Raw genomic sequence first — 115,343 nt, 5'->3', positions numbered from 1 at the left:
ACAACCATAATCATCCCTACAACTGATATTACAGTAAAGGAAATAGATATTATATACTGTATGCTTGTATTCTTACTTTTATCTAATACTTTTTCAACTTTTTTCTTTATAAAATTTATCATTACAGATCAAACTCAATTCTTTCTATATTTTGAAGGTGATACCCCAAACTTCTTTTTAAATACATAACTAAAATAATTAGCCTCTGGATATCCTACTTTTTCAGCTATAACATAAGTCTTATAATCTGTTGTATTTAAAAGTTTTACAGCTTGTTCCAAACGTACTGTAGTTAAAAAATTTACAAAATTGTTTTGTGTTTCACGTTTAAATATTGTAGAAAAGTAAGTAGAACTTACATGAAGTTTAGAACAAACTTGTTCTACAGATAAATCTGGATCTGTGTAGTTTTCTAATACATATTGTTTTGCTTGCTCAACAAGTAATATAGATGAATTTACGCGTTCTTTTTTAATCAAAACGTTTACCATGATAGACTTGTTTATAAACCATTCCTTTACCTCATCTATTGACCCAAAGGAATCTAAGTGCTCATAGCAATTAAAATTTTCACCAAATATATAATCCATATCTAGTTCATAAGTTTGTATAAGCTTTAATAAAGCTGTCATTATCTCCATAATATAAATTCTATACTTGTTAAATGGTAAAAGTAAATGCTGAACTTTATCAAATAAGCAATTAATAACATCTTTAATTTCTTCTTTTGTTGAAATCTTTATTGCATTTAACATTAAGTTTTCTTCTTGCTCGTGAAATTGAAGCTCAATAGAATTATCTGGTTCTACATCATCAATATAAATAGCCTTTCCTAAGCCAAGTATCAATTTATATTCTAATGCATTTAAGGCCGTTCTATATGAAAATTTTATTTCGCATGGATCATTATAAACATACCCAATACCTGCTGATATTTTTAAATTAGTGATACGCTCATAAACCTTACATACTTCATTTATACCATTTATAAAATGACCTATCTCATCTTTAGAAGATAATCCCCCTATTACTACAACAATATCAGAATAAATAAAACTTGTGAAGCTACAATATTGGTTCATATTTTCATCTACAGTCTTTTTTATTGATATATTAGTAAGCACTGAATCTTCATTAATATTATTGTTTATATCCTTTAATTTCAAGCTTCCTTCTGAACGAATAAGTGCTACAGATAAATATTCTTTTTTTAAATCTATGTTTAATTTATCAATCTGTTCACTCCACTTTTCTCTACTTATCCTTCCCTCAATAGCTCCTACCAGAAATTGCTCTCTTATTACTGGCAAACTTTCAATATAATATTCTTGTAGTTTTTCTAAATTTCTTTTTTCATTATATTCATAATCAAGCTTTTCTTTTAACCTTTTTAAGACCTCAATTAGTTCTACAGAATTAATCGGTTTCAAAACATATTCAACTACATTAATTTGAATAGCCTTGTGAGCATATTCAAAATCGTCACAGCCTGAAAAAATTATAATCTTAGTAGAAGGCATCATTTCTGAAACTCTTTTTCCTAATTCTAATCCATCCATAAAGGGCATTTTTATATCTGTCATTAAAACATCAGGTCTGTATTTTTCAACCTTTTCAAGAGCATCCTGACCATTTTCAGCATCTCCAACTACTTCAAATCCGTAAGCTTCCCAGTCTATTTTCTTGATAATTCCAAGTCTTATCTCCTCTTCATCATCCACTATAATAATTCTATATAAGCTCATTATATTACTCCTTCTTTTATTAAGTTGCAGTTAAATATAATAATTTGATTATCAACTATTATTATATCTAAAAAATTCCTTTTATGCAATGCATGTCCATATTATTTAAAACGACAAAAAGGCTAACTTCAATTTTTAATTGAAGCAAACCTTCTTATCAATATATCAATTTATTTTTTTCTATATTTAGCTAAGTCTATAGCAACTGCTACTGCAATGATAGCACCTTTTATAACTTGTTGCCACATTGGACTTACTGCTATGAACTGTAATCCATATTGTATAACCGTAAATATCAATACACCACTTACAATTCCTCCAACTTTACCAACGCCACCATTTAGTGATACTCCACCTACAACACAGGCTGCTATTGCATCAAGTTCGTATCCATTACCATATTGATTAGTTGCTCCAGCAGTTCTAGCAGCTTCCAGTATACCCCCTACACCATATAAAAGTGATGCGAAAATGAATATTCCCATTATAGTTGCAAATACGTTAACTCCTGAAACTACTGCTGCTTCACGATTTCCTCCTATAGCATAAACATTCTTTCCAAATATAGTTTTATTTAATATAAACCAAACCAATATTACAAATAGAATTGCTATAGGTACCAGAATTGATATTCCTGGAAAATCTCCTATGTTAAAAAGTTTTGTTTGTCCAAGTGCAATAAAGTCTGGACGTACCCCTCCTATTGGTTGTGATTTATTTGGCGGCATATCAAAGTATAGAGAGCATGCACCATATACTATAACCTGCGTTGCTAACGTAGCTATAAATGGATGCATATCATATTTTGCTACTAAGAAACCATTTAATACACCAAATACCATACAAGCTATAATTGCTATTACTATAGGGATTATAACTGCTAGCTGAGGCATGTTAGGGAAAAATCTATTAGCATAGTCTGGATTTTGAAGCATTGATGTTGATATTACTGCAGCTAGTCCAACCATACGTCCTGCTGATAAATCTGTACCTGCTATTAATAATGTAAAACAAATACCTAAGGCAACTATAAGTTTAGTTGATGACATTGTTAGTATGTCAAGCATTACCTCATACTGCATAAAACGAGGTTGAATTATCATTATTACAACTACTAATACTAGTAATGCTAAAATAATTGCATTATTAGTTAAAAAAGTTTTAACTGTCTCTCCTGAAAAGGTAACTATACTGTCATGATTTTTTTTATCTAAAAAATGTTTAAGCCCATAGATAGCTGCAATTATTCCTATCCCATCTATATAAATAGGTAAATCAAAAAATACATCTGGATCTAAAATAAAATTAAAAACAATTCCTAACACAACAAGGAAAGCACCAATTCCTAAAAATATTTTCCCAAAATCCTTGCGTGAGATAACTTTAGCTTCTTGCATATCTAATCCTCTCCTTCTTTAACATAACTAAGTCTCTTTATTTCATAAACTGTGTTGCATAATTCATAACTTTTACTTGATCTGCTTCATCTTTGTCTAAAATTCCAGTAACTTTTCCTTCACACATAACCATAACTCTATCTGACATTCCAAGTAACTCTGGCATTTCTGAAGAGATCATTATGATTGATTTGCCTCTTTTAACCAAGTCATGCATAATAGAATAAATTTCATATTTTGCACCTACATCAATTCCTCTTGTAGGCTCGTCTAATATTAAAATATCTGGATTTGTAAGAAGCCAACGTGCTATTAAAACTTTTTGCTGATTACCACCAGAAAGATTTTTTATAAGCTGCTCCATATTAGGTGTTTTAGTTTTTAAATCTGTATTAGATTTAACTGCAGCTTTATAACGTTTTCCTTCTTTTAACACTCCAAATTTTGCGTAATCTTTTTGACTTGCAATTACTGTATTATCTAAAACTGATAATATTCCTAAGATACCAGTAGCACGTCTCTCTTCTGTTAATAGAGCTAATCCTTGTAATTTAGCATCTTTTGCAGACTTTATTTTTATTACCCTACCATCTTTTTCGATAGTTCCCTCTTGTATCGTTCTTAACCCAAATAGTGCTTCTACAAGTTCTGTACGTTGGGCTCCAACAAGCCCTCCTATACCAAGAATTTCCCCTTTATATAACTCAAAACTTACATTTTGAAAGGATTTCTCCAAAGGAGAACAAAGATTGTTAACTTTTAATACAACATCCTTTGTAGGTTTATAGTTAGCTTCTGGGAATCTATGAGTCATATCTCTTCCTACCATACGGTTAATTATAAGCTCTGTTGTAAGATCTTTTGATTCCCAAGTTCCTACCCCTTGACCATCTCTCATGATAGTAACTTCATCAGATATTTTAAGAATTTCCTCCATTTTATGAGATATATATATAATTGCGCATCCCTTTTTTTGAAGTTGCTTTATTATTTTAAATAAATGTTCCGTTTCATTCTCAGTTAATGAAGATGTTGGTTCGTCCATAATAATTATTTTAGAATTATAGCTAACCGCCTTAGCGATTTCAACCAATTGTAGACTAGATGCAGAAAGCTTTCCTGCCAATATCTCTGGATCAATGTCTAAATCAATCTCTTTAAATAAAGCTTCTGTCTCACGTATCATTCTTTTCTTGTCTACAGCTATTCCTCTCATAGGAAATCTTCCAAGCCATATATTTTCCATAACTGGACGAAATCTAATAGGATGTAGTTCCTGATGTATCATTGATACTCCCAAGTCTAATGCTTGTTTTGAAGTATTTATTTCAACTTTTTGTCCATCTAATATTATCTCGCCATTATCTTGATGATATATACCAAAAAGACATTTCATCAAGGTTGATTTTCCTGCACCATTTTCTCCCATTAGGGCATGAACACTACCTTTACGTACTTTTAATGATACGTCATCTAACGCCTTTACCCCTGGAAATGTCTTTGTTATATTGTTCATCTCCAGTACATACTCACCCATACCATAATCCTCCTTTGGTCAAATATTAATCCATTCTTTATTTTGTCTATTTTTCATTTAGTTAGTTTTATTATTGTTATTCGTTTACATTATTAATTATATAAACTTTCTCTTCTACTCTCCATACAAAATTCTTCACACTTTTATCGAATTTCTTAATTAATTTATATAACAAATTCATATTTTTTTATTCTAAAAAAGACATGCATAAATTAGTAAAAAATGCATGTCTTTTTTCTATTCTATATTTATTAAATAACCGAAAATTTATATATAGTAGTATGTTTATATTCTTCACCAACTTTTAATATTGGAGATGGAAAACTACTACATCTCACTGCATTAGGGAAAAATTGTGTTTCTAGGCATAACCCCTCTCTATTTTCATAAGTTACTCCATCTTTTCCAGTAGGCCCCCCTGCTAAGAAATTCCCCGTATAAAATTGTACTCCTGGTTTAGTAGTATATACTTCCATAACCCTCCCACTTTTTTCATCTATCACTGCTCCAGCTTTTTTAGGTTCTTCTGTGCTAACATCTAATACCCAATTATGATCAAATCCATTAGCTAAATTTAACTGTTCATAATCACTAAATATTTTATCCTTTACTGTAGTTAATTTTCTTAAATCCATTGGTGTTCCATCAACTTTTAATATTTCACCTGTTGGAATTGACTCATTGTTAGAAGGTGTAAATCTACTTGCATTTATCATAACTTTGTGTTCTAACACACTTCCTGAAGAATGTCCTGAAAGATTAAAATAGGAATGATTAGTTAAATTAACTACTGTATCCTTATCTGTAACAGCTCTATAATCTATTTTAAGCTCATTATCTTCACTAACAGAATATATAACATTAACTTCTAAATTGCCTGGGTATCCTTCTTCACCATCTTTACTAAGATATGATAGTTTTAATGCCTGACTATCACCTAAATTAACAAATTCTGCTTCCCATAAAACCTTATCAAATCCTCTATTTCCTCCATGCAAGTGATGTCTACTATTCTTTTGAAGTTTATATTCTATATTATCTATCTCAAAAATACCTTCCTCGATTCTATTCGCACATCTTCCTATAATAGCTCCTAAATATGGTCCCTTTTCAAAATATTTTTGTGGAGTATCATACCCTAAAACAACATCATCTAATTCTCCTTTAGAATCAGGAACCTTTAAAGATACTATAGCACCACCTAAATTTGTTATTTTTACTTCCATTCCTTTGGAGTTAGTAAGTGTAAAAATATCCACCTCAACTTCATTCATTAACTTTCCAAATAATTCTCTTCTAATTCCCATACCCTCATACTCCTTTTATTAAAATACTACCTATATTAGCTAGTATAAGTATATTATGTTATTCTTTCAAGAATAAAAAAGTTAGGTATATATCTAAATTATTTTATACCTAACTTGTTAACTCTATAATTCTATTTTTTCTTCTTTTTTCTGATCACAACATCCATGTTTTTTATCACCTTTTCCCATAAAAAACATCATAGATACCATCATAATTGGACATATAAACGGACTTAAAAATGCTAAAACAGGTGCAACCCCTGGTAATACTAATTGAATAACTGGTAATAAGCTAACTATCAATATAGGTAACATACAACATAGCGCCATAGGCATAATATGTTTAAGGTTTAATTTCTTATTCATTTTCTCACTCCTAAATTTTAATATTACAATTAGTCTAATTCATAGTTATGAAGATAAAATGAAGATGCCAGTATGTTTCTTCATTTTATCTTCATATTAGTTTCATATAATTATGTCTCAGAAAGTAATATAAATTTAAGAGGTGATATTTTGTCCATAAAAACTACTCATATATTAGTTGAAGATATGGTTTGTACATCCTGTGAAAAAATAATATCAGATTCTATAAAAAAGATAACTGGTGTCCTTGAGGTTGAGGTTAATTATAAAACCTCCTTAGTGAAGGTAACTTTTGATTCTACTAAATGTTCTTACAGCAAAATTTGTTCTGCTATAGAAAGTTCAGGATATACCATAAAAATCTCTAATAACAAAATTAACACAAATGGTTCTTCTACAACTTTTAAAGAAATTGTCTCTATATTTGCTATAGTTGCTCTTGCTTTTGTTATTATAGCACTAAGTAAAAATTCTGGTACTTTCAATATAAGTAATAACTTGGGAACAAATACAACTTATCTTATGTTATTTGTTATAGGTATTTTCACTTCTCTTCATTGTGTAGGTATGTGTGGTGGAATAATGTTATCTCAAAGTATAACTATAAATAAAGGTAGTAAATTTAAAAATCTACTTCCCTCTCTTTTATATAATGTAGGTAGATTAACCTCATATACTCTATTAGGTGGATTAGTAGGTGCTTTAGGCTCTGTTTTTTCTTTATCATTAAGTACTCAGGCCTCTATATCAATACTTGCTGGGCTTTTCATGATAATAATGGGTTTTAATATGTCTGGCTTTAAATTATTTAGAGGAATAAACTTAAAACTTCCATTTAGTAATTGTAAATCCTCAAATAAAAAATCTAGTCCTTTAATTGTTGGTTTACTAAATGGATTTATGCCTTGTGGTCCCTTGCAAACCATACAGTTGTATGCTTTAGCTTCTGGAAGTTTCTTAAAAGGAGCGTCCTCTATGTTCATTTTTGGACTAGGGACTATTCCTCTTATGCTTATATTTTCGTTAGCTATAAATGCCATAAATATGAAAAACACTAAAAAACTTATAAAATTCAGTGGAATCTTAATCGTTATATTAGGAATTTTAATGGCAAACAGAGGATTTACACTATTAGGTGTAAACATTCCAATAAATAATTTATTATCTTTTAACAACAAAAATTCATCTAATGTGATAACTGATGAAAATAAGGCTACAGTAATAGATGGAAAACAGGTTGTAAAAATAAAAGCAACATCTTCTGGCTACTCCCCAAAAGTAGTATTTATAGAAAAAAATCTTCCTACTGAAATTATTTTTGAAGGGGAAACAATAACGTCATGTAATAATGAAGTTATTTTCCCATCCATGAATATAAATCAAAAACTAAAAAAAGGTGAAACAAAGATCAATTTTACAGCTGGTGAAAAAGATATTAACTACAGTTGTTGGATGGGAATGCTCTCAGGCTCTATAAAAGTTGTAGACACTCTTGACGGTGTAAGTGATAAAGATATATCGTCAGCAGAAAGTGAACTTTCACAAAATTCTGGTGGAGGTTGCTGTCAAGGTTCTTCTACTAATCAAACTCAAGAATTCCTGGTTTACGGCTTGCCATTAACTGAAATACCTACAGATAGATTAGTTAAAAAAAGCTCTATTTCGGGTAGCAGTCAAGCTCTAAGCATTTCTGGAATAGATACCTATTTTGAACCACTTGTTTCAATTTTAAAAACTAATATTCCAGCTAAACTTACATTCAATTTAACTAAAATGCCTGCTGCTAATGGAACTTATAATATAGTTGAATTTAGTTCACAAGAAATTGTTGGTTCCTTCACTATATCAGACTTTAAAGGATCTATTGATATTACACTTAATAAATCCAGTATCTACTTTATAGAAAAAGATTTTTCAATAGTTGGAACCATAAAAACTTCTGATTCCCCTGAAACGGAAGATATAGAAAAAGTTAGATCAGAATTAATAGATTAATATTTTCAAACTGGAGTAGCTTAATGATTTTATATTATTTTGCTGCTCTTTTTATTATCAAAAGGCCCCTAAATGAAATTTTCCGTATTCGCTGACAAATTAGTTTACAATTCGGCTTTTTATAAGCACTCTTCCTTAATAAAAATAATAGTATATTAGTAGTAAACTTTTTAAAAAGGGGTGTTTTAATTGAATAATAGATACTCTTGTCGAAACGATTTTTATGATAGTGCAAGTAGATGTAATAATAAACATTGCTGTGATGATTGGAATTGTTGTCCAACTGGTCCTACTGTACCTACTGGTCCAACCGGTCCTACTGGTCCAACCGGTCCTACTGGAGATGATGGCTCTGTTGGTCCTACTGGGGCTACTGGCCCTACCGGTTCTACCGGCGCTGTTGGTCCTACCGGTCCTACTGGTGACACTGGCCCTGTTGGTCCTACTGGGGCTACTGGTAACATTGGCCCTGTAGGTCCTGTTGGTGCTACCGGCCCTACTGGTTCTACTGGTCCTGTTGGTCCTACTGGTGCTACTGGCCCTACCGGTTCTACCGGTGCTGTTGGTCCTACCGGTCCTACTGGTGACACTGGCCCTGTTGGTCCTACTGGGGCTACTGGTAATATTGGCCCTGTTGGTGCTACCGGTCCTACTGGCTCTACTGGTCCTGTTGGTCCTACTGGAGCTACTGGCCCTACCGGTTCTACCGGTGCTGTTGGTCCTACCGGCCCTACTGGAGATACTGGCCCTGTTGGCCCTACTGGGGCTACTGGTAATATTGGCCCTGTTGGTCCTGTTGGTGCTACCGGTCCTACTGGCTCTACTGGTCCTGTTGGTCCTACTGGAGACACTGGCCCTATTGGTCCTACTGGGGCTACTGGTAATATTGGCCCTGTTGGTCCTATTGGTGCTACCGGTCCTACTGGCTCTACTGGTCCTGTTGGTCCTACTGGGGCTACTGGTTCTACCGGAGCTACTGGTTCTACCGGAGCTACTGGTCCTACCGGCCCTACTGGAGTTACTGGTCCTACCGGCGTTAACGGCGCTGTTGGTCCTACTGGTGTTACTGGGGCTACCGGAGCTACTGGTGCTACTGGAGCTACCGGCCCTACTGGTGCTACTGGCCCTACTGGTCCTACTGGTCCTACCGGTGCTACCGGCCCTACTGGTGCTACCGGCCCTACTGGTGCTACTGGCCCTACTGGTGCTACTGGCCCTACCGGTGCTACCGGCCCTACTGGTGCTACTGGTCCTACCGGAGCTACTGGTCCTACCGGAGCTACTGGCGCTACTGGAAGTATTGCATCTGGATATGCATCTTTCTTTAGTACTACACCAGCAACAAATAATATAGAAGGATTAATATTTAAAATATTTGAATTTAATTCTGTTGCTCCATCCAATGTAACTTTAGGTGCTAATGGATCAGATATAACTGTACAAATTAGTGGCATATATCATATAACCTTTTCTGCTAATGCTACAGATACAAACAATTCTTCTATAAATTTATTTGTGAATAATTCCGATATCCCTGGAAGTATTATCTCATTCCCAGGCACAAGCGGAGAAGCTGTTGGCCATATAATTTTATCTTTATCTACTTCAGATGTATTAAGATTAAGAATAAATGGTACTACTGATTTTATAGATTCAGGTGTAACAGCTTCTATAACCCTAATGAGAATAGCTTAGTATTAGACTAAAATTTTGAGGTCAGTATTTAATTAAATACTGGCCTTTATCATACACACTTTCTATATTCTAGAAAACTTTTCATCGATCTTAATTCCTAATGTTCCATCTTTATAAACTGTCATGATTTCCACTAAAATATTAAGAGAAGGGGAAATTCCATAACATTCAACTACTACATATTTATTTTCATTTCTATGATGCATTACCAAATCATAATCTTCTCTCGCTAGTTGAAACTTCTGCCTATCTGCTAAGTATAGAGATATATTTTTAGTATTATTAGGTTTTATTTTCTTAGCTTTTGAACCCATAAGCTCTATAGAGTCAAAAGAAAAATAGATATCTTCTATGATCTGCGATGTATTATTTCTTATATAAACTATTGGTAATAATTGTGTTTGCATACTAATCTACCTCATAAAACAATTAAATATTATTTAACAGCTTAAATAGTTTTCCTCAATTTTTACTCCTAAACTTCCATCATTATAAATCTTCATAATCTCAACCAAAATGTCCCTTATATGCTCCGCTCCATAGGCCTCACTTATTGTATATTTATTTTCTTTTCCATGATTCATTATTAAATCATAATCTTCTCTTTCTAGCTGATCTCTTTGTCTATAAGTTAGATATAAAGATACATTCTTAGTTGTATTAGGCTTAACCTTTTTAATTTCTGATCCTATAAGTACCACATTATCAAAAGAAAAACTTATATTTTCTATATTTTCCTCAGTGTTATTTCTTACATATACTATCGGTAATCTATTTAATCCTTTATTTGGGCCTCTATCTAGTCCTTGTGATCCATTTATAAATTTTCCAAACATATACACCCCTCCAGATTTTTGTAAAATTCTCACTTATATAATGTATTCTACAACCTAACCTTAAATCCTTTTGGAGTAATGAAGCTACTAAATTACTTTTCTATGTAATTTATTACATGCTTTATCACCATATTTATACTTCCATCACCATTTCTAACTATTTCAAATTTAGAATTATCGTGGTAAGCTTCCTCATCTATATATAAATCTATTTCTTTATCTATCTTTAACCTAACTCTTTTTAATTTTTTCTCCACATATTGTTTATCTATCTGAACCTCTTCATTTAATCCCTGAGATATAATAAAATCATCAAATGCTCTTTTCGCCTCTGGTTCTTCTTTAAAAAGCTCATTAGAAAGTTCAGGTATATTTATCTTCTCTTCTTCTTTTAGTTTACTTTTTATAGTTGTTCTTATCTTCTCTGCCTTATCAGCATCCTGATTAATGTTATTTCTGGTCCAAGTTTCTGTTGCTTTCATAAAGCTTTTAGTCATATCTCTTTCATTTGTTATAACTGTACAACCTAAAAAATGATTTATAAAATAATTAGAACCGTACTCTTCTTCCTCTTTATTTTTCTTTTGCTTATCAATCACCATTAAGTTAAAATCTTGATCTTGAGCTAAGGGTTTTATAAAAGCACATTTTTGTATTCTTTGAGAAGATGCTGGTAGTCCACCATATTGTTGGATTATACCAATTCCTATTTTATCATCCAAAAAATCTACTTTATGAGCAAAGTTCCTTACATAGTCCATTTTTAATAAAGCCAACATGATTCCTTGGTCTGTAGATATTGATGCAACCACTAAATCACAGGATGGAATATTTCCATTCCCCTTCATTATTGCAAACAGTTGTCTTCCCATTTCTTGAGATATAGAAACCAAATCAGTATTCGCACCATTTAAATACTCTTGAGATAACTCTTTTACTATATTTCTCTCTGGATTAAATACGGCATACTTTAGTTCCTCATCTTTTAAAGCTTTTTCAATATGTCTATATATATACTTATAAATTTCATCACCTAAATCTAATTTATATTCATTTAATATTGGTTCATCTGAGTTATTATCTAAAATATGAATAACCGCCTCTACAATATTTATATCATTAACGTATTCCATAGGGGTACCTCCATTATAGTCCTGTATATTTCAGTCCCTATTATATCACATATTTTTATAGGTATTTATCTAGAATAATAATTTGATTTATAATAGAATTAAATTTATGAAAGGAATGATATTATATGAAAGAGTTAGAAACCCGTATTATCGATATAGATTTAGATAAGTTTCGTAGGGATTTAAAAATGATAAATGCTGAAAAGGTAAAGGAAGAAAATCAGATTAACAACATATATGATTTTCCAGATAGAAGACTTCTATCAAAAAAAGGTTATGCTAGAATTAGAATAGTTGAAGATTTATTAAACAGAAAATCTTTTAGCTTTATTACTACAAAAAAAATGCTCTCTCAAGAGAGATTTAAAGTTATGGAAGAGAATGAAACCATTATTGAAGATGGGGAAGTTGGTAAAAAGATATTTGAAGCCTTAGGATTAGAACTTATTGATTCAATAAAGAAATATAGAGAAAGTTATAAATACAAAAACACTTTAATTGAAATAGATATTAATGAAAAAAGTTTTTGTCCTTTTCCCTATGTTGAGTTTGAAACCTCTTCTGAAGAAGAACTTAAAGAAATCTTAGAACTTTTAGGTTATAGTTTAGAGGACACAACTTCTAAGACAATATATGAAATACTAAAAGACAAGGGGATATTCTCTGAAAAAGGGTTATGATCTCTGCAAACCCGCATTAACACTATATATAGTTATATAGTTATATAGAAAGATATATATCTATATATCTTCCATTTAGCTAAAAAAATCAGTAAAGCTTAAACTAAATTCATTTAATACTCGCATTTAGTTTAAGCTTTACTTATATTCCATTTTCTTTTTCAATTCTAATATTTTAAAAACTACTTTCCCTAATTATAAGTTCTGTAGCTATACTAATTTTTTTGCTGATGATCCTGTCATTTAATCTTTCTATCAATAAGTCTACAGAAGTCTCTCCCATAAGTTCAGTATGTACTTTAATAGTACTTAAAGATGGATAAACATATTGAGCTATACTTATATCATTTATACCTATAATGTTTACTCTATCTGGAACAGCTATTTTATTTTCATTTAATGCCTTAAGACATCCAATAGCTAAAGAATCACTTCCAACTAAAAATGCTGTTGGCAAGTTATCTTTATGCTCCACTAAAGCTTTTTTCATTAAATCATAACCATCACTTGCAGAGTATTTTCCTATATACATATACTCTTCCTTAAATAAATTCTTTTCTTTTAAGTAACTTTTATAAACAACCTCTCTAGAATCATTTATCTCTGAGGTTCTATCGTTAAAAGTTTCTCTTCCCCCGATATATCCTATTTCTCTATGCTCTTTTTCCATTAAATAATCTAATATCTTTTTTGTAGCTATCTCGAAATTGGTTATAACACAATCATATTTTTCTTCGTCTGGGGCATAATCCACAAATACTATATTATTTGTTATCTTAGCTAAATCTTCTACCTCTTTCTTGCTAAACTTTCCTACAGCAACAATTCCTTGTATCTTTTCCTTCATTAATTCATCAATATTGTTTTTAAAAAACTTTACTATAGCCAAGTTATTTTGTTTACATCTGTTTTCTACACCTATACGAATAGACATATAATATAAATCATTTAATTCTTCTTTTTCTGTATACCAATGAATAAGAGCTATCTTAGCCAATGTTTTTTTCTTTGGTTGTCTTTTCTCATAAGACAATTCCTCTGCCACATTAAAAATCTTTTTTTTAGTATCATCACCTACTGATAAAGTCTCATCATAATTTAAAACTCTTGAAACTGTAGCTATTGACACTCCTGCTTTATCTGCAATATCTTTAATTGTCGCCATTATTTTCTCCTTTTAAATTAATAAATATTATATATATTTCAATTATATCTTTATTTTAACTAAAATTCACCATTCTTTTCTTTTAATTTAACTATACTTTTACTCAGTAAGTAAATTTAATTGTACATGGTTTAAAAACTCTCATAATATTGTTTTGAGGCTCTAAATTTAGAGCCTCAATTTTTCTATATTATTTCTTTAATAAATCTTCTAAAGTTTTCTTTACCTTTTTCATCTCTTTTAAATACTCCAGCATATTCTAAGACCTTAAGAAACTTTTTAGCAGTTTCAATTTTAACTATTTCTTGAGCATTATCCTTTTTTACTTTGCTTTTATAAATCATCTTTAATTCTTCTGCCCAAGGTTTATGATACTCTTCTATTAGGTTATCTTCTCCTAATATATATTTTTCAACTTCCTTAAGTTCATCCTTCAATCTACCTGGTAATACCGCCAGCCCCATGACTTCTATTAATCCTATATTTTCTTTCTTTATATGATGAACATCATCATGGGGGTGAAATATTCCTAATGGATGTTCTTCAGTAGTTCTATTATTTCTAAGCACTAAATCCATCTCAAAAAATCCATTTCTTTTTCTGGCAATTGGCGTTATTGTGTTATGAGGTATATCTCCAGTATAGGCATATATATCTGCCTCTTTATCAGTATATCCTCTCCAAATATTTAAAATCTTCTCCGAAGCATTAGTTAATTCCTCAATATCTTTACTTTTTAAACGGATTACTGACATTGGCCATTTAACTATAGAAGCTTCAATATTAGAATATTCTGCAATCTTAAAAAACTCCTCAGCTTCTGCTCTTTCCATAGCAAATTCATATCTTCCACCTTGATAGTGGTCATGAGATAATATTGACCCTCCTACTATTGGAAGATCTGCATTTGAACCAATAAAATAGTGTGGAAACATATCAACAAAACTTAATAATCTGCTAAATGCTGCTCTATCTATTTTCATATCCCTATGAATTTCTGATAATAATATACAATGTTCATTATAATAAGCATAAGGCGAATATTGTAAAAACCACTCTTCCTCAAATAAATAGGTTATTACCATTCTATGATTTGCTCTAGCAGGATGTCCTGCTCTTCCTTCATATCCCTCATTTTCTATACATAATAAGCATTTAGGATAACTACTACTTTTTACTGCTTTTTCTTTAATTATATCCGCAGGATTTTTTTCTGGTTTTGATAAATTTATAGTTATATCTATATTTCCATACTCTGTGTCTGCCTTATAATTTATATTTTTTGCTATAGCTTTTGTTTGAATATAATTACTATTTTTACTTAAATTAAAGAAGTATTCTGTAGACTCTTTAGGATTAATTTTATAGTATTTATAAAACCTATCGTTAACATCAGATGGTCTAGGCATAAAACAATTCATAATATTTGTAGATAATATATCTTTCTCATGAAAGCTATCTTCAATTACTCCTACTTCTATAGCATACTTAACTATATCCTCTAATAGATCTGGTATACTTTTATCAATTTTTATATCACCTTTTATAAAATCATTTAATTTTAGCTGGGCCAATATTTGATTTCTTACATAGACCTCATCTTGTTTATCTATAAGACAACATTCAATTGCTTTATTTAATAACCCTTGTATTACTTCATAAACAAACATAATTATCCTCCAAAATTGCTATTCTTTAAGTTCTCCAGCCCCATCACCTATACTTGCTATATAAAAATCCGCTTCATATCCTATAATATTTTTATATTTATTTCCCACATTTTTTATAAAATCCTCTGTATTTTTCTTTTCAACCATTGCAATAGAACATCCACCAAAACCTGCTCCAGTCATACGAGCTCCAACTACTCCTTCTTGCTCCCAAGCAGCTTCAACTAAGGCATCTAATTCTTTTCCAGTGACTTCATAATCATCTCTTAAGGAAATATGCGACCTATTCATCAATTCACCAAAAGCTAAGATATTTCCTTTATTTAATTCATCTAAAGCTTTAAGGGTACGTTGATTTTCATAAACAGCATGTTTGGCACGTTTAGTTAAAATTTCATCATCTATTACATGCTTATTTTTTTCAAACTCCTCTTCACTAAGTTGTCCTAATGAATTAATATCAACTACCTTTTGTAATCTTCTTAAAGCCTCTTCACACTCTCCTCTTCTTTCGTTATATTTAGAATCTGCCAATTCTCTACGTTTATTAGTATTCATAATAACTATGTCGTAGTTTTCTAATTTTATTGGAGCGTATGAATACTTTAAAGTTTCACAGTCAAGTAAAATCCCGCATTCCTTTTTCCCCATTCCTATGGCGAATTGATCCATAATTCCACTATTAACCCCTATAAACTCATTTTCAACCTTTTTACCTATCTTAACCAAATCGATTCTATCTATATCTAATGAAAAAAGACCTTCTAGTATTACTCCTGTTGCTAGTTCTATTGATGCTGAAGAAGATAATCCTGCCCCATTAGGAATATTGCCATAAAAAACTATATCTACTCCAGAATTAATCTCATAACCAGCTTCCTTTAAATAACGAATCATCCCTTTAATGTAGTTTGCCCAATCATGCTTTTTGTTATAGTCTAATTCTTCAAGACCAAATTCTATTACACCTAGGCTTTGAAAATTCATAGAATACAAGCGAAACTTATTTAAGTCATTTTTTCCAGCTAAGCCATAAGTCCCAAAAGTAATAGCTGCTGGAAATACATTCCCACCATTATAGTCTGTATGCTCACCAATAAGATTAATTCGACCTGGAGCAAAAAACACTCTAAAATCTTCTTTTCCAAAAATTTTTATAAACTCATTTTTACATTCCCTTAAATCCATAATACTCTCCACCTTTTTAATTCATAATTATTTTAGTAAAATATATCTTTTATTTACTTTAATTTTACTTCTTTTTTACTTAGGTAGTCAATAGATTTATTAAAGGTTTTCATAGATTTTTAAACATAAAAATACCACCAAAATTTCTTTTAGTGGTAACTTTTATAATTTGTTTATTTCACTTGCTACATCTTCTGGCAGCTTAGAATTTATTAACATTCCACTCGACAACTCAAATCCCCCAAGGCTTATTTTTCTTGGATATATATCTAAGAAAAAATGAAAATTTTCATCTTCTAGAGAATAAAATCCTAAATTATAAGGAAAATCTTCTAATACTCTTCTTAATTTACTCATCACCTTTTCATATATTTCAGCAAGACTTATTAGTACTTCCCCTTCTAAATCTAAAAGTGATCCCTTATGTTCTAACAAAGCTATTCTTATTTGATATGCATTTACTGACGCAAAAGGAGCATAAGCAATAAAATGATTATTTCTAGCTACAATTCTCAAATTATCATTTTCTTCTTTTTCTCTTTCTTCACAAACATCACACGTTTCACCACATAGCTCTAAGTACTTCTTAGGTATATGATCAAGTGCAATTATTTGAGAATGTGGATGTTCTAAAGATGCCCCTCCACCTCTCTTACAATTTTTAAATATCTGTACATATCTTATCTTTTCATCTTTTTTAATATTATTTATAGCTACTTTATATGCTCTTAATACCTGAAAAAATCGCTCTTGTGTTATAGTCTTTTCATCTCCATTATGATTACTATCCTCAATAACCACATAATGATGTCCGTAATTATCTTCCTCATCTATACTAACAACAGGATACTTATTATTAATAATTTTTATACCAAAATTATTCTTAAACTCAACTACTTCATCCATGCTCTCATCCTCATTTCCTGGACAAAAAGGACAATCTTCTCTATATATCTTAAGTGGTTTCTTTACTGTATCTTCAAAATTATTAGGTCTGTTCTCTCTCTTTTTAGCAAAAACAATATTTGACTTCGTTAAAAAATCATATCTTATATTCTTCATTAAACTACCTCTCAAAACATAATCCTATAAATATTATACACCTTAATGCTGTAGCACGTCACGCAGTGACTGCATCAAATTCCTTTTAACCTTGATGCTGTAGCATACCATACGAAGTATGGTTGCATTAAATTCATCTCAACTTCTGATATTTTGATGTTCTAAACTTCTGCTCTTTTGATGTTCTGCACTTTTATACTGTAGGAGCGTTTCTTAAAAGGATTCTAATGAGATCTAAAAAGGTCTCTATAGAGCAGTAGTGCAGCTCCATCAAATCATCTTAACTTACATTCACAAAGGATTAGACTGACGCTGAAATTCGCGTCTACCGATCAGCTGTGCACTTCTGTCCTGTAGGAGCTTCTTCTCAAGCTCCATTAGATTCATTTCCGTCTTCCCAAGTCTCATTAAATTCCTTTCTCTCCTTATCTTATACCTACTATAGAATTATATATGTTTAGCCTCTTTAGCCTTTTTGCTTCTGCTATTTGAAACTTTCTATACAAAAAAAACTGCCACATTTAGCTAAATCTACTAGCTAATGTGACAGCTTATATAAAAATTACATACTTAATTCAAATTCTTTATCTTCTTCTTCAAAAGCAGCTCTATCTAATTCATTTTCTGATGCTGCTACTAAAGTTGATACTACTGCTGCTCCAGTAACATTTGTAGCTGTTCTAGCCATATCTATTACTGTATCAACTCCAAGTACTAAAGCAAGTCCTTCAATAGGTAGTCCCATACCTGATAACACTACTGTTGCCATTATTGATGCAGTTCCAGGAACCCCCGCTGTACCTATAGATGCAACTGTTGTTAATCCTATTAATAAAAGATAACTAGAGAAGTCCATTGGTATGTTAAATACTTTTGCTACAAAAACTGCAACTATTGCTGGATATAGTCCTGCACATCCGTTCATTCCCATGTTAGCCCCTAATGGTGCTATAAATGTTGCAAGCTCTTCTGAAACTTTTACTCTTTCAGTTAAAGTTTTTATTGTTACAGGTAATGTACCGTAACTGCTTCTTGTGGTAAATGCTACTAATTGAGCTGGGAAAATCTTTTTAAAGAACTTCACTGGATTTAATTTTGCTACGAAAGCAATAAGTCCACCTTGAACTACAACTATTTGTATTATTGAAGCTAAGTATACTGCTCCTATAACTTTAATTAATGGTAATAAACTTGATATACCGTATTTAGCTGATACTTGAGCCATTAATGCAAACACAGCGTATGGAGTTAATTGCATTACGAATCTTGTAACTCTAAACATTATTTGTGAGAAAGATTTAAAGAAATCTTTAACTGGCTTTACAAGTTCAGGTTTATTATGACCTTCTACTATTATTGCTACTGCTACTATTATTGAAAATACCATTACAGGTATTATCTTTCCACTTGCTGCTTCTGATACTGGGTTTGCTGGAATTAAATCTAAAATTATCTGTGAAAATGTAGGAATCTCTCTAGCTTTAAACTCTTCTGATGCAACAAACTGTACGCCATCACCTAAGTTAAATGCTAATGCAATAACTGTTCCTATTACTGCCGCTATTGCTGTTGTTAAGAAAAACCACCCTAATGTTTTTAAACCTATTTTCTTTAATCTTGCCGGGTCTTCTAAAGCTGTTATACTAGTAATTATTACTGAAACAACTAAAGGTACAACTAAAGCTTTAATAAGATTAACATATGCTCCACCTATTGGTTGTATATATTGAACATCATTTTGGAAAAATGAACCTATTACTACCCCTAAAACTAGAGCTAATAAAACTCTGTTTCCAAAACTAACTTTCTTAGTCTTTAAGAAATAAATTAGTGCTAAAATTAATACTGATAAAACTATTCCCATTATGAATTTCCTCCTTGAAATTTATTTTTTTGTTTTTTGGGACATAAAAAAATTCTCCCTCTATAATTCAGAGGCAGAATATACTCCGCGGTTCCACTCTGATTGAATATGCATATACACATTCATCTCATTTTCTCTATAACGTGAGAACCCGTACCACCTACTATTATTTCGGTTTAAAGCTCCTAGGTGCATTTCAATTATATTTCCTTAGAACTTTTTCACCACTAAGTTCCTCTCTGTAAAGTATGTATAATTTACTTTTCCTAATCACAGCTTATATTCATATAATTCCTATAACATTACTGTGAAATTAGTATATTTCATTTTCTTACATATATCAATCCTTGTTTTATTCAAAATTTATTAACTATTTTAATTTTTATAGGTTTACACTCTAATTATCTCAATAATTTGTATAAATTATTAAATAATAATTTTAATTAATAAATCTGCCCATAGAACTAAATTCTATGGGCAGATTTTTATTTATTACATTTTTATAGTTTTTCTCTTCGTTTACCTGATTCAATAAAAAGTTCTTTTAGCTTATATATATCAGCCTCTTTCACCGCATCCTTAATGAAATCTAGTTGCTTTTCAAAATCTTCTATACTATTTAGTAGATTCTCTTTATTGCCTAAAAATAGTTCACTCCATAATTCCTCATTTATGTTAGCTATTCTAGTTAAATCTCTATATGAATCTCCAATAAATGACCCAGTATCGAACTCTTGATTATCGCTATTTATTAACGCTACAGCAATTGCATGAGGTAATTGAGATGTAAAAGAAATGATTTTATCATGCTCTTTTGGTGTTATCTTTCTAACCTTTTTAAAGCCTATTTTTAACACTAATTCTTCCATAAGCTTTAAATTAGCTTCCTTATTTTTGCTATGTGGAGTTAAAAGATAATTAGCTCCTCTAAAGACTTCCTTTGAGGCAAAATCTATTCCTTTTTTTTCTCTACCAGCCATAGGGTGACCAAATATAAAATCTACACCTTTTGGAATTATATCTAAAGCTTCAGCTATAAAGGTTTCTTTTATACCTGTAACGTCAGTTATAATAGCTCCATCTTTGAAATTGTCTTTATTCTTTTTAAGAAAATCTATAACAAGAGATGGATATAATCCAATTATTATTAAATCACTTTCTTTAATAAACTCATCTCCAGATGTGCATCCCTTTGTTATTATCCCTAAATCTAAAGCCTTTTCTAAAGTGTCTTTATTTCTATCCACACCATAAATCTCATGCTCATTTAAAGCATTTAATGCCATTGCAAAGGAACCACCTATGACTCCTAAGCCTATTATAGTAATCTTCATATTTCTTACCTAATAGCTTATAAGTCTTAAAGCTTCCTTTCCTCAAGTTCAACTAAAACTTTTACTTTTTTCATAACATCATCAAAAACTTGTGGTTTAAGAGATTGACCACCATCACTTAAAGCATTAGCTGGGTCATTGTGAACTTCTATCATAAGTCCGTCTGCTCCAGCTACTACAGCAGCTTTTGCCATAGATTCAACTAACCACCACATACCTCCAGCATGAGAAGGGTCTATGATTATTGGTAGATGAGTTAACTTTCTTAATACTGGTATAGCACTTAAATCTAAAGTATTTCTTGTGTAAGTTTCAAATGTTCTTATTCCTCTTTCACAAAGAATTACATTTTCATTACCGCCTGCCATTATATATTCTGCTGACATTATCCATTCTTCATAGGTTGCTGATAATCCTCTTTTTAAAAGTATAGGGGTAGAGCATTTACCTAATTGTTTTAAAAGGTCAAAGTTTTGCATATTTCTAGCTCCAACCTGTATTACATCTACTTTCTCTACAAATTCATCGATGTAGTCTGTAGACATTATTTCTGTAACTATTGGAAGTCCAGTTGCTTCTCTTGCTTTCATTAAAAGATTAAGCCCTTCAAGCTCTAAACCTTGAAAACTATAAGGGGATGTTCTAGGCTTAAAAGCGCCTCCTCTTAGGAAGTTAGCTCCTGATTTTTTAACCGCTTCAGCTACTTCTATTATCTGCTCTTCACTTTCTACTGAGCAAGGCCCTGCCATAATAGAGAAATTACTTCCCCCAATCTTATTTCCTCGTACATCTATTATGCTATTATCTGGTTTAAATAGTCTATTTGCTTTTTTATAAGGTTCTTGAACCTTTAGAACCTTATCTACTCCGTCTAGTGCCATAAGTTTGTCTCCATCTATCCTAGAGGTATCTCCAACTAACCCAATCACACAAAGGCTATCGCCTTTTGAAACGTTAGTTTGAACACCTAATCCTTCTACTATTCCTACTACTTTTTTAATTTCTTCATCTTTTACATTACTATTCATTATAACTATCATTACTACCATCCTCCTGAATTTACATTTAATTTTACTTTTCCTTAACCTACCGTACTACAAAACTACATTATCAAGTGAAACTTGATTCAGATGGTGTTTGATCTCCATCTGAATCCTAGTTGAACTTATCTAGGGTCGTGCCACTGTTATCTCCCACTTGAAGAAAAGCAGATACTCCAAATTTTATATTTGGCATAGTCGCTTTCACACAGTGCGTGGGAGTGTTACAGTGGCTAGACATCAGATAAAGAATTATTAGCTTCTTTATACTTCTTTACAATCTCTTCTACAACTTTATCTAAATCTTTATCGTTTTTTATAATTATATGAGCATACTCTCTATAAAGATTGTACCTTTCTTCATATAATTTATATAACTTTTCTTTCCCATCTTTTAATAGTGGTCTTGAGGAAACTTCTATATCTGACAATATATCATTAACTGTCCTATCTATAAATATTACTATACCTGTAGATCCAAGTAAATCAACGTTATGTTTCTTTTTTATTACTCCACCGCCAGTTGATATTATACTGTTTTGGATCTTACTTATCTCCTCACAGCATTTACTTTCTTCTTGTCTAAAATAATCTTCCCCATTTAAAAACATATCATTTATACTTTTTTTATATTTTGTTTTCATATATTCATCCATATCAACAAAATCATAATTAAGCTTTTCTGATACTAATTTTCCAATAGTAGTTTTCCCTGATCCTGGCATTCCTATTAGCACTAAATTCTTGCGCATACTTCTCTCCTCACTCAAAATAATTTGCATAAATCTTCATATATTTCTTCCCCGATTTTTCCATCAATAGCTTGATCGTGCCAAATTTCTTCTGCCTTTATAGCTTGGTCAATAAGCATATATAATCCGTTTATAGCTTTAAGTCCATGAGCTTCTGCTTTTAATAGAAATCTTGTTTTTAGTGGATTATAGATAGCATCTACTGCTACTTTATACTTCATTAGTATCTCTTCACTAACTGGCATGCCCTCTATGCTCGGATACATACCTAAAGGAGTGGTATTAACGATTATATCTCCCGAGATTTCTTTAAGCTCTTCATAATCCAAAGCTGTTACTCCTGAGTATTTTGCACATATCTTCTCTTTATTTCTAGATACTAAATATATTTCTTTAGCTTTATTATCTTTAAAATACTGTATAATAGCCTTTGCTGCTCCCCCTGCACCTAAAACCACTACAGTTTTCCCTTCTACAGCAACATCTTCTCTTTTAAGCATATTTCCAAATCCAAAATAATCTGTATTATAACCATAAGATTTATTGTCTTTTATAACTACAGTATTAACTGCACCTATATTTTTTGCTTCTTCTGATATTTCATCCAAATACTTTATTATTTCTTCTTTATAAGGAATTGTTACATTTATTCCTGATATACCTAAAACTTTTAGAGAATCAATTACTTTACAGACATTTTCTTTTTCTACTTGAAATAAAGAATATCTTGCTTTTACATTTAAATTCTTGAATATAACATCATGAATTTCTGGGGATAATGAGTGAGTGAGTTTTTCTCCTAACAAACCATATAATAACATAATAGCCCCCTAATATTTACTTTTATAAGCCCCTAATAACCTAAAATACGAACTATTTTTTTCTATTAATGTTAATACATCTTTAACCTTATCATCTTGTAAATTTCCTTGGAAATCTAAATAGAAATAGTATTCCCATGGTTCATTGCCAACAGGTCTTGATTCAATTTTAAGCATATTTAAACCATAGTCATTTACAAACTTTAATACATTAAATAAAGTACCTACTTTGTTCTCTAGTTTAAATATAATTGATATCTTATCTTCCGAATTTTCTAGTTCTTTACCTATAACTATAAATCTTGTTTTATTGCTTTCTTCATTATTGATATTTCTTTGAAGTATTTCAAGATTATAAATCTTTGCAGCTCTTTCAGATGCAATCGCAACCTTAGTAGTATCATTGCCTTCACTAACTAATTTAGCTGCTAAAGCTGTATTATGATAAGGTATTTTCCTCCAATCTTCATGAGTCTTTAAAAAACTACTACTTTGTTGAAGACCTTGAGGATGGGAATATACTTCCTTTATATCAGAAATCTCAGTCCCCTTAAGTCCTAGTAGATGTTGACTTATAGATATATACTCTTCTCCAATAATATAAAAGCCGTATTTTCTTAATAAATCATATACATCATTTACTACACCTGCTGAGGAATTTTCTATAGGTAATACACCATAGTCGATTTTATCCTCTTTAAGAGCTTCAAAAACCCATTCAAACTGCTCATAGTTTACTTTCTTAACCTTATCACCGAAGTACTTAATTAAAGCCTCTTCTGAAAATGCTCCCTCTACTCCGCCATAACCTATTTTAAAACTATCAATGTCTTTTTTATCTCTACATTCTTTCACATCTAAATTTATATTTTTCTCTGAAAAAACTTTTTTGCATTGATATTTTTTACTTACATTCATTAAATCATGAATAAATTCTTCGGCATATTCCTTCATATCCTCATTAGTAACATACTTTAAGTTCTTCTCTATAACTTTTTTCTCTCTATCCTCTTGAAATATGGGAAGATTATTTTCTTCTTTATATTTAGCTATATTAGCTACCAAAGCCATTCTCTCTTGAAATAGCTTTATGATTTCATAATCAATTTCGTCAATTTTACTTCTCCAGCCATCTAATCCATCCACTATTTTTCACCCCATCATCAAATCTAAAATTCCTAGTGCTGTTACTGATTCTATAACAACTACAGCTCTAGTTACTATACAAGGATCATGTCTTCCTACAACTTGAAGTTTATCATCAACCTTATTAACTACATCAACTGTATCTTGATATAAGCCTATTGATGAAGTTGGTTTTACAGCTGCCCTAAATATAATTGGCATACCATTAGTAATTCCTCCTAAGATACCACCATTATTATTAGTTTTTGTTTTTATTTCATCACCATCATAATAATAGCTGTCATTAGCTTCAGAACCTTTCATTTTAGTAATTCCAAAACCTGCTCCAAATTCAATTCCTTTTACTGCTGGAACTGAAAACATTAAATGAGCCAAAGTACTTTCTACTGAATCAAAAAATGGATTTCCTATTCCTGCTGGTATTCCTGTAACAGCACACTCCACTACTCCACCTAATGAGTCTGCTTGCTTCTTAGTAGCTAAAATAAGTTCTCTCATTTCTTCGCCTTTAGCTTTATTTATGGTTGCTATATCGCCTTCTTTTAAAGAAGTTAATAAAGCTTCGTCTATAGCTAATGGATTAAAGCTATCATCTTCAATACTATTTATAGATTTAATATGTGCACCTATTGTTATACCTTTTTCTTTTAATATCTGTCTTGCTATAGAACCTGCAAATACTAATGGAGCAGTTATTCTTCCTGAAAAGTGTCCACCACCTCTAACATCATTAAACCCATTATATCTAATCATAGCTGGATAATCTGAATGCCCTGGTCTCATTAAACTTTTAAGTTTAGAGTAGTCTTGGCTTCTAGTATCTCCATTTCTTATGATTCCACAAAGAGGTGCTCCAGTTGTTCTTCCTTCAAATACACCACTTACTATTTCTACTTTATCGCCTTCTTTTCTCGCAGTAGCTATCTTACTTCTACCTGGTGCTCTTCTTTCCATTTCTTTTTCTATAGCTTCCATATCTAAAAGTATACCTGAAGGCAGCCCACTTATATTAATTCCTAAGGCTATTCCATGAGATTCACCAAAAATAGATATTTTTATATTATTTCCCCAAACGCTCATCTACTTTCCCTCCTAATAATTTATAATCTCTCCAAAAGCTAGGATAAGATTTCTTTACACAACTTGGATTTTCTATAATAACTTCATCCTTAGCACAAGTAGCTGCTATAGCTAAACTCATAGCTATTCTATGATCATCCCAAGAACTCACAGTTCCTCCAGTTAAATATTCCACTCCTTCTATTAATAAAGAGTTTTCTAATTCTGTTACACTAGCACCTAACTTATTTAATTCTCTAGTAATGGCTTTTAACCTATCACATTCTTTTATTCTAAGTCTTTCTGCATTTATTACCTTAGTTATTCCTGTAGTTAAGGAAGCTAAAACGGTTAAAACAGGTATAATATCTGGACACTGAGCTGCATCTATTATTGTTGGAGTTAAATCTTTTACTTTAGCTTTAATTCCTTCTTCTTTAGATAAGATTTTACATCCCATTCTTTCTATTATTTCTATAACTTCTTTATCTCCTTGAAGAGAATCCATGTTTAAGTCCTTAACTAAAACATCACTTCCTAAGGCATCTGCAACTAAAAAGAATGCTGATTGAGAAAAGTCACCTTCCACTTTATAATCCTTAGGTGTATAGTTCTGATTACCTTTGATTATAAATTCCTTATAGTTATTATTTACTACATTGATTCCATAGTAATCTAACATACTTAAAGTTAAATCTATATATCCTTTTGATTCTAAATTAGTAGTTATAATAATTTTAGAATCTTCTTTAATAAGAGGAAGCGTAAATAATAATCCACTTATAAATTGAGAACTTATATCTCCTCTTATCTTAAACTCTTCACCTTTAAGGCTTCCTTTAACTTTAAGGTCAAGTTCTCCATCCTTATAGCTATACTCAATTCCTTGTCTATCGAATATCTCATAATAAGTTGTTAAAGGTCTTTTGCCTAAATTACCTTTACCTATAAATCTCATTTCTGCTTCTTTAGCTATAGCCAGTGGAACCATAAATCTTAGAGTTGATCCAGATTCGTTACAATCTATTTCTCCAACATTTTTGGAGAAAACACTGCTACCATCTATCTCTAAATGATCATCAAATATCTCTATTTCAGATCCTAAAGCTCTCATAGCATTTATGGTTGCAATTATATCGTCAGAGTATTCAATATTAGCTATCTTACTTTTTCCTTTACTTAATGAAGCACATATAACTGCTCTGTGAGCCATACTTTTGGATGGTGGAATTTTAACTTCTCCCTTAAGCTTTCCTGGAGTAATCTTAACACTATTCATTTAATAGCCCCCTTAATTAAATATCCAAAAAGAAATTTTCATTACTTAGATATATATAACTTTCACCAATTTCTTTTAAGAGTATTAGACTTAAGGAGTTATTGATATTTTTTTTATCTAATTTTATTACATTAATCAATTCATCAATATTTTCTCCATCTAAAGAATAAGGCAAGTCATATTTAATAAGAATATCTTTTATTTCTTCTGCTACACTCTCAGCTACTAAGCCTTTACTATAGGCACTTTTCATTATCTGATACATACCTATAGCTACTCCTTCCCCGTGAGTATATCTTTCATATTTATAATATTGCTCAATTGCGTGACCTAAAGTATGACCAAAGTTAAGAAGCATTCTTTCCCCAGTATCTTTTTCATCTTCCTCTACAACTTTTCTTTTAATATCACAGCAAGTATATATTATTTCTTCAATATCTTCTATTAACGCTTTTTTATCTTTATAAGCCTTAAGTTTATCAAATAAATCTTTATCTTTAATACAGCCGTATTTTATTACTTCTGCTAAACCGTCTTTAAATATTCTATCTGATAAAGTATTTAAAACCTCTGGATCTATAATAACAAGTTTAGGGTGGTAGAAGCCTCCTACTAGATTTTTACCTTTTTCTAAATCAACTCCTACCTTTCCTCCAACACTAGAATCAACCTGTGCTAAAAGTGTAGTAGGAATTTGAATAAACGGTACTCCTCTTAAATAAGTTGAAGCTACAAACCCAGCTAAGTCTCCTACAACTCCTCCTCCTAATGCAAGGATTATGTCAGTTCTAGTTAATTTAAACTCTAAGAGTTCGTTATATACAGCTGGAAGAGTAGAGAAAGATTTACTCTTTTCTCCAGCCTGGATAACTATACCTTTTGCTGTATATCCATCACACTCAAGTGCCTTTTTAAGGCCATCACCATATATCCCATAAACAATATTGTCTGATATTATTGCTATTTTCTTTCCCTTAAACTTATCTTTAAGGTGTTTGCTAATATTTTTTATACTTCCTTTTTCAATTATAATCGGGTATGAGTTTTCTTCTAAATTTACCTTTAATTCCAAGGCTCCATCCCCCTTAATTATATTTCTCTTCCTACAGCTTGAGCTATTACAGAAAGTTCTTTAACTAATTTATCATATTCCTCTGGTCTAATAGATTGAGGTCCATCACATAAAGCATTTGCTGGATCATTATGAACCTCTATAATAAGTCCATCAGCTCCAACCGCTACAGCTGCTTTAGATAAAGGATCTACCATCCAATTTTTCCCTGCTGCATGACTTGGATCAATTACTACTGGTAAATGGCTTAATCTCTTTATTGCAGGCACTGCACTTAAATCCAGAGTGTTTCTTGTATAAGTTTCGAAGGTTCTTATGCCTCTTTCACAAAGTATTACTCTTTCATTACCACCAGCCATAATGTATTCAGCTGACATTAAAAGTTCTTCTATAGTTGCTGATAATCCTCGCTTTAAAAGTATAGGTTTATCTATTTTCCCTAATTCTTTTAATAAATCGAAGTTTTGCATATTTCTAGCTCCGATTTGAATTATATCAACATCTTCAACAAATCTTTCTAAATACTTCTCAGACATTAACTCAGTAACTATTGGTAAGCCAGTTTCTTTTTTAGCTATTTTTAATAGATCCAATCCTTCTGCCTCTAATCCTTGGAAGCTGTATGGAGAAGTTCTTGGCTTAAATGCTCCTCCTCTTAATAGTCTTGCTCCTGATTCTTTAACATTTTTAGCTATTCCTATAATTTGATCTTCACTTTCTACTGAACATGGTCCAGCTATTAAAGCTATCTTTTTTCCTCCAATGGAAATATCGTCAGTTATTTTAACTTCAGAATTTTGTGGATGAAATAATCTATTAGCTTTCTTGAAAGGTTCTTGAACATGCATTACTCTTTCAACACTTTTATTAGCTTCTATTTTTCTTGCATCTATTTTAGTGGTATCACCAATTAATCCTAAGATTATTAAGTCCTTACCTATAACTGGATGTACTTCTACCCCAAGTCTTTCAATAGATTTTGATAATTTTTCTACTTCCTCTTGTGCTGTTTTTGGTTTTAAAATTACTATCATATAAATTGCCCCCTTAATGATTTTTTATAAAAAAAATAAGACTCATCTAATGAGTCTTATTATTCCAACATAATTATTTCTTGATACAAGGTTTTAAGGTTATTTCTACTCATTAGAAATTAACAGTATTTTATTGCAGAACGATGAACCAGCGCTAAAATAAAAGCCCCAGCTAAAGTAAAAGTATCCAAATAATTGTCCTGCTATTCTATTAACTCCTTTAAGCATACTAACCTCCTATGTGAATTTCTGTAAAAATCTTTTTCTAAATTGTATACTAATAAAAATAGTATGTCAATACTGAGAAAACTTTTTCATTAATTTTTATTTAAATTTTTTATATATTCTCAATATTTCTATATTTTTCTTAACGCTTTTATAGAAATAATACACTGCTCCCCATTTTTCATAGTTATTTTCCTGCTTAATTTATTTATCTCAGATATATTTTTTTTATTTACTAAATAAGATTTATGTACTCTTATGAAATTTTCATCTAAATCCTCTTCTATATCCTTCATTTGTCCATAAAATTCAACTTGCCTATCTGTAGCATGAAGTACAATTTTATGAATTTTCTTGGAAGTTTCAAAAAAAAGTATTTTATCATATTCAACATTAATTATTCTTTCATCAGTATTGATTGTAAAAACATCATTGTCTTTTTTTCTTCTGCTATATTTATCAAGAGCTTCTAAAATACATTGATGTATTCTATTTTTTATATTTAAATAATCATCCTTTATAATATAATCTAAGGCCTCAACTCTATAAACAAAAGTCAAATAGCTCATTTCTGCATGAGTCGTAACAAATATAACAAATCCTCTTGAGTCATATTTTCTTATTTTTTCTGCCAATCTTATACCATCTATATTAGAATTTAAATCTACATCTAAAAAATACACACCTGAGTATTTGCTTTGTTTAACATATTCTATTAGCTCGTACGGATCACCTGTACTTAAAGCTAACTTCATATCTAAGTTCTCTATTATAGTTATGTCATCAATAAATTTAGCAAAACTATCTCTTTGCTTTTCGTCATCTTCACAAACATATATATTTAGCATAACTCCCCCTATTTAACTATTAGAAATTTGTAAAACTTGAGTAAATTCGCCTTTATCAGCCTTTGTATCTAGTGATATCGTATGGTATTTATTAACTATTTCTTTTAAGTTATATAAACCTAACCCTCTATTATCACCTTTAGTTGAAAAACCTTTCTCAAATATCTGATATATTTGTGGAGTTCTTTCAACACATGAATTTATAAAAACTAAAAGGACAAAATTCTCTTTTTGTATAAAAGTTAATTTTATCCATGATTTTTCACATTCAATAGCAGCTTCAATGGCATTATCTAATAATATACCTATAGTTCTGCTTAAATCTATTATATCCATATTAATCTTGTCCACTGGCTCTACAATATCTACCAACACATCTATTCCTAACTCTTGAGCTCTTATGACCTTTGATGCTATAAGTCCCTTAATTTCTGTGATATGTATATTTTGTAGCAATCCTATTCTATTGTTTTTTCTATTCATTTCGCTATTTAAAGGAACAATTTTTTTATAAAAAAATTCCTCTAAACCTTCTATATTTTTTTCTTCTATGTATCCAGACATTGCAGTTAATATGTTAGTGTAGTCATGTCTAAAGCCTCTCATATCGTTATACATAGCTTCCAAATTGGAGTTATACTCCTTTAAGTTTTCTAATTCTATTTTACGATTTTCATATTGCATTTCTTTTTTCATGTTGTTTGCTACAACAAAAGTGATTACTGACATTGATATAAGATAAACAATCATCAATGCAACATAAATAAGCATTGTAGTGTTTTCAGCCATAGATTTTTTAGCTATCATAGCATTTAAATAATATGTAATTGTTATTATGAAAATATTGACTATCATTACTATTGTCATTTTATTTTTTATTTTAATGTTATCTGGATTAATTTTCAGTTTTTTTATTAACAATTTAACAAACATAGTTATAATTATCACTAATATTAACATTCCTAAATGTATTAATAGTCTAAATCTACTAGCTTCAATGGCTTTATAAAATTCTTCTCCTATAATTGGTATTGCTAAACTACCTATTAATCCATCTGATATGAATAAAATAATCGTAGCAAATACACAATTCATAATATTTATAAATATTTTCTTATTATCCATATATAAAAACAAAAAATTCATTATAACCATTATTGGTAATCCTAACGATGAATTAGCACTTGCTATAAGTATTAAAATAATTTCCATAGCAACAAAGTTTCTAATAAATTTCTTTTTTTCGAAATTCACTATTCCAGTGTTATTTGCTGCATAATTAAATGAAAAACAAGTCAATGTTATTCCAATAATCGATATCAAAACACTTCCCCCAATAATTCCATTTTTATTTTATATTAGCAGATATGTACTAATAATTCAATTATTCCTTATTCTTCTTCCCTTAATAATTCTTGTGGAATTTTTGTTTCATAAAAAAGTAAGTATGTGCATTTTGATGTTGAATTTTCTGCAACTTTAATAGATGCCTTCTCAATTCCATCTAACATCCTATCCTTTAATTCTTCAAATAGTCCCTTGTTCATATCTCTCATAATTTTTATACCTCCTTTTAAATACCTTATAGGTTATTGGCATTATCATAAATGCCTCTAGCAAATTCCCATAGGCTATTAAAAAGCCTATTCTAAAGTCTTTCATATATATAGCTAAAACAAATGAAATTAGCCACACATAAATTGATTTTCTTTTTAACTTGTCTCTCTTTTTCTTTCCAAGTAAGGGTCTTGCCTCTGTATCTGCTGGGGAAAAGGCAAGAATACTGATAATTGAAATAGTAAACATACCTGCTAGTATTAACTTGTTTTCTGGTACATAACTACTAAGAAAAGCTCCTGAAAAAAAACATATTATAGTAGTCAATGTACATCCTAAACTTGTGGAAGCATGTACACCAAAAGCGTATCTCCTTAATGCTCCATAACTTATCATTATTATAAGGATTGTCCAAAATATATTTAACATAGCTGCTAGAGCCATGATAAATGCAATTTTCGTAAAATTTATCAACACAATCTCTATTCCATATTTAACTATATTTTCATTAAAATTAGGATTACTACTCCTAGTTTTTAAAACTTGAGTTAAACTATTAGATATTTCTTCAATATAATTTTTTCTTTTAACTTTCACAGTTTTCATAAAATCACCACAACTTTAATTAATCTTTGCTTATTAAAGCATATTGAACCCCTAATGATACAGCAATTCCAGTCATTAATAGTATTTTTATTATAAACTCTATACCACTTAATAAAACTAAAGGAATCAATAGCAAAGTAAATACTAAAAATAATGCTATGCTATCTTTCACAATTTTCCACCTCTATAAAGTATTATTATCCACCATAAATTTACATTATTTATCTTAATATAAATATTAGCATAAAAATGTATAATATTCACACTTATATAACAATGCATAATTTAAAGATAAAAATCATACTTATTTTCATAAATTTCTACGATTATTACTAAATCTCGAACGTTTATTACATTGATAATTTTGTAGAAATATTTAATATCTAACTAACTTATGTAGGATAAAACAAATAGAGACTTTACCTCAAAAATCGGTAAAGTCTCTGTTTTTATATTATTAATCAACATTAATTAACTTTAAATTCTCATTATTTTTTTCTTCTGTAGCCGCAATCTGAAGCATTGCCACTTTAGGAAGCTCTATTCCGATAGTTTCTTTTATAACCTCTTCTATAGTCTCTACTAGAATAAATTCTAAATCTTCTCTAACTTCTTGTGGAACATCTTTTATATCCATCTCATTATCTTTAGGTAAGATAACTCTCTTTATACCTGAACGGTGCGCTGCTATTACTTTTTCCTTGATTCCACCAACTGGTAGAACAGCTCCTCTTAAGGATATCTCACCTGTCATAGCTAACTTTTGATCTACTTCTATTCCTGTAATTAATGAAGCTATAGTTGTAAATAACGCTACTCCTGCTGATGGACCATCTTTAGGTATAGCCCCTGCTGGAACATGGATGTGTAAATCATTTTTATTTAATTCAAGATACTTTAGATTTAAAGCAAACCTTGAACGAATTAAGCTTTGTGAAATCCTTGCTGATTCCTTCATTACATCTCCAAGTTGTCCAGTTAACATTAATTGTCCATTACCAGGCATAAATACACCTTCAATGAATAGTATATCTCCTCCTACTGGAGTCCAAGCTAACCCTGTAACTACACCAGGAGAATTTTTTTGATTAACCTTATCATAACGAGCTATTTCATGACCTAAAACATCAAATAGCATGTCTTCTTTTATTATATGTGGAAGTTCAACCTTATTAAGAACTATCTTTTCTGCTGAAACTCTTGCAACTGAAGATAATTGTCTCTTTAAACTTCTTACTCCCGCTTCTCTTGTATAATTATCTATTATGGCTTTCATAGCTTCATCATCAACTTGAAGTTGACTAGAGTTTAGACCATTTTCTTCTAAAACAGCTGGTAATAGATGATCTTTAGCTATATAAAACTTTTCTTTACTTGTATAGCTTGATATATCTATTATTTCCATACGATCTCTTAGTGGTCCTGGTATACTTCTTAATGAATTAGCAGTTGCTATAAAGAATACATCTGATAAATCATATGGTACTTCTAAGTAATGATCTGCAAAAGTATTGTTTTGTTCTGGATCTAAAACTTCTAATAAAGCACTTGCTGGATCACCACTATTTGAAACCATCATTTTATCTATTTCATCTAAAATGAATACTGGATTCTTTTCTCCGGCCTTTTTCATTCCTTGAATTATTCTACCCGGTAAAGCTCCTATATAAGTTCTTCTATGCCCTCTTATCTCTGCTTCATCTCTTATTCCGCCTAAGCTAATACGGACATATTTTCTTCCCAAGGCTTCAGCTATACTTTTTCCAAGGCTTGTCTTTCCTGTTCCTGGAGGCCCTACTAAAAGTAATATAGATCCTTGTTTGTTTTCTTTTAGCTTCAATATGCTTAAGTGCTGTATTATTCTATCCTTAACCTTATCAAGACCATAATGCTTGCTGTTAAGTATCTCTCTAGCCTTTTCAATATCTATATCCTTAACTTTATTCTTCTCCCAAGGAAGACTAACTAATAAATCAAGATAAGTTTGAATAACATTTGCTTCTGAGCTATTAGGTCCTTGTCTTTCAAACTTCTCTAATTCACTTAAAGCAATCTCTTTTACTTCTTCTGGCATGTTAGCAGCTTCTATTTTTTCTCTGTAATTCTTTTTATTTTTACTCTTAACATTATCCTCTGAACCTTCATTCAGCTCTTCTTGGATAGCTTTAAGTTGCTGTCTTAACATGTTTTCTCTATAGCTTTTATTAACTTTATCATTAAATTTTTGAGCAAGCTCCATCTGGAATTGAATAGTTTCTTTTTGCTCTATTAATATATCCAAAAATCTTAAACTCTTTTTTCTTAAAGAACGAATTTCTAAGAAAGCTTGTTTCTCACTAAAAGATAGGTTCATAAATGGGAATACATATGCTACTATTCCTTGAATATCCTCTAGGCTATTTACATATTCCACATAAGTTTCAGATCCTCTAAAATTTTTACTTATTTCTGAAATTAGGTTTCTCATGTATTGTATGATTTCTTTTTGATTTTGTTTGTCCAGGTCTTCTATATCAGGTATAGTGCTATAAATAGCTTTGAAGTTATTGTCTTCTAACACAAAGTCCTCAACTTCTACTCTTTCTATAACCTCTAAAGTTATATTATATCCATCTTTAATCTTTTTACTTTCTTCTAGCTTTACTAATGTTCCAACTGTATAAAAATCTTCTCTAGAAAAATCTCCACCTTCATATTCTTCTCTAATAGCTAATGCAACACCATAAAAATTCTCATTCTCCATCTTATTAGTAATATGTTTTCCAATTGCTGAATTAACCTTTAATGTTATTGATTTTCCTGGCATCAAAACTGTATTTGGGATTGCTATTATAGGTAATGCTGTATTATTAGTTAAATCTTTCATTTTCATCATCTCCATTAAATTATTCGATAGTTCTATTTTTATCGAACTATTCATTAAAAAATTTTTATCTTTATTCCCAAATTATTGTTACAAATTTGTTTAATAGTTCTTTATTTAAGCTGTAATAATGATATATACCATCCTTGCGAAGTTCAATAAGTCCACAATCTGCTAATTGCTTCATGTGATGCGATAAAGTTGACTTAGCACATATGCAAGTTTTATATTCTATTTCATTACAACTTAATTCCTCAGTCTTATATAAAATCTGAATTATTTTTATTCTTGTAGGCTCTCCTAAAGCCTTATAAACTTTAACTGCTTGTTGTATAGTATTTTCATCAAGTTTCATAAAGACTTCCTCACCTTGTAGTTCTATAATTATAGAACTATAGTATCATAACTAATAATCATTGTCAATAATAATTATTAGTTAAAAAAGAGGCTATCTCACCCCTTTAAAATCATACGCATAAATAGAGATGAGATTTTATACCTTACATCTTAACGGTAATTTTAAATTAATAGTAACTCATAGACTTCACAGTAACTATTGATTTTGTACTGTATCTGTGCTATTATAACCCTACTTAAAATTAGCGGCGCGCCGCAAATAAATCAATAGGAGTTTATATATATGAGTCTAAAATGCGCTTCATTCTTTGCTGGCGTAGGCGGAATCGATAAGGGCTTTGAAAAAGCAGGATTTGAAACAATATACGCAAATGAATTTGACAAAAATGCCAGTATTACATACAAAACCAACTACCCAAATGTGCATCTTGATGTTTGTGATATACGTGATTTAGATGAGAAAAAAGATATTCCAGCCTTTGATATAATGCTTGCAGGATTTCCGTGTCAAGCCTTCTCTGTCGCAGGCTACAGACAAGGTTTTGACGATGAAAAGGGCAGAGGAAACTTGTTTTTCGAATTGGTAAGAATTATAAAAGTAAAGAAGCCTAAGATTCTTTTCCTTGAGAATGTTAAAAATTTAGTTTCCCACGATGATGGAAAAACATTTACAATAATTAGTAACACATTAGAGGAATTAGGTTACCATGTCAAACCAATGGTTCTCAATGCAAGTAGCTATGGCAACATACCACAAACAAGAGAAAGAATATACATTGTCTGTTTCAAGAACTTAACTCAGTATAGAAAGTTCGATTTTCCAAAGCCAATAAAACTTGAAAAGACTTTGAAAAATGTGATTGACTTTGACACAGAACAAGAAAAACGATATTATTACACGGAGAGTTGTGCGTTTTATAATGAACTGAGAGACAATATGAAAAGTTCAGATACTTGCTATCAATGGAGAAGGGTTTATGTACGTGAAAATAAGAGTAATCTTTGTCCAACTTTAACTGCTAATATGGGTACAGGCGGACATAATGTACCACTAATATTGACCCACGATAACAGAATAAGAAAGCTTACTCCTAGAGAATGTTTTAATCTACAAGGATTTCCTGATGACTTTGTATTGCCTGAAACTTTGAGCAATGGTGCATTATATAAACAAGCTGGCAATTCAGTAGTTGTCTCTGTTATTGAAAGAATCGCTAATGAAATAAAAAAAGCTATCGAGTAGAACTCCAAATAGAAAGTCACCTAATTGTTAAATCAACAATTAGGTGACTTTCTTAATCTAAGGTTTCTTCTGTATGGGTATTGTTGTAAAAGCGTTCATACGTTCCAATTTCAGCAAAGTCTACTGTATATTCTAAGTCGCTTACTTTAGTGAAAACAACACTATCAACACCAAACCGTTCCAACATTGGATATGTAATTAACGTACCCTCACTTAATTCAAAAACATTACGTAATAGCCATTCACCGAGTATCCTGTTTGGATTGCTCATAATTGCTTTTCCGTCAGCTTGACATACTTTCGCAGGTATTGTCAGTCCATCAGGTAATGTAAGGTTAAAGACTGTATCTCTTGGCGGGAAAAAACCTATAGTATTCGCCCTATCCTCAGCTGGATAAGGTATATAGATTTCGTTTGGATTTCTAGGCCTACCATTAGCGTTCCATTGATTTAAGCCACTTCTTTCTGCGACAAATTTAGTTCCATCGTGTCGTGTAGAATATAACCTTAAACAAATTCTGTTTTCAGTATCTATCTCAGGTGTATTGTAAGTAATGTAAGTAGGCTCGGCTACCTGTGTAACTGTCTCTGCGTCTACCATACTCATTAAATAATTATAAGGGTCAGTCATTATCTCAACTTCAAATTGGTCCAGCACTTGCGTATCATCAAAAATCATATACAAAGTATTCTTAGAAATACTGAAATGATATGTGTGGAGACCATCAGTGAAGTATGTATTGTTTACATTACCTCTACCCTCAATAATTGCAATATTATCTAAATCTATACTATCAAATGCGTGTTCAATAATCATCATTGAGCCAGGAACTCGTTTTACAATATGATATATCATTTCGTCAATGCCATACATATTCATTGTTACACGCACACGCTCATTTCTATATTCCGCTATAGTTCGAGCAAGTTCATAGCCAGTTAAGTTCTGGTAGGTTTCTCTGAGCTGTCCGAACTCTGCAACCTTCTGGTCATCATTACCAACCCACGTTTTAAGTCCTATTCCGATACGGTTCTTCTTCGCATCTGCTGAACAGTCACGGCGTGCTAGATTTTCTGCATTAAAATACTTGCAGAATATATTTTCGTGAGCTCTGTAATGAAGATACGGTCTATCACTTTCCGAAAAAAGTGCTGATAAGTTTCCAACTATGGATAACATCCTCTTATATTGTTCCTGTTGAGTAACTGGTTGATTTTCATAAAACATAGTATCATCCCCCCGGAATGTAGTATAGCACATTGCATGGGATGCCTCAATAAGTATTGTCTGTCTAATACTTTTATAGTATATCAGCACTTTACTCAAAGTAGTATCACAGGCATCAATAACTACAGATGAACTAAGAAGTATATTTAGACTTGTTTTTGATTTTATAAACTAAAGATGTCCAATACTAACTTTGTTTATTTCTTAGCATTGGCTTGAAATGCTGTAATCCTTAATATATCTATGTTTTATGTACTCTTATTAAGATTTTTCTAAAATGTTCGTGTTTTATATGATAACTTATACTATAACAGCCTAAAAAGTTGGCATTTAAAAAATGTAGATATTTATGACTGAAAACAAATCATTAAGTGTAAACGCTGACGAGGTCGATCCCATAAAAAGCCTCAAGGATATAGCAAAAGTAAAGCAATATTTGATAGGTAAAGTGAATAAGGGTGATTATATGCTGTTTCCCTTGAGTTTATCAAAAAGCCACAAAAACATTAATCCCTACGGCGTATATCTTCGTTCCTCAATCCGTGTACTGCGTACATAGAGTCGGTAAATAAAAAAGCTTCTACAACCCTTTATTTACAAAGGTTTGTAGAAGCTTTGTGCTCCACCAAAGTATATGTGGTCGGCTTATTTAAAATATCTATCTAATAATCCTTTGAATGCTTTTCCATGTCTAGCTTCGTCTTTACACATTTCATGAACTGTATCATGAACAGCATCTAAGTTTAATTGTTTAGCTAAAGTAGCTAAATCTTTTTTACCTTGGCAAGCTCCATGCTCTGCATCTACTCTCATTTGAAGATTAGTTTTAGTATCAGCTACAACTACTTCTCCTAATAATTCAGCAAATTTTGCTGCATGTTCTGCTTCTTCAAAAGCTATTCTCTTATATGCTTCAGCAACTTCTGGGTATCCTTCTCTATCAGCTTGTCTAGACATTGCTAAGTACATACCAACTTCTGTACATTCTCCCATAAAGTTAGCTTTTAATTCTTCAACAACTCTTGGATCTACTCCTTTTGCAACACCAATAACGTGCTCATCTGCAAAAGCTAAGTCTCCCGATTTCTCCATAAATTTTTCAGCTGGAACTCCACAAACTGGGCATTTTGCAGGAGCTTCATCACCTGTATGAACGTATCCACATACTGTACAAACAAACTTTTTCATAAAAAAATCCTCCTCTAAATGATCTAAAATTTCTGTTATTTATTTCGACAGTTATTATTTTATAACAATTATTATTTATTGTAAAGAACTTTCTTAAATTTTTACCATATTATTTTCCACTTATTATTAAAAATATTATAATAAAACCGCTGCAAAATCCTATATACAGCGGTTTTCACTTTATGCTTTTTTTAATTGAATTTCCACTTTAAATAAATCTCCATCAACTTTTATTTTAAATAAACCATCCTGAAGTTCTGTTAAACCTTTTGAAATTGCAAGACCGAGACCCGATCCTTCAGTATGTCTCGACTGATCCCCTCTTTTAAATCTTTCTGTTATCTCATCCTCATTAAAGTCAATTTCATAGGCAGATATATTTTTAAATATTATTATGATTCTATCTTCACTTTCTTCAAGATTTATATATACCCTTGTATTATCTAAAGAATACTTTAATATATTAGATATTTGATTTTCAAATATTCTCCAGGTTCTCTTACCATCAACCATAACATACACTTTTTCATTAGGTATATTTATTCTAAAATCTAACTTGCTAATTTTTATTTTTTCCTCAAACTCAGCAATAGATTGTTTAAGTAAAGCTATAATATCTAGCTTTTCTATATTTAGCTCCATTTCACCTGAAGCTGCACTTGAAGCTTCAAATAAATCTTCAATTAAAACCTTCAATCTTTGAGATTTTCTATCTATTATCTTAATATAGTCCTCAATTTCTTCCTTAGTAAAATTACCTTTCTTAATTAAATCCACATAATTAATTATTGAAGTTAAAGGAGTCTTCAAATCATGAGAAACGTTGGTTATAAGCTCTGTTTTCATTCTTTCACTTTTAACTTCATTTTGAATAGCATTTCCAAGTCCACTTCTCATATTATTGATATCTTTAGCTAATACATCTAAAACAGCTATAGAACTACCTTCAATTTGATAATTAAGATCTCCTTGTGATATCTTATGAGCTCCTAGGACTATTTTGTTAAAACCTCCTACAAATTTAAATCCTATATATGCTACTGTCCCCATATACAAAAACACATACACTCCTCCAAGAAGTATAACAGAAAATACGCCAACAACATATATGGAATTAGTACTCATAATTGCAGAAGTTATAATAATATCAAGTATAAATACAATAGTCGCTACACTAAATATTGCAATTTTTCCCCCAACACTCTTTATTATAAAAGCTTCTTTTGTTAATAAATAAAATTTATATAATAAACTTGTTTCCTTTATAACGTTCTTTAATCCTTTTTCATCTATTTCTTTTATTAAAGTAACATAGCTTAACCCTAAAGTTAAAAACATGTAATATAACATTAATATGCTTGGAATTATAAGATCTTCGCTAGAGTAAAGCAATATACCCTTAATAAATTCATATATAATTATAGACATTACCACAATAATTAATATATTTAACATCTTAATTTCTAGCCATAATTTCTTATACAATCTATAAGTCATTTTTTCCTTATTGGCATTATTATATCTTATAAACACTTTTTTTCTAAACTTCATTATATATGCAAATGATATTAACGATATAAACGCTGCAATTGCTATAACAATACATTCTTTCTTATACTTATCATGTTGCATTGTGAACTTATTAGAATAAATTTTAATCATATCATCATAATATAAATCTTTTGGAACAAATAACATGAACTTTAGTTTATAGTTTTTTATATCTTCATAGCTTTTTGTATAGTATATAAAATAGTCAGGCGAAAAAGTTCCCTTAACATTTTGAAATAAATTTCCTGTTTTTGTTCCATCTAATATTAAATAGAATTGTGAACTACTTATTATATCTTTTAAACTGCTATCATAAAGATATTCTTCTTCAATATTAGTTTTAACTACATTATTGTTTTCATAAAGTACATATTGAAGATTCTTATACTGCTCTATGCAATTCTCATAGGAATTATACTGAACTCTTCTTTCATCTAATATTACTTTTTTTAAGTTTTCATCGTCTATTTTATATGTTGTTTCCAGCTTATCTAATCCATCAAAATACCCATTTATATTACCTATATCTGGAAGGCTGTAATAACTATTAGAATTTTCATCTGAACTATTTTCACTAATGTATCCATTGTTTAAAGCTTGATTTAAATTCGCCTTGCCTTGTGTATATTTTTCTTCATACTCCTTCCTTTTTTCTTTTACATCACTTTCAGTCACTTTGTTAAATCTTTCGCTACTTTTTGACTCCCCATATCTAATATAAGAACTAGTAACTGCTTCAACGTATTCTGCCATTATGTTTTTAAACTGAACATCTTCTGTATAATTTTTTAATTTTAAAATATACCAGTTATTTTTTATGTCTAATATCTCATATCCCCCAATTAAAATTGAAGAAATTAATAATATTATACATATAACCCCAACTTTTCTACTGCCTTTCAATTTTATAGCCAATTCCCCACACCACCTTTAAATATCTTGGTTCTTTCGGATTTATTTCTATTTTTTCTCTAATTCTTCTTATGTGAACTGTAACTGTGTCTGCATTATAAGAGGGTTCATTCCATACTCTTTCATAAATTTCTTCTATAGGAAAAACTCGTCCTGGGTTGTCCATAAGTAAAGTTAAAATTTTAAATTCTAATGGAGTTATCTTTACATCCTCTTCATCAACTTTAAACTCTTTAGTCTCCTTATTAAGATATAAGCCTCCTACTCTAAGGATTTCCTTTGACTCTCCTCCATAGTTTCCAAGGTTCACATATCTTCTTAATTGAGATTTAACTCTAGCTATAAGTTCTAGAGGATTAAAAGGTTTTGTAATATAATCATCTGCTCCCATGTTAAGTCCTAAGATTTTATCTGTATCCCTTGATTTTGCTGAAAGCATTATTATAGGAATATTTTTATTTTCTCTTATTTTCAAAGTTGCTCTCATTCCATCTAATTTTGGCATCATTAGATCCATTATTATTAGATGTATGTCCACAGAATTTAGTGTATCTAAAGCATCTAATCCATCGTAAGCTTTAAATACTTTATATCCTTCATTTTCTAAATATATTTGTATTGCATCCGTTATTTCAACCTCATCGTCAACTACTAAAACATTGTATTTTTCCATACTAGCGTCCCCCTTAAAATTCCTAGCATTATTATAACACCCCCTGCTGATTTAACTCTATTAAAATGTTAAATAAAAAAAATTACAAAGTTACCCTTGTAATTCTTAAGATTCTATTACAAATTATTGAATTTGAAGATTTATATTAAATCCTCACTTAGACCTAAAAATAATAAACTCACCGAATAGTATTTTTTCATATTTTATTAGATAAATTTCTAAATTTCTAATCTTCTGAGTTTCTGATGTTCTAATGTTCTGAATTTCTGCACTGCTATACTGTAGAGACTTCTTCCCAAGTCTCATCAAATTCCTTTTAATTTCTATACTGTAGGAGCGTTTCTCAGCTCCATCAAATTCCTTTTAGCTTCTTCACTGTAGGAGCGTTTCTTAAAGGAATCTAGCGAGACTAAATGACAGTCTCTACAAAACAGTAGTGCAGCTCCATCAAATTCCTTTTAACTTCTAACCTGTAGGAGCTTCTTCCCTTGGCTCCTTCATACTTTTAACTCTTTAACCCAGATTTTATTTCTATAATCACCTTATCTTGGGCCTCATCTTGGGCCTCATGTTGGGCCCCCTCTTCCACCTAATATTATATAACTTTTAGCCTAATGTTTAATTTTACTATTTAAAGCGATTCTCTCTTAAAACAAAAAGACCATTACAAATTAAATTTGTAACAGCCTTTTTGCTTGACTACTTGAGTAGTTAATAGTAAAGTAATAAAAATACTACAAAGCAATTTATAAAACTATTTTGCAGTACTTATTATATTTAGATATTCAAAACGAAATAATGATTTTAATACAACTACTTAAAAGGAATTTAATGAAGTCTCTGCGAGACTTCTACAGGATTTAAGTGCTGATTTCTTTTCCAAATGGCATTAAACTTAATGACGCCATTTTAAAAAACTGTAGTCCAAAAGGAATTCCAACAATAGTTGCACACATTATTACTCCTGAAATGACATTCCCTATAGCAAGCTCTAGTCCACCGAATATTAACCAAAATATGTTTGCAATTAAACTTACTCCTCCAGTATTCATTTTTAATATTATACTATCCTTTAATTCTTTTTGCTATTAAATATCTTTACAAAGGAATTTCTTGATTTAAATTCTGTAATAGAATATAATAACGATAATGTAATATTTTAAAGCATTGATTAGAAGTAGTAGTATTTTACTTCATTCTTAGAGAGCTGTTGTTTGGTGAAAAGCAGTAATGAAGAAATATGAACTTGTCTAGGAGTTTCTTTGTGAGAAGCAAAGACGTTAACTGCGTTAAAGTTTCAAGTGGAAATAATTAATGTTATTTCAACAAGAGTGGTACCGCGGAACTTAACCTTTCGTCTCTTAATTTTTTATGAGATGATGGGTTTTTATTTTTTTATTGTTTAAGGAGGAAAATACTATGGGAAACTACGGAACTTCCATTGATAAGAAATGGCAAGATAAGTGGGAAGAAACAAAATTATATGAATTTGATAAAGAAAATTTAGATAAGAAGTTATATGTCCTTGAGATGTTCTCTTATCCATCAGGCAGTCAGCTTCATGCAGGGCATTGGTTCAATTACGGACCAGTAGATAGCTGGGCTAGATTTAAAAAGATGAATGGATATAATGTATTTCAACCAATGGGCTTTGATGCTTTTGGTTTACCTGCAGAAAACTATGCTATAAAAACTGGAATACATCCTAAGGATTCGACTGTAAAAAACATAGAAACTATGGAAAAGCAACTTAAGGCTATGGGCGCTATGTTTAACTGGGAAAGTGAAGTTGTAACTTGCCAGCCTGATTATTATAAATGGACTCAATGGTTATTTTTAAAGCTTTATGAAAAAGGGTTAGCTTACAGAAAGAAAGCTCCAGTTAACTGGTGTCCATCTTGTAATACAGTTCTTGCAAATGAGCAAGTTGTTGATGGTGCCTGTGAAAGATGTTCAACTGAGGTAACTAAAAAAGACTTAACTCAATGGTTCTTAAAGATAACTGATTATGCTGATGAATTATTAGAAAAATTAGATACCTTAGATTGGCCAGAAAAAACTGTAGCTATGCAAAAACACTGGATAGGAAAATCTACTGGTGCACAAGTTACTTTTAATATGAAGGATTCAGATTTAAGCTTTGATGTATTTACTACAAGAGTTGATACTTTATTTGGAGTTACTTATGTTGTTTTAGCTCCTGAAAATCCATTGGTTGATGAAATCACAACAAGTGATCAAAAAGAAGCTGTAGAAGCTTATAAAGAAGCTGCTAAAAAGCAGTCTGATATAGAAAGACAATCAATTTCTAGAGAAAAAACTGGTGTCTTTACTGGTTCATATGCTATAAATCCTATTAACGGAAGAACTGTTCCTGTATGGGTTGGAGATTATGTTTTAGCTACTTATGGTACAGGAGCTGTTATGGCTGTTCCTGCTCATGATGAAAGAGACTTTGCTTTTGCTACAAAGTTTGAATTACCTATAGAAAGAGTAATTGTAGCTAAAAATGGAGATTCTAAAGAACTTCCTTATTGTGAATATGGAAAGCTTGTAAATTCAGAAGAATTTGATGGTTTAACAACAGAAGAAGCTAAGGTTAAGGTTGTTGAGAAACTTGAGAAAAATAACCTAGGAGAACAAAAAGTTAATTACAGATTAAGAGACTGGTTAGTATCTAGACAAAGATACTGGGGTTCACCTATTCCAATGATCCATTGTGAAAAGTGTGGAACTGTTCCAGTACCTGAAAAAGATCTTCCTGTTATGCTTCCTTATGATGTAGAATTTGCCCCAGATGGAAAGTCACCACTTGCTAAAAATGAGGATTTTATAAATACAACTTGTCCTTGTTGTGGTGGAGCAGCTAAAAGAGAAGCTGATACTTTAGATACTTTCGTTTGTTCATCTTTCTATTATTTAAGATATGCAGATGCTCATAATTCTGAAAAAGCATTTGATACAGATATGATAAACAAAATGCTTCCTGTAGATAAATATGTAGGTGGACCTGAACATGCTTGTATGCATTTATTATATGCAAGATTTGTAACCAAGGCTTTAAGAGATATGGGGTATATAAACTTTGATGAACCATTCTTAAGCTTAACTCACCAAGGTCTTATACTTGGACCAGATGGTCTTAAAATGAGTAAATCAAAAGGAAATACTATATCTCCAGATGATTATATAAAACAATATGGTGCAGATGTATTTAGAATGTACTTGATGTTTGGTTTTGCATATACTGAAGGTGGAGCTTGGAGCGATGATGGAATAAAATCTGTAAATAGATTTGTTGAAAGAATCGAGAGAGTTCTAGAAACTTCAAGAGAATTTATAGAAGCTAATAAAGATTCTAAAACAACTTTAGATAAGGCAGAGAAAGAATTAAACTTCTGGAGACATAATACTATAAAATCAGTAACAGAAGATACTGATAAACTTCAATTTAACACAGCTATAGCTAGAATGATGGAGTTTGTAAATGCACTTTCTAAGTACACTCAAGAAAGTGATATGAATGCATCCTTCTTAAAAGAGGCTTTAGACGATTATTTAAAATTATTAGCACCATTTGCTCCTCACTTTGCTGAAGAACAATGGTCACTATTAGGTAATTCTTACTCAATATTTAACCAATCATGGCCAGCTTTTGATCCAAAAGCTTTAGTTAAAGATGAGATTGAAATAGCTATTCAAATTAATGGTAAAATCAAAGCTAAAATAAATATTGCTTCTGGATTAGGTGAGGAAGAAATTAAAGCTGAGGCTTTAGCTAACCCACAAGTAGTAGCTGCTATTGATGGTAAAAATGTTGTTAAAGTAATAGTTATAAAAGGAAGACTTGTAAATATAGTTGTTAAATAAAGTTAAAGCAGTAGGGCTTAATCCTTACTGCTTTTTCATATATATTATAAATTATTGTGAAGTACTTCAATTATATTGCGTAAATCAACTACTGATATTTGTCCTGGTGCAGAAACCTTTTTAGCAGCTCCAAAAGTTAAAGCTGATCCAAATAATTCTCCAGAAACTCTACTTATTACACCTTTTCCTGCCATAGACATCGTAATTATAGGACCCTCAATATACTGCTCTTTAACTATTCTTGTTGCATCTAATAAGGTAATTACATCTTCAACAGAATTGGGCATAACCGCTATTTTAGGTATATCTCCACCTAGCTCTTCTGCTTTACGAAGACGTGCTATTATTTCTTCCTTAGCTGGAGTTTTATCAAAATCGTGATTTGATATTATAACTGCTACATCATTTAAATGAGCTGCTTCAATTAATGTTTTAACATCTTTTTCTTCATTAAATAGTTCAACATCAATTATATCAATAAGCTTTGTTTCTGCTGCTGTTGTATTTAATTCAACATAAAATTCTGAACTGATTTCTTTTTCTCCGCCTTCTTTTTTGCTACGGAATGTAAATATAATAGGTTTAGAACTTAATATTTCTCTAATTTCTTTTAAAGCTTGTTTTACTTTTTCTATATCAGTAACATGCTCAAAAAAATCTACTCTCCACTCAACTATATCTACATCTAAATCTTTTAGATAATTTGCTTCTTCTAAAAGCTCAGAAAGGCTTTCACCAACCATTGGAACGCATATTTTAGGTAAACCCTCTCCAATCACTACATCTTTTACTTTAACTACTTTCTCCATTTACTTAATCCCCCCAATAGTTCTCCACAGCTTATTCTCCAATAATTTTATAATATTCGCTCAAAGGCATTTAATAATTTCTCTATCTCTTTATAGTCTAGCGGTTTAAACTGGTTAAAGTAATAGGAATCATTAAATTTATCATATAAATCTCTTGCCATATCCATCCATTCTTCTGGAATACATAAATGCATTAAATCCTCCATAGTACAACTTAACAGAAACCTTTCAACCCCCCAGAAAGAATATTCCTTTATCTCATGAAATTCATTAAAAAATTTATAATCCTCAGCTATTTTAGAGGTCAATTTATATTCATAAATATCAACAAAAAAGAAATCAAACTTTCTTGATTGACTTTTAAAAGCATCTTCTTGTATTATTTCTATTCTATCATCTTCGCCAAAATTATGTTTATAAATTTCTATAACATCTTTTGAAGTTTCATATACAGTTATATTTTTAACTTCCTTCTTTTTTAATATCTCTTGAATAAAATATCCGAGTCCTAATCCTACTACTCCAACAGTTCCTTTTGCTCTTTTTATACTTTCATAGCAGCCTTCTATTTCTAATGGAGTTAATCGCATCCATGTTTTAGTGTTATCGCTTAATTCTATAATAGATTCTTCTATCTCCTCATTTATTTCAAAAAGATAATGAGGAACTATTCCTTTTAATCCATCAATTTTAGAAACTTCAAATTTATTAATTTTTTCACATTTGATTTTTTTATTATATTCTCTTATTTTATCTATATAATATGCTCTATCAAAAAGCACATAATCACTTCCATTCTAACTATAATGTCAATTACTTGTATCTTATATATTATGATTAATGATCTTATATTAAATACATTCTTTACTATAATAACACGTTTTACATTTTTTAGAAATATTTTTTATTAATCCCCCCTTGAAGTTTGTTATAAAATATTCTATAATGTAATTAATAATTATTATTAATTGAAATAAGTAGGTGAAGTTGATGAATAAATTTATATTAAGTGAAGAAGCATATACTGAGTTTAAAGGATTTTTAGGTGAAAATGATATTACTGATTTTAACGTAAGAGTAAATCTTGCTGGTTATGGATGTAGTGGTCCTGCTTTTAATATATCAGTTGAAGAACCTAAAGAAAATGATGTAGTTGAAAAAGTTAATGATATTACTTTTTTTGCTGAAGAAAATCTTATAGATGAATTTGGCGGTTTTATAATTCTTTCTACTGATGAAAATGATGGAAGAGGATTAAGTTTAAGACCTGTTATAGAATCTGAAAGTAGCGGTTGTGGAACCTGTGGTGGATGCCACTAATAATATTTAAAAAGGAAGAAATTCATTTTAATGAACTTCTTCCTTTTTTATATTTCTATTTTACTGGTAAAGTAAAGCTACTATATTTATCATTTATTTTCTTTAAATCATCTAAGATATCTATCCATAATTTGTTATTTATAATTTCATTTTTAAACTCATTCCCACTAATAGGAAACTTTTCAGTAAGATCTTCAAAGTATTTTTGAATTTCTAATGATAGATTATATAACATTTTAAAATTAACCTTATCTGATTCATTAAGTTTAAACACTTTTGTACCTTCTACACTTTGTGTTTCATTATTCTCCATTATATATAAAATAAATGTATTTCCCTTTGCATAAATATCATCTAAAATTAATCCATTACTCTCTACAACTTTCTTATTAAATATTGTCCTATCCTCTTTATACTCATTATATTCCTCAAGTAAGGTATATAAATTCTTTGAAATATCATTGTAATTAGAGTATAGCTTAGTTATGTCTTTTTTAGATATACTTCCCTTTTCTGTAACCATCTCAAGCATTATAAGATTGGCCTCATTTTTATCTTTAATTGAACAAATTTCATTATTGGATTTTTCGCCTATCTTTTTCTCATACTTTTTATTATCTAAGGCAAAATAAATATTTAATGAAAAGCTTATCACAAGAATTATGACCACAATAAAAAAACAATTCTTTACGGATAATTGTCTCATTCAATCCCCCCCTATTTTGATAATTATACCACACCATCTTTCATTTTTCTACAATTATTGACATCAATAATTATTATCTCCCTATAGAAATAATAGCATTTACTTAACCATATTACCATAAACTCTTTGTTAACAATTTCCTTATAATAAAAGAAGCTATCACTTCCTGTAATAGCTTCTTTTATTTACCTTGCCCAATCATGTATAGCATCTCTCACTGCCTGTAGTCCATAATCATAACCATATCCTTCAACTTGTACCTTTTCTAATCTTGTAACTACACCATAGTTTTTATCTAATGAAAGATTATCTTTTGAGGTTAAAACCCATATAGTTTTATAATTTATAGGTTTAACTTTTAATTCCTTTTCTCCTACTCCATCTGTAAAATATATCAATATATGATTTCTATAATTGTTCTCTTTTATATAATTAAATACTGGAGAAAATTGAGTGGCTCCGCTTTTATTCATTCTTTGTTTTATATCCTTAGTAGATTTAAGTTCATAAACACGCCTAATTTGGTTATCACATTCAATTACTTTTATCCTTCCAAGCTTATTTCTGCATAAAGCTAATATTTCTTTCATTATGCTTTTTATTTCCCCATCACTCATAGATGCAGATATATCTATAGCAACTAATATTTCTGGTATGTTATTAGGTAACACCCCTCTAATATCCAATCTATCAGGCTGTCTTCTATCTTTTCTAGTTATGGTTTTTTTATAACCTATCTTAGAGGTATTCAATAATCTTTTTAAATGAGATTTCCAATCTATTTCTTCTTTTTCATCAAAAGATAAAATCATTTTTTCAATATCCTTAGGCGCTTTCCCTTTATATGCACTTTTAGAGGTTCTTTTCTTTATATCTTTAATATTATCTAAGGTTAGCTCTCCTCTTTCCCATAACTCATGAGCTCTTTCTAAGTCTATAGACCTTTGTATATTAGAATCTTTTTTTATTACCTTTTTATTTTTTCTTTTATCTATAGCCTTTTGTATCTCTTCTGCATAGACTTCAATTGGCATATCTTCTTTTAAATCTAAATCATACTCTATGTTTACTGTATGAAGCTTCTTACAAAATGCAGGTAGATTTTTTATATACTGATTTATAGATAAGTCCATTGCTATATTTATAGCTAAGGTAGATACTTTGTTCTTTAGACTACGCTCCCTTTCATAATGGTTATACATTATATGATATATCTCATGTTTTATAAGTGCTTCCATTTCCTTAAGAGATAAAGGAAGCATTAAAAATGGGTTAAAATGCATTTTATAGCCTTCCAGCGTAACTTCCGTTGCTATGGGCCAAGTAATGTTAAAATTAATCTCCCTCTTAATCTGAATCATAAATTGTCCAAAGAAATTATCTTCGCTGGATAAAAGACTTATATTTATAAACTCTATTAGTTCCCAAAATCTCCTTTTATGATAATCTTTAAAATCATTTTGAGATTCTATTTCATAACATACTTTCAATAATTCCTTACTATTTTTTTCAAAATCCATAATATCACCCCAATTAATTAGAATAGATATTAAAAAATGCATCTAGGAAGTTTTCATTCTCAAGCATCTCGTCATAAAGTTCCTTTGAGTAATCACTTTTTATTTCTTTCATTATTCCTAGTCTTAAATCCTTTGGATAAAAACTAAGTAGCTCTGAAAAAACAGATATCTCTTTTTCTCTTATAGATAATGACTCAATATAATTCAAACAATTTTTAGATAATATATATAGGCGTGAATGACTTTCCTTTGAGATTCTATCTTTAATATCAAATACTAATATATTTTCTCTAAACACCTCTTCTGGTTTAATTAACGGATTCTTTAAATTGTCTAAAAAGTTTATAAAATCTCCAGCAATTGAAGCTCCCACATTTCCTTTAACCAAATTAAAGAATATATTTTTAGCCATAGAGTCTTTATGCTTTAAAAATACTTTATAGCCTTTAGAAACCCTCTCCCAACTTCTTGGGGTAGCCTTTATATGCTCCTTAGAGTTTGGTGTATGAAGAAATTCTGGAAAAGTTGATATAAACTCTATTATATGCTCATGTATCTGCCCTTTTGTCATAGCCCATCTTACCCATTCTTTTAGTTCTGATTCCATTTGGATCCAAACAAATCTATCTTCTTGGGCTGGGTCCATATCTATTACTTGATATTCACTTTCTTCATAATCATCATATTTGTTAGATGGATTCATAGCCGCTATTACATAAACATCTTCACTTAAGCTATATCCATTTATTTCTCTATTTAATATTAAATTCATAAGTTCCTGTTGAACTGTATGTTCGCATCTATTTAATTCATCTATAAACAACACCACTTGCTTACCTTGCTCTATATAACTATCTACCTCTATCAATTTTGAATGAGTAGCGTATTCAGTTACTTTTCTACTCTTAGAAATTCCCTTCACTAAAAATTCTCTTTTTTCTACAGTTGGTAATCCTCCTATTTCTCCTTCCTTTAGTAAATTTGCATCTATAGTAACTAATTCACAATTCTTAGTATTTGCTAATTCTTTTATTAATGATGTTTTTCCTATTCCACTTTCTCCAATTAGTAGTGGTACATCTTTGGCCTCTATAATTAATTCCACTGTTTTTAATGCTTCTCTAAAATTCAATTTTTTTCGTCCTTTCTTAAGCTAAATTGAAAGTTTATAATCAACTAAGATTTTTCTTGCTGTCTTACTACCAAAATTATTTATAAAATTTATTTTGTCCATTTCTAAAACCTCTAGATTTAGGAAATCTTTTAAGTATTTCTCATCTATACTATTTTCCCTAACCTTTTTGGTTAGTATATCTACAACTAAATCAATGCTTATATCGTTATAAACGTACTTTACTACATTAATATTAACTTCAATTAGTTCAACTAATTCTTCATAGGTATAATTTATATAGTTTATAGCTTCTTCATTTAATGATATAGCCTTTTTCTTGCTTTCCATTGATGGATTATCAACAAATCTAATAGCCCCCCAGTAGTTCTCTATGGCTTTTAGCACCACATTTTCAGTTGGTTTTTTTATATATTTTATTGCATCATAATCATTTTCTACAGCTAATATTTGAAATTCTTCTTTAGGATTATTTACAAACTGAATTGCCCACCCCTTAGTTTCTATAGCAGCTCTAAGTATTTTTTCTGTTGGATACTTTATAAGCTTTAATGCATTCCATAAGCTTTTAACAGCTATTATTGAAGCCTCCTCAGCTGGATTTTCTATATACTCTATAGAAAGTGGGTTGCTTTTTATTGCCTCTATTTGCACAGCTTCTGATGGTTCTTTTATATATCTTATAACTGTTCCATTTTTTCTTACTGCCAATATTTTAATATCTTCACTAGGATTATCTATTTCTCTAATATAAATAGGATTATCCTTAATTTTTATTTCTAAATCATATTTCTCCATTTTTACTTCCCTTCGTTCTCTATGTTAATAATATAAAATAACTTTTTTTCTTAATATAATTATATACCACTAAAAAGAATTTATCTATTACTTAATAATAGTTATCAAAAAGGAAACTTCTATATATTTGAAGTTTCCTTTATCTAGATTCTTTATATTTTTCGATTTCTCGCTGAATTAAAAACAGTAAGTTGTTAAATTCCCACATTTCTCCCTCTTCTAATAGTTTATTAAGAGAATTTTGAAATCTGCTAGCTTCAGCTATTCTGCCTAATCCCATTAATGTTAATATATTATTCATTATGCTGGATATTACATCAGACTTAACTTCAAATAATTTTTGAGCATCTTTTATTTCATCTTTTATTAAAAGCATTTCTTCATCTAGTCTAAAGGCTGCATCAGCTGCACTTTTCAATTTTGACATTATTTCCTGCGGTTTTTGATGTTTATACTTATAATTTAAGGAATGTTCTATAGTTGCCCAAAAGTTCATAGCCAAAGTTCTTATTTGAAATTCTGCTAAAATTTCTTTTTGTCCGTCCGCCATATTAACTGGGTATTTTATTATCATGTGATAGCTCCTATATCCTGAACTTTTAACATTTCTCACATAATCTTTTTCATATAAAATTTGCATATCTCTTCTTTTTCTTAATATTTCTACCACTCTATCTATATCGTCAACAAACTGACACATTATCCTTACTCCTGCAATATCTTCTAACTCATACTGCAATCTATCTAACGGAATTTCAAATTTATTAGCCTTTTCCAACATAGAACTAACTTCTTTTACTCTTCCTGTCACAAATTCTATTGGTGAGTATTCTTTTCTCTTTCTATATTCTTTTCTAATACTTTTTAGTTTTATCTTTAATTCTTCTACTGCCTGCTCATAGGGTATCAGAAATTTTTTCCAGTCATTTATCGCCATATTGTCTCACCTACTCCTTAAATCTATATTTATTATACCAAAATAAAGTACTTCTGATAATTAAAATTTATGATATAATGATATTAATACAATTTTACAGAGGTGTTGACAATGGGTAACATTTTTTCCGGATTAGAGAATCTGGGATTCGATAATTTAAACGGTTTAAAAGTATATGAAGAGAAAAAGCAAAAACAGACTATAGTTGAGAAGAAAGAATTGGACCCTATGAGTCATATATTTGATAAACAAGTAGATTGTCCTGTTTGTAGTGCTTCTTTCAAGGTTAAATCTGTTAAAGTTAATTCCCCTAGAATGAGGGGACAAGATTCTGACTTATTTATTCATTATGATGTAATTAACCCCTATCTATATGATGTATGGGTTTGTAATAGTTGTGGATATACTGCCATGAAAGCTGATTTTCCTAAAATAAAGGCTTTTCAAAAGGAAATTATATTATCCTCAATTACTCCAAAATGGAAAGGAAGAGAATATCCTGAAGTTTTTGATGCTAAAATAGCTATAGAGAGATTCAAATTAGCCTTAGTTAACGCTATATTCATGGAAGCAAAAAATAGTACTAAAGCAATGATTTGTTTGAAAACTGCTTGGATGTACAGGCTCCTAGAAGATACTGACAACGAGATTTCATTTTTATCTCAAGCTTTGAATGGTTTTAACGAAGCATATAGTAATGAGGATTTCCCTATATATGGTATGCATAGATATAGTATAATGTATTTAATTGGTGAATTAAATAGAAGAGTTGGTAATTATGATGAGGCATTAAGATGGTTCTCTAGCGTTATTACGACCCCTGGAGTTCCTCAAAAAGTTAAAGATCTTGCAAGAGATTGTAAAGATCTTATAAAAGATTATAAAAACAAATAATATTATCAAATAAAACTTAGGAGGATTTTACTATGAGTTTATTCTCAAAAAAGAAAAATGTTGAACCTAAGGAAATTTCGCAAGATATTTCCTCAAAAAACGCTATTATTGAACCTACTAATGATTCTACTATATTAGATTCAATATCTTCAGAGTTACAAAGTACGAAGGCAAACTCTGAAAGTTTAAAAAATTCTATCGGTAACATAGAAGACTCTGTATCTTCTTTAGCAGATTCATCTATAAAACAAAGTGATCAATTATCTAATGTTAGTAGTTCTATACGAAGCATTGGTGCTTCACTAGAAGAGTTAGCCTATAACGTAACTAATGTACATATTAAGGTTCTTGATACAGATTCTTCTGCTGATCAAGGTGTTGAGACTATAAATACTTTAGATAATTCTTTAAGCGAACTTAAACAGGCGTTTACTGTAAGTTCTGATACTATCAATGAATTAGTTAGCAAGCTAGAATATGTTAATTCAATTACTGATTCTATAAGCCAGATTGCTAGCCAAACAAACTTACTTGCACTTAATGCTGCAATTGAAGCTGCACGTGCTGGAGAAGCTGGTAGAGGATTCTCTGTAGTTGCTGGAGAAGTTAGAAAGCTAGCTGAAAACTCTAAGCAAGCTGTTCAAAGTATAACTAATTTATTAGGGGAAATTAAGGTGGACATTTTAAGTGCTTCTACAGCTATGAGTACTGGAAATGTTGCATTAAGCTCTCAACAAGATGCTATTGAATCAACTAAAGGAACTTTTAAAAATATTAAAACATCTATTAATGAGGCTGTTACTGAAATAGATGAATTTATTGAAAATCTAACTTCTGTTGCAGCTAATAAAGATGATTCCATTGGTCTAGTTAGAGATTTAGAAACTATAACTCTTGAAAATACAGCTTTAACTCAAGAGATTTCTGCTGCAGTAAAAATAGACTCTCAAGCTTGTAATGATCTTCATGATTCCATAGAATCTATTTTAAATATTATAAATAAATAACATAAAAAGGAACCTTTAATAGGTTCCTTTTTATGTTATACTAATCCATTATTTTAACTGGGTCAAAATTTATAAAATCACAGGATGTCATAATATATTCAACTCCATCATATGTTCCTTGTATTACCTTACCAAGAGCTGGACCATGTAAATGACCATATATAACTTTTTCAACTTTAAATTCATTAAAAATTTCAACAAACCCTGATGAATTAAATTTTTCATTAGTTGGAGGATAATGTATCATACATATAAATTTTTCATATCCATCTCTTTTGGCTGCATCCAAAGATAATCTAAGCCTTATAAGTTCCCTGTCATATATTTTCTTATCCTTCTCCGCAAACTTATCACTATCAGGGCATATCCATCCCCTAGTTCCACATATTGCCCACTCATTATAACTAAAATAGTTATTTTGTATAAAATTCATCCCATCATATAGCGAATTAAGCTTTGTTATACTACTCCACCAATAATCGTGATTACCTTTAATTATTATCTTCCTACCTGGAAGAGCATTAATCCATTTTAAGTCTTCTCTAGATTCATCTGCGTTCATTGACCAAGATATATCTCCCCCAATTAAAACAGTATCACTCTCATTGACTTTCTCTTCCCAATTTTTTTTTATTTTATTTTCATGCCCTATCCAATTATCTCCAAAAATACTCATAGGTTTATCCGTACTAAAAGATAAATGAAGATCTGATATAGCGTATAATGCCATAATACTCACCTTTCATTCTTTTTATCCAAATCTGTTACAAACGCAATAATATATGCTACAGCCTCATATAAATCTTCAGGAATTTCTTTTCCGATATCAACATTTGATAATAAATCGGTTAATTCCTTATTATAAACTACAGGCACATCACTTTCCTCAGCTTTTTCAATTATTTTATCAGCTATTGGTCCCATACCAGCTGCTGTTATTATAGGAGCTTCATTATTTAATTCATACTTAAGTGCAACTGCTTTTTTTCTCTGTTTCATTATCCTTACACCTTTCTATCTAATATAACTAGATTAGTAGAATTAAAAAATTCCCTTGATGTACTTATATTAACCTCTTCTATGGCTCTAGATACTATTACTTTACTATTATATCCTATGGTATTTAATGATTCTATAAGTTTATTTTTTTCTTTATCAAGAATTTTAACATATTCCTTTGAACATTTTAAATCAATATCTAAATTCTTGTTTTGAAGCTTTATATATGCATCCACATTTCCTAAATTTAATGTTTTTACAGATACAATCATTTTTATATTGCTAGAATCTAATTTTTTCCCTTTTCCTCTTTCATCTTTAACTATAAGCTTACATTCGTATTCATCTTGCTTCACTTTTAAAGGTATATTCATGTAATAATAATTATTGCTTACTGAATTAAACACCTTTACTTCTGCTGTATTACCTTTAATAAACTCCATAACCTTATTAAAGGCTTCACCTTCATCATCTCCATATTTAGAAGATAGTATAACCTCTTTAATTATATCTTTAATGTCTAAAGCTTTTTCTTTAATACCTTCTTTTATCATCTCTGGAATAGCTTTATTTACATTACTAACTAACTCTTTTGCTTGTACCAGTTCGTCATTTTTTAAACCTGATGAACTACTTATCTCATTTCCCTTATCATTTGACGAAGTAGGTACTTGTTTTTTTAATAAATCTATAAAATCTTTTATCTCTCTTGTTGTATTAAATGGCATGTTCGTTGATTTTAAATCTTGTTTATTAAACTCTTCTGGAGTTTGATTTTTTATTAATTCTACAAATGCTTCTATATCCTTATCCGTTATAGGTTTTTTGCTTACATTATTCTCCTTAAGATAATTTATAATTGTGTCTCTTAAAGTTTTATCTGTAAAACCTTCTTTTATTAACTGTTGATTCAACTTCTGTATATCACTACCTAATTCTTTTTCCTGTAAGAAGTCATTGTTTTTTAAAATTGATGATTTATTCCCATCATCTTCCCCATAATTTTCTGATATACTCACTTGCTTTCCTAAAAAATCTATCAACGCCTTTATCTCTTTTGTTGTATTAAATGGAATGTTCGTTGATTTTAAATCTTGTTTATTAAACTCTTCTGGAGTTTGATTTTTTATTAATTCTACAAATGTTTCTATATCCTTATCCGTTATTAGTTCTGTGTTTATATTGTTATCTTTAAGATATTTTATAACACTATCTTTGCTTACTATTATATCCTTACCACTAACCTTATTATCTATGTTTAAGTCAACTGATTTATTATTATTAATTTCCTCAAAATCTCCTGATAATTTTCTTAACATATCTAAAACACTTATTTTTTTCTCTTTATTTGAATTTACGTAGGCTTCTTTGGGTGATATATTCTTTAATTCCTTATTAATAGAATCTTCTGTATTTTTTACATTTAATTTTACAATCTCATCGCTATCAATATTTTTTTCTATACTACTTCCTTCTACAGGAGCTTTCAAAATAATTTTTTCTATAGACTCCTCACCTTTAAATATCCTATTAAACGCCTTTATGTTTGATTCGGTTAAATCTATATCATTTTCTATAAAAGTTAAAATATCCTCTGCTTTCATAGTTTTAAATTCTTTAAAAAAACTTTGTAGTTTTTCCCTAATATTTTTAGATTCCTCTGAGTCAATAGGGATATTTTTACTTGAAATATAATTATTTATAAAATTATCTACTTCTTTTTCATCAACTTTTATTTTTTCGTTGAAATTAAATATAGACGAATACTTTGATATATTCTCTTTAGTTAGTGGTATATTAAATTTTACTAACTGCTTTAAAGTTTCAATTTCTTCTTTCGCTAAACCTTGAGATTTAATTAATGCATTGAGTGGATTGTTCTCCTCACTAGTTGCTTTATCTTCTTGCCTAACTAATTTTAATTTTAATTTCCCATCTTGAAACCCTAGTACCTGAAACTTTAGTAGTCCTTCTAATTGTTCTGGTGTTAAATTTTCATCGACTTGCGCCATGAATTGCCAGCCATCAAGAAGCTTTATTGTAAACTCTCCTTTATTTTGGCTAATCCGCATTACTCTGCCTGCAAATTTTTCACCTACTTCAAATGTTAACTTAGATGATAATTTTTTTGAACCTACATTATATACTGAATTTATATTCCAAATACCAGGCATCTTAGCTCCACTCCCATACAAAATACTATATATTATTATCGTATCTTATTATACAAAACTAAAAGCAATAAGTTAAAAAATCTTATTGCTTTCAATTTTTATTCTACAACTATTCTATTATAGTTTTTCTTTCCTCTTTTAATAAGTGCTGAACCATCTTGAAAATCGTTAATAGTAAGCTCTCTCTTTATATCAACTACTTTCTCTCCATTAACTGAAAGTCCACCTTGCTGTATTAATCTTCTAGCTTCTGCCTTTGATGGAACAATTTTAGATTCTGCTAATACATCCAATATGCTTTTTCCTATACTATCTTCTGAAATAGTAGTTGTAGGTACATTATCCATATTAACGCCTGAACCAAATAAGGCTTCTGATGCTTCTTTAGCTTTATTAGCTTCTTCTTCTCCATGAACTAATTTAGTAATCTCAAAAGCTAAAACTTTTTTAGCTTCATTAATTTCTGCACCCTCTAAGCTACTTAACCTTCTTACTTCATCCATAGGCACAAATGTCAATAAGGATAAACATTTCTGAACATCTGAGTCTCCAACGTTTCTCCAATATTGATAAAACTCATAAGGAGAAGTTTTTTCTGGATCTAACCACAATGCTCCATTTACTGTTTTACCCATTTTTTGACCTTCACTATTAGTAAGTAGTGTGCAAGTCATTGCAAAAGAATCTTTACTTGCTTTTCTTCTTATTAATTCAACACCAGCTATCATGTTGGACCATTGGTCATCTCCACCAAGCTGCATTTTACATCCATATTCCTTATTTAATACATAAAAATCATATCCTTGCATTAACATATAGTTAAATTCTAAAAAGGATAATCCTTTTTCAAGTCTTTGTTTAAAGCATTCTGCTGTAAGCATTCTATTAACAGAAAAATGCATTCCTACTTCTCTTAAAAAATCTACATAGTTTAAATTTAATAACCAATCTGCATTATTTACAATTAGAGCCTTGCCATCTTCAAAATCAATGAACTTTTCCATTTGCTTTTTTATAGATGAAACATTAGACTCTATTTGTTCTTTTGTAAGCATTTGTCTCATATCTGTTTTTCCACTAGGATCTCCAACCATTGCAGTTCCTCCTCCTAGAAGAGCTATAGGTCTATGTCCTGCTTTTTGCATATGTGCCATAAACATCATTGCGATAAAGTGCCCTACATGTAGTGAATCTGCTGTTGGATCAAATCCTATGTAAAATGTAATCTTTTCTTTTTCTAATAATTCTCTTGTTTCAGCTTCATGAGTAAATTGTTTTATATACCCACGTTCCATTAATTCATCCAAAACTGTTTCCATACTATTCCTCCTAGAACTCATACAAAGATAATATTAGTATATAAATAATTCATTTATTAATCAACATATACTTAAAATTAAAAGCCCCATTGGGGCTTTATATATCAAGGTAATTGTTTTCAATTTTAGTTGTAATTATAGTTATACTGTTTTATAAACTCAGGTAAATCTTCGCAATCATGATTAAGATTTATAAAAAACTTAACTTCATACCTCCTACTTAATTCATTAATTTTCTCAAATAAAGAATTAGCGCTACATAGGTCCTTTCCTCTTACAATATTAGATAACTCATCAATATAGATATATTCTATATCATAATTTTCAGATATAAGCCCACACAAGAAGCCATAAAAACTTTCATAATCTTTTAACTTAAAATCATCTGTTGAAATAAATCGTATATTTCGATTTAAAACTAGCATAGCTCTATTGTCATCATCGATATAAACTGATTCTCCTCTTGCAAATTGAACATTGTCGTTAGCCAAATCTATAAGCTTTTTGGTTTTTCCTGATCCTCGTTGTCCACAAAATACATGAATCATTGGTACCACCCCTTATATATTTAATAAAAAATAGATATTTCTATTTTTTTATTATTCAAACACAGATGTTCCTGGAAAAATGACCTTAAAGGTTCCTTCAGCCTTTGAATTAATAATTTTTACTTTCCCTTTTCCAGTAAAAGAATTTCTCATTAAATAAAAGCCCCTTCTGGTCTGCAAAAATCTCTTTTTATCATCTAAAGTAATTAATTTCTCATAAAGCCATGAATTTCTGCTTAAATCATTTGGTATTTGACTAGATTCTTTAGAATAGATCAAATTTCCTGGACTAATCACACTTATTGACTTCCTGCTAATAATTATCTCTATATCTCTATTTGTATGCGTATAATCTCTATACAATACCGCATTTTTCAATGCTTCAATTACAGCCTCTTTAGGATAATTATTGGGTAATTCTTCAGATAATACTTTTTCGCATTTGTCTATTATATCTAATAATTTGCCTTGAACTATTACTATATTGTTTTTATTGTTTAATTTTATTCTAACCATATTATGGGGAATATACAAGTTATTAAAATTAGAAAATACCAATAAACCACCAAAAGTACAGCAATATTTTCCTGAATCTCTATCTTTATATATTATAGATGAACTTTCAAGTAAAAATTCTCTGTTATCACTATTTAAGATTATCCCCTTATTTTTAAAATACTTTTCTATAGTATCATTATCTAATATTTCCTGACTACTTCTTATAACTGGATAGGATTCTAAAATAAGATTCAAATTTTCTTGAAATGATGAAAGCAACTCTTGTTTTCTCATTACATCAGTAGTTGAGCCTCTTCTTATATAAAACGCACCATTTTCTCTTATTTGATAAGGCTTTTGTTGCCCATCATATATAGTTATTACAGATACTGCTTTTCCATCTATATAAATATCATCAACTTTAATTGGTATAGGTGGTTCACATCTTGTTGATATGATTTGTTGTATTTGCTCTTCAGTAAAAGAGTATTGCTTTTCATATCCTGTTATCTCTTTACTTTTATCTTCAATACCAACTATAAGATAACCTCTTCCCCCTCTTGAATTAGCAATAGCACATATATCCTTTGCTAGTTCTTTCTTACCATACTCAGAATTTATATCTATTTTCTGTTTATAATCTAATTTTATTCCTTCATCTCTTTTTATTAAAGAAAGTAGTTTCTTTCTATCCATAACTATGCCCCTTACTAGTTCCTTATATACATTATATTATATAATAACCAAATAAGTATAAAAAATATAGTCATTTCTAAAATATAAATTAGTTATACTTTAGAAATGACTTATATCCATATTCAATATGTATTTTTTATTTTAGTAGCTCCTTCAATATCAACTTTTATGTTTAGTATTAAATCTGTTATTCCTATCGTATCTTCCAAAACCAAATTAGGATATTTCCGCTCTAACAATCTATCTATTTCAAATATATCTACCCCTTCATTCTTATATTTATTAAAAACATCATTAAGAAATTGTTTCATATTATTAATCTCATTTCTTTTCAAAATCTCTATTACAGTATCATCTATAACTAATCTATGCTGAGATTCTGCAATAGTAACTGTTAAATAGACAGTTTTGTATAAATTAATTCTTTCTCCATCATATTCTAAGGCTGTTTTTGTTTTACTTTTGAGAATTTCTAAAGTTATAAACTCATTAGGTGCTTGGGGGTTTTTTATTTCTAAGGTTCCTGTTCTTACTTTATCATTTAGGAAATTATAACTTAAAGTATCTTCAACATCTATATTTTTAACTAAAGTGTCATTTTTTAATATTCCTCCTCCAAATAACTCTAAATTACTTTTTCCTAGCTCCTCTTTAAACTTTAAACCTCCCATCAACGCTATTCCATTACCAGCTAACCTTTCAGTCAGATAATCATTTGTATTTTCAGTTATAACTCTAGGAGTAGCCTTGGTTTTTAAAGTTAACTCATCTAAAAACAAGCCTAAATATTCGTCTTTATTTTGCCCATAACTCAGTAATGACTCCACTGCTCCGTAATATATAAACATATAAGGTTTTACTAAAAACTCCTGGTCTCTATTAATTAAGTCTATATGTTTTTTTATCCCCTTTGTGACTGCATTTTCTGTAAATATAAGTGCTCTATTTTGAGAAAAATTTATCTTATAGGCTGAGGTTCTGTTAACATCCCTAATTGCTTCAAGATAAGTCTTACCTCTTCCTACATATATCATCTTTTGCCCTTTATCTGAACTCTCATTAGTACTTCTATATGGATTTATACATTCCAAGTATATTAAAACATTATCATCTTCATCTATATCCATTATTGAAGCAGTAACAAATGTAACTTTATTAATATCTTGATAATTATAGCAGCTTGTAAATGAGAAGGTTGTCGTAATAATAATAATTAGTAAAGCCACATATTTTCTTAGTTTCATACCTACTCCTCCTCATCCTTTATTACATTTTTAGATATATCCTCTAAGTTACCTCTTAGTATAACATCCCTAAATCCGTATCTTTTTATACTTCCTAATGGGAACAAGAATGAATAGCCACAGCTCTGTAATGAACCTAGGTGACTAATCAATATCATAGATCCTATAATAAATCCAGGTATGCCAAATAAAGACGCTACTATTACTAATATAATTGACCATAAAGATATTGCTCCATAGGTCTTTGGTATTAAGAAATATGATAAGGTACTTATTGCAACAATCAAAATCGTTACTCTAGAAGCTAGCCCAGCTCCTACAGCAGCTTCTCCTAATATTAAAGCCGATACAATGCTCATAGAACTTCCTATAGGCTGAGGCAATCTAAGTCCTGCCTCCTTTATAAGTTGAAAGAATAACATCATTAGGATAATTTCAACGAAAGTTGGAAATGGCACTCCAGCTCTTGCAACAGCCATTCTAAATATAAACATAGTAGGTATCATTCCAAAATGATAAGTTATAAACGCTACATATAAGGCAGGTAAAAACATAGCTATAAAAAATGCTGACCATCTTAATATTCGTGTAAAATTAGCAAAGTATTTATTTAAATAATAATCGTCTGGAGTTTGAAAATTTTCCACGAAAAAATACGGTACAGTTACTACAAAAGGAGTACCATCTACTATTATTGCTACTCTACCTTCCATTATCTTTGCAGAAATCTCATCGGGCTTTTCTGAGTATCCTATGGTATCAAAAAGACTTCTTTTTTCAGTTAATGTGCTTTCTATATAATTTGTATCTAGTAAGAAGTTGTAATTAGATTGTTGTATTTTATCTTTAACCTGCTGTACCAAATTATCTGGAGCAAGCCCCTTTAAATACGCTATACACACTGATGTATTCGATTCTTTTCCTAATATAAGAGGTTCAAGCTTTAAGTTTACATTTCTTACTCTTCTCCTTATTAATGCAACATTATCAACAAAAGCTTCAGCAAACCCTTCTCTTGGCCCTTTAACTACTGACTCTGTTAAAGGAATCCCTACTCCTCTTCTAACGAAACTCTTAGTCTCACAATAAATCATAGTATCACTTTTCTCAAAAACAATAACAACATCACCCATTAAGATATGTTCATTAGCATCTTTCATATCTTTAACAGTTCCTGCTAAGTTCATTGTTATTACTTTAGTTAATATATCATCAACATTTTTAATAGAATAATTTTTAGAAGTTAACGGAGCGACTATATATTCACTTATAAATGCGCTAGAACATAATACATCAATAAATATCAATGTTGCTTTTCCAAGCGGTGTCTCTATATCTCTATATTTTACGTCAAAGGTATTTTCATATGTTTTTTTCAGTTCATCTAAGTAGTTATTCATAAACATCACCATTCCTTATTATTTTTCCTTTCTAGGTTTAATATTCCCAAATTTGCAAATACTATTTTTAAAAGTTACTAATTAAGAGGTGAATATTTTGAAAAAATACACAAGTAAACACCATATATTTTTGATCTTGTGCGTTACATTAATATCTATAAAGACATATCCAATACTATTTTTATCATCAGGGGGGAGAGATAGTTGGTTATTAGTTCTTTTTTCATCCATACTTATTGGTGTTTTAGGTTATTATATAATTAATGTATTTATAAAATTCAATATTTCAAGTATGAATGATTTCTTTGAATCTTCCTACGGAAAATATTTAGGAAAAATATTTTTGTTTTGCTTTTCGATTTTATTAATGTTTAATGCTGTTGAAAGTGTCTCTATATTGTCAACTTCAATACACAACACTGTATTCATTGAAACGCCTACTTGGTTTGCATTACTGTTTTTTATATCAGCGTCTGCTTATATGCTTTGTATGGGATTCTCATCCATCCTTAGGCTTTCTTTAATTTCTATTGCTACTATGTTTTTGTGTATGTTAATATTAGCATTTTTATTTATACCCTATATCAAAATTAACTATGTTACCCCTGTATTTGGTAATCCATTGAATTTCAATTCATTACTTTCAGTAATATACATATTGGGCTATTTCTCTTCTTTTGGAATAACCTTGCCTTATATAAAAAAAATTGAAGAAAAAAATGAATTAAAAAAGTATTATATTCCTACTATGATTATAATATCAGTAATTTCAACTTATTCAATTTTGAGTATCATAGGCTTTTTTAATCATTTTAGAGGGGCTAATATATTTTTTCCTGAGTTTACTCAAGCTCAAAGAGTCGAGTATGGAAAATTCTTTGAGAGTGGTGAATTTTTTGTTCTTTTACAAAATGTATTAGGCTTTATAATAAAGTATTTACTTAGTATATTTGCTATTTACATTATCTATAAAGACAAAATCAAAAATTCTAATAAATTTTTTATAACAATATCTATAGTTAACTATATTATTAGTTATTACCTATGTAAAAATATCTTTACGCTAAGTTTATTCTTAGAGTTTTATACATTAATAAATATTTTATTTATGTTAATAATTCCAGTTATAGCTTCATTTTTGTATAGTATTAGAAAAAAACTTAAATGATCCTGTACATTAATTTAGGCTCTATTAGACATACTATTAATATATCCTATTTAAATGGAGGTGATATAATGGGATTCTTAAAATGGCTTGGAGGTATAGTTGTTTTCTTTTGGCTATTAGGTCTTCTATTTAAAGTAGGTGGCTATGCAATAAATGTTTTACTAGTTATTGCTGCTATAGTCTTTATAATAGATGCTCTTGTTGGAAGAAGAAAGAATTATTGAGTTGGTTGACATTATTCCTATTAATAACATATAATTATATTATCAAGTGAAACTTGATTCAGGTGAGGTTTGATTCTTAGCTGAATCTTAGTTGAACTTATCTAGGGTCGTGCCAATGTTATCTCCCGCTTGAATAGACGATGGGAGTGTTACAGTGGCTAGACATCAGATAAAAGTATATTATAACCTGTGAAAAGAAGTAGTAAACTTAAAAGTTACATTTAAGAGAGCTGTTTATGGTGGGATGCAGTATGTATACTTAAGTTGAATGGATCTTTGAGGTTTTTAACTGAAACTTTTAGTAGGTTAAAACGTTTGTCTAACGTTATATAGACAGGATATGAATGTATCTTCAAAGAAGAGATTACTACTCTTGAATTTAGGTGGCACCGCGTAAATAACGCCCTATGGACTTTTCCATAGGGCTTTTTTTATATTTTAAATTTGATATTTCCTATTAAACACACATGGAAGGAGAACCAACTTATGGATGAAAGAAAAAAAGTTATTTTTAGCGGGATTCAACCCTCTGGAAATTTAACTATAGGAAACTATTTAGGAGCTTTAAAAAATTGGGTTAAGTTACAAGATGAATATGACTGTTATTTTTGCGTAGTTGATTTACACGCTATTACAGTTCGCCAAACACCTGCTGATTTAAGAAAAAGAACTTTAGAAGTATTAGCTATATATATAGGTGCAGGAATTGATCCAGAAAAAAATACTCTGTTTATTCAATCTCATGTTCCTGCTCATAGTGAATGTTCTTGGTTACTTGGCTGTAACACATATATGGGAGAGCTTAGCAGAATGACTCAATATAAAGATAAATCACAAAAATTTGGGGATTCAATAGGTTCTGCACTATTTAATTATCCTGTATTAATGGCTTCTGATATATTACTTTACAACACTGATTTAGTGCCAGTTGGAAAAGATCAAAAACAGCATTTAGAACTAACTAGAGACATAGCAAATAGATTTAATAATACCTACAGTGAAACCTTTAAAATACCTGAGCCTTATATACCTAAAGCAGGTGCTAAAATTATGAGTTTACAAGAGCCTGAAAAGAAAATGTCTAAATCAGACGAGAATCCTAATTCATACATCTTAATATTGGATCCTCCTGAAGTTATAAGAAAGAAAATAAGCAGAGCTGTTACAGATACCGTTGGAAAAATAAATTATTCTGATGAACAACCTGGAATAAAAAATCTTATAAACATTTTAAGTTCAATTAAGGGAACTTCCCCAGAAGAAATAGCTGTTGATTATTCTGATAAAGGATACGCTCAATTAAAAAGCGATGTCGCAGAAAGTATAATTGAAGAATTAACCCCTTTACAAGAAAAAATCAAAAATCTTTTGGCAGACAAAAATTATCTGGAAAGCATATATAAAACAGGAGCAGAAAAAGCAAATTATACTGCTAATAAAATCCTAAGAAAAGTTCAAAAGAAAATAGGCCTTATTCCTAGGTAATTAATTTAAGGCATATAAAAACGTCAAGACTTAAACAAGTTTTGACGTTTTTATATATTTGTATAATATAATAGTAACTGAAATTATTTTACGGTTTCCCATGGTTTAGTTTTTAAATACTCTGAAAATGCATCTCTTAAATCATCTTTTCTAAGGGCATACTCTACTGTAGCTTGTAAAAATCCTAGTTTATCTCCAACATCATATCGTCTTCCTTCAAAATCATATGCATACATAGCCTCTTGAGATATAAGTTCTTTTAATGCATCTGTAAGCTGGATTTCTCCGCCTTTTCCAGGTTTAGTTTTCTCTAGTATGTTAAATATCTGTGGTGTTATTATATACCTTCCAAGAATAGCAACATTGCTAGGCGCTTCATCTCTAGACGGTTTTTCTACTAAATCTTTTACTTTATAAACCCTATCTTCAATATGGATACCATCTACTATCCCATATTTATTTACATCATCTTCAGGAACCGTTTGCACCCCAAGTATGGTTGTTTTATATTCATTAAAGCACTCTATCAACTGTCCTAAACATGGATTCTCGCTATGTACTACATCATCCCCTAGAAGTACTGCGAATGGTTCATTTCCGACAAAAGTTTTAGCACAAAGAATTGCATGCCCTAATCCTTTAGGTTCTTTTTGTCTTATATAATGAATATCTACCATTCCAGATATATCTCTTACTAGATCCAATAAATCTTGTTTCCCTGACTTTTCTAGCTCCATTTCAAGTTCTATGGACTTATCAAAATGATCTTCAATGGATTTTTTGTTTCTACCTGTTATTATTAATATTTCTTCTATTCCTGATGCTATTGCCTCTTCTATTATATACTGCATGGTTGGTTTATCAACTATCGGTAACATCTCTTTAGGTAAAGCCTTTGTTGCAGGTAAAAATCTTGTTCCAAGTCCTGCTGCTGGAATTATAGCCTTTTTAACTTTCATACTAATTCTCCTCTCATAAATTAAATATCTCAATAAAATATTACCATATAATTTTATTGAAAGTCTATATTTTACAATGTATCTATTTATTGAAATAAATTTGTAATTTACACTAAGATACGATTGTGTTAAAATACAAATCATGGGAAGGAGTGTATTATTGTGGAGGATAGAAAAAGAAGAAGTAAAGGCCCTAATAAAAAGAAGAAGAAAAATAAAAAGAAATGGATTATATTATCTCTTCTGTTAGTGGTTTTAATAATTGCAGGCATTGGAATAGGATATGCAGCATCTTTAATTGGAAAAGTAGATAGTGTAAAAATTGATGAAGAACAGTTAGATATTTCTAAAGAAGTTGAAGAGAAATATAAAAATACAGATATTACAAACATACTTTTATTAGGTATAGATTCAGAAGATGGTGAGACAGGTCGTTCTGATTCTATAATGATTCTAACCGTTGATAATGTACATAATAAATTAAAGCTTTCATCAATCATGAGAGACTCATATGTTGATATTAAAGGTCATGGAAAAGATAAAATAAACCATGCGTATGCTTTTGGTGGTCCTGAATTATCTATAAGTACTATTAATACAAATTTTGATTTAAATATTAAAGATTTTGCCACAGTTAATTTTGATAGTTTACCAAAAGTAGTTGATCAATTAGGTGGTATAAATCTAGATATAACCTCAGGTGATTTAAAATACATAAATGGATATATAGATAGTCTTAATGCAGAAAAGAAAACAAATGCTGCTAATATAACTAGCACTGGTCCTCAACATGTTAATGGTATTCAGGCATTAGCTTATGCTAGAATAAGATATGACGGTGGAGATCAAGAAAGAACTCATAGACATAGAATAATTCTTGAAGCTTTGTTTAATACTATAAAATCAACAAATAAAACTCAATATCCATCAATATTAAATGAATTATTACCATTAGTAAAGACTAGCTTAGATGGTGGTGAGATTTTAAAACTCGCTACTTCATCAGTATCTTTATCTGGTGGATTTGTTCAAGATAGATTCCCTAGAGATGATAATGGTGCTGGTCAAATGATTAATGGAGTGTATTATCAAACCTTTGATAAGGCAAAAACTATTGAACAAATGCATCAATTTATATTTGAAAGTTAATTTTGGAAGGCCTTTTGCAATAGTGCAAAAGGCCTTTTTTAAACATTCAGTATAAACTTTTCTATAACTTCTGCTACTCCATCATCATTATTTGATGAAGTTATATATTGAGAAATATTTTTAATATCCTCAATAGCGTTTTTCATAGCTACTCCTAACCCTGCATATTCTACCATATGCCTATCATTATCTGCATCTCCTATGCAAATAATCTCTTCTTTTTTAATGTTCAAGTAATTAGCTAAGGCTTCCATACCAGTTCCTTTATTACTATTAATATTTAAAAATTCTAAGAAAAATGGAGTGCTTCTCACTATTGTATATTTATCATATAAATCCTTAGGAATATTATCCACTGCCTTTGATAATATTTCAGGTTCATCAATGAACATTATTTTAACTATTTCATCATTTTTGTCTACTAAGTTAAAATCCATCTCATTAATCCTAATGCCGTTAATCTCAGCCTCCACCTCAGTATAGGTACTAGTCTTAGGTGTAATTAAACCATGAGTTCTAGAAAAAGCATGAATATTTACTCCTAGTTCTTTACTAATTTTATATAGATCATGTATATCTTTTCCTGATAATATATCACTGCTTATTACTTCTTTAGTTTCAGTATTTAATACTAGTGATCCATTATAACTTAAAACATAATCCTCTTTTGATATTAAATCTAACTCTTCAAGATATCTGTTTATTCCTTCTATAGGTCTACCTGATGCTAAAACTATTTTCACCCCTTTAGCTTTTGCAGCTTTTATAGCTTCTCTTGTTCTATCAGATACAGATTTATCTTCTCTTAAAAGAGTACCATCCATATCTATGGCTACCAATTTATACATATAACTTACTCCCCCTAATTTTTCATCTAAAGTTATTTTAAACTATAACTGTATCTTTACCAACCTTTTAATAAAAATTAATAAAAAATTGTTCCAAGTTAATGTTTTCATCCTTAAGGTTTAATTTATAAACATTATTAAGAAGCTCCTTATCAAGTATCTCATTTGGATTACATTCTTTTTCAATTTCCCCTTTATTAAATACTATAATTTTGTCTGAATACCTTATAGCTAAATTTATATCATGATTAACCATTATTATAGTTTTATTAAGTCTCTTATTTATTTCTTTAAGCATTCTCATCATATTAATCTGATGATTTATATCCAAATGTGCTAGAGGTTCATCTAATATTATGCATTCTGCCTCTTGACATAAGGCCCTTGCTAGAATCACTCTACCTCTTTCTCCCCCACTTATATCTTTAATGCTTACATCTTTCAAAAAATATGTATCGGTAACTTTCATAGCTTCTTCAACTTTTTCAATATCTTTATTATTCAATTTAAACAAACTATTTTGTGCATAATTTCTTCCCATCATAACAACATCAAAGCAACTAAAGTCAATTTCATAAGAAATTATCTGAGGAACATAGCTTATCTTTCTTGCAAAATCCTTTGCTCTATATTCATTTAAACTTTTCCCATCTAAATATATGTTATTTTTAAGACCTATTACTTTGACTAAATGCTTAATAAATGTAGTTTTTCCACTTCCATTTGGACCAATAATAGAATAAAATTTTCCAAAGTTAAAGTCTACATTTATGTTTTTTAATATCTTTTTTTCTCTAACTTTATAGTTCAAATTTTTTATCTCTAAGAAACTCATAATGATCCTCTTTTCTTTTTCCAAAGCAGATAGATAAAATAAGGTGCACCAAGCAAAGCGGTAACTGCTCCTACTGGTAGTTCACCTGGAGCAATTATAACTCTTGAAATTGTATCACAAACAACTAAAAATAATGCTCCTAATATAAATGAAAATGGTATTAGTTCCCTATGATTACTTCCAACAATCATTCTAGCTATATGTGGAATTATAAGTCCTACAAATCCTATTATCCCTGTTACAGAAACTAAAGTCGCTACAATAAGTGAAGATATTATAATTAATTCTTTTTTAACTTTCTCAACTTCTACACCTAAACTATAGGCATCTTCTTCTCCCATGGACAGTATATTTAAATCCTTATATCTCCTATATATAAAAAGACTTCCTAACACTACTATTGGTACTATTAATAAGACTTGTTTATAACTTGAAGTATTTAAACTTCCTAATGTCCAATATATTATTTTATCCATAGCCTCTTTTTTTAGAATCATAATTAATGATATTAATGAATTACATAAAAAACTTATGGCTATACCAGATAACAATAGTATTTCTATGGGTATCTTATTTCCTACCCTAGCTATATTGTAAACTAACATTAAAGTAAGTATAGCTCCTCCAAAAGCTAGTAAGGTTATTAATATGTAATTATTTTTTTCTAAATTAAATATTAAACCTATAGTTGCTCCTAGTGCTGCTCCAGATGAAACGCCTAAAACAAATGGATCACCCATAGGATTTTTAAACAATCCTTGAAATGTTACGCCACTAATAGCAAGCCCGGCTCCTGTAAATAGTGCCATAAGAACTCTAGGAGCTCTTATATTCATAATGATTTTTTCGCTCATACTGCCTTCAGAAACCTTAGTAAAATAATTAATTATAATCTTAATAGCATCAAGGGAAGAAATACTTGCAGAACCTACCGTCAAAGATCCCAGCCCTATTATAAATGTGAAAATTACTAAACTTATAAATAATCTTTTCTTTTTCAAAACTAATACCTTTCTACTTAAAAGCTTCTGGATGAATAATCTTTGCTAAAGCTTCTAAGCCATCCGCCTGTCTTGGCCCTTGTCTTGATAACATATTGTCATCTATCTCATATACCTTGCCTTCTTTTACTGCCTTTAAATCCTTATAACCTTCTCCAGTTGTAAAACCTGACTTAGAATCATATTTATCTGATAAAACTACAATATCTGGATTTTTATCCATTAAAACCTCTTTAGAATAATTCCATCCATCTATATCTTTAGCTATATTCTCTCCACCGGCTCTATCAATTATTTGACCTATAAAAGTATTCCCTCCAGCTGTAAAATCGGTCTTTCCAAAACCTACTACATAATAAACAGATGGTTTCTTTAAATCCTTAACCTTGTTCTCAACTTCTTCAACCTTCTTTTTCATGTCATCTACAATTTTAGTGCCTTCTTCTTGTTTTCCAAGCACTACTGCCATATCTTGAATGTTTTTATAAGCACCATCAAAAGAATCTTCTCCATAAAGTACTGCTACCTTTATTCCCAAAGCTTCTATCTTATCCACTAATTCCTTACTAAAATGTGCACTCGCTATAACTAAGTCTGGATTAAGTTCTGCTATTTTCTCTATATTAGGTTCAGTTATCTGTCCAACAGATTCTATTTGTATTGCTTCCTCTGGATAATCACAATAATCTGACCTACCAACTAAATAATTCTCTGACCTTAATGCATAAATAGTTTCTGTAGCACCAGGTGATAATGAAACCACTCTTTCCGGTACCTTATCTAAGGAAATTTCTCTATTATAAGAATCAACTATTTTAATAGCTTCATCTTTCTTTATTTCTTGAGTTTTAGTACATCCTACCAATAAAATTATAGTCATAATACTTATTATTACTGCTAATATTTTTTTATTAATCTTCATTTGTTTTTCCTCCAATTATTTTATAATCTCTTTCTCAACTACCCTCTTTTAAATATTTATAAAAACTAAAGCGTAAATTCCGATGAAAATAACAGTTGATACATAAAGTAGTTTAATAGATTTTATTATATGCACACCTTTAAGTTCATCAACTTCTTCTCCTATATATGGTTTCTCTAAAATTTTGCCAAAATAACTTGTAGGACCTCCTAGTCTTATATTCAATGCCCCTGCCCCTGCCGACTCTGGATGAGCTGAATTTGGGCTTTTATGATTTTTTCTGTCTCTAAAGAAAATCTTAAATGAAGATTTATAGTCATATCTAAGAATAAATGAAGCCATTATTATTAAGATTCCAGTTATTCTAGCTGGAATGAAATTAAATACATCATCAACTTTTGCAGAGAAAAAACCAAAGTCCTCATATTTTTCATTTCTATAACCTACCATAGAGTCTAGAGTATTTACAGCCTTGTATGCCATAGCTAAAGGGGCTCCTCCTATAAATGCATAAAATAAAGAAGCAATTACACCGTCTGAAATATTCTCTAGTACAGTTTCTATAGCTGCCTTACAGATTTGCTTTTCACTAAGTTCCTTAGTATCTCTTGAAACCAGATAACTTACTCTCTCTCTTGCTCCTTCTATATCTCCTCTGCTTAAAGGCAAATAAACCTTATAGCCTTCCTCACTTAAACATCTTGGTGCAATAGTGGTCCAAAGTATAATCACATTTACTATTAAGTAAGCCACATAATTTAATTCTTTTAATAACTTTAGAAATATGAAAGTCAACATAAAAAATATAGCTATCGTACTAAGGGTAAGGAGTGGTCCATAAAAATATCTCAGTTTATTTTCAGTAGGAGTTTTCTTTCTTACTAATTTCTCAAATCTCCGAATATACTTTCCCATAAACTTTACAGGATGAGGAAATTTATAAGGATCTCCTAATAAACAATCTAATAAAAAAGCTAATACTACTGACATTTTGTTCCCTCATCTAAAATACTATATATTTTTTTCATATCAAGACTCTCCCTAACAATAGAAGCTAACTTATCATACTGTTCATTTTTATATTTTCTATAATTGAAGCTATCCTTCTCTTCAGCTATATTAAAAGAAAGTCTTACTTTATTTAGATATCTTAAGGTAAATTCTTCGTTATCAAATATTCCATGAAAATAAGTACCTATAACTTTTGAATCTTTTGATAGTGCTCCATCTACTTCACCATTACTTAATTTAATAAAAGATTTTTCTGTGGTTTGGCTTTTTCCCATATGTATTTCATAACCTTCCACTTCTGAGTCAAAAATACTTTCACCGCCTTTAGATATAACCGTATTTTTATCCTTATAAAATTCTGTTTTTACATTTAAAAGAGCTAATCCCTCTTCTTTTTCTAATGAAGTTTCATATCCAATAAGATCATAAATCTCTCTGCCAAGAATTTGATACCCTCCACATATGCCAAATATAAACTTTCCTTTTTCTCTTTGTTCAATTATTTTTTTGTCCATACCACTATCTTTTAACGCCTTTAAATCAGCTATAGTACTTTTACTTCCTGGAATTACTATAAGATTATATCTATCTAAATCTTCTTGTAAACTTACAAAAGATAATTCAACATTAGGGCTTAATGCAAGAGAATTAAAATCAGTAAAATTAGACATATATGGTAATTTAATTACTCCTACTTTCAAATCCCCTGATTTCTTAAACTTATTAAAATCTGTTACACTATCTTCATCCTCTAAGTCTAATTTAAAATAAGGTATAACTCCTACTACAGGAATACCTGTTAATTCTTCAATTTGTTTTAATCCGGGTTCTAAAAGTTCTATACTTCCTCTAAACTTATTAATTATTATTCCTTTTATAAGTTTTCTCTCGTCCTCAGGCAAAAGCATTACTGTTCCATAAATTGAAGCAAAAACTCCACCCTTATCTATATCTCCAACTAGTAGTACTGGACTATTAGCTATTTTAGCCATTCCCATATTTACAAACTCATCAGATAGATTTATCTCTGCTGGACTTCCAGCACCTTCAATTACAACAAGCTCATGTTCCTTTGATATTTCCTCATATACCTTTATTATTTCTTTTTTTAGAACTTTTTTCCTTTCAAAATAATCTACTGCATCTAAGTTATCCCAAGGCTTTCCAAGTAAAACAACTTGGGATTTTCTATCTGATGTTGGTTTTAATAAAATTGGATTCATCTTAGCGTTAGGAATTTTATAAGCTCCTTCAGCCTGCATTATTTGTGCTCTTCCTATTTCATCTCCTTCAGGTGTTACACCAGAGTTTAAAGACATATTTTGAGCTTTAAAAGGATAGACATCGTATCCATCTTCCGCAAAAATTCTACATAAAGCAGTACACAATATACTTTTTCCAACAGTAGAAGCCGTTCCTTGTAGCATTATACTCTTATTCAAACTAATCCCTGCTTCCTTTTAATCTTTATTGATATATTCTATCTCTACAAAATCTTTATAATAATTTATTTCGCTATAAGCTCCTTGTTTAGGTTTTATAGAATAAAATCCCTCTATTCCAGCTCCCAACAACTTACTTAAAACAGCTCTTATTACACCACCATGAGTTAAAATTAAATAACTGCCATCATCTAAAAAATCTAAAATTTTAGTGGCTCTTTTATAAAAATCTATAAACCTTTCCCCATCTGGAAAAGAAAATTCTTTGTAATCTTTAATAAACTCTTCCCATTGCCTAGGAAATACTTTCTCTATCTCCTTATAGCTTAAGCCCTCCCATAGTCCAAAATCTATCTCTTTTAGTTCCTCTTTATATTCAATAGATTCAGGTTTAAAATCTAAGGCTTCTATTATAATATCTAAGGTTTCCTTACATCTTTTTTTAGGAGAACAATAAACTTTAGAAAACTTATAATCCTTAAGTAGATTCCCTAACTTCTTACTTTGGTTTCTTCCATTATCATTTATACTTACTTCTTTTTTTCCTTCATAAAGTCCTTTGGAATTCCCCTCTGTTTCACCATGCCTAACTAAAACTATTTTCATATTATCTCCTAAAACAAACTACTTGTGACTAACAATAAAACTAATAATTCATTAAGTTCAATAGATGCTCCTAAAACATCTCCCGTAACTCCATCTATTTTTTTCTCTACATAGTTTCTAAACAATATAGCTGAAACAAAACCTACTATCAATAAAATAATCCCATGTTCCCTAGCTATTACTAAAGTTAATAAACATCCTATAACAAGAGCAATTAAAAAGATTTTTTCCTCTAAAACTCCTATAAATAAATCTCCTAAACCTTCCTTTTCTCTAGCGTATCTTCTTTTATACATAAGAAAAGTTACAAAGGTTCTCCCTATAATAGGTGCTAAAACTATAGCTATTATTGCAGTATCAAAAGGCATCTCTTTAATGGCTATAAACCTCCCTAGTATCAATAGTATAATTCCTACTGCACCAAAGGTTCCTACTCTAGAGTCTTTCATAATCTCAAGAATTCTTTCCTTACTTCGTCCTGAAAATATTCCATCTATTGTATCTCCAAAACCATCTATATGTATAGCTCCAGTAACAACTATATGAGTAACTAGAGTAAAAAAACTAGCTATATTTAGTGAAAATATCTTAGCTGACATATAATAAACTAAAGCTTCTAATCCTCCTACTATTAAGCCTACTAAAGGGAAATAAGCTACCCCTTTTTGAAAGTTTTCTCTCTCAACCTTAAGGTTTATATTTATAGGAATTCTAGTCATGAATTGAAGTATCAAAATAAAGTTTTTCATACTACTCACCTTTTATCTTCATAGGAATACCACTTACAACAAAATAAACTTCTTTAGCTTCTTTAGCTAAATATTGATTCACTCTTCCAGCAATATCTCTAAACTCCCTTCCAAGCTTATACTCTGGAACTAATCCTGCTCCAACTTCATTAGTAATTAAAACTATTTTAGTAGAGTTTTTAAGTGCATACTCTTTAAAGCTTTTTACCATTAAGCTTATTTCTTTTATGATTTCCTCTTCCTTTTTTCTAAAGTTCATATTCTTAAAATCCTCTTCTTCAAAAGACTCCATTCCATGAAAAAGCAAATTAGTAACCATTATAGTTATACAGTCAACTATTATCCCTGTATATCCCGCTTTAAGCTGTTCCCCTAAATTTTTATAACTTTCTAGGGTATCCCAGTTCTGATTTCTACTTTCTCTATGATTTTTAACTCTTTCAACCATTTCTTCATCTTTTGGAATAGATGTAGCTATATATAAAACCCTATCCGCATCTTTTAATATGGATTCACCAAATGATGATTTACCACTTCTAGCTCCTCCAGTAACTAATATCATGCTTCTTCCCTCCAATAATGTTCATAGTTTTTTATATCCACATTACCTTCCTCAAAGGTTCCCATTTCATTTATTATAGCTAGAGAACTTTCTATAATATGCATAGCAAATGGGCATCCGGACCCTTCTCCCAATCTCATTGAAAGATTCAATATTGGATTTAATCCTAATTCCTTCATAGTTAGGTTATATCCTAGCTCACTAGATATATGTGAAGGAAACATATAGTCCCTAACCCCACTATCAATTCTATAAGCTAAAAGAGCTGCTACAGCTGATATAAATCCATCTATTACAATAGGCATCTTATATTTTTTAGCACCTAAATACAGTCCTACCATTCCCGCTATATCAAATCCTCCAACCTTATGAAGTATATCTAGTGGATCTTCACCTTTAGGATTATTAACCTCCAGTATTCTATTTATAACTTTCTTTTTATGTGAAAATTCATCATCATGAAGACCAGCTCCCCGGCCTACTGCTTCATCTATTGAACATCCAGTAAGAGCTATTAATACAGAGGATGAAGATGTTGTATTCCCTATCCCCATCTCTCCAGTGCCTATAATATCATAACCTTCTTCCTTACATTTTCTCACCATATCTATTCCTACATTTATAGCTCTTTCAGCCTCTTCTCTAGTCATAGCTTCTCCCTTGGTCATGTTAGAAGTCCCTTTTCTTATTTTTTTGATTATAAGCCCAGGATAGTTTATGTCCTCTTTTATTCCTATATCTATAACCTTTAAATCACAATTGTTCACCCTGGCTAAAACACCTATACCCGTTATTCCTCTTAAGAAATTTATAGTCTGCATAGCTGTTACAGTCTGAGGAGCAGATGCCACACCTTCTTCACATACCCCATTATCACTTGAAAATATAACAATTCCCTTTTTGTCTATCTTATTATTAACCCGTCCTGTTATACCCGCAAACTTTATAGCTATTTCCTCTAAAGTTCCAAGACTTCCTACAGGTTTTATAAGCCTATCTAATCTTAATTTTGCCTCTTTCATTGCCTCTAAATTTAATCCCATGATTATTCCCCCAAAATAAAAAATACCAGTGAGAATCCCACTGGTTTAATGTATGAAAATAAATAGTTAAATACTTAACTACTAAAAATCAATATCCCGTGGCATCTTTTCCCTCCCGAAAAATAAACCTTACTTTCTATGGCAGGTCTTCTGGCTTTGATTCTTCCTACTCCCTATCCTTCCCGAAGCTCTCACTTCAGTGGTTCATATAGGTTTCATCCTCAATACAGTAACGGGGGCTGCATGGGCTTTTAACCCATTTCCCTTTTAACCTTTTGAAAAGGCACCATAGAATAACTATTAAATTTTCTTTTATAATATCATATTAACTATAATTCTCGCAACAAATCCAAAAGTATATTATTTAGTTCTCTTGACTTTATTGCAAATCTTACAAAACTATCATTAAGGCCTTTGAAATTAGAGCATTTTCTAATCAGTACTCCCTTTTCTAGCATAATCTCATATAATTTATTTTCATCAATACCCTTTAACTCACATAAAACAAAATTACAGCTTGTTGGTATTACTCTGCTAATTACACTAATATCTTTAAGCTTAGTTAGCATGTAAGGAAGCTCCTCTTTTATCCACTCTTTACTTTTATTTATGTATTCCCTATCCTCATAGGACTTTTCCAATGCTAATTCAGCTAAGGTATTTATATTCCATGGAAGTTGAGAATTTGAAAACTTCTTTAATAGTTCCTTATTGCTAGAAATTCCATATCCAAGCCTAGCTCCTGGCATTCCAAAAAACTTAGTAAATGCTCTTACAATAAATAAGCAAGAGTACTTTCCAACTAAGTTAACCAAGGAGTCCTCTTTATCACAAAACTCTATAAAAGCTTCATCTACAATTACTTTTTTATTATTCTCTTCACAATATTCCAGTAATCCCATAAATTCTTTTCTATCTATTAAATTTCCAGTGGGATTATTAGGATTTCCTATTATTATTCCTTCTAAGTCCTCTAGACTTTTTCTTATTGAAGAATAGTTATATTTAAAATCCTCACTTAAAGGCACAAAAGTAATTCTGTTATCATGTTTCAAAGCAAATTCCTCATACTCCACAAAAGATGGAACTATAATCCCTAAACTTTTAACTGAAGATATAAATAAATCCAAAACCTCCGAAGCACCATTACCTAAAATTATTTCATCCATATCCAAATTAGTCTCATAATATGTTTTTACATAAGTAATAATACTTTCCTTAAGCTTTCTATATTTGTAATCTGGATATCTAACTACGTCTTTATAAATTTCATCTAAAGCTCCTCTAAATTTTCCTGGTACTCCTAATGGATTTATATTAGAGCTAAAATCTAATATTTGTCTTCCTTTTAAAACACCATCTGTGTATATATCACCACCATGCTTATTAGCCAACCCTACCATTCCTTTCCCTATCTTTAAGTATAAATTTCTCTATAGTATAAGCAACTCCATTTTCTTCATTACTCTTTGTTATAAAATTAGCTACTTTTTTAACCTCTTCTTTCGCATTTCCCATAGCAACTCCCAGTCCTGCATATTCAATCATCTCTAAATCATTAATGCCATCGCCTATTGCTATTATTTCTTCTCTTTTTATTCCTAAAATCTCTCCTAAAACTTCTAACCCTTTAGCTTTACTAGAACCCTTGTACATAAATTCTAATAAATGATCCAAGCTTCTTACAACTGCATACTTTTCATGCAATTCCCTGGGAACTACTTTGGTTAGTTCTTCTATATATTTTTCATCACCTTTAACTAAAATCTTTACTAGTTTTTGATCCTCTATTTTATCATTTTGAAAATCTTTTTGAAGTATTTCCATATCAGGATATCTATTAATTTGGTGCTCATGTTCACTTATATCTTCTGTTAATATTCCATTTAAAGTATGCACCTCTATGACAGTCTCTTTTCTTTTATACTTTTTATAGACCTCTTTAAGATTTTTATCTTTAAGACTCTTCTCATAAACTAAAGAATAGTCTTTTGTGTTGTATATTGTACAGCCGTTATTAGCAATTACATACTCTTCTTCACCCTCTAAGCCTAATTCCTCAATCAGTTCTTTTACTGATTGTATTATTCTCCCCGTGGTGATTACTACTTTGACTCCCAGTTTTGCAGCTACATTTATAGCTCTTTTTGTTTCTTTAGTTAACTCCTTATTGTCATTTAGTAAGGTACCATCAATATCTACAGCTACTAACTTATACATTTAAATCTCACTTCCAAAACAAAATTTCTCAAAAACATAAGCTACCCCATCTTCTTCATTACTTTTAGTTATGAAATCAGCCTTATTTTTGATCTCTTCTCGAGCATTTCCCATAGCTACCCCAAGTCCTGCATACTCTATCATATCTAAATCATTAAGTTCATCCCCAATTGAGATAATTTCTTCTCTCTTTATTCCCAAATGCTTCCCTAAAACCTCTATTCCAGATGCCTTTGTGGAACCCTTGTACATAAACTCAAACATATGATTTAAAGCCCTAACAACTGTATACTTCTCTATAAGTTCCTCTGGTATGCTAGAGTACATACCTTCTATTACATGAGACTCACCAAATACTAAAAACTTTAATATCTTATCTTCGTCCTTAACATCCTTCAGGATATCTATTGTTTTTAATTCCATATAGGGCATTCTTTTTTTAGGGAACACAGTTCCAGCATCCTTTTCAACCAATCCACCTTCTGGGACATGAAGTTCTATCTCGGTATTATCCTTTTTCATAAATGGATAAATATATTTTATATCCTTACCTGTTAAAGCTTTTTCATGAATCAAGGAAAAGTCCTTAGTATTATATACAGTTGCTCCATTATCTGCTATAGCATACTCATCTTCTCCTATTAAATTCAACTCTTTAAGATAAGTCATTATTCCAAGTATCGGCCTTCCTGTAGTTATAACTACCTTTATACCCATTTTCATAGCCTTATTTATACATTCTTTATTTCTCTCAGATATTGTTTTATCATTTTTTAATAAAGTTCCGTCTATATCAATTGCAACTAATTTGTACATTTATAACTCTCCTTCCCTTTTAAAATTCAAACCATTTTATACATATATACCTCATATTCATCTATATTCCAAAAGTATACCTATAAATATTATACATTTTTCTAATTATTTTGTAAGATGCTAAGACATATAAGTTGAAATTTCCTCTCTCTATTGATATAATGTAGTTTGTTTTGTTACAGAAATATAATGATTTTATTATAGATACAAAAAATCTTTTAAATTAAAATAAGGAGGAAGCAAAGTGACAGAATTAATTAGAGAAATTCAAAAAAGAAGAACCTTCGCTATCATTTCCCACCCTGATGCTGGTAAAACCACATTAACTGAGAAATTACTTTTATATGGTGGAGCAATAAGACTTGCTGGTTCTGTTAAGGCAAGAAAAGCATCAAAACACGCAGTATCAGACTGGATGGAAATAGAAAAGCAAAGAGGAATATCTGTTACCTCCTCTGTTATGCAATTTAATTACGATGGATACTGTATAAACATATTAGATACGCCTGGGCATCAGGACTTCTCTGAAGATACATATAGAACACTAATGGCTGCCGATTCAGCTGTTATGGTTATAGATGCTGCTAAGGGAGTTGAGGATCAGACAAAAAAACTATTCCATGTTTGTGCATTAAGAGGTATTCCTATATTTACTTTTATAAACAAAATGGATAGAGAAGCTCAAGATCCTTTCCAACTATTAGAAGACATCGAAAGAGAGCTTGGAATAAAATCTTATCCAATGAACTGGCCTATAGGTTCAGGTAAAGATTTTAAAGGAGTTTATGAAAGAGATAAAGAAGCTATAGCGATCTTTAATTCTGGAAATCATGGGCAAACAGAAGTAGAAATGATGGAGGGATCAATTGATGATCCAAACTTTAGAAGCTTCTTAGGTGATGGACTTCATGACAAACTTAAAGAAGATATAGAATTATTAGATATAGCTGGTGATGATTTTGATATAGAAAAAGTAAAAGATGGGGATCTTACTCCTGTATTCTTTGGATCAGCTCTTACAAACTTTGGGGTAGAATTATTTTTACAACACTTTTTAAAATTAACATCTTCTCCACTACCAAGAAACTCAAGCAATGGAGAAATAGATCCTTTCAGCGAAGATTTTTCTGCTTTCGTATTTAAGATACAGGCTAATATGAATAAGGCTCATAGAGATAGAATTGCCTTTATGAGAATTTGTTCTGGAAAATTTGACAAAGGTCTTGATGTTAATCATATTCAAGGCGGCAAAAAAATGAAATTATCTCAACCTCAACAATTCTTAGCACAAGATAGGGAAATAATTGAGGAGGCATATGCTGGAGATATTATAGGTGTATTTGATCCTGGCATATTCTCTATTGGGGATACTTTATGTTCAGGTAAAAACAAATTTAAATTTGAAGGAATTCCAACCTTCGCTCCAGAACATTTTGCTAGAGTAAGACCTATAGACACTATGAAGAGAAAGCAATTTATAAAAGGTGTTTCTCAAATAGCTCAAGAAGGAGCTATTCAAGTATTTAAAGAAATCCATGTTGGTATGGAAGAAATCATAGTTGGAGTTGTAGGTGTACTTCAGTTTGAAGTTTTAGAGTATAGATTAAAAAGTGAATATAATGTTGATATAAAAATGGATAGACTAGCTTATCGCTATGTTAGATGGATTGAAAATACAAACATAGATATGGATAGCCTTAACCTAACCTCAGATACTAAAAAAGTTAAAGACTTTAAAGATAGAAACCTACTTATATTCCAAAATGATTGGGGTATATCTTGGGCTTTAGATCATAACAAAGGTATAGTATTATCTGATGTAGGTAAAAATGACGATTAATTTAATTTAAAAGATGGCTTAGTCCATCTTTTTTTCAATTATTAAATGGGTTACTCTACCTTTTCCATAGCTTATCATCAAACTTTTTCATATCTTCTCAAGAGCCTAATTTTAACTTTTACCCTGTTGAGGCTTCGTCTTAAGCCTCTTTAAAGTCCTTCTCTAACCTCTTATCTTAAAAATAATAGACAAGCCCTGAAAAACACACCTATCAAATAATAGTTCAGACGACATTCTTATATTACGATATTACGACATTACGACATTACGACATTACGACATTACGACATTACGACATTACGACATAGGGTAGTCTACCTTTTCTGCCAGCTCATTATTCAGTTTTTTCTAAAATACTTTTAATTTTAAAAAATGATATATTCTTGAATTTCTAATTTCCATCATACCGCTGCTCCAATGTTCCACTGTTTTGCTGTTTCTATGCACATCTATTCTGTAGAGACTTCTTCCCTAGTCTCGTTAGATTCCTTTTTACCAATATAAAAAAGGATTATATTGAAGCTGCACTACTTCTCTGTAGAGACTTCTTCACCAGTCTCATTAGATTCCTTTTAACTTCTGACCTGTAGAGACTTCTCCCCAAGCTCCATTAGATTCCTTTACCAATATAAAAGAGGATTAGATTGAAGCTAAGGAGCGCTTCTACCGAATAGTAGTGCAATTCTTCAATTCTTCAATTCTTCAATTCTTCAATTCTTCAATTCTTCAATAGTGATTTTGGCTTTTCCGTAATTTATTAGCAAGCTTTTTATCAAAATATATTATTAAATTTTTAAAAAGGATTATATTATTGAATTTCTAATTTCCATTATGCCGCTTTTCCTATTAACTGCTGCCCTATAGAGGCTTAAAGGATTAGATCAACTCTGAAAAAATCTTCTATCACATATAAATATTTGATTTTTAATAACATTTATAAAAAGTTAATTTTTTAATTTTTAGAGGTTGACAATGTTTTACAGGAATGTTATCCTAAGAAAGAATTAATTTTAATTATTATAAGGAGGTAGGAAACATGTTAACAATTATTAGATTTAGAAACTTTAGTAACTTAATAGAATTAAATAATTTTATCGATAGTCCTGTCTCTTTTAGTGTAACCATCAAGTAAAAGGGTATTTTTAACCGTGGACTATCGCTCCATGGTTTTTTTATGGGCTTTTTGCCCTCTATTTTAGCCGTGGAGTTTCCACGGCTTTTATTATTTTTTAGGTAATTATGTACATTATTGTTATAGATATTTTTCTTAGATTCATTAAAAACTCTATTGCAATCTATGTACCCTAAAAAATAATAAAGAGAATTGAGCGCCTACAAGGACTAGATTAATTGAATACTTGTAGGTGGCTATTTTTTCTTCACATGCGTTCAGAAAGGCAGATGCGTGAAAGATTTAATGAGATTTTCTAGAAAATCTCTAAATGGCAGATGCGCAAAAAAAATTGACGGCTCCAAAGTCGCCTTGACAATTTTTTTATTTTAAGAGGAGGTTTTAGTTAATGAAACGAGTTATGAATTATGTGTTTAGGTATAAATTAATTTTACTTGTACCTAGTATATCAATGCTTTTAGTTATAATTGCTTGTATGTTTGAGCCCTACTTTCAAAAGCTTTTTATAGACAAGGTTATAGCTAATGGGGAAAGAAATTTAATTCCCTATTTAATAGGTGGAATATTAATAATCAATATTATAAAGGCCCTTTTTGGTTATATAAAAGAGTATTTGTTTGATTATTTATCAGTGAAAGTTACAAAGGATTTGAAGGAGGATTTGTTTAATCATATTCAAAGGCTTCCCTTTAAATATTTTGACACAATGAATACTGGTGAGCTTATGTCTAGAATTGGAGAAGACGTAGAGAATATCTGGAGAACCATCAGCTTTGGACTTAGATTATTTTTTGAAAATGCCCTATATTTTATTTTCAGTACAGTAATTCTTTTTTACTTAAACTGGAAACTTGCACTTGCTTGTCTAGTTATAATGCTACCAATAGCCCTTATAGCTATGAAACTTGAAAAGAAAATGCTTGATTCTTTTGAACAAATAAGTGATCAGGGAGCTATCATTAATACAACAGCTCAAGAAAATATAGCTGGTGTTAGATTGGTTAAAGCTTTTGGAAGAGAAAAACATGAAATATTAAAATTCCTTAAGATGAACAAGCAGAATTATAAACTTAACATGGAACAGGCAAAGATAATTGCAGATTTCTTCCCTCCAATAGAACTACTTACTAATATATCTTTAGTAATCATGGTTGCTTTAGGTGGAATGCTAGTTATAACAAAGGAAATATCTTTAGGAACTTTGGTGGCTTTCAGTGGATATATTTGGAACTTAATTTGGCCTATGAGAATGCTTGGATGGCTTACAAATATGATTGCCCAAAACAACGCATCTGCTAATAAAATCTTTAAGATAATGGATATAGATCCAGCTATCAAAGATTCAGACAACCCACTATTCCCTGCTTCGCTAAGGGGAAATATTAAATTTAAAAATGTTTCTTTTAAGTATAGAAAAGAAGAGATATTAAAAAATATTGATTTAGATATTCCTGCTGGCAGTACAGTTGCCCTTATGGGTACAACAGGTTCTGGAAAGACATCTATAATAAATCTTTTGGGAAGATATTACGATGTATCAGAAGGTAAGGTTCTTATTGATGGTATTGATGTTAGGAATATTAAACTTGATATTTTAAGAAATGCTATATCTATAGTGCCTCAAGATGTATTTTTATTCTCTGATACTATTGAAGAAAATATACGTTTTGGTAATAGAAATGCTAATGATGAAGAGCTATTACAGGCTTCTACCCTTGCCTGTGCTAGTGAATTTATTTCTGAACTTTCAGATGGTTACGCAACTATTATAGGTGAAAGAGGTCTTGGTTTGTCTGGTGGACAAAAACAAAGAATCTCTATAGCAAGAGCTTTAGTTAGAAAAGCACCAATATTAATTCTAGATGACGCAACTTCAGCACTAGATATGGAAACAGAATTTCAACTATTAAAAAATCTTAATACTTTAAATAATAGTTCCACTGTTTTTATTATTGCACACAGAATTTCCGCTGTTAAAAATGCTGATATTATCTTGTTCTTAGATAACGGTCGAGTTATAGAAAAAGGAACTCATGAAGAGCTTCTAAAATTAAAAGGAAAATATTACGAAGTATATAAAGAACAATTTAAAGATTTTGAGACTATTACTCAGGAGGTGATTGCATGAGTATAAATAGTATAAAAGAAGATGAAATGGTCTTAACCCTTTCTAGATCTAAGGTGCTTAAGAATTTATTTTCTTACCTTAAACCCTATGCTTTAAAGATTTTTATTGTAATTAGTTTATTGGTATTTATAATGATTATAGGTTTATTAAATCCTTATTTTCTTAAAATATCTATAGATAAATATGTTGCAAACAGTGATTTTAATGGATTAATTATAATGGCTATATTATTTATAGCTTTAAATATAGGCTCTATGATAGCCTCAAGAATAAGAATACTAATGATGTCTTCTGTTACTAATAACGCTTTAGTAAGTATAAGAAATGACTTATACTCGCATATTCAGAAATTAGGTTTTCAGTTTTTTGACTCAAGACCAGTAGGTAAAATATTAGCTAGAGTTATAGGGGATGTTAATGCCCTTGGAGACTTATTTACAAACAGTGTAACTAGTTTAATTCCTGAATTATTAAGCTTAATTTGTGTAACTATTATAATGTTTTTCATGAATGTTAAATTGGCCCTAGCTTCTATTACTCTACTTCCTATACTAGCTGTTCTTATGTTTTCTATAGAAATAGCTTCAAGGAAAAGATGGGTTGCTTATAGAAGTAAGCGTTCTAATTTAAATGCATATACTCATGAGAACTTTTCAGGGGTAAAAATTGTCCAAGGTTTCGGTAATGAACCTTTAACTAAAAAGAATTTCTCTGGCCTTTTAGATGACATGCTTAATAAATTTATGGAAGCTGTTAGATATAATGATTTCTTTTGGCCTTTAGTTGAACTATCTTGGGGAATTGGAACTATAATAGTCTTTTTAAATGGAATAAAACTGTTGGACTCCAATGAGATAACAATGGGAACCTTAATAGCTTTTACTATGTATATAGGAATGTTTTGGAGACCTATAATTAATATAAGTAACTTCTATAACACACTTATTACTAACTTCTCAGCAGCTCAAAGAATATTTGAAATAATGAGCATAAATCCAGATATCTATTCTATTGAGAAGGCTGAAAAATTCCCAGAGATTAAAGGAAATGTTGAGTTTAAAAATGTTTCCTTTAGCTATGATAACAAAACTAAAGTTTTAAATAATGTTAGCTTTAAGGCTAATAAGGGACAAAATATAGCCTTAGTTGGTCCTACTGGAGCTGGTAAAACTACTATTGTTAATTTAATAAGTAGATTTTATGACGCTACAGAAGGAAGTGTTCTAGTAGATGGTAAAGATATTAAGAAAATGGATTTAGAATCCTTACGTTCTCAGATGGGAATAATGCTTCAAGATACCTTCCTCTTCTCTTCTACCATTAAGGAAAATATCCGTTATGGTAAATTAGATGCTACAGATGAGGAAGTAATAGCTGCTGCTAAAGCAGTTAATGCTCATGATTTTATTATTAAGCTTGAGAATGGATATGATACAGGAGTCAGTGAAAGAGGTTCAAAACTTTCTGTAGGGCAAAGGCAATTGATTTCTTTCGCTAGAGCACTACTTGCTAACCCTAGGATATTAATCTTAGATGAAGCCACTTCAAATATTGATACCTATACAGAAAAACTTGTACAACAAGGTATTGAAAAATTATTAGCCGGAAGAACTTCTTTCGTAATTGCTCATAGATTATCTACTATAAGAGATTGTGATAAAATCATGGTAATCGATGATGGAAGAATAGTTGAAAGTGGAACCCATGATGAATTAATATCATTAAAAGGATCTTATTATAACCTATATACTTCACAATATAAGTTAATGAATGAAGGTGCCTAAGGTCAATTGTTCATAAATAAAAGAGCTGTAAGTTAGAATTTATCTATTAGCTTACAGCTCTTAATTACTCTTTGTAGGTTTTAATTTCATATATTAAAACAAAAATAAGTGTAACTATTAACACCTGCAAAAATACCGTAGTTTTTAAATGATCCCTAATAAATATAATTATTATATTAGAGATCTTAGGAATAAACATAACAATTACCCCAAAAAACGAAAGTACATTTATAATCATGTATATAGCTTTTTTCTTAATTCCAATTGTTGAAAAAAATAGTGTCAATGGTTCTGTTATTACCTTGCTTCCATCTAAAGGTGGTATAGGTATCAGGTTTATAATAAATAGCACAAAATTAATTATTATCACTTCGTTTAATATTACTGATTTTACGCTGTCCATTTCTTCAGTTAATAGTAGAGTAAAGCTTGTATTATAAAATGATAGATTATCATAACTTAGATAATTTCTAACAAGTAAAATAGAGTCCCCTATTATTGATGTTACTATATTTAAGTCACCCTTCGCAAAAACAACTAAACCTAAAATGCTTATTATTAAGTTTACAAATACACCACTTAAGGAAATTATTATCTTCTTATATAATTCTAAATCCTCATATTCTTCCTCAAAAGGTATTACTGAACCTCCAACTGGAATCAGTTTAAAATTAAACTCTGCTTCTCTTATAAAGAAATGTAATATTGTTTTTCCAACTCCTATATCATAACTTCTCACTTTCACTTTAAATATAACAAATGCTAGTAGATGCCCTAATTCATGCATTACTATGGACATATATAGTATAATTAATAAAATTAATTCATTCACTTTATCTCCTTATAATCTAATACTCATTAATGTTTTATATCTACTATACTTCATAAATATATTTATACTTTATTTTGAGATTTTATGATTATAATGTAAAAAGACTACAAAAGCTTTTATAATATAGCCTTTGTAGTCTTTAATATTAAAGTGCAAATTTGTTTATAGCCTTAGCTACTCCTGAATTATTATTTGTATCAGTTACATAGCCAGCTAGTTCCTTTACCTCTTCTGTAGCATTTCCCATTGCTACACCTAAACCTGCATAAGTTAACATAGAGATGTCATTTTCATTATCTCCTATGCACATTATCTCTTCTTTATCTATTCCAAGAATTTCTCCAAAAGCTTTTACTCCTTTTCCTTTTGAAGTTCCCTCAGCCATTATCTCTACATTCTGCCATCCTGAGCTAACTACTTCTAATCCACCTACTGCTTGTAGTTCTTCCTTTATTTTAGCTAGAAGCTCTGTGTTTTCGGTGATTACGATAGCTTTTAAAATTTCATCCTTATATATATCATAAGCTTCTCTAAAGTCTTTATGTATTCCAAACTTTACTTGTAAGTTATCTGGAGCTATCTTATTAGATATCACATACCCATGATTTTCTGGAGGCTCTGCATTTGTAATCATGGTGTTATAAGTGTTAAAGTATTTCTTTATATCATATTTTTCTATTACATCACAAACCTTATTGAATTGTTCTCTGTTAAAGGGATGTTTATATATTACTTTATCTTCATCCTTTTCCCTTATATATGTTCCATTAGATGCTATTATAGAAGCCTTTATTCCTAGTACCTCTGCATATTGGCTTGCTGCTATAAAAGATCTTCCAGTAGTTATAGCTATCTTGATTCCCTTATCTATAGCATTTTTTAATGCTATCTTATTCTCTTCGCTAACCTCATGGTTGTCATTTAATAATGTCCCATCCATGTCTATACATATAAGTTTATATTTCATTCCCTCACTCCCTGAACTTTTGATTACTTTTATCGCTTTTTTATTATACACTAAAAATATATTATTTACTAATTTAAAAAGAGATAAGGATGCATCCTTATCTCTATACTAATACTATATTAAGCTTTCCATAATCCGTGAAGATTGCAATATTCTCTAACTGCTAATATTTCTTCGTCTACTTCAAATGTAGCTTCTGGCTTGTCCTGTGGTGTTAAATTCTTTCTAAGTACCTTAGTTGGAGTTACTACTTCAATCCATTGAATAAGATGGGCATCTGTCATTGGATGTTCTACTGAACCTACTACTACATGTACTCCTCCGTCTATTTTAGTTACTACTGGAATGTGTTTTTCTACTGCCGCTTCTTGAGTATTTTCAACTAAAAGCTTCATAGGTGAGCCGCAACATACTAATGTTCCACCTCCTGCATTTAAAACTTCCACAATATTACCACATATTGGGCACTTGTACACTTCATTTTTTGTTATCATAAAAACTCCTCCTTATGCATATGAAAATTATTATTTAATAGTAATTATTACCTATATGTATTATAGTTCAATTCCCTATGATTTACAATAGTAATTTTATATTTTTAGCTAAAAATATATTTAGAAGGGAGGTTCTAAAATGAAAAAAGATAAATCCATAATAACTAATAAAAATAAAATATACCTACCAAATGACAGAGATTTTTATGAGCCAGATGAGCATGATTTAAAAAGCTATTCTCCTAATGGAGAATATACAATTTTACCTGATCCTACTAAGGATCCAATTGTTTCGAACAACATATCTTGGATGGAATTCGATTATACAGACCAAAGTTTATATAAAGAAGATTAAAAAAATGGAGGAATTAAAAATATTCCTCCATTTTTATTAAAGTTTATAAAATTCCTCAAATGATTTTATGCAATAGTAGTGATCTTTAACACCACCAAGCTCTCTTATAGAGTGCATGCCTAATACAGGATTTCCCATATCTACTGACCTTATATTTAGATGTGTAGAATTTATAGGACCTATGGTTGAGCCACCTCTGGAATCAGAGCGGTTTGCAAATTTTTGATATGGAACTCCTGCTTTTTTGCATATCATTTCATATACTGCTGAAGATTCAGCATCAGTAGTATAACTTTGAGACGCAGCTACTTTTATAACTGGTCCTCCATTTATGACTGGTCTTAACTGTGGATCATGTTTTTCTCCATAGTTAGGATGAACTGCATGAGCTAAGTCAGCAGATATTATAAAGCTTTTAGCTAAACTTCTTAAGTAATCTTCTCTATCTCCTTTAAGAGCTATTACTATTCTCTCTAATACGCTTGCTAATAATTCTGAGTCAGCTCCCTGTTTTGTTGAGCTTCCTACCTCTTCGTTATCAAAACATGCAAGTACATTCGTTCCTTTAAATGATTTAACTTCTGTTAATGCTTTTAATCCAGCATGAACCATAGATAAGTCATCTAGCCTAGCAGAACTAATAAATTCTTCCTTTAATCCTATTAAACTACCTTTTTCAAATTCATATGGAAATAAGTCAAAATCAATTATTTCTTCTTTAGATACATTAAGCTCTTCACTAATAACTTGGAGTAATAGATTATCTTTTTCTAAACTATCATTTATCATAGTCATAAGTGGTAGTACATCTTTTTGTCTATTTATTTCTACCCCTTGATTTACATTTCTATTCATGTGAATTGCAAGACTAGGTATTATTAAAATCGGTTTATTTATATTTATAAATTCTATTTTAGGATAAAGTGGATTGTCACTTTTTAATGTTACTCTTCCTGCAAGAGCTAGAGGTCTATCAAACCAAGTAGCTAGTATAGGTCCACCATAAACTTCAGTATTTAGCTTTAAATATACATTTTCAGCTATCATTTCCGGTCTTGGTTTTATTCTAAAACCGGGTGAATCTGTATGCGCTCCTATAATCTTAAAACCTTTTTCTTGTGGTGCATCTTCTCCAAGTATAAATGCTATTAATGCAGAGTCATTTTTCTTTACAAAGTATTTTCCATCTTTTTTTAACTTCCACTTATCTTCTTCTTTTAATTCTTTAAACCCTTGCTTCATTAAGATTTCTGAAATATTTTCTACAGCATGGAAAGCTGTAGGAGAATCATATAAGAAGTCTAATAATTCTTTTGCAATAACTTTTTCCATGTTAGTCACCTTCTCTTTTATATCTTTTGTTATAATTATAAATTCCCTTAATAATTAATACCTATACTTTAAAGATTTTTTATAATATTTTTATATAATCTTTGCTAACATAACCTTCTTTTGTTCCAGTTGAAGTACTGTATTTAATTTTATACCAGTTTCCTTCAGTTGAAATTACTTGAACCTTTTGATTGTTTAGTAAGTATCCTACAACATAAGTATTATTTCCTGCTCCTTGTCGTACATTTAAATTTGATGTTATATTTATTACTTGCCCAGTTTTTTCAGTTTGTGAATTATTTGATGTATTTGAAGTAGTCTTTTCTACATACTGTGAACTAACAAAACCTTCTTTGCTTCCATCATATTTAACTTTATACCAACCTGAAGACTCACCTGTTATCTCTACTTCTTGTCCATTTTTCAATGAACCTGTAACTCCATAATTGGTTCCAGCTCCACTTCTAACATTCAAATATGATGTTACATCTTTTATCTTCCCTTTTGAACTACCTGTATTGGAATTATTATTTGGAGTTGATGGTTGTTGAGGAGTTGGAGTATTTCCTGTATTGTTTTCAGTAACCTTCTCTATGTATTGCTTGCTTACAAAACCTTCTTTTGTAGATCCATTTAGTGAGAATTTTATTTTAAACCAATCTCCTAACGCTCCAGTTACCTCTACCTCTTGTCCATTTTGTAAAGAACCTATAACACCATTATTAGTTCCTGCTCCACTTCTTACATTTAAGTATGAAGTTATATTCTTTACTTTAGCTTTATAGGAAGTTGGTGTTGGTGTCTGTTCACCATTTCCGCTATTGTTACCAGTATTGGAATTGCCGCTATTTCCATCTATTGAAATATATTCCCCGATTACGTATCCCTGTATTCCTTTTGAAGAAGTAATCTTAAACCAAGTTCCATTTTTCTCTTCAATAGTAACCGTCTCTCCATTTAATATGTATCCAACAACTCCATAATTTGTTCCTGCTCCACTTCTAATTCTTAGATTAGTAGATACATTAACTACTTTTCCAGTTTGCTTTACTACTGGTGTTTCTGGAGTTGTTGGGTTTGTAGGTGTATCTGGCTTAGTTGTTACAACCTCTTTTTTAGCATCTTGTATTAATTTATATATAACTTGTCCATATGTAGCATTTGCATTAACAGCTGCTTCTAAAGATGAATATTTTGTTTTATCATAACCTGGTACAGCCCATTTACCTGAAAGTTCTTCTAAAGTTTGGGCACTACCTTTAGTTACATACTTGTATCTAGTATCAACAACTTCTTGCTTAAGTACGTCACTTGTAGCATAAGCTTTTAGATGTTGGATTTGGGCTCTTATCCCAATTCTTACGCTGCTAAATGTATTTCTTTCATCACCATTTCCAGTAGCACCTAACCCTGAGAAATTATTGTCCTCTGGTTTTACTATTCCACCATATTGGAAATATCCTGTTTCATGTAATGATTGTGCGATTACTATGTCTGCTCTAACTCCCTCTATAGCACTTTCTTCATAAGCTATATCTACAAATTCTTCAATAGTAGAATTTAGTTTATAACTAATATTCTTATTCTTCAAGAACTGCTTAAATTGTTCCTTTGTAACTTCAGAAGTTCCAATAATATTATGTCTGTCTTTAATAAGGTCAACTATAGTTTTTTCAACTTCTGGCTCTTTTTCTGGCTCAGTTGGAGTCGTTGAGTTATCAATTATTTGTATATAGCTATTACTTACATAACCGCTTTTTCCATTATAGTTTATTTCATACCATCCATTTAAAGAGTTTTTAATCTCTACTTCATCTCCATTTTTAAGACTTCCTATTACACTTGCTGAATTTGACGCTCCTCCTCTTACATTAAGAGTTGATGATATATTAATAACTTTACCTTTTTTATTTTCAGTTGAAGGAGTATTATTATTTGGCTTTTCTTCTTCAAAAGAACTACTTTTTATATAATCTTTATATACATAACCTATAACATCATAGTTGTAGCTGTTACTAGTTACTTTAGCTCTAACCTTATACCAACCATTTTCTTCTTTAAATATATCAACCTTTTGTCCTAGTTTTAGAGAAGTTAATACTTCCGATGAAGTTGATGGTGATTTTCTTAGATTTACTGAAGTAGATACATTATAAACCTCTCCTGTAGCAGTAACTTTTTCATCTGTAGGTGCTGATGCGTTTTCATTTCCAATAGCTGACTTTAGATAATCCCACAATTGAGGTTTGTCCCATATCATATATTTAGGACATATCTTTCCCGTTACATCATAATGTCTAACAACATTTTGAGCTGGTATGGCATACTTCTCCATTAGATACTTGGTTAATGCAATCCCATTCTCTAAAGTTTTATTAAAGTCATTATCTACATTTACACATAATTCTATTCCAATAGTGTTGGAGTTATTTATTATAGGATTACTTTTATCTCCTACATGCCATCCTCTCCAATTATTTTCTAATACCTGAATTATATTATTTTGATCCACGGTGTAGTGTGCCGAAGCTTGTGCATCTGGATGGTTTGCAAAATAATCCCTATTAGCTTGTGCATTTGCCCCAAATTTCCTATTATCTGTATCATGTATTACAATATACCTTGGAACTGTTGTTACTCCTTTTGAGTAATTTATATCTATAAGTTGTTTACTTAATTTAATTCCGTTTAGTGTAGGTGTGGAACTTGTACCCTGACCTTGAGTACTATTATCTGTATTTGTTGCAGCTTGAGCAATTTCTACTGAATGTGCCACATTAGCTATAATAGTAGACGACAATATAAGTGCTGATATTTTCTTCTTATTCATTGTTCTTCACTATTCTCCCTATTCTCTATAATATTCCTAAAAACTCTTACGAAAATTATACCATAAAATTATGTAATTTTTATATAAATAAATTTAATTTGATAATTAATACTTATTTAAGATAGAATAATTATAAAGTATTAATTTAGAATGGGGTGTATTAAATGATTTCAAACAAGCTAGTATCTCTATTTATAAAAAATAGTGATGACATTAGTAATGACAGGGTTAGAAACTCCTATGGACTACTAGCAGGTATTATTGGAATAATTATTAATATTATTTTATTTGTAATAAAGTTATCAGTTGGACTTCTATCAAGTAGTATTGCAATACTTGCTGATGCCTTCAACAATCTATCTGACGCAGCATCTTCCGTAATAACTATATTTGGGTTTATTATGAGTTCAAAACCTGCTGATGCTGAACATCCATTTGGCCATGGAAGAATGGAGTACATCTCTGCTCTCATTGTTGCTTTTATGGTGATGCTAGTAGGTGTACAATTTATAAAATCCTCTGTTGAGAGAATATTAAATCCTGAACCGGTTGTTTTTGAACTAATTCCATTTCTACTTCTATTAGCTTCTATAGTTTTTAAGTTATGGTTATCCAGCTTTAATAAACTTATTGGCAACAAAATAAATTCTACAGCTCTAAAAGCTACTGCTGTAGATGCACTTGGTGATGTAGTGACTACAACCGTTGTTGTATTCTCTTTTTTAGTGTCAAAATTTATAACTTTTCCTATAGATGGTTATATAGGAGTAGTGGTTGCATTAGCTATACTTTACTCTGGTTTTTCATTAGTTAAAGAAACTATAACACCACTTTTAGGAGCACCTGCTGATCCTGGCTTAGTAAAAGATATAGAAGATAATGTTTTATCTTATCAGTACATAACTGGAGTTCATGATTTAGTTATTCACAACTATGGTCCTGGTAAAACCATGGCTTCTATACATGCAGAAATACCTAGCGATATAAATATCATGAAGATTCACGATATAATAGATACTGCTGAGAGAGAAATATCTGAGAATCTTAAAATTTATTTAGTTATTCACATGGATCCTATTTGTATAGAGACAGAAGAAATAGCTGCTACAAAAGTTGATGTAGACATTATAGTAAGTTCCTACCCAATGATAAAATCTATTCATGATTTTAGGATAGTTGGTGAAGGAGAGAAAAAAAATTTAATTTTTGACATAGTAGTCAATTATCATTTGTTAAAAAAACAAACCACTGAAGATGATTTGAAAAATAATATTATCGATGCTATCAAAGAAAAGCACCCTCATTATAACTGTATAATTACAATAGATCACGATTATAATGAATAAAGAAAACCCTCTTTAGAAATAAAAATCTAAAGAGGGTTTAAATTATTTTTTGAAGTAATCTCCAAGTATTATTTTATTAGCAACATCTAAGGTTTCTTTTAAATGCTTTTCTTCTTCTTCGTTCTTTGGATTACCAATTATTTCTCCTGAATTAAGCACAGTAGTATCTCTATTGGTGTTAACTAAAACTCTTCCCATAGTCGTCTTTCCAAACTTTTCTCTATCTACTCCTAGTAAATAAGAGATTGTTGGTAGCATATCAACTTGCCCTCCATTAGCTTTAATTTCTTCTCCTTTAAGTGAAGGATTATAAATTATATATGGAATTTTCATATCAACCTTTTTCCACCAGTCACCTTCTAGTTTAATATCTTGTATTTTATCATTATAGAATTTGTGTATACCAGTGTGATCTCCATAAAGCATTATAACTGAGTTATTAAGCATCCCTTGTGCTTCTAACTGTTTTAAGAATTTTCCTACAACCTCATCTACATATCTTACACTTTGAAAATATCCTCCTAAAAGAGTTTCATCTAATTCTTTAGGAAGCTTTAGATATTTTTTATCTTCTGGTATCTCAAACGGCCCATGGCTTGTCAATGTAACCATATATCCGTAGAATGGGCTTTTCAAGTCCTTTAGCTTCTCTCCTACTTGTCTTAAATAAGATTCATCAGAAAGACCTAAACCTATTACCTCATCAACGTTAAAATAAGAAATATCGAAAATATTTTCAAATCCTAAACTGCCTTTATGAGCTTCTGCCCAGTTCCAATTTCCAGGAACTTCAGGATGAGTAGACATTGTTGTATACCCTTTATCCTTTAATATATTAGGTAAAGTTGTGTATCTTCTAGCTGTATAATCAAAAAATGTACTTCCATTTCTTACAGGAAAAACTGATGTATTAACCATTAAATCAGCATCTGAACTGGTTCCTGAGTTGTTTTGTTCATGGATATTTGAGAAATAAAGTGAATTTCCTAACATCTTATTTAAATTAGGAGTCAACTCCTGATCATAAATCTTTTGTCCTATAACAAAGTTTTCTAAAGATTCTACTTGTATAGCTATAAGATTTTTCCCTTCAAGCATTCCCTTATATTCATTATCTGCTATATTTTCATTATTAAAATTAAGCCAATCTTCTATTTTTGATTTATCTTCGCTAGTTAAATTAATATCTTTAACTTCTTTTAAATATTTATAAACATCATACCCATGATATCCTAATGGACTCATGTTAGACATGCTTTGAAATGGTGCCCAACAAGTTCTAAAAAGCATCTTGTCTCCATTTGTTTTATCATAAATATCTATTGTATAATGAGCATAAACTATATAACCACTACTCAGGATTAATAACAATACAAAAGCAACTACATTTCTTTTAAGTTCTTTATACTCTATTGAAGTTTTCAATAAAATTACCACAAAGATTATTATATCTACTAGAAACAATATGTCCACAGCTCTAAAATTCAATAAACTTTTTCCTAGTGGATTAAATGTTTCTGGATATAATAGGTGTCTTATAGATAAAAAAGTTCCATTAGCCCTATAATACCAAATATCAAACATAAAAAATAATGAAATAAGTACATCTATAATTAAATTGAAGCCAACTTTTGCTTTTCCTTTAAATAAATATGAAAAACTTATTATTACAATCGGTATAACTAAATGTGCTAATATATCAGGGGTTCCAAAATACATAGTCTTAAAATTTATAGAGGCAGATCCTACTGTCCTAAGCATAGAAAGATATATAGCACTTTTTAAAATAATAATAATATACGTAATTAAAGCAATAAAATCAACATATGTTCCAACTTTTCTTTGTTTCATCTAATTTTCCTCCATAAAAATACTCAACATCTATTATACAATAGTCTTTACAAAAAAATAGTGAAAATATTATTAATCTTATTTGTAATATTTTATAATTTTTGATATATTTATTATTAATGAATATATCTCATATTACTTAAGGGGGATTTTTATGATTTGTCCAAGATGTGGAAAAGAATATGATAATACTTTAGATTGTCCGTACTGTTCATCATTTAATAGTACAGAAGCCTATAATGAAAGTTATAATTATAATTCGTCTGAAATAACCGACAAGGATTTAGAATTATTTGTTGGATATAAGAAATCAGCTTATTATTTAACTAAATGGTATAATATGAAGATGGCTGCTTCTTCAGTTTCTTGGAACTGGCCGGCCTTTTTCTTTAGTTCAATATGGATGCTTTATAGAAAAATGTATGCTTATGGTTTCGCCTTACTTGCAGGTAACCTACTTCTAAATGTTATACTTAAAGATACACCTTTTGATAGTATCTTTGGCATTGCTATTTCTATAGCTTCCGGGGTTTTAGGAAATAAAATATATAATATTCATGTTACCAAGAAAATTACTGAAATCAAGTCGGTATCATCAGATTCAGAAATGGCTTCTAGAAGAATAGCTTATTCAGGTGGAGTTAATATTGCAATACCAATTATATTCGGAATACTAGCTGCATTTCTTATATTACTTATTATACTTGGAGTTATACTAGCTGCTTCTAGCCTTAATGGATTTTCTTATTAAATAAAAAAAGAGTTGTTGCACTAGGTAATTCGTGCACAACTCTTTTTTTATAAGAAACCATTCCTTTTATAGGACCTTTGATAAAAAGTCCTTTGTTCTATCATTTTGGGGATTAGAGAAAATTTCTTCTGGTGTACCTTGCTCCACCACATTTCCTCCATCCATAAATAAAATTCTATCTCCAACTTCTCTTGCAAATCCCATTTCATGAGTTACTACAACCATTGTCATACCTTCGCTTGCTAGAGATTTCATAACAGCCAAAACTTCTCCAACCATCTCTGGATCTAATGCAGATGTAGGTTCATCAAATAACATTACATCAGGTCCCATAGCTAAAGCTCTTGCTATAGCTATTCTTTGTTTCTGTCCACCTGAAAGTGATGCAGGATAAGCATTTGCTTTATCTTCAAGACCTACTCTTTTCAAAAGGTTCATTGCTATTTTAACAGCCTCATCTTTAGTTAAGCCTTTTACTTTAATCGGGGACAAAGTTATATTATCTAAAACAGTTTTATGTGGGAAAAGGTTAAAACTTTGAAAAACCATCCCCATCTTCTGTCTTATCTTATTAATATCTGTTTTTTTATCAGTTAAATTATTACCTTCAAAAATTATTTCACCATCTGTAGGTTCTTCAAGAAGGTTAAGACATCTTAAAAAGGTAGATTTCCCTGAACCAGAAGGACCTATAACTACTACAACTTCACCCTTCTTTATATGTTCATTTACTCCCTTTAAAACTTCATTTTGTCCAAAATATTTGTGTAAATTATTAACGTGAATCACTTGCCTTTAACCTCCTCTCTACAACACCCATAATTCTTGTTAAAATAAATGTTATAACAAAATATATAAGCGCTGCTACTATTAGTGGTTCAAAAGGTATAAAGGATGCTGCTCTTACAGTCCCTGTATTATACATAAGTTCCGCTACTCCAATTACAGAAACCATTGATGACTCCTTTATAATAGAAATAAATTCATTTCCTAATGCTGGTAGAATATTTTTAAAAGCCTGAGGAATAATTATTTCTCTCATAGCTAATCCTTCTTTCATGCCAAGACTTCTTGCAGCTTCCATCTGCCCTCTATCTATAGCTTGAATTCCGGCTCTAATTATTTCAGCAACATAAGCTCCCGAATTCAATGAAAGGGCTATTATACCAGTCATTATATCCGGTAAATCTACACCTATTACTAAAGGTAATCCTATATAAATGATCCAAATTTGAATTAATAGAGGTGTTCCTCTAACAAACTCAATATATGTTACTGCTATTGCTTTTAAAACCTTAAACTTAGATAGCTTCATAAGGCTTAAAACCAATCCCAGTATAGTTCCAATGATTACAGCAGATAATGCTAATATTAATGTAGTTTTAGTTCCAACTACAAAATAATTGCTATATTTTGATAAAAAATCAAAATTAAATTCCAAGACTCTACCCCCGTACGGCTAATATTATTCTCCCATTGCAGCATTTGCATCTTCAAAGAACTTTGTTAAGCTTCCATCTTTCTCTAATCTATCTAAGGTTTTATTTATAGCTGCTTGTAAATCAGATTCACCTTTAGTCATAGCTATTGCGTATCCACCAACTTCATCTGCAAGGGTTACCTTAGATAAAGCTAATCCTGGATTGTTTTTAACATAAGCTTCTGCAACTGGTTGTTCTAATAAAACTGCTTCAATTTTCCCATTCTTTAAGTTCATTACAACATCGCCTGTTTTTTCTAAAGCATTTACATCAGGGCTAGTTACCTTTTCATTAACTAATTCTTCTTGTACAGTTCCTTTTTGTACTCCTATTTTCTTTCCACTTAAATCTTCAATTTTAGCATATTTATCCTTATTTGCTTCTTGAACTACAAATACGTTGTCTGTTTTATAGTACATACTAGAAAAATCTACTGCACCTTTTCTTTCTTCTGTTGGAGTCATTCCAGATAAAATTACATCTAGCTTTTTACCTTGAAGAGCCCCTAATAATCCGTCAAATCCCATTTCTTTTATCTCTAACTCAACGCCTAAATCTTTAGCTATTTCTTTAGCTATCTCTACATCCATTCCAACTACATTTCCTTTTGTATCTTTTGATTCAAATGGTGGAAAGTCTGGTGAAGTTCCCATTACTAGCTTTTTATTAGCTTTTATTTGATCTAGTGCACTTTTACTTTGTTCTTCTTTCTTACCACAAGCCATTAACCCCATAGCCATAACGCCTACTAAACTAGCTGCTACAATCTTACTAACTATTCCTTTTTTCATTTATAAATTTCCCCCTTAATTAAAAGCAATCTTCTTTATTTTTTATAAGGATAATTATACAACCTAACTTTATAAATATGCAATAACTTTTTTATAATTTTTTCATAAAAATATTTAACATTTTTCTTAATTTCTAGCATAGACTTTTACTACTATTTTATCTGATTTATAGCTACTAATCTATGAAGTGCTCTCGTGCTCATAATATATTTAATTAAATCTTCTTTTTCTTCTGTACTTTCATCAACAATAATAACTCCATCAAACTCTAAGCCTTTAGCATAATATGATGGTATTACAACAATTCCACCTTTATATATTATGTCCTCTCTATTGAAAACAACTAAATTATTTTTCTCTTTAAGCTGATTTCCAAGCTCTTTTATACCTTCTGATGTTCTCTTTATAATAGCAATACTATCTATTCCGCTATTTTTCATATCTTCTATTGAGTTATTTATTATTTCAACTATCTCTTCTTTTTTAACATTATACTCTTGAACCTCATCACCTTTTCTTACTAACGGAACTATCTTATCTTCTTTTAAATACCTATTAGCGTATTCCATGATATCTTGAGTAGATCTATAACTTTTATTTAACTTAAATTCTTTTACATCACCAAATACAGTATTTAAATTTAGCATAGCTGGAGTTTCTTCAACTTTTATTAATCTTTGATTTGAATCTCCTAATATAGTAAAGTTATTACACCCAATATATTCTTTTATCGCTTTGAATTGTAATAAAGAGTAGTCTTGAGCTTCGTCGATTACTATATGTTTAATATCCCCTTTATATTTAATTCCCCATAGTTTCACCATTAAATATAAAATTGGAGCTATATCTAAATGAGTTAAATCCTTATTCCCATTTATTTTATTATAAAACTCTACAGGATCTTCAGGATTTATCAATTCCTCTAAATTTTTTCTTGTATTCATAAGTTCTCTAACAATTTCTCTTATTCCATTTTTTCTTCTAAATTCTATATTTACTTCTTCCAAAAACAACTCATCTTTAGATAAATTATTTTTATATTCTTCTATTTCCTTATTTAACTGCCATACTTTTTCATCTCTTTTATTTTTGACCTTAGACATTATTACTCTTTTAACTTTTTCGCTTCTTTTAAATAAAGGCATATATTTAAAATCTTCAGAAATTAACTTGTGTATATCTTCTTTTTTATATACTATTTCATTAAAATAATAAACATCTTGATATTTAAAGTATTCCTTTTCTGATTTTTCTATTATGTCGTCTATAAAGTGCATAAACTTCTCAGATGACTTATATTTTATCTCTTCCAAGAAATATTTATCTTCATTTAATACTTTTTCAATAAAATCTTGGAATTCCATCACTTTAATATCACCCAGTTCATTAAGTGCAAAATTTAAGAAGGTATCTTGTATAACACCAACCTCACCTAAGCTAGGTAATACTTGAGAAATATACTCCATAAATATAAAATTAGGACCTAATATTAAAACTTTTCCCTCTAATTGTTTTCTAAAATTATATAATAAGTACGCAACTCTATGCAGTGCGATAGTTGTCTTTCCACTTCCAGCTACCCCATCTACAAGAATGTTACTACTTCTATCCATTCTTATAATTTCATCCTGTTCTTGTTGGATTGTCATTATTATATCTTGAAGCTTACTATCCGAATTAGAGCTTAAAACCATTTGTAATATATCATCTTTAACATCTACAGCTGAATCAAATATTCCTTTCAATTCACCTCTTTTTACTATTATCTGTCTTCTACCTAATATATCAGTATCTATTTCTCCCATTGGAGCTTTATATGCAGCTTTCCCTAGTGTTCCATTATAAAATAGAGATGCTATGGGTGCTCTCCAATCTATAACCACTGCCTCAAGTTCAACTTCACTAGTAACTCCAAATCTACCTATATACATTGTCTCTGGGTATTGCTCATCTTCTTCTATAAAAGTGATTCTTCCAAAGTATGGGGATTCTTGCAAAATAGTAAGTTCTCTTAACTTCCTATCTATACTTTTATAAGCTTCTTCTTTTGCATATCTTTCATGATCAAAAAATTCTATAACAGCATCTTCATCATCTCTATATTCTTCTACAAACTTTTTTCTATACTCTAATATATAATCTGTAATTGCTTTTCTCTTTGCAATTCCTAATAGAATTTCTTTTTTTATAATTTCTAATGTTTCATATAGTTTTCTTTTTTCAACTAAAAATTCTACTTGTTTTTCTTTATCAATGTTTAATAGTTTATCTTCCATAATAACATCCTTTCCTAATAGCGACATAAAAGAGTTTCCTACGGAAACTCTTTTATTATCTTAATTATCATCACTAGACTTTATCTCATCACTTTCAACATCATTTTTGATTTCAATAAATTCTATCTTCTCTTCTTTATCCTCTTCTGTTTTAACTGAATTATCTATACTGTTTATAGATTTTGCATATACAGCTTTTTTAGCCTTTTCTCTATCTTGTCTCTCTTTATCTTTTTCTTCTTTTATGGCTCTTAGTTCTGGATATTTTTCAAATATAAACTCCATAAACTCATCACCCATTAAAGTTTCTTTTTCTAAAAGAGCATTTGATATATCAGCAAGTAATTCTTTATTGTTTTCAAGAAGCTCTATGGCTTTTTTATGGCAAGCTTTTATTATTTTTAAAGTTTCTTCATCAACTCTAGTTAAGGTTTGTTCAGAACAGTTAGCTACACTTCTTCCATCTAGATATCTGTTCCTAACATTTTCTAAAGCCATCATATCAAAAGTTTCAGTCATTCCATATATTGATACCATACTTCTTGCAGATTGAGTCGCCCTCTCTATATCATTTGAAGCTCCAGTAGATATTATATTAAACTCTACTTCTTCAGCAGCTCTACCACCAAGCATAACTGTAATTTGATCTAACATCTCATCTTTAGATACAAGATATTTTTCCTCTTCTGGAAGTTGCATGGTGTATCCTAATGCACCCATAGTTCTTGGCACTATAGTTATCTTATGAACTGGATCGGTGTTTTTTAATAAGGCTGCAACTAAAGCATGCCCAACTTCATGGAAAGCAACAATCTTTTTCTCCATAGGAGAAAGAATTCTGTCTTTCTTTTCCTTACCAGCTATAATAACTTCAACAGCTTCTTCTAAGTCTTCTTGACTAACAACTGCTCTCTTGTGTTTTACTGCTCTTAAAGCTGCTTCATTAACGATATTTGCAAGGTCTGCACCTACTGCTCCTGGAGTTGATTTTGCAATAGCTTCTATATTAACATCGCTAGATAGTTTTACATCTTTTGAATGTACCCTAAGGATTGATTCCCTACCTATTAAGTCTGGTCTATCAACTATTACTCTTCTATCAAATCTTCCTGGTCTTAATAAAGCCTTATCTAAAATCTCTGGTCTATTAGTTGCAGCAAGTATAACTACACCTTTTGAGGAATCAAAACCATCCATTTCAGCAAGAAGCTGATTTAATGTCTGCTCTCTTTCATCATTTCCACTTATATTTCCTTCTCTACTTTTACCAATAGCATCAATTTCATCTATAAATATTATACAAGGTGCTTTTTCTTCTGCTTGCCTAAACAAATCTCTTACTCTAGAAGCTCCCATTCCTACAAACATTTCAACAAAATCTGAACCTGATAAAGAAAAGAATGGTACTTTTGCTTCACCTGCTACAGCTTTAGCTAATAAAGTTTTACCTGTTCCTGGAGGTCCAACTAGTAATGCTCCTTTAGGTAATCTAGCACCTATTTGTGTATATCTTTCTGGCTTATGTAAAAAATCTACTATTTCTTTTAAAGATTCCTTAGCTTCTTCCTGTCCAGCTACATTTTCAAAGGTTATTCCAGTTTCATCCTCGGCATACAGTTTAGCTGTGTTTTTTCCAAAGGACATAACTCCTCCACCCATCTTTTTATCCATTTTGCCAAACATAAGTCTAGATAAAAAGAATAATAAAATAAATGGTCCAACCCAATATAATAGTAAGTCTAATATAGGAAATGCCTCCGGTTGCTTACCTTCATAATCTACTCCAGCTGAATCCAATTCTTCTATGAGTTTATCATCATTAAGTGGTATAACATAAACACTCTTTCCGTAGTATTCACTATCTTTAGTAGGCGTAATCGTAATTATGTTATCTGCAATCACTATTTTTTCTATTTGCTTTTCACTAATCATTTCTTTAAATTCATTATACTTAAGTTTTTTTGTCATTAACGCACTTTTAGAGTAATTTATAGCTACAACAAAAACTAAAGCTATAACCCCATAGATAACGTATTTTAACATCTTATTATTTTTAAACATAAAACATTTCACCTCTTTTTCATTCGTCTACTTTAACATTCCTACTCTATTAAATGGAAATACTCTTACTTGCGCTTTTCCTTTAATTTCATGTCCATCAATATATGGATTTGCCCAATATCTAGCGTCAGCAGAATTTGCTCTATTATCTCCTAAAAAGAAATATTTTCCTTCTGGAACAGTAAAATTACCATTATATATTGATGGATTTTTTACATACTCTTCATTAATTTCAGTTCCTTCTACAAATACTTTTCCTTCTTTTATTTCTACCGATTCTCCAGGTAAAGCTATTAATCTCTTAATTAAAGTATCCCCAAGTTCATTAGAATAAAAAACTATTATATCTCCTCTTTGTAACTTTTCTAAATTATATACTTTTGTTACAAATAACTGATCCCCTTTTTCCAATGTTGGTTTCATTGATTCACTTGGTATATATACTTTAAATAAAAGAAATTTATTTATTATTAATGTAGCAATTAAAGCTAGTACTACAGGTAATATCCAGTCAAATAAAAATCCTTTCATCCCCGATACCTTTTTTGTTTCTTCTTCTTTAATATTTTCTTCAATATCTTTGACTTCACTAACATTGTCTTCGTTAATATTCTCTTGCATTTACTCCTCCCACATACCTTCCATTAGTTTTTTAATCTCATCTTTTCTCTTAATTGTAGCCTCTTCATCTACATAATATCCATCTTCTCTTTTTAATATAACCTTACCTTCTTTAACAATACCAAAAATATTTGTCAATTCTATATCAACCATCTCTTTTTTTTCAGTTTCGCATACAGCATATCTACCTTCAATCCTATCAACTATATAGATTGATGACATTTTTCCTCCTCCTTAAAAGGTTCTCTTTAATTATATCATATTTAAAATAGTTTTAATGTATGAGTTTTATTTTACCTCTTATAAACAGAAAAAGCTATATAGTTTTATAAATTTTTTGAAAATTAAAAGACGACTAAGTCGTCTTTTATTAATTATATTTCATTTCTAATTAAATCTTCATAGGTTTCTCTTTTACAAATCAATTTTTCATTATTATTTTGAACCATAACTACTGCAGCTCTTGGAGTCTTATTATAGTTATTTGACATTGAATATCCATATGCTCCAGTTGACAATATTGCTAATATATCTCCACTATTAACTTTCTGCATTTCAATAGAATTTAAAAGTATATCTCCTGATTCACAGCATTTACCCGCAATAGCTACTCTTTCTCTATAATCACTTATTACATTGTTAGCTACTAAACATTCATACTCAGCTCTATATAATGATGGTCTTATATTATCTGTCATCCCACCATCAACAGATACATACTTTCTAATTCCAGGAATCTCTTTTATTGAACCAACAGTATAAATAGTAGTTCCCGCATTACCTACTATGGATCTTCCTGGTTCTATAGTAATTATAGGTCTATCTATATTTAAGTCTTCACATACCTTATCTACTTTATCTAATATGGCTTTGCAATAATCACCAGTTTCTTTAGGACTATCTCCATCAGTATAAAATATACCAAAACCTCCACCTAAATCTAACTCTGGCACAACATATCCTGTTTCTTGTTTGATTTTATATATTAGATTTAGCATTATTTCAGCTGCATCCTCATAAGGTTCAATATCAAAAATTTGTGATCCAATATGGCAATGTACTCCACAAAGTTCAACATTTTGTAGATCTATAGCTTTTCTTACTGCATCCATAATTATATTTCCAACTGGTGCAAAACCAAATTTTGAATCGATTTGACCTGTTTTTATATATTCATGAGTATGGGCTTCTATACCTGGAGTTATTCTTAAATATATTTTTTGCACCTTATTATTTTCTTTAGCTATTCTATCTACTTGTTCCATTTCATAAAGATTGTCTACAACAAATCTTCCAACCCCATAACTTACACCTAAATTAATTTCATCTATAGTTTTATTATTTCCATGAAAATATATTTTTTCTAAAGGAAACCCTGCTCTCTTTGCAGTAAAAAGTTCTCCACCCGATACAACATCAAGATATAAGTTTTCCTCCATAACTAATCTACACATATCTAAAGTTAAAAATGCTTTTCCTGCATAAGCTACTCTATTACCTCTAGCTTCGCATAGAAACTCATTATAATAATCTCTACAATTTGAGCGTATAAGCTCCTCATCCATTATATATAAAGGAGTTCCATATTTTGCTGCTAATGCGCTTGTATTTATTCCTCCGATTGTCAAATGATTGTTTTCTACTTTCATGCTACCAAATAATTTCATTTTTAATTCCCCCTTATTTATTTACCCCAAAAACAAAAGTCACAGAAAAATCTGTGACGGATAGAGTCTCAATATAGGTTCTTGTAAAAGGCAACTATGAATGAATCACCATTGATAATATTACAATCAGCCTACCTTGTAGCTCTCCACATAACGTGACAGTCAGGCACATATTATGTACATGACCAGAGATAAATCCTGCCGGTATTAACTCTTCGGCTGTTGTTCCTTTCTCTAGACATCTTAGCTTGCCGGCTCAATCTAAATACTATTAACTAACAGCACCTCTACCCTAGGTATATATATTCTATATATACTATTCAACTTATTGATACAATGATATCATATTAAATATATTTGTCAACACTTTTTTATGAATTTCTGTACTTATCCATTAAGTCACTCATAATATCTCCACCTAATGGAGGTGTATAAGTTATAGCATTGGCACCAGCTAGTATTGTTTCTCTGATACTTTCTTCTGTAGGTCCTCCTGTTGCTATAACTGGAAATTCAGGATATTGGTCTTTTATTCTCTTTACTATAGCTGCAGTATCTTTACCACCTGATACATTTAGTATAGTGGCTCCTGATTCTATTCTTTCTTCTATGTTTTCATTTTCAGACACCATAGTAACTATAACAGGTATATCAATAGTGTTTCTAATTTTTTTAATTATTTCATTTGATGTTGGAGCGTTGACAACAACCCCCATAGCACCTTTAAACTCTGCATCAAGAGCTAAGTTTACTACTCTTTTCCCTTGAGTTATTCCCCCACCTACACCACAAAAAACAGGCACATCTGCCGCCATAACTAATGCTTGAGTTATTAATGGTTGAGGCGTGAAGGGATATACAGCTATAATCGCATCAGCATTGGTGTTTCTTATTATAGCAACATCAGTTGTAAATAGTAACGACTTAATTCTTTTACCAAATATTTTTATTCCACTACAATTTCTTATAATAGTAGGTACTTCAATTACATGGTTTCTTAGTATGCCTTTTATTTCTGGTACAAATTTAGATTCTTTTATCGACATATGTTTTCCCTCCACAAAGTATTATAAATATATTATAATACTTATAAATATACTAATAAATGGTTTCAACTTCAATTTTATAAATTTTATTTTAAGGGGGTATATATGACCGCAACAAAAAAACTAATAAAAAATTATTCTTATTATTTTCTTCTTTATGGATTGATGATCATAATCCCACTGATTTCTACAGAACTTAATATACTTTATTTAGGATTAAAAAGTATTCTAACTACTCCAGATATCCTTCTAACCGACTATTTCGCCATAGGTGGAATTGGAGCCACCTTCATAAATGTTGGGTTGACTGGTTTATCAATGATAGCTCTTTTAATACACATTGGAGTAAAGCCAAATGGTTCTACTATAATGTCTTTATGGCTAACTACTGGATTTTCTTTTTTTGGAAAAAACATAATAAACATATGGCCAATTATTATAGGGGTTTGGCTATTCTCTAAATACAAAAAAGAACCTTTTCTTAATTATATATTAATAGCTTTACTTGGTACAACATTATCGCCTACTGTAACTCAGCTGAGTTTCACTAGTCAATTTTCTTTTGTTGAAGGTTATGTACTTGGATTTTTATTAGGAATATGTATTGGATTTATTTTACCTCCTATTTCATCCTATTGTTTAAGACTTCACCAAGGATTTAATCTATATAATTTAGGGTTCTCTGGAGGCCTTTTGGCAATGTTTATAATGTCAATTTATAGGTCTTTGGGAATAGACTTTGAAAGCAACCTGATTTTATTTCATGATAGCCACAAATTTTTATCTATAATTGTGGTAATTATATGCATATCATTACTACTAATATCATTAACAGGTAATAATAAATATAATATAGTAAACTCCCTAAGGTTAATAAATAAATCTTCTGGAAGACTTGTAAGTGATTATTATTTAATGTATGGAAATCGTGTATATGCAAATATGGGTCTCATGGGGTTGATATCTTTAATTATAGTATTTATACTAGGAGGAGAGTTAAATGGCCCTTTGATGGGTGCAATTTTTACAATAATAGGATTTTCAGCTTTTGGTAAACATCCCAAAAACACATTACCCGTTATTTTAGGTGCAACCCTATCAGCTTCTATTAATATACTTGATGTGAACTCACCTCAAATGTTGATTTCTATACTATTTTCTACTTGTTTAGCTCCAATAGCCGGTAACTTTGGTTTCATATATGGAGTAATAGCTGGATTTTTACACGTATTTTTAGTTACTAATATAGGATATGTCCACGGAGGACTGAATTTATATAATAATGGTCTATCAGGAGGTTTTGTTTGTGTAATTATGCTTCCTCTTATACATGCATTTAAAAAGGAGAATGTAAATGAAAAACACAATTGATAAAAGTATAAAAATGTTAAGTGAGCTAACTGCTTATTTTTATAAATTAGGAGCCACTTCTTTAGATATTGAAACCTGCAATGAAAACAGCATAAAAATAAAAATTAGCGGCAAAACAGATAACTTTACCTCTTCTGATTTAGAAGATATAAATAGAGTTTTAAGTGTTCCTAGATTACATGAAATTGAAGAATATTATTGGGAATTAAATGGTGATTTTCACTCTTCCTCAGAACTTTCGTTATTAGGAATGATGATAGATCATTTTGAAATAAATTATAAAAACAACCTTTTAACTATATCTGTAGAAAGATATAATTAGAAATAAGCAGATAAATATGGTTTTATCTGCTTATTTCACAAGTAAAAGCTTTAGTTCCCTTATATCCTATCTCTTTAAGAACCTTTTTAACAACTTTTTTACCTACTTCATCTTCGCTCATTTCACATAAAGCATCCTCTATTTTGCTCCAATCAATCCATTCAACTTCTGATGATTTATTAATTTCTCCACTTTTATATTTCGCCATATAAGTTAACATTAATAAATCCTTATCCTTAACAAAATCACTACCTAAATACTTTATATCTTCAATTTCTATACCAGTTTCCTCTTTAACTTCCCTATATACAGTATCTTCAACAGTTTCATTAGTTCCAACATAACCAGAAACTAGTACCTTTGAATTTTTAAAAATGTAGCTTTGCTTTAATAATAGTATTTCATCGTCCTTAACCACAGCTATTACTGCACATGGTTTAGGAGTATCAAAAAACATCATATCATCACTACTACAATAAGGAACCCCACCTTCATCCCAGCTATCTCTTATCTCTAACTTTTTTCCACACAATGGACAAAATTTAAACTTCATTTTTTGTTCCTCCCCATCAAACTAGAACTTCCTCACTGGAGTAAGTTCGAAGAACTAAATCAAAGATTTAGATTCTCACTTTCACTTCCTTAAAAATGCTTATAGAGTCTTCGGTAACCCTACAGTTATATGCAAATATATCTACGCCATTTTCTTTTGCAAATTTAACCGCTTTCCCAAAGTTCTCATCCATTTCATAATTAGGTCTAAAATTATTTACTTCTTCCATTTGAATTAAGAAAAGTATTCCAGCACCTTTTCCTTGTTTTTTAGCTTCCACTAATTCTAATACATGTTTTGTTCCTCTTTCAGTTGGAGCGTCTGGAAACCTTGCTTCACCACTAAATTCTAAAGTAACTCCTTTAACTTCTAAGTAGTACTCTTCTCCAAAATCATTACTTAACTTAAAATCAAATCTACTTTTCCCAAATGTTTTTTCTCTCTCAATTAAATTATACACTTTTAGTGAAGGTATGACACCATTTTCTAACGCCTCTCGTACTACTTTATTTGGTACCTGTGAATCTATGCTGATTAATTTATCTTCTTTATAAACAGCCATTAAGTCATACCTTGTTTTTCTACTAGGATTTAACTCTTCTCGAAGTATAACCGCAGCTCCTTCTTTAAGAATTTCTCTACATCTTCCTGTATTAGGAACATGTACAACCTCCTCTTTACCATCAACTAATACACGTGCATTAAATCTATTTGGCCTTTTTATAAACTTTGCCCTTTTAATATTATTTTTAAATATCATTTATTTACCGCCTTTTATTATTATCAACATAATCCACAATACTTTTCCACAGCTCTGTGGATAGTTTTTTCTTCTATTACTTAAAAATAGCATCTACTTATCTTAGATAAATAGATGGCTATTATGACATTTTATTTATTATACTTTTTCAAAACATCCTCAATTTCCTCTATAGGAATAGGTTTAGAAATATAATAACCTTGAATTAAATCACAGTTATTATTAATCAAATATCTATACTGCTCCTCAGATTCTACCCCTTCAGCTACAACTTCTAAATTCATTTGATGCGCTAGCTTTATTATTGTACCTACTATAGCATTATCATCTTTTTCATTACATAGTTCATCTACAAAAAGTTTATCAATTTTTAAGGTATCAAATGGGATATCTTTTAGATAAGTAAGGGATGAATATCCTTTTCCAAAATCATCTAAAGATATTTTTACACCGATCTTCTTTAATTCATTAATTTTAGATATATTTGTTTCTATGGATTCCATTAAAATTGACTCTGTTATCTCTATATTAATATATCTAGGGTCAACTCCACTTCTTTTTATGATATCATTAACCATATCAATAAAATCTTTTTGAACCAATTGTATTACAGATACATTTACTGCTACACTTATATTTTTTTCGCCTTTATTATGCAAGCTTTTAATAAAATAGCATGCATTCTCTAACACCCATCTTCCTATAGGTATTATCAATCCAGTTTTTTCAGCTATACCTATAAATTTAAATGGTGATACAAGTCCTAAGTTTGGATTATTCCATCTAATAAGTGCTTCAAATCCATCTATCCTAGAGTCATATGGATTATATTTAGGCTGATAATGTAATATAAACTCATTGTTCTCAAGAGCTGTTCTTAGATTATCTTCCATAATAACCATTTCCACTATATCATCATTCATCCATTGTTCAAAAAATACATAATTTCTTTTCCCCGACTCTTTAGCCTTGTACATTGCAGTATCAGCATTCTTAAATAATTCTTCAAAGCTATCGCCATCCTTAGAATATAATGCAGCTCCAAAGCTTGCAGAAGTAATAATATTTATACCATTTATAACTATACTATTTCTTAGCTCCTCTAACATATTATTAAGATATGACTCAACACTCTGCTTTTCATAAACGTTAGTAATTAAAATTAAAAATTCATCTCCCCCTAGTCTAGCAACAATATCTGATTCTTTGGTACATTTTTTAATTCTATTAGCTATTTCTATTAATAGCTTATCCCCTATAGTATGTCCAAAAGAATCATTAATATTTTTAAAATTATCTAAATCCATAAATATTAGTGCATTGCTATCTGATCTGGTTATAACTTCATTAAAATTATTTACGAACTGAGTTCTATTAGCTAATCCAGTAAGATTATCAAAAAAAGCCATTTGTTTTATTTTTTCTTCATGTATCTTTTTATCATGTATGTCAGAGTGAGAGCCAACTATTCTAAAAGGTTTTCCATTATTATCTCTCATAGATTTGCCTCTAGCATGAATCCATTTATATTCTCCGCTACTAGTAAGTATCCTATAACTACATGAAAAACTATCAGTACAACCACTTGCTATTTCTTCAATTGAATTTTTAGCTATATAATAATCCTCAGGGTGTACAAGCTCAAACCACTTATCCATATCTACAGTTTTTTCAATAGGTAATTCAAAGATCTTATGCCATCTTTCAGAAAAATATCTCTCACCTGTCTCTAGATTTATTTCCCATATACCATCATTAGTGGTCTCAAAAATAAGCCTGTACATTTCTTCATTTTTCTGAATAACTTCTTTATTTTCCTCAAGCTGCTCATATTGAGTTCTAAGTTCTTCATCTGATGCTGCCAGTTCTTCATATAATGCCGATAATTCATAGTTATTCTTCATTAATTTTTTCTCAGCTTTTTTACGACTTATAATATTTATAAGCATAATAAAAACCAGTGATAATAAAAGCAATATTATAGAAATAACTATCCATATTAACTTCTTATATGTTTTATACATACTAGGCTTTTCATTTATTATAATACTTCCAGCTGGCAAATCCTTTTCAGATATGTCATACATCTGCATTACATTATAATCATATATATTTTCAGTAGAATATTCCGAATTTAATGGAATATCATCTGCTTTTTCTCCACTTAATATTCTAGCTGCCATCTTCCCAGCATCCTTACCATGTCCTTCTGCTGTTAGGAGACTTCCTCCCAAAGTTCCATATCCTAAATTCATCTCATAAAGTTGAAATATAGGTCTATGAATTTTTGAACTTAAAAGCCTCGTCATATTTTCAACATCTAAAGTTTTTTCATTTATATCTCTTGTATACGATGAGAGCAGCACTATACTATCTTTATCTATTTCTGGTAAGGTATTATCTAAATCATCTATGGCTATATTGTTTAATTGCACTAAATTTATATTTCTGCCTATTTCATCTAATGCATTTTTTACTTCATTAAAAGACCCTATTCCAGTTTCTGTATTGTCATGTATTAAATAGATATTTTTTGCTTTTGGAATTATATTAAGTGCTGCTTCTATAGTTCCTTTTGCATCTATACTTTCAAATATCCCTGTGATGTTATCCTGACCCTTTATCATATGTCTAGCAACATCTTCATACACTCCTGAAAAAATAACTGGCACATCTTTAAACAGTTCATTTCTGTTATTAATTACAAATTCAAGTGCAGAATCATCCGTAGTTATTATTTCATCTATATCCATTTTCCCATACTTATATTTTATAAGCTCTTTAAATAATTCCACATTACGTTCCTCTGGATAGTTCTTCCAATCCATATATTCTATATGAATATTAACCTCCGGTACATAATCTTTTATTTGCTCTACTATCCCGTCTACTTCATTATTAGTCCATGAATAAGCTGAATCATATGAGTTTAGAATTAATACTCTTTTATCTTTAATTTCTTGTGAGTGTACAGTTTCAGGATATATTAATAAATTTAATAAGAATGTAATAACCATTATCTCTTTAATAAATGTTTTAATGTGCCTTTTATTTTTACATAAATATCTGTCCCTAAACACCCTATCACCCCACCAAAAATGTCTTTTTATTCTTTTTCTACAAATTTCTTTATTAACATTATAATATATTGGAAAACCATTGTCTATTAAGGATAGTTATTTAAGTCATTTAAATATTTAGTATATAAATTTTTAACACAAAAAACCACTCTTTAATGAGTGGTGTAAATTCTTATTAATAAAATTATTACATATATATAAACTCCTTATATCTGCAGCTATAGGGAGTTATATAGATTATGGTGACCCCTAGGGGAATCGAACCCCTGTTACCACCGTGAGAGGGTGGTGTCTTGACCGCTTGACCAAGGGGCCATAATATTTGGCGACTTC

General features: G+C 30.2%; 103 protein-coding genes, 1 tRNA gene, 1 pseudogene, 2 riboswitches and 3 other annotated features (1 of these 110 only partly in view). Of the genes and pseudogenes, 21 read left to right on the top strand and 84 right to left on the bottom strand.

Translation table 11 applies throughout. The features are described 5' to 3' along the window. From B3N22_RS04075 to B3N22_RS04050, 6 genes are all read right to left on the bottom strand, one after another. Positions 1–122 carry the 5' end (the start) of a sensor histidine kinase gene (locus B3N22_RS04075; RefSeq protein WP_286905068.1) on the bottom strand. 1,687 nt of this gene lie to the left of the window's left edge, so 122 of the gene's 1,809 nt are visible here — the first part of the coding sequence; the start codon lies at positions 120–122; its stop codon lies off the left edge, out of view. Between the two features lie 12 nt (positions 123–134). Next, entirely contained in the window at positions 135–1,745 is a 1,611-nt protein-coding gene (locus tag B3N22_RS04070) for a response regulator (protein ID WP_286905066.1), read from the bottom strand. A 170-nt stretch (positions 1,746–1,915) separates the two neighbouring features. Further along, complete coding sequence (mglC, locus tag B3N22_RS04065; RefSeq protein WP_286905065.1) at positions 1,916–3,142, bottom strand: galactose/methyl galactoside ABC transporter permease MglC; 1,227 nt, start codon at positions 3,140–3,142, stop codon at positions 1,916–1,918. Positions 3,143–3,179: 37 nt separating this feature from the next. Continuing rightward, a complete protein-coding gene (locus B3N22_RS04060) occupies positions 3,180–4,679 on the bottom strand; it encodes a sugar ABC transporter ATP-binding protein (protein WP_286905062.1) in 1,500 nt (499 codons plus the stop codon). A 251-nt stretch (positions 4,680–4,930) separates the two neighbouring features. Then, positions 4,931–5,986, bottom strand: coding sequence for an aldose epimerase family protein (locus tag B3N22_RS04055; protein ID WP_286905060.1), 1,056 nt, complete (start codon positions 5,984–5,986; stop codon positions 4,931–4,933). A 123-nt stretch (positions 5,987–6,109) separates the two neighbouring features. Beyond that, on the bottom strand, positions 6,110–6,352 hold the full coding sequence (locus B3N22_RS04050; RefSeq protein ID WP_286905058.1) for a hypothetical protein: 243 nt from the start codon (positions 6,350–6,352) through the stop codon (positions 6,110–6,112). 150 nt (positions 6,353–6,502) lie between these two features. Between B3N22_RS04050 and B3N22_RS04045 the strand changes: the two genes are divergently transcribed. From B3N22_RS04045 to B3N22_RS23690, 3 genes and pseudogenes are all read left to right on the top strand, one after another. After that, the gene (locus tag B3N22_RS04045) at positions 6,503–8,347 is read left to right on the top strand and encodes an urease accessory protein UreH domain-containing protein (RefSeq protein WP_286905057.1); all 1,845 of its coding nucleotides are present in this window, start codon (positions 6,503–6,505) and stop codon (positions 8,345–8,347) included. A gap of 474 nt (positions 8,348–8,821) precedes the next feature. Continuing rightward, positions 8,822–9,646, top strand: a pseudogene (locus B3N22_RS04040) (collagen-like domain-containing protein); the annotation flags it as partial. Further along, on the top strand, positions 9,647–10,042 hold the full coding sequence (locus B3N22_RS23690; protein WP_414632220.1) for a BclA C-terminal domain-containing protein: 396 nt from the start codon (positions 9,647–9,649) through the stop codon (positions 10,040–10,042). 62 nt (positions 10,043–10,104) lie between these two features. On the opposite strand, the gene B3N22_RS04035 is transcribed toward B3N22_RS23690, so the two are convergent. From B3N22_RS04035 to B3N22_RS04025, 3 genes are all read right to left on the bottom strand, one after another. Further along, positions 10,105–10,449 carry a hypothetical protein gene (locus B3N22_RS04035; RefSeq protein ID WP_286905055.1) on the bottom strand — a complete coding sequence of 115 codons (345 nt, stop codon included), beginning with the start codon at positions 10,447–10,449 and terminating at the stop codon, positions 10,105–10,107. 33 nt (positions 10,450–10,482) lie between these two features. Further along, positions 10,483–10,878: a hypothetical protein gene (locus B3N22_RS04030; protein WP_286905053.1), complete on the bottom strand. Its 396-nt coding sequence runs from the start codon at positions 10,876–10,878 to the stop codon at positions 10,483–10,485. Between the two features lie 92 nt (positions 10,879–10,970). Further along, positions 10,971–12,011: a nucleoid-associated protein gene (locus B3N22_RS04025; protein ID WP_286905051.1), complete on the bottom strand. Its 1,041-nt coding sequence runs from the start codon at positions 12,009–12,011 to the stop codon at positions 10,971–10,973. 125 nt (positions 12,012–12,136) lie between these two features. Between B3N22_RS04025 and B3N22_RS04020 the strand changes: the two genes are divergently transcribed. Beyond that, complete coding sequence (locus B3N22_RS04020) at positions 12,137–12,691, top strand: class IV adenylate cyclase (protein WP_286905049.1); 555 nt, start codon at positions 12,137–12,139, stop codon at positions 12,689–12,691. A gap of 175 nt (positions 12,692–12,866) precedes the next feature. On the opposite strand, the gene B3N22_RS04015 is transcribed toward B3N22_RS04020, so the two are convergent. The 22 genes from B3N22_RS04015 to B3N22_RS03910 form a co-directional block, all read right to left on the bottom strand. Beyond that, positions 12,867–13,856: a LacI family DNA-binding transcriptional regulator gene (locus B3N22_RS04015; protein ID WP_286905047.1), complete on the bottom strand. Its 990-nt coding sequence runs from the start codon at positions 13,854–13,856 to the stop codon at positions 12,867–12,869. A gap of 185 nt (positions 13,857–14,041) precedes the next feature. Continuing rightward, on the bottom strand, positions 14,042–15,526 hold the full coding sequence (gene galT, locus B3N22_RS04010; protein WP_286905046.1) for a UDP-glucose--hexose-1-phosphate uridylyltransferase: 1,485 nt from the start codon (positions 15,524–15,526) through the stop codon (positions 14,042–14,044). Between the two features lie 18 nt (positions 15,527–15,544). Then, positions 15,545–16,714 carry a galactokinase gene (locus B3N22_RS04005; protein WP_286905044.1) on the bottom strand — a complete coding sequence of 390 codons (1,170 nt, stop codon included), beginning with the start codon at positions 16,712–16,714 and terminating at the stop codon, positions 15,545–15,547. A gap of 162 nt (positions 16,715–16,876) precedes the next feature. Then, positions 16,877–17,776, bottom strand: a complete 900-nt coding sequence (locus B3N22_RS04000) for a galactose-1-phosphate uridylyltransferase (protein WP_286905043.1) — start codon at positions 17,774–17,776, stop codon at positions 16,877–16,879. Between the two features lie 562 nt (positions 17,777–18,338). Then, on the bottom strand, positions 18,339–19,640 hold the full coding sequence (locus tag B3N22_RS03995) for a dicarboxylate/amino acid:cation symporter (RefSeq protein WP_286905041.1): 1,302 nt from the start codon (positions 19,638–19,640) through the stop codon (positions 18,339–18,341). Between the two features lie 66 nt (positions 19,641–19,706). After that, positions 19,707–19,923 (bottom strand) — a binding site (T-box leader). Positions 19,924–20,140: 217 nt separating this feature from the next. Beyond that, positions 20,141–20,974 (bottom strand): prephenate dehydrogenase, encoded by an 834-nt coding sequence (locus tag B3N22_RS03990; RefSeq protein WP_286905039.1) that lies wholly within the window; start codon positions 20,972–20,974, stop codon positions 20,141–20,143. A gap of 26 nt (positions 20,975–21,000) precedes the next feature. After that, positions 21,001–22,014 carry a 3-deoxy-7-phosphoheptulonate synthase gene (gene aroF, locus B3N22_RS03985; RefSeq protein WP_286905038.1) on the bottom strand — a complete coding sequence of 338 codons (1,014 nt, stop codon included), beginning with the start codon at positions 22,012–22,014 and terminating at the stop codon, positions 21,001–21,003. Between the two features lie 233 nt (positions 22,015–22,247). Continuing rightward, entirely contained in the window at positions 22,248–22,766 is a 519-nt protein-coding gene (locus B3N22_RS03980; RefSeq protein ID WP_286905037.1) for a shikimate kinase, read from the bottom strand. 14 nt (positions 22,767–22,780) lie between these two features. After that, on the bottom strand, positions 22,781–23,587 hold the full coding sequence (aroE, locus tag B3N22_RS03975) for a shikimate dehydrogenase (RefSeq protein WP_286905036.1): 807 nt from the start codon (positions 23,585–23,587) through the stop codon (positions 22,781–22,783). A 9-nt stretch (positions 23,588–23,596) separates the two neighbouring features. Next, positions 23,597–24,733, bottom strand: a complete 1,137-nt coding sequence (locus B3N22_RS03970; RefSeq protein ID WP_286905034.1) for a chorismate mutase — start codon at positions 24,731–24,733, stop codon at positions 23,597–23,599. A 6-nt stretch (positions 24,734–24,739) separates the two neighbouring features. After that, positions 24,740–25,813, bottom strand: a complete 1,074-nt coding sequence (aroC, locus tag B3N22_RS03965) for a chorismate synthase (protein ID WP_238903830.1) — start codon at positions 25,811–25,813, stop codon at positions 24,740–24,742. Beyond that, positions 25,794–27,071 carry a 3-phosphoshikimate 1-carboxyvinyltransferase gene (aroA, locus tag B3N22_RS03960; RefSeq protein ID WP_286905031.1) on the bottom strand — a complete coding sequence of 426 codons (1,278 nt, stop codon included), beginning with the start codon at positions 27,069–27,071 and terminating at the stop codon, positions 25,794–25,796. Before aroA ends, aroC begins: the two co-directional genes overlap by 20 nt. Before the next feature lie 16 nt (positions 27,072–27,087). Beyond that, the gene (aroB, locus tag B3N22_RS03955; RefSeq protein ID WP_286905029.1) at positions 27,088–28,143 is read right to left on the bottom strand and encodes a 3-dehydroquinate synthase; all 1,056 of its coding nucleotides are present in this window, start codon (positions 28,141–28,143) and stop codon (positions 27,088–27,090) included. Between the two features lie 17 nt (positions 28,144–28,160). Then, positions 28,161–29,177, bottom strand: a complete 1,017-nt coding sequence (gene aroF, locus B3N22_RS03950; protein ID WP_021803114.1) for a 3-deoxy-7-phosphoheptulonate synthase — start codon at positions 29,175–29,177, stop codon at positions 28,161–28,163. A gap of 105 nt (positions 29,178–29,282) precedes the next feature. Beyond that, positions 29,283–29,405, bottom strand: coding sequence for a hypothetical protein (locus tag B3N22_RS03945; protein WP_275299559.1), 123 nt, complete (start codon positions 29,403–29,405; stop codon positions 29,283–29,285). 128 nt (positions 29,406–29,533) lie between these two features. Next, positions 29,534–30,250, bottom strand: coding sequence for a LytR/AlgR family response regulator transcription factor (locus B3N22_RS03940; protein WP_021803115.1), 717 nt, complete (start codon positions 30,248–30,250; stop codon positions 29,534–29,536). A gap of 12 nt (positions 30,251–30,262) precedes the next feature. After that, the gene (locus tag B3N22_RS03935; RefSeq protein ID WP_286905024.1) at positions 30,263–31,573 is read right to left on the bottom strand and encodes a sensor histidine kinase; all 1,311 of its coding nucleotides are present in this window, start codon (positions 31,571–31,573) and stop codon (positions 30,263–30,265) included. A 68-nt stretch (positions 31,574–31,641) separates the two neighbouring features. Continuing rightward, positions 31,642–31,806 (bottom strand): cyclic lactone autoinducer peptide, encoded by a 165-nt coding sequence (locus B3N22_RS03930; RefSeq protein ID WP_286905023.1) that lies wholly within the window; start codon positions 31,804–31,806, stop codon positions 31,642–31,644. Beyond that, entirely contained in the window at positions 31,778–32,413 is a 636-nt protein-coding gene (locus tag B3N22_RS03925; protein ID WP_286905018.1) for an accessory gene regulator B family protein, read from the bottom strand. Before B3N22_RS03925 ends, B3N22_RS03930 begins: the two co-directional genes overlap by 29 nt. 19 nt (positions 32,414–32,432) lie before the next feature. Continuing rightward, positions 32,433–32,585: a hypothetical protein gene (locus B3N22_RS03920; RefSeq protein ID WP_156337861.1), complete on the bottom strand. Its 153-nt coding sequence runs from the start codon at positions 32,583–32,585 to the stop codon at positions 32,433–32,435. A 285-nt stretch (positions 32,586–32,870) separates the two neighbouring features. Then, entirely contained in the window at positions 32,871–35,279 is a 2,409-nt protein-coding gene (gene lon / locus B3N22_RS03915) for an endopeptidase La (protein WP_286905016.1), read from the bottom strand. 70 nt (positions 35,280–35,349) lie between these two features. Continuing rightward, positions 35,350–35,631, bottom strand: coding sequence for an ArsR/SmtB family transcription factor (locus B3N22_RS03910; protein WP_021803117.1), 282 nt, complete (start codon positions 35,629–35,631; stop codon positions 35,350–35,352). Between the two features lie 285 nt (positions 35,632–35,916). Here B3N22_RS03910 and B3N22_RS03905 point away from each other — a divergent pair, with 285 nt between their 5' ends. After that, positions 35,917–36,876, top strand: coding sequence for a DNA cytosine methyltransferase (locus B3N22_RS03905; protein WP_286905014.1), 960 nt, complete (start codon positions 35,917–35,919; stop codon positions 36,874–36,876). 52 nt (positions 36,877–36,928) lie between these two features. Here the strand turns inward: B3N22_RS03905 and B3N22_RS03900 are convergent, their stop codons facing one another. The 5 genes from B3N22_RS03900 to B3N22_RS03880 form a co-directional block, all read right to left on the bottom strand. Then, positions 36,929–38,104 carry a phospholipase D-like domain-containing protein gene (locus B3N22_RS03900; RefSeq protein WP_286905012.1) on the bottom strand — a complete coding sequence of 392 codons (1,176 nt, stop codon included), beginning with the start codon at positions 38,102–38,104 and terminating at the stop codon, positions 36,929–36,931. A 645-nt stretch (positions 38,105–38,749) separates the two neighbouring features. Then, positions 38,750–39,292 (bottom strand): NADH peroxidase, encoded by a 543-nt coding sequence (locus tag B3N22_RS03895; protein WP_286905010.1) that lies wholly within the window; start codon positions 39,290–39,292, stop codon positions 38,750–38,752. A 180-nt stretch (positions 39,293–39,472) separates the two neighbouring features. Then, positions 39,473–41,758, bottom strand: a complete 2,286-nt coding sequence (locus B3N22_RS03890) for a HAMP domain-containing sensor histidine kinase (RefSeq protein ID WP_286905009.1) — start codon at positions 41,756–41,758, stop codon at positions 39,473–39,475. Next, complete coding sequence (locus B3N22_RS03885; protein WP_181602644.1) at positions 41,733–42,428, bottom strand: response regulator transcription factor; 696 nt, start codon at positions 42,426–42,428, stop codon at positions 41,733–41,735. The genes B3N22_RS03890 and B3N22_RS03885 overlap by 26 nt, the downstream gene beginning before the upstream one ends. Positions 42,429–43,288: 860 nt before the next feature. Beyond that, complete coding sequence (locus tag B3N22_RS03880; RefSeq protein WP_349676610.1) at positions 43,289–43,480, bottom strand: YccF domain-containing protein; 192 nt, start codon at positions 43,478–43,480, stop codon at positions 43,289–43,291. Positions 43,481–43,586: 106 nt separating this feature from the next. Then, positions 43,587–43,793: a binding site (T-box leader), on the top strand. A gap of 54 nt (positions 43,794–43,847) precedes the next feature. Between B3N22_RS03880 and leuS the strand changes: the two genes are divergently transcribed. Next, entirely contained in the window at positions 43,848–46,298 is a 2,451-nt protein-coding gene (leuS, locus tag B3N22_RS03875; RefSeq protein ID WP_286905006.1) for a leucine--tRNA ligase, read from the top strand. A gap of 44 nt (positions 46,299–46,342) precedes the next feature. Here leuS and aroD read toward each other — a convergent pair whose 3' ends face one another. Further along, complete coding sequence (gene aroD, locus B3N22_RS03870; protein ID WP_286905004.1) at positions 46,343–47,107, bottom strand: type I 3-dehydroquinate dehydratase; 765 nt, start codon at positions 47,105–47,107, stop codon at positions 46,343–46,345. A 47-nt stretch (positions 47,108–47,154) separates the two neighbouring features. After that, complete coding sequence (locus B3N22_RS03865) at positions 47,155–47,889, bottom strand: polyamine aminopropyltransferase (protein WP_286905002.1); 735 nt, start codon at positions 47,887–47,889, stop codon at positions 47,155–47,157. 208 nt (positions 47,890–48,097) lie between these two features. Between B3N22_RS03865 and B3N22_RS03860 the strand changes: the two genes are divergently transcribed. Next, positions 48,098–48,427: a HesB-like protein gene (locus B3N22_RS03860; RefSeq protein ID WP_021803125.1), complete on the top strand. Its 330-nt coding sequence runs from the start codon at positions 48,098–48,100 to the stop codon at positions 48,425–48,427. A gap of 55 nt (positions 48,428–48,482) precedes the next feature. On the opposite strand, the gene B3N22_RS03855 is transcribed toward B3N22_RS03860, so the two are convergent. The 5 genes from B3N22_RS03855 to yjbM all read right to left on the bottom strand — a co-directional run bounded on the left by B3N22_RS03855 (position 48,483) and on the right by yjbM (position 53,520). After that, positions 48,483–49,133: a hypothetical protein gene (locus tag B3N22_RS03855; RefSeq protein ID WP_238903804.1), complete on the bottom strand. Its 651-nt coding sequence runs from the start codon at positions 49,131–49,133 to the stop codon at positions 48,483–48,485. Positions 49,134–49,318: 185 nt separating this feature from the next. Beyond that, positions 49,319–50,653, bottom strand: coding sequence for a vWA domain-containing protein (locus tag B3N22_RS03850; protein ID WP_286904999.1), 1,335 nt, complete (start codon positions 50,651–50,653; stop codon positions 49,319–49,321). A 13-nt stretch (positions 50,654–50,666) separates the two neighbouring features. After that, the gene (locus B3N22_RS03845; protein ID WP_286904998.1) at positions 50,667–51,785 is read right to left on the bottom strand and encodes an AAA family ATPase; all 1,119 of its coding nucleotides are present in this window, start codon (positions 51,783–51,785) and stop codon (positions 50,667–50,669) included. A 21-nt stretch (positions 51,786–51,806) separates the two neighbouring features. After that, positions 51,807–52,583 carry a hypothetical protein gene (locus B3N22_RS03840; protein WP_286904996.1) on the bottom strand — a complete coding sequence of 259 codons (777 nt, stop codon included), beginning with the start codon at positions 52,581–52,583 and terminating at the stop codon, positions 51,807–51,809. A gap of 139 nt (positions 52,584–52,722) precedes the next feature. Then, positions 52,723–53,520 (bottom strand): GTP diphosphokinase, encoded by a 798-nt coding sequence (gene yjbM / locus B3N22_RS03835; RefSeq protein WP_073020672.1) that lies wholly within the window; start codon positions 53,518–53,520, stop codon positions 52,723–52,725. Positions 53,521–53,631: 111 nt separating this feature from the next. On the opposite strand from yjbM, the gene B3N22_RS03830 reads away from it, so the two are divergent. Continuing rightward, on the top strand, positions 53,632–54,414 hold the full coding sequence (locus B3N22_RS03830) for a DUF2225 domain-containing protein (RefSeq protein ID WP_286904993.1): 783 nt from the start codon (positions 53,632–53,634) through the stop codon (positions 54,412–54,414). A gap of 32 nt (positions 54,415–54,446) precedes the next feature. Further along, complete coding sequence (locus B3N22_RS03825) at positions 54,447–55,421, top strand: methyl-accepting chemotaxis protein (protein WP_073020668.1); 975 nt, start codon at positions 54,447–54,449, stop codon at positions 55,419–55,421. A gap of 40 nt (positions 55,422–55,461) precedes the next feature. Here the strand turns inward: B3N22_RS03825 and B3N22_RS03820 are convergent, their stop codons facing one another. The 8 genes from B3N22_RS03820 to B3N22_RS03785 form a co-directional block, all read right to left on the bottom strand. Next, entirely contained in the window at positions 55,462–56,151 is a 690-nt protein-coding gene (locus B3N22_RS03820) for a metallophosphoesterase (protein WP_286904991.1), read from the bottom strand. A 5-nt stretch (positions 56,152–56,156) separates the two neighbouring features. Beyond that, positions 56,157–56,420 (bottom strand): EscU/YscU/HrcU family type III secretion system export apparatus switch protein, encoded by a 264-nt coding sequence (locus tag B3N22_RS03815; protein ID WP_073020664.1) that lies wholly within the window; start codon positions 56,418–56,420, stop codon positions 56,157–56,159. 5 nt (positions 56,421–56,425) lie between these two features. Beyond that, positions 56,426–58,594, bottom strand: coding sequence for a hypothetical protein (locus tag B3N22_RS03810; protein ID WP_286904988.1), 2,169 nt, complete (start codon positions 58,592–58,594; stop codon positions 56,426–56,428). Positions 58,595–58,692: 98 nt separating this feature from the next. Further along, entirely contained in the window at positions 58,693–59,913 is a 1,221-nt protein-coding gene (gene tyrS, locus B3N22_RS03805; protein WP_238903787.1) for a tyrosine--tRNA ligase, read from the bottom strand. 125 nt (positions 59,914–60,038) lie between these two features. Next, positions 60,039–60,461: a hypothetical protein gene (locus tag B3N22_RS03800; RefSeq protein ID WP_073020658.1), complete on the bottom strand. Its 423-nt coding sequence runs from the start codon at positions 60,459–60,461 to the stop codon at positions 60,039–60,041. 51 nt (positions 60,462–60,512) lie between these two features. Beyond that, positions 60,513–61,655 (bottom strand): AlbA family DNA-binding domain-containing protein, encoded by a 1,143-nt coding sequence (locus tag B3N22_RS03795; RefSeq protein WP_286904985.1) that lies wholly within the window; start codon positions 61,653–61,655, stop codon positions 60,513–60,515. Positions 61,656–61,777: 122 nt separating this feature from the next. Beyond that, positions 61,778–62,899, bottom strand: a complete 1,122-nt coding sequence (locus B3N22_RS03790; protein WP_286904983.1) for a Ger(x)C family spore germination protein — start codon at positions 62,897–62,899, stop codon at positions 61,778–61,780. 2 nt (positions 62,900–62,901) lie between these two features. Further along, positions 62,902–64,299 carry a spore germination protein gene (locus tag B3N22_RS03785; protein WP_286904981.1) on the bottom strand — a complete coding sequence of 466 codons (1,398 nt, stop codon included), beginning with the start codon at positions 64,297–64,299 and terminating at the stop codon, positions 62,902–62,904. 97 nt (positions 64,300–64,396) lie between these two features. Here B3N22_RS03785 and B3N22_RS03780 point away from each other — a divergent pair, with 97 nt between their 5' ends. The 3 genes from B3N22_RS03780 to trpS all read left to right on the top strand — a co-directional run bounded on the left by B3N22_RS03780 (position 64,397) and on the right by trpS (position 67,176). Continuing rightward, positions 64,397–65,467, top strand: a complete 1,071-nt coding sequence (locus tag B3N22_RS03780; protein ID WP_286904979.1) for a GerAB/ArcD/ProY family transporter — start codon at positions 64,397–64,399, stop codon at positions 65,465–65,467. A 68-nt stretch (positions 65,468–65,535) separates the two neighbouring features. Continuing rightward, complete coding sequence (locus B3N22_RS03775) at positions 65,536–65,691, top strand: lmo0937 family membrane protein (protein ID WP_021803142.1); 156 nt, start codon at positions 65,536–65,538, stop codon at positions 65,689–65,691. Positions 65,692–65,871: 180 nt separating this feature from the next. Beyond that, positions 65,872–66,102: a binding site (T-box leader), on the top strand. Between the two features lie 75 nt (positions 66,103–66,177). Continuing rightward, positions 66,178–67,176 (top strand): tryptophan--tRNA ligase, encoded by a 999-nt coding sequence (gene trpS, locus B3N22_RS03770; RefSeq protein ID WP_286904977.1) that lies wholly within the window; start codon positions 66,178–66,180, stop codon positions 67,174–67,176. 83 nt (positions 67,177–67,259) lie between these two features. On the opposite strand, the gene galU is transcribed toward trpS, so the two are convergent. Next, positions 67,260–68,135, bottom strand: coding sequence for a UTP--glucose-1-phosphate uridylyltransferase GalU (gene galU / locus B3N22_RS03765; protein ID WP_286904975.1), 876 nt, complete (start codon positions 68,133–68,135; stop codon positions 67,260–67,262). Positions 68,136–68,294: 159 nt separating this feature from the next. On the opposite strand from galU, the gene B3N22_RS03760 reads away from it, so the two are divergent. Continuing rightward, on the top strand, positions 68,295–69,284 hold the full coding sequence (locus tag B3N22_RS03760) for an LCP family protein (protein ID WP_414632219.1): 990 nt from the start codon (positions 68,295–68,297) through the stop codon (positions 69,282–69,284). A gap of 38 nt (positions 69,285–69,322) precedes the next feature. Here the strand turns inward: B3N22_RS03760 and yidA are convergent, their stop codons facing one another. From yidA to B3N22_RS03695, 13 genes are all read right to left on the bottom strand, one after another. Further along, on the bottom strand, positions 69,323–70,132 hold the full coding sequence (yidA, locus tag B3N22_RS03755) for a sugar-phosphatase (protein WP_286904972.1): 810 nt from the start codon (positions 70,130–70,132) through the stop codon (positions 69,323–69,325). A gap of 67 nt (positions 70,133–70,199) precedes the next feature. Beyond that, positions 70,200–70,967, bottom strand: a complete 768-nt coding sequence (locus tag B3N22_RS03750) for an ABC transporter ATP-binding protein (protein WP_286904970.1) — start codon at positions 70,965–70,967, stop codon at positions 70,200–70,202. Further along, positions 70,964–71,968, bottom strand: a complete 1,005-nt coding sequence (locus B3N22_RS03745) for a FecCD family ABC transporter permease (protein WP_286904968.1) — start codon at positions 71,966–71,968, stop codon at positions 70,964–70,966. Before B3N22_RS03745 ends, B3N22_RS03750 begins: the two co-directional genes overlap by 4 nt. A 13-nt stretch (positions 71,969–71,981) precedes the next feature. Continuing rightward, entirely contained in the window at positions 71,982–72,890 is a 909-nt protein-coding gene (locus tag B3N22_RS03740) for an ABC transporter substrate-binding protein (RefSeq protein ID WP_286904966.1), read from the bottom strand. A 48-nt stretch (positions 72,891–72,938) separates the two neighbouring features. Next, positions 72,939–73,880 carry an adenosylcobinamide-phosphate synthase CbiB gene (gene cbiB, locus B3N22_RS03735; protein WP_286904965.1) on the bottom strand — a complete coding sequence of 314 codons (942 nt, stop codon included), beginning with the start codon at positions 73,878–73,880 and terminating at the stop codon, positions 72,939–72,941. Further along, a complete protein-coding gene (locus tag B3N22_RS03730; RefSeq protein ID WP_286905078.1) occupies positions 73,871–75,328 on the bottom strand; it encodes a cobyric acid synthase in 1,458 nt (485 codons plus the stop codon). The genes cbiB and B3N22_RS03730 overlap by 10 nt, the downstream gene beginning before the upstream one ends. A gap of 33 nt (positions 75,329–75,361) precedes the next feature. Further along, positions 75,362–75,949, bottom strand: a complete 588-nt coding sequence (cobC, locus tag B3N22_RS03725) for an alpha-ribazole phosphatase (RefSeq protein WP_286904963.1) — start codon at positions 75,947–75,949, stop codon at positions 75,362–75,364. An 8-nt stretch (positions 75,950–75,957) separates the two neighbouring features. Beyond that, entirely contained in the window at positions 75,958–76,698 is a 741-nt protein-coding gene (cobS, locus tag B3N22_RS03720) for an adenosylcobinamide-GDP ribazoletransferase (protein ID WP_286904961.1), read from the bottom strand. A 1-nt stretch (position 76,699) separates the two neighbouring features. Further along, on the bottom strand, positions 76,700–77,260 hold the full coding sequence (cobU, locus tag B3N22_RS03715; protein ID WP_073020635.1) for a bifunctional adenosylcobinamide kinase/adenosylcobinamide-phosphate guanylyltransferase: 561 nt from the start codon (positions 77,258–77,260) through the stop codon (positions 76,700–76,702). After that, positions 77,257–78,303: a nicotinate-nucleotide--dimethylbenzimidazole phosphoribosyltransferase gene (gene cobT / locus B3N22_RS03710; protein ID WP_073020633.1), complete on the bottom strand. Its 1,047-nt coding sequence runs from the start codon at positions 78,301–78,303 to the stop codon at positions 77,257–77,259. Before cobT ends, cobU begins: the two co-directional genes overlap by 4 nt. A 123-nt stretch (positions 78,304–78,426) precedes the next feature. After that, positions 78,427–78,609: riboswitch (cobalamin riboswitch) on the bottom strand. 23 nt (positions 78,610–78,632) lie between these two features. Beyond that, on the bottom strand, positions 78,633–79,697 hold the full coding sequence (locus tag B3N22_RS03705) for a pyridoxal phosphate-dependent aminotransferase (protein ID WP_286904957.1): 1,065 nt from the start codon (positions 79,695–79,697) through the stop codon (positions 78,633–78,635). After that, a complete protein-coding gene (locus B3N22_RS03700) occupies positions 79,690–80,523 on the bottom strand; it encodes a Cof-type HAD-IIB family hydrolase (protein WP_286904955.1) in 834 nt (277 codons plus the stop codon). The genes B3N22_RS03705 and B3N22_RS03700 overlap by 8 nt, the downstream gene beginning before the upstream one ends. Further along, positions 80,524–81,339: a Cof-type HAD-IIB family hydrolase gene (locus B3N22_RS03695; protein ID WP_286904953.1), complete on the bottom strand. Its 816-nt coding sequence runs from the start codon at positions 81,337–81,339 to the stop codon at positions 80,524–80,526. Between the two features lie 244 nt (positions 81,340–81,583). Between B3N22_RS03695 and B3N22_RS03690 the strand changes: the two genes are divergently transcribed. The 3 genes from B3N22_RS03690 (at position 81,584) to B3N22_RS03680 (ending at position 88,223) form a co-directional block, all read left to right on the top strand. Continuing rightward, positions 81,584–83,179 carry a peptide chain release factor 3 gene (locus B3N22_RS03690; RefSeq protein WP_286904952.1) on the top strand — a complete coding sequence of 532 codons (1,596 nt, stop codon included), beginning with the start codon at positions 81,584–81,586 and terminating at the stop codon, positions 83,177–83,179. A 1,520-nt stretch (positions 83,180–84,699) separates the two neighbouring features. Next, entirely contained in the window at positions 84,700–86,439 is a 1,740-nt protein-coding gene (locus B3N22_RS03685; protein WP_286904950.1) for an ABC transporter ATP-binding protein, read from the top strand. Beyond that, positions 86,436–88,223 (top strand): ABC transporter ATP-binding protein, encoded by a 1,788-nt coding sequence (locus B3N22_RS03680; RefSeq protein WP_286904949.1) that lies wholly within the window; start codon positions 86,436–86,438, stop codon positions 88,221–88,223. The genes B3N22_RS03685 and B3N22_RS03680 overlap by 4 nt, the downstream gene beginning before the upstream one ends. Positions 88,224–88,287: 64 nt before the next feature. Here B3N22_RS03680 and B3N22_RS03675 read toward each other — a convergent pair whose 3' ends face one another. The 3 genes from B3N22_RS03675 to B3N22_RS03665 all read right to left on the bottom strand — a co-directional run bounded on the left by B3N22_RS03675 (position 88,288) and on the right by B3N22_RS03665 (position 90,516). Further along, on the bottom strand, positions 88,288–89,055 hold the full coding sequence (locus tag B3N22_RS03675) for a M50 family metallopeptidase (RefSeq protein WP_286904947.1): 768 nt from the start codon (positions 89,053–89,055) through the stop codon (positions 88,288–88,290). Between the two features lie 145 nt (positions 89,056–89,200). Further along, positions 89,201–90,022, bottom strand: a complete 822-nt coding sequence (locus B3N22_RS03670) for a Cof-type HAD-IIB family hydrolase (protein ID WP_286904946.1) — start codon at positions 90,020–90,022, stop codon at positions 89,201–89,203. A gap of 119 nt (positions 90,023–90,141) precedes the next feature. Continuing rightward, positions 90,142–90,516 carry a desulfoferrodoxin gene (locus B3N22_RS03665; RefSeq protein ID WP_286904945.1) on the bottom strand — a complete coding sequence of 125 codons (375 nt, stop codon included), beginning with the start codon at positions 90,514–90,516 and terminating at the stop codon, positions 90,142–90,144. A gap of 139 nt (positions 90,517–90,655) precedes the next feature. Between B3N22_RS03665 and B3N22_RS03660 the strand changes: the two genes are divergently transcribed. Beyond that, positions 90,656–90,871, top strand: a complete 216-nt coding sequence (locus B3N22_RS03660) for a hypothetical protein (protein ID WP_286904943.1) — start codon at positions 90,656–90,658, stop codon at positions 90,869–90,871. Positions 90,872–90,907: 36 nt separating this feature from the next. Here B3N22_RS03660 and B3N22_RS03655 read toward each other — a convergent pair whose 3' ends face one another. Together B3N22_RS03655 and B3N22_RS03650 are read right to left on the bottom strand one after the other, a co-directional pair. Then, the gene (locus tag B3N22_RS03655; RefSeq protein WP_286904942.1) at positions 90,908–92,203 is read right to left on the bottom strand and encodes a M18 family aminopeptidase; all 1,296 of its coding nucleotides are present in this window, start codon (positions 92,201–92,203) and stop codon (positions 90,908–90,910) included. A gap of 79 nt (positions 92,204–92,282) precedes the next feature. Then, entirely contained in the window at positions 92,283–95,033 is a 2,751-nt protein-coding gene (locus tag B3N22_RS03650) for an SH3 domain-containing protein (protein ID WP_286904941.1), read from the bottom strand. Between the two features lie 164 nt (positions 95,034–95,197). On the opposite strand from B3N22_RS03650, the gene B3N22_RS03645 reads away from it, so the two are divergent. Further along, positions 95,198–96,379: a cation diffusion facilitator family transporter gene (locus tag B3N22_RS03645; RefSeq protein ID WP_286904940.1), complete on the top strand. Its 1,182-nt coding sequence runs from the start codon at positions 95,198–95,200 to the stop codon at positions 96,377–96,379. A 42-nt stretch (positions 96,380–96,421) separates the two neighbouring features. Here the strand turns inward: B3N22_RS03645 and B3N22_RS03640 are convergent, their stop codons facing one another. After that, positions 96,422–98,230 (bottom strand): LTA synthase family protein, encoded by a 1,809-nt coding sequence (locus B3N22_RS03640; protein ID WP_286904938.1) that lies wholly within the window; start codon positions 98,228–98,230, stop codon positions 96,422–96,424. A 154-nt stretch (positions 98,231–98,384) separates the two neighbouring features. Between B3N22_RS03640 and B3N22_RS03635 the strand changes: the two genes are divergently transcribed. Continuing rightward, on the top strand, positions 98,385–98,981 hold the full coding sequence (locus tag B3N22_RS03635; protein ID WP_286904936.1) for a DUF2628 domain-containing protein: 597 nt from the start codon (positions 98,385–98,387) through the stop codon (positions 98,979–98,981). 66 nt (positions 98,982–99,047) lie between these two features. Here the strand turns inward: B3N22_RS03635 and B3N22_RS03630 are convergent, their stop codons facing one another. From B3N22_RS03630 to B3N22_RS03590, 9 genes are all read right to left on the bottom strand, one after another. Beyond that, positions 99,048–99,770, bottom strand: coding sequence for an amino acid ABC transporter ATP-binding protein (locus B3N22_RS03630; protein WP_021803176.1), 723 nt, complete (start codon positions 99,768–99,770; stop codon positions 99,048–99,050). Further along, positions 99,757–100,422 (bottom strand): amino acid ABC transporter permease, encoded by a 666-nt coding sequence (locus B3N22_RS03625; protein ID WP_286904933.1) that lies wholly within the window; start codon positions 100,420–100,422, stop codon positions 99,757–99,759. Before B3N22_RS03625 ends, B3N22_RS03630 begins: the two co-directional genes overlap by 14 nt. Positions 100,423–100,446: 24 nt before the next feature. Beyond that, positions 100,447–101,253, bottom strand: a complete 807-nt coding sequence (locus B3N22_RS03620; protein ID WP_286904931.1) for a transporter substrate-binding domain-containing protein — start codon at positions 101,251–101,253, stop codon at positions 100,447–100,449. A gap of 152 nt (positions 101,254–101,405) precedes the next feature. Continuing rightward, positions 101,406–103,556, bottom strand: coding sequence for a HelD family protein (locus tag B3N22_RS03615; protein WP_286904929.1), 2,151 nt, complete (start codon positions 103,554–103,556; stop codon positions 101,406–101,408). Positions 103,557–103,589: 33 nt separating this feature from the next. Next, positions 103,590–105,590 (bottom strand): ATP-dependent zinc metalloprotease FtsH, encoded by a 2,001-nt coding sequence (gene ftsH / locus B3N22_RS03610; RefSeq protein WP_073020589.1) that lies wholly within the window; start codon positions 105,588–105,590, stop codon positions 103,590–103,592. Between the two features lie 27 nt (positions 105,591–105,617). Beyond that, positions 105,618–106,211: a signal peptidase I gene (gene lepB, locus B3N22_RS03605; RefSeq protein WP_286904926.1), complete on the bottom strand. Its 594-nt coding sequence runs from the start codon at positions 106,209–106,211 to the stop codon at positions 105,618–105,620. Further along, positions 106,212–106,433: a DUF3006 domain-containing protein gene (locus B3N22_RS03600; protein WP_073020587.1), complete on the bottom strand. Its 222-nt coding sequence runs from the start codon at positions 106,431–106,433 to the stop codon at positions 106,212–106,214. A 152-nt stretch (positions 106,434–106,585) separates the two neighbouring features. Then, positions 106,586–107,878, bottom strand: coding sequence for a diaminopimelate decarboxylase (lysA, locus tag B3N22_RS03595; protein WP_286904923.1), 1,293 nt, complete (start codon positions 107,876–107,878; stop codon positions 106,586–106,588). Between the two features lie 131 nt (positions 107,879–108,009). Next, positions 108,010–108,176, bottom strand: a riboswitch (Lysine riboswitch). Between the two features lie 73 nt (positions 108,177–108,249). Then, positions 108,250–108,924, bottom strand: a complete 675-nt coding sequence (locus B3N22_RS03590; RefSeq protein WP_073020582.1) for a beta/alpha barrel domain-containing protein — start codon at positions 108,922–108,924, stop codon at positions 108,250–108,252. A gap of 105 nt (positions 108,925–109,029) precedes the next feature. On the opposite strand from B3N22_RS03590, the gene B3N22_RS03585 reads away from it, so the two are divergent. Both B3N22_RS03585 and B3N22_RS03580 read left to right on the top strand, forming a co-directional pair. Then, the gene (locus B3N22_RS03585; RefSeq protein ID WP_286904922.1) at positions 109,030–110,295 is read left to right on the top strand and encodes a DUF1576 domain-containing protein; all 1,266 of its coding nucleotides are present in this window, start codon (positions 109,030–109,032) and stop codon (positions 110,293–110,295) included. Further along, entirely contained in the window at positions 110,279–110,617 is a 339-nt protein-coding gene (locus tag B3N22_RS03580; protein ID WP_073020578.1) for a hypothetical protein, read from the top strand. Before B3N22_RS03585 ends, B3N22_RS03580 begins: the two co-directional genes overlap by 17 nt. 22 nt (positions 110,618–110,639) lie before the next feature. Here the strand turns inward: B3N22_RS03580 and B3N22_RS03575 are convergent, their stop codons facing one another. The 4 genes from B3N22_RS03575 to B3N22_RS03560 all read right to left on the bottom strand — a co-directional run bounded on the left by B3N22_RS03575 (position 110,640) and on the right by B3N22_RS03560 (position 115,325). After that, positions 110,640–111,170 (bottom strand): NAD(+) diphosphatase, encoded by a 531-nt coding sequence (locus tag B3N22_RS03575; RefSeq protein ID WP_073020576.1) that lies wholly within the window; start codon positions 111,168–111,170, stop codon positions 110,640–110,642. Positions 111,171–111,237: 67 nt separating this feature from the next. Next, positions 111,238–111,930 (bottom strand): DNA/RNA nuclease SfsA, encoded by a 693-nt coding sequence (gene sfsA / locus B3N22_RS03570; RefSeq protein ID WP_286904919.1) that lies wholly within the window; start codon positions 111,928–111,930, stop codon positions 111,238–111,240. Positions 111,931–112,061: 131 nt separating this feature from the next. Next, complete coding sequence (locus B3N22_RS03565; protein ID WP_286904917.1) at positions 112,062–115,010, bottom strand: ABC transporter substrate binding protein; 2,949 nt, start codon at positions 115,008–115,010, stop codon at positions 112,062–112,064. A gap of 240 nt (positions 115,011–115,250) precedes the next feature. Beyond that, positions 115,251–115,325: transfer RNA gene (locus B3N22_RS03560), tRNA-Glu, on the bottom strand. Positions 115,326–115,343 lie beyond the last annotated feature (18 nt).

The organism is Clostridium sp. UBA1652 (assembly GCF_002320975.1).
Taxonomy (GTDB): Bacteria; Bacillota; Clostridia; order Clostridiales; family Clostridiaceae; genus Clostridium_T; species Clostridium_T intestinale.
The sequence above is the reverse complement of the archived record's forward strand: the minus strand, read 5'-3'. Positions and strand labels throughout refer to the sequence as shown.

What these genes read in the sequence shown, in the direction of transcription:
- B3N22_RS03785 (WP_286904981.1), bottom strand. Translation starts at nt 64,299, where the DNA reads ATGAATAACTACTTAGATGAACTGAAAAAAACATATGAAAATACCTTT.
- aroE (WP_286905036.1), bottom strand. Translation starts at nt 23,587, where the DNA reads ATGTTATTATATGGTTTGTTAGGAGAAAAACTCACTCACTCATTATCC.
- B3N22_RS03750 (WP_286904970.1), bottom strand. Translation starts at nt 70,967, where the DNA reads ATGAGTTTCTTAGAGATAAAAAATTTGAACTATAAAGTTAGAGAAAAA.
- B3N22_RS03880 (WP_349676610.1), bottom strand. Translation starts at nt 43,480, where the DNA reads ATGAATACTGGAGGAGTAAGTTTAATTGCAAACATATTTTGGTTAATA.
- B3N22_RS03575 (WP_073020576.1), bottom strand. Translation starts at nt 111,170, where the DNA reads ATGAAGTTTAAATTTTGTCCATTGTGTGGAAAAAAGTTAGAGATAAGA.
- B3N22_RS03740 (WP_286904966.1), bottom strand. Translation starts at nt 72,890, where the DNA reads ATGAAGATTAATAAAAAAATATTAGCAGTAATAATAAGTATTATGACT.
- B3N22_RS03615 (WP_286904929.1), bottom strand. Translation starts at nt 103,556, where the DNA reads ATGTCGCTATTAGGAAAGGATGTTATTATGGAAGATAAACTATTAAAC.
- B3N22_RS03820 (WP_286904991.1), bottom strand. Translation starts at nt 56,151, where the DNA reads ATGGCATTATACGCTATATCAGATCTTCATTTATCTTTTAGTACGGAT.
- cobT (WP_073020633.1), bottom strand. Translation starts at nt 78,303, where the DNA reads ATGGGATTAAATTTAGAGGCAATGAAAGAGGCAAAATTAAGATTAGAT.
- B3N22_RS03850 (WP_286904999.1), bottom strand. Translation starts at nt 50,653, where the DNA reads ATGGATTTTGAAAAAAATAGTAAGGAATTATTGAAAGTATGTTATGAA.
- B3N22_RS03795 (WP_286904985.1), bottom strand. Translation starts at nt 61,655, where the DNA reads ATGGATAGAAAGAAACTACTTTCTTTAATAAAAAGAGATGAAGGAATA.
- B3N22_RS04055 (WP_286905060.1), bottom strand. Translation starts at nt 5,986, where the DNA reads ATGGGAATTAGAAGAGAATTATTTGGAAAGTTAATGAATGAAGTTGAG.
- lysA (WP_286904923.1), bottom strand. Translation starts at nt 107,878, where the DNA reads ATGAAATTATTTGGTAGCATGAAAGTAGAAAACAATCATTTGACAATC.
- ftsH (WP_073020589.1), bottom strand. Translation starts at nt 105,590, where the DNA reads ATGTTTAAAAATAATAAGATGTTAAAATACGTTATCTATGGGGTTATA.
- B3N22_RS03885 (WP_181602644.1), bottom strand. Translation starts at nt 42,428, where the DNA reads ATGGAAAAATACAATGTTTTAGTAGTTGACGATGAGGTTGAAATAACG.
- B3N22_RS03685 (WP_286904950.1), top strand. Translation starts at nt 84,700, where the DNA reads ATGAAACGAGTTATGAATTATGTGTTTAGGTATAAATTAATTTTACTT.
- B3N22_RS03800 (WP_073020658.1), bottom strand. Translation starts at nt 60,461, where the DNA reads ATGATTCATGTATTTTGTGGACAACGAGGATCAGGAAAAACCAAAAAG.
- lon (WP_286905016.1), bottom strand. Translation starts at nt 35,279, where the DNA reads ATGAAAGATTTAACTAATAATACAGCATTACCTATAATAGCAATCCCA.
- B3N22_RS03980 (WP_286905037.1), bottom strand. Translation starts at nt 22,766, where the DNA reads ATGCGCAAGAATTTAGTGCTAATAGGAATGCCAGGATCAGGGAAAACT.
- B3N22_RS03925 (WP_286905018.1), bottom strand. Translation starts at nt 32,413, where the DNA reads ATGAAAACTGTGAAAGTTAAAAGAAAAAATTATATTGAAGAAATATCT.
- B3N22_RS04020 (WP_286905049.1), top strand. Translation starts at nt 12,137, where the DNA reads ATGAAAGAGTTAGAAACCCGTATTATCGATATAGATTTAGATAAGTTT.
- B3N22_RS03585 (WP_286904922.1), top strand. Translation starts at nt 109,030, where the DNA reads ATGACCGCAACAAAAAAACTAATAAAAAATTATTCTTATTATTTTCTT.
- B3N22_RS03945 (WP_275299559.1), bottom strand. Translation starts at nt 29,405, where the DNA reads ATGCTTAAAGGAGTTAATAGAATAGCAGGACAATTATTTGGATACTTT.
- yidA (WP_286904972.1), bottom strand. Translation starts at nt 70,132, where the DNA reads ATGTATAAATTGGTAGCCATAGATATGGATGGTACTCTTTTAAGAGAA.
- B3N22_RS03900 (WP_286905012.1), bottom strand. Translation starts at nt 38,104, where the DNA reads ATGTTTTATGAAAATCAACCAGTTACTCAACAGGAACAATATAAGAGG.
- B3N22_RS03815 (WP_073020664.1), bottom strand. Translation starts at nt 56,420, where the DNA reads ATGAAACAGAGAAAAAAAGCAGTTGCACTTAAGTATGAATTAAATAAT.
- B3N22_RS03655 (WP_286904942.1), bottom strand. Translation starts at nt 92,203, where the DNA reads ATGGAAAAAGTTATTGCAAAAGAATTATTAGACTTCTTATATGATTCT.
- B3N22_RS03930 (WP_286905023.1), bottom strand. Translation starts at nt 31,806, where the DNA reads ATGAGAGATATGAACAAGGGACTATTTGAAGAATTAAAGGATAGGATG.
- cbiB (WP_286904965.1), bottom strand. Translation starts at nt 73,880, where the DNA reads ATGTCAGTAGTATTAGCTTTTTTATTAGATTGTTTATTAGGAGATCCT.
- B3N22_RS03590 (WP_073020582.1), bottom strand. Translation starts at nt 108,924, where the DNA reads ATGTCGATAAAAGAATCTAAATTTGTACCAGAAATAAAAGGCATACTA.
- B3N22_RS04015 (WP_286905047.1), bottom strand. Translation starts at nt 13,856, where the DNA reads ATGGCGACAATTAAAGATATTGCAGATAAAGCAGGAGTGTCAATAGCT.
- B3N22_RS03635 (WP_286904936.1), top strand. Translation starts at nt 98,385, where the DNA reads ATGATTTGTCCAAGATGTGGAAAAGAATATGATAATACTTTAGATTGT.
- B3N22_RS03580 (WP_073020578.1), top strand. Translation starts at nt 110,279, where the DNA reads ATGAAAAACACAATTGATAAAAGTATAAAAATGTTAAGTGAGCTAACT.
- B3N22_RS04050 (WP_286905058.1), bottom strand. Translation starts at nt 6,352, where the DNA reads ATGAATAAGAAATTAAACCTTAAACATATTATGCCTATGGCGCTATGT.
- B3N22_RS03810 (WP_286904988.1), bottom strand. Translation starts at nt 58,594, where the DNA reads ATGCCTGGTATTTGGAATATAAATTCAGTATATAATGTAGGTTCAAAA.
- B3N22_RS03825 (WP_073020668.1), top strand. Translation starts at nt 54,447, where the DNA reads ATGAGTTTATTCTCAAAAAAGAAAAATGTTGAACCTAAGGAAATTTCG.
- B3N22_RS03730 (WP_286905078.1), bottom strand. Translation starts at nt 75,328, where the DNA reads ATGCTACAAGGAACGGCTTCTACTGTTGGAAAAAGTATATTGTGTACT.
- cobS (WP_286904961.1), bottom strand. Translation starts at nt 76,698, where the DNA reads ATGAAAAACTTTATTTTGATACTTCAATTCATGACTAGAATTCCTATA.
- B3N22_RS04000 (WP_286905043.1), bottom strand. Translation starts at nt 17,776, where the DNA reads ATGAAGAATATAAGATATGATTTTTTAACGAAGTCAAATATTGTTTTT.
- B3N22_RS04070 (WP_286905066.1), bottom strand. Translation starts at nt 1,745, where the DNA reads ATGAGCTTATATAGAATTATTATAGTGGATGATGAAGAGGAGATAAGA.
- aroD (WP_286905004.1), bottom strand. Translation starts at nt 47,107, where the DNA reads ATGGAGAAAGTAGTTAAAGTAAAAGATGTAGTGATTGGAGAGGGTTTA.
- B3N22_RS03775 (WP_021803142.1), top strand. Translation starts at nt 65,536, where the DNA reads ATGGGATTCTTAAAATGGCTTGGAGGTATAGTTGTTTTCTTTTGGCTA.
- B3N22_RS03660 (WP_286904943.1), top strand. Translation starts at nt 90,656, where the DNA reads ATGAAAAAAGATAAATCCATAATAACTAATAAAAATAAAATATACCTA.
- lepB (WP_286904926.1), bottom strand. Translation starts at nt 106,211, where the DNA reads ATGCAAGAGAATATTAACGAAGACAATGTTAGTGAAGTCAAAGATATT.
- B3N22_RS03910 (WP_021803117.1), bottom strand. Translation starts at nt 35,631, where the DNA reads ATGAAACTTGATGAAAATACTATACAACAAGCAGTTAAAGTTTATAAG.
- yjbM (WP_073020672.1), bottom strand. Translation starts at nt 53,520, where the DNA reads ATGGCGATAAATGACTGGAAAAAATTTCTGATACCCTATGAGCAGGCA.
- aroF (WP_286905038.1), bottom strand. Translation starts at nt 22,014, where the DNA reads ATGATAGTTATAATGAATAGTAATGTAAAAGATGAAGAAATTAAAAAA.
- B3N22_RS03680 (WP_286904949.1), top strand. Translation starts at nt 86,436, where the DNA reads ATGAGTATAAATAGTATAAAAGAAGATGAAATGGTCTTAACCCTTTCT.
- B3N22_RS03995 (WP_286905041.1), bottom strand. Translation starts at nt 19,640, where the DNA reads ATGGGAATAGTTTTATCAGTATTAATTTTAGCACTAATTTATTTCTTA.
- B3N22_RS03940 (WP_021803115.1), bottom strand. Translation starts at nt 30,250, where the DNA reads ATGCTAAATATATATGTTTGTGAAGATGACGAAAAGCAAAGAGATAGT.
- B3N22_RS03855 (WP_238903804.1), bottom strand. Translation starts at nt 49,133, where the DNA reads ATGAGACAATTATCCGTAAAGAATTGTTTTTTTATTGTGGTCATAATT.
- B3N22_RS03600 (WP_073020587.1), bottom strand. Translation starts at nt 106,433, where the DNA reads ATGTCATCAATCTATATAGTTGATAGGATTGAAGGTAGATATGCTGTA.
- B3N22_RS03790 (WP_286904983.1), bottom strand. Translation starts at nt 62,899, where the DNA reads ATGAAACTAAGAAAATATGTGGCTTTACTAATTATTATTATTACGACA.
- B3N22_RS03895 (WP_286905010.1), bottom strand. Translation starts at nt 39,292, where the DNA reads ATGAAAAAGTTTGTTTGTACAGTATGTGGATACGTTCATACAGGTGAT.
- leuS (WP_286905006.1), top strand. Translation starts at nt 43,848, where the DNA reads ATGGGAAACTACGGAACTTCCATTGATAAGAAATGGCAAGATAAGTGG.
- cobC (WP_286904963.1), bottom strand. Translation starts at nt 75,949, where the DNA reads ATGAAAATAGTTTTAGTTAGGCATGGTGAAACAGAGGGGAATTCCAAA.
- B3N22_RS04005 (WP_286905044.1), bottom strand. Translation starts at nt 16,714, where the DNA reads ATGGATTTAAGGGAATGTAAAAATGAGTTTATAAAAATTTTTGGAAAA.
- cobU (WP_073020635.1), bottom strand. Translation starts at nt 77,260, where the DNA reads ATGATATTAGTTACTGGAGGAGCTAGAAGTGGTAAATCATCATTTGGT.
- mglC (WP_286905065.1), bottom strand. Translation starts at nt 3,142, where the DNA reads ATGCAAGAAGCTAAAGTTATCTCACGCAAGGATTTTGGGAAAATATTT.
- galU (WP_286904975.1), bottom strand. Translation starts at nt 68,135, where the DNA reads ATGAAAGTTAAAAAGGCTATAATTCCAGCAGCAGGACTTGGAACAAGA.
- galT (WP_286905046.1), bottom strand. Translation starts at nt 15,526, where the DNA reads ATGTTTGTTTATGAAGTAATACAAGGGTTATTAAATAAAGCAATTGAA.
- B3N22_RS04030 (WP_286905053.1), bottom strand. Translation starts at nt 10,878, where the DNA reads ATGTTTGGAAAATTTATAAATGGATCACAAGGACTAGATAGAGGCCCA.
- B3N22_RS03650 (WP_286904941.1), bottom strand. Translation starts at nt 95,033, where the DNA reads ATGAATAAGAAGAAAATATCAGCACTTATATTGTCGTCTACTATTATA.
- B3N22_RS03620 (WP_286904931.1), bottom strand. Translation starts at nt 101,253, where the DNA reads ATGAAAAAAGGAATAGTTAGTAAGATTGTAGCAGCTAGTTTAGTAGGC.
- trpS (WP_286904977.1), top strand. Translation starts at nt 66,178, where the DNA reads ATGGATGAAAGAAAAAAAGTTATTTTTAGCGGGATTCAACCCTCTGGA.
- tyrS (WP_238903787.1), bottom strand. Translation starts at nt 59,913, where the DNA reads ATGGAAACAGTTTTGGATGAATTAATGGAACGTGGGTATATAAAACAA.
- aroA (WP_286905031.1), bottom strand. Translation starts at nt 27,071, where the DNA reads ATGAATAGTGTTAAGATTACTCCAGGAAAGCTTAAGGGAGAAGTTAAA.
- B3N22_RS03860 (WP_021803125.1), top strand. Translation starts at nt 48,098, where the DNA reads ATGAATAAATTTATATTAAGTGAAGAAGCATATACTGAGTTTAAAGGA.
- B3N22_RS03670 (WP_286904946.1), bottom strand. Translation starts at nt 90,022, where the DNA reads ATGAAATATAAACTTATATGTATAGACATGGATGGGACATTATTAAAT.
- B3N22_RS03840 (WP_286904996.1), bottom strand. Translation starts at nt 52,583, where the DNA reads ATGGAGAAATATGATTTAGAAATAAAAATTAAGGATAATCCTATTTAT.
- B3N22_RS04060 (WP_286905062.1), bottom strand. Translation starts at nt 4,679, where the DNA reads ATGGGTGAGTATGTACTGGAGATGAACAATATAACAAAGACATTTCCA.
- B3N22_RS03695 (WP_286904953.1), bottom strand. Translation starts at nt 81,339, where the DNA reads ATGTACAAATTAGTTGCAATTGATATAGACGGAACTTTATTAAAAAAT.
- B3N22_RS04035 (WP_286905055.1), bottom strand. Translation starts at nt 10,449, where the DNA reads ATGCAAACACAATTATTACCAATAGTTTATATAAGAAATAATACATCG.
- B3N22_RS03905 (WP_286905014.1), top strand. Translation starts at nt 35,917, where the DNA reads ATGAGTCTAAAATGCGCTTCATTCTTTGCTGGCGTAGGCGGAATCGAT.
- B3N22_RS04025 (WP_286905051.1), bottom strand. Translation starts at nt 12,011, where the DNA reads ATGGAATACGTTAATGATATAAATATTGTAGAGGCGGTTATTCATATT.
- B3N22_RS03640 (WP_286904938.1), bottom strand. Translation starts at nt 98,230, where the DNA reads ATGAAACAAAGAAAAGTTGGAACATATGTTGATTTTATTGCTTTAATT.
- aroF (WP_021803114.1), bottom strand. Translation starts at nt 29,177, where the DNA reads ATGATAGTAATTTTAAAACCAAAAACAGCACAAGAGGAAGTAGAAAAA.
- B3N22_RS03990 (WP_286905039.1), bottom strand. Translation starts at nt 20,974, where the DNA reads ATGAAGATTACTATAATAGGCTTAGGAGTCATAGGTGGTTCCTTTGCA.
- B3N22_RS03830 (WP_286904993.1), top strand. Translation starts at nt 53,632, where the DNA reads ATGGGTAACATTTTTTCCGGATTAGAGAATCTGGGATTCGATAATTTA.
- B3N22_RS03665 (WP_286904945.1), bottom strand. Translation starts at nt 90,516, where the DNA reads ATGATAACAAAAAATGAAGTGTACAAGTGCCCAATATGTGGTAATATT.
- B3N22_RS03700 (WP_286904955.1), bottom strand. Translation starts at nt 80,523, where the DNA reads ATGTATAAGTTAGTAGCTGTAGATATTGATGGTACCTTACTAAATGAC.
- aroC (WP_238903830.1), bottom strand. Translation starts at nt 25,813, where the DNA reads ATGAGCGTTTGGGGAAATAATATAAAAATATCTATTTTTGGTGAATCT.
- sfsA (WP_286904919.1), bottom strand. Translation starts at nt 111,930, where the DNA reads ATGATATTTAAAAATAATATTAAAAGGGCAAAGTTTATAAAAAGGCCA.
- B3N22_RS03645 (WP_286904940.1), top strand. Translation starts at nt 95,198, where the DNA reads ATGATTTCAAACAAGCTAGTATCTCTATTTATAAAAAATAGTGATGAC.